Origin of the sequence: Xylanibacter brevis ATCC 19188 (assembly GCF_000621725.1) — a bacterium.
Classification (GTDB): Bacteria; Bacteroidota; Bacteroidia; order Bacteroidales; family Bacteroidaceae; genus Prevotella; species Prevotella brevis.
Genome location: NZ_JHXM01000012.1, coordinates 57,672 through 147,973 on the forward strand (window position 1 = coordinate 57,672; position 90,302 = coordinate 147,973).

The window sequence follows — 90,302 nt, forward strand, 5'->3', positions numbered from 1 at the left end:
TCAAGAACGAAACATCAACAGGATTATCGATAGAAGCCTGCTCCATCAGTGCTAGGCGCTCTTCCTCAGTTACCAGGATCCACTGTGCATCGAGATCCTCGGGATCTACTACGGTCTGACCATCAGGCAGGTGGTTCTCTGTACCAACGGTATTCCAGTCGCCCTGGCCTTCGTTGACACTTGCATCGGGATTGTACTTCACATATACATCTTTATAGTCATACTGATAGATGTTGTACTTACCATCGCCAACCTCAACAAAGCGCCAGTCATCAACCTTAGAGCAGTCCATATAACCACGATAGTTCATATATTCCTTCGTACCATTATCATCTGAACCATTAGGAAGGTGGGTATTGATGAAGTAGCCATCCTCTGCTCCGCTTGGCTCGAGAGTAACCAATGTGCCAGGCATGCCCAGAGCAGCGTGTGCACCCCAGTCAGAGCCACCAGTGAGGAAGCGCTGCTGACCTACGTTGTAGAGATAGAAATTGCCAGCTGCAGGAGCGTTACCCTTGAATACGTTGGGCTGACGCTCAGCCACGTTCTGCTTGCGAGCAATACGAGCACTCTTCAGTGCATTGTTCAGATCATCGTTGGTAGTACCGGTCTCGAAGAAAGACTCAGCATCGAGTGCCTCTGCGCCTTCTTCTTTAGCCAGTGCGATAGTGTTCTTCAGTGCGTTGAAGTTGTCAGCATTCAGGGCCTTCACATTGTCGAAAGCCAGTTTCAGGGCATCGTAAGCCTCTTTCTGAGCAGCCAGATCGCTGCTTTCTGCAACAGCCTTAGCGCTATTCAGAGCTTCGTCGAGCACGTTTTTCAGAGCTGTAGTGATATTACCATCGTATTTCTCGACAGCAGGAATCAGGTCGGCCAACAGTGGACCGAAGGGGTTTACTGCAGGATAAGACTCGGGATAGACATACTCCTGAACAGACCAGTTAGAGAAGTTGAACCAGTAGGCAGGGGTGTGCTCACCATCGTCAACAACACCAAACTGGAGGATGAATGTAGCAATGTCAGTGGTAGAAGTGAAGTCAACGTTATAGTTGCTGCCGTCAGTTGCTTCTGGAGAAATCTTTGTAAAGGCAATCAGGCCCTCGTCGTTATAGCGACCATTGCCGTGATTGTAGTTTTCACGATCGATAATCTTGAAAGGAAGAGTTGTTGGGCTATCGGTCTCGTTGTGGTTTCCGTCCCATGTGCCCCAGCCACCAGTGCTGTAGGTGAACGATACGTTGTAGTCTTTGTAAGGTTCTACAGTCAGTTTGTAAGACAGAGGCTCCCAACCGCCTGTACCTACATAAGGATTAAGACTGTTGACACCAGTTGACTCGTCCCATCCAATACGTGTGCCTTCGCCATAAACAGAAGACCAGTGCTCGTTAGGACAAATCCAGTTCTTCATGTTCTTGTATTCGGTAGAAGCGATAGGAGCGAGTGTGCGCTCACCATTGCCGCAGAGTTCGAACTCTGTACCATTATATTTATATACCTTATTATCGGTGGTGTTGTAAACCATCTTACCAGGATATACGGTAATACCACCCTCAATGCCACCTACCTCGAACAGTTTGTCGTTCTCAGAATAGAAGATCTTGCCAGAAACCTTATCCTTCAGAGCGCCCTTGCTGTTAGAAAGAACGGGGATGAGGTCAAAAATCAGTGTCTCACCCTCGTAGATCTTCAGGTTGTAGAGCTCGATGTAAGGGTTGTAGCAGTCGGTCTGAACACGATCGCCTACCTCGGCAGGATAATCCTTGTTCTGAGCGAATACATACAGAGGTGTCTTACAAGTATTTGTCTCGCCCTTTGGTGAGTCAGTCACAGTACCTCTCAGATTGGTCATCTGCTCATCTTCATAAATCTTCAGCGTACCTTCAGCTGCATCCAGCACGGTCCAGATTTTCTGTCCATAGACCATCTGAGACTTGTCGCCAGTCTCACCGCCAAGGTCGATGGTAGCATTGGTAGAGAAGAAGCAGAAACGGTCTTTCCATCCATCCTTCTCGTAACCACATCCATAGACAGCCTTCCAGTTGGGACCTTCAGAAGCCTTGATGACAGCCACCGCACGGGTATTGTTCTTAGGAATGTAGCCCAGATTGATGTAAGCGCCATCGGGAGCCTTCAAATATTCACCCACCTGCAAATCAGGCTGTGTAATCTTCAAAGAATTCACCTTCTCATAAACGCCATAGAGTTCATAGCTATTGCAATTGTTACGAACGTAAACTTTGCCATCCGCCTTGTTAAAGACGAAGGTCTCCGTACCGGTGTACTTTGACAAGTTGTCAACCACCTCAACGTTTGAGCTTTGAGCAAGCATAGTGCCGCCAACCAACAAGCTCATTACGAATAGTAATAATTTTCTCATAAAACTTGAGTTTTGAGTTAATAATAATTTGGTTTTATTGGTTTGAAACTGATAGCATATATTTCTGGGAGCAAAATTATAATATAATAATAAAAAGGAAGGAAAGAAACTATTCAAAAAAGGAAAATATCTGTTAATCGTCACATAATTCTTCTTTTTCTACTTGTCAGAGTATGAATTATTTAGTATATTTGCGCATCAATTAAACAATAATATAAATGAAAGAGCGAATCACGTTCCTTGACTACCTTCGCGTAGTAGCATGCTTCTTGGTGATGCTGGTACATGCCAGTGAAAATTTCTATGGAGCCGACGCTTCAGGGCTGGCTGGCAATGTATCAATGCTGGCCAACGAGAGCAATCGATTCTGGGTTGCCTTCTACGATGGAGCGCTGGGACGTGTAGCCGTACCGCTGTTCATGATTGTGTCAGCATTCTTGCTGGTACCGATGAAGCCTGGAACCACGATGGTGCAATTCTATCGTCGGCGATTTATGCGCATCCTTCCACCCATGTTTGTCTTTCTGCTGCTCTACACCTTCCTGCCATTGGCATGGGGTGGCATGACATGGGAACAATCAATGGCCGACCTGCAACTGCTGCCTTTCAACTTCCCTTCAATGGCAGGACACCTGTGGTTCATGTATCCGCTGATTAGTCTCTACCTGATCATACCGGTGGTATCGCCCTGGCTGGAACGTGCCACGGCCAAAGAGGAGCTTATCTTCATTGGCATCTTTGCTTTCACCACCATCATCCCCTGGCTACACCGCTTTGTGTCGGCCGAGTTGTGGGGTGAGTGTTTCTGGAACCAGTTCTCCATGTTCTGGTACTGTTCGGGCTACCTGGGCTATCTGGTATTGGCCCACTACATCCGCTATCACCTCACCTGGAATCAGCGCAAGCGACTGACCGTAGGCACCATCGCCTTTGTGGGTGGCGCCGCCTTCACCGCCTGGAGTTTCTGGTGGAAAGGTGAGCCAGGACTGCTCATCGAGACACCAATGCTGGAATGGTCGTGGGAGTTCTGCACGCTGAACGTGCTCATTACCACCTTTGGTCTGTTTCTGTTGTTCACCTGCATTCGTCAGGCGAAAGCACCTGCCCTCATCACCTCGCTATCGAAACTGTCTTACGGCATGTATCTGATGCATCTGTTCTTCCTGGCGCCCATTGCAGCCTGGATCATCGATGGCGATGCCTCTGAACCCAGCATCCCCGTGGCACTGGCCATCCCCGCGATTGCCGTGCTCACCTTCGTATGCTGCGCTATCACCACCAAACTACTTTCGTTATTACCCAAAAGCAAATACATTATCGGATAACAAATGAATCTACGAAGACTATACCTTATATTATATATGGGGGGCCTGCTACTACACAACGTGCTGGCTCAGCCCATCAATGTGAATAGGTTCTCAACTTCAACGGGCCTATCGACCAATGCCACCCTTTGCGCACTGCGCGACAGCTACGGACTGCTGTGGATAGGCACGGAGAACGGTCTGAACTACTTCGACGGTATGCGTGTACACGTGTATCGCGACATGTTTATCAAGCAAAACCCCAACGAGACCAACACCATCATCTCTATCTTTGAACACGAGAAGAACATCTGGTTGGGCGGTACGGCAGGCCTGTACGTGCTGGACAGACAACAGAACAAGTACAACCGCTTTGAGAAGAAAACCCGCTATGGCGTTGTCATCAGTACCGCTGTGCCAAAGATGATCAACACCGACAATGGACTTATCTGGATAGCCACCCAGGGACAGGGTCTCTTCATCTACGACTCGAAGAAAGACAGTCTGTATCAGGACAGCCGACACGGCACCTTCTTCTGCGACATCGAGATGGACAGCGACGGTCTGATCTATGCGGCTACGTTCTCGGGCGAACTGGCCATCTACCGCAGCGACGGACAATTCCTGCGCTCGCACAAGGTGGAAGGTTATAAGGACGACAAGAACCCCATCAGCATGACGCGCTGCAACGGCCATCTCTGGCTGGGCTTCAACAATACGCTGAAGCAGCTCAGTCTGCACCACGAGAACGCAGGACAGCAATGGCAACTGTCACAGGTGGGCGGCATTCGCCATCTGACCTCTGATGCCAGCGGCCACATCCTGACGGCCTGCGAGAACGGCTTGTTCCGATTCTATCCCGAAAGCGGACACCTAGAACCTATCAATGCCAACAACACCCCCGGCTATCTGCTGAACAGCGACAACATCAACCACCTGGTGTGGGATGCCGACAGTTCGCTGATGGTACTGACCGAGACCGAAGGTATCAACATCCTGCCCACACAGAACCACGGCATCAGGATGCTGGAACTCCCACTCGCCACACAGCAGCACAGACAGATCAACATCAACGCGCTGTGTATGGGTGAGGGCAACGAAGTGTGGATAGCCTCCGACCACGAGCTGTTCCGATTGAACACCAGCACACGCGTGGTCAGCACCTACAGCCACGCACAGCTGCCTCAGGAGATCAGCAGCATCATGCTCGACGGCAAGAACCTCTGGATAGGTACGCGCCATCAGGGCATCCGCGTCATTGACACACAGAGCGGTGCTGTTCGCAATTTTACCTTCTCGAGTTCTGTACCCTACACCATTCCCAGCAACGAGATTAACAAGATATTCCGGGCAAAGAATGGTGATATCTACATTCTATCAAGCTGGGGACTTTCACACTATAATCGCCAGAACGACCACTTCCGCAGCTATGCCAGCATCAGCGCTATGACCCCCTTTGTTGCCATAGCCGAGACAGACAAAGGCTGGCTGTGGGCTTCGTCGGCCAACAAAGGCCTGTATAGAAAAGATCCCAAGAATGAGTGGTTTGACTTCTTCCAGTCAAACGCCATCGGTTTCCAGGCTGCCAACGTGATTCACTGCGACTCGCAGGGCGTGCTATGGCTGGCCACCAATGGCGGCGGCTTGTACAGAATGTTGCCCGATGCCAAGGACTTTGAACGCTACGACGTGGATGGTTCTGCCATTCACGGACTGGCCATCACCTTTATCGAGGAAGACAAACTGGGCAACCTGTGGATGGGTTCTACGGCAGGTATTGTGCGCATCACGCCTTCGCGCGACCTCCGCGACATCCAGCTCTATGCCACCATCCAGAACCAGGAGGCCAACGTGTCGTGCAACCCCAATTGTGGCTACATGCTCTTTGGCACCACCAACGGCCTGTTCAGTTTCGTGCCCCAACAGTTGAAGCCCGTGCTCGACCTGGAGCACGTCTATATCCAGAGCATCAACTTCCCCTATATCGACAACGACCAGGAAGAACTGCGCAGACTGGGACTCGACGTGCTGCTCTACACCAAGGAAAGCATCACGCTCCCCTACTCTGACAACAGCTTTACGCTGCACTTCGCCTCGTCACGCTTCTGCGGTATGCCTCCTGCCAAATACGAGTATATGCTGGAGGGTTTCGACAAGACCTGGGTGCGAGGCACCTCCAACTCGGAGGCCACCTATGCCAACCTGCCTCCAGGCGACTATGAGTTCCTGTTGAGACGCATGGGCGACAACAACGATCAGGAGATCGCCCGACTGAAGATTACCATCCTGCCACCATGGTATCGCACCACGCTGGCCTACATCTTCTATCTGCTGCTGATTGCCGGTTTCATCTATCACACCTTCATGCGCACGCAGCGCAGATTGAAGCGCCGCTATGCCCGACAGATGGAATCATTCAGAACCGAGCAGGAGAAGCAGACCTTCCAGTCGAAGATTCGCTTCTTCGTGGACCTGGTGCATGAGATTCGCACCCCGCTGACGCTGATCAGTCTGCCACTGGAGAAGATGCAAGAGAAGATAGACGGCGGCGAAGCCCTGGGCGGCAGCGAACTGAAAGAGCACCTCTCGTCGATACGTCGCAACATGAACTACCTGCTGGGCATCACCAACCAGCTGCTCGATTTCCAGAAGGCCGAGAATGGCGGCATCTCACTGATGCAGCAGAACGTGGATATCAAGAAGATGCTGACCGACATCTACAAGCAATTCTTCGATGCCGTGAAGGTGCAAGGCAAGCAGATACAGTTGCAACTGCCCGAAGAGGGCGTCACCACCGTGATAGATCTGGACAAGATGAAGAAGGTGATGATGAACATCGTGGGCAACGCCTTAAAATATACGAATCGGGAAATCATCCTGAAACTGGAGGTCAGCAACGATGAGAAGATCAAGATATCGGTGATAGACGATGGCTCGGGTGTTCCCACCGAGGAGCGCGACAAGATCTTCGACCGTTACTACCAGATAGGCAACGACAACATTGCCAGTTCGCTGGGCACCGGCCTGGGCCTGGCCTATGCCAAGATGCTGGCCGAGGCGCACCATGGCGACCTGCAGTATGAGGATGCCCCTGGCGGCGGTTCGTGCTTCATCATCACGCTGCCACTGGTGAGCAGCGATGAGCCATCTGTTGACACGGAAGACATCGCTCCCGTTGCCGAGGAGGCGAAAGAAGCGGCTGCCGCTCCCACAGCCAAGAAACACACCATCCTGCTGGTGGAAGACAACGAGGAACTGCTGAAGGCTACGGCCGACTCGCTGCGCCAGTGGTACAAGGTGGTGAAGGCCCACGACGGCGTAGAAGCCCTCGACATCCTGAACTATAGCGAGATAGATATCATCGTCAGCGACCTGATGATGCCACGCATGGACGGTATCGAACTGTGTCAGAACGTCAAGACCAACATCAACACCAGCCACCTGCCCCTCATCCTGCTGACGGCCAAGACCACCGTAGAGTCGAAGGTGGAAGGCATGGAGAGCGGTGCCGACATCTACATGGAGAAGCCTTTCGCCATCAAGCAGCTGCATCTGCAGATAGAAAATCTGCTGCGCCTGCGCCAGCAGTTCTACGAACGCATGAAGAGCATCGAAGGCTTCAACTCGTCATCCCTGCAAGACGACAGTCCGCTGGGCCTCAACCAGCAAGACATCCAGTTTGTGGAACGTCTGCAGAAGTCTGTTGCCGACAACATGCGCGACGAGGAATTCTCTATCGACACGCTGGCCGAACAACTGAACATGAGCCGAAGCAGCTTCTATCGTAAGATAAAAGCGCTGACTGGCATGACGCCGACAGACTATCTGAAGACATCGCGTATGAACCAGGCTGCCCTACTCCTGCGCGAAGGATGTCGCAGCAGTGAAGTGGCAGAACGCGTCGGTTTCTCGTCCACAAGCTACTTTGCAAAATGCTTTAAAGCGCAGTTTGGCATATTGCCCAAGGAGTTTTCATAGGCAAAAAAGGACACTGAATAGTTTTTTTTATTCTATGAATAGCATTTTTCGTTCTAAGAACGGGAAATGCTATATTTTTGCGCTTAAATTGAACCGAACCTAACAAAAAAACATAATTTTTATTATTGTTTTTCATTCATTATTATTAACCAAACTAAAAACTTATGAAACGAAAACTGACTTTCGTATTGGGGCTTTTGATAGCCTCACTGACAGGAAGCGTGTTTGCCCAATCGTTTGATGAACAGAAGACCTACTCCATCTGCAATCGAAACGATGCAAACATCTTCATGCAAGACAATGGCACTGGCAAAGTGGCCTTGGGTAGTTTCAACGACAACTCCTACTGGAAACTGATTGCCACTGGCAACGAGAACTGCTATTACGTTCAAAATGCTGTCACACAGAAGTACATGCAGAGCACGGCAGGCATTGAGGTAGAAGTCAACACTGGCGACACACCTGTAGAGATCAGCATCATTCTGTGTACTGATGAAGGTGAAGGGATGTACGGAATGGCTTCAACAGACCAGGCCACCTACGACTTCAAAAGCGGCACGATTGGTGCGAATTGGAAAGAAGGCGGCGTGGTACAGGGCTTTGCTGCCGTCAGCGGCACAAACCACCGTTCGTTCTGGAAAATCGTGGAGGCGGCAATGCCTGAGCCATCAACTGACCCAGACAACCTAAAATCGCTGACAGGTAATGACATCACCACCGGTTCCGATGTTTATCTTTTTAACATCGACAAGAATGTGTGGTTACAGAACAACGATAGGCTTACCTCTAATTGGACAACCCGTGCTGAGGTAGGTTCTCGAGGTCTTGATTTCAACCTAACTACCTCTAACGGTGCATGGATTATCAATCCTAAGTTCGGTTCTAATCACAGCGTGAATGCTGCCGATGACCTATATTACCTGGACACAACTCGTCCTGTATCATTTTGGTCCTTTACACCTACTACTATTGATGGTTATAAGAATGTCTATACTATCAATAGCGGTGATACAAAGTTGAGTGTTAACGATGATAAGAATCTTGTCGCCAATGGTAATGCACAAAATTGGCAACTATTTACCCGCGCTGAACGTCTGGCACAGTTAGAAACTGCTACTGAGCCCGTTGATGTTTCATGGCTAATTCAAAGTCCAGACTTCGCAAATGCCGACGAGCGTTTCAGTGCATGGGAAATCACCTTACCAATGGAAGGTGCCACAGCAAACCGCGTAGGCGATGCCTCTCCAAGCTACAACTGCAACCGTATGCTTGTAGTATCAAAAGCGCGCGGTGCTAGAGTTCTTCAGACCATTACTGGCATTCCCAATGGTTACTATGCACTTCAAGCACAAGGAGTTTACAGTCCCAGTGCTTTTGACATGGGTCCCACCAACCGTCGTCTATGGGAAACTGGCGAGCTGCCTATTGGTGCTCACTTATACATGAATGGTAAAACCATTGATCTTCCTTGTATTTATTCAGAATCGAAAACGGCTAACGAAAGCGGTTTCCAGAAATCCATTGACGGTAGAGATGGTGAGCCTACGAAATTCTTCCCTGGTGGCAACAACCAGGTGTCAAGAGATTTCTTTGACGGCTATTTCAAGACAGGTACCATTATGTTCAACGTGACCGACGGCCAGTTGACTATTGGTGTAACAGTAGACGATACAGAGTTAGACGGACAGGGGCGAGAATGGTTTGCTGTAGATAACTTCAAACTGGTTTACTGCGGTAAACTATCAGCAGCACTAAAATCTGCAATCAACAATGCAGAAGCATTCGACGCAACAACCACAACTACAGTTTTAGCAACAGAACTGTCTAAGGCGCTGAATGATGCTAAGGCAAAGCAAGACTCTGAGGACGTTGATGAAATCACAAATGCCACTAACACACTGAACGCAGCCCTGGATGCAGCAAAGGCTTTGAACATTGCTGTTCTGAAGGCCACCGTTACCCTAGCCGAGACCGAAGGTATTACAATACCTACAAGCGTTGAAGATTACATCGCTAATGGTACTTCCAATGACGACAGTCATCTTCGTTTGATACGCAACCTGCGCAAACTCAATGCTATCGAGAAGGTTGATATTTCCATGATTGAATGCTCTGAACCTGCCAACGAGGAAGCCGACTACTATTTATACAATGTTGGCGCAGGTATTTTCTTCAGCACTACAGCCGACTGGGGCACCCACATTGCACTTGACAATCCCGGCATGCTTATCCACTTCCGTCCTGATGGCGAATGGAGCGGTGCTGCAGGTCGCCCCGTATTCCACCTGAGTGGCAATGGTTGGAACGGCATGAACTGGAGCGAGGAATATTGGGACAAGAACGGAGAGAACAAACTGGCTTTTGTTCCTGTTGAAGGCAAAGAGAAGGTATATAACCTGTGTGAGTGGGACAACTATAACTGGCACTTCGTTTATGACCCCGCCGATGACGTTTGTGACGGCAACACACACTATTGGAACTCAGTACAGAAGCGTGATTGGAACCGCGATGACTACAAGGACAATCCTTATGCACAGTGGATGCTAGTATCACCTGATGCCTACAAGACCGCTATGATGAAGGCAAGTGCACAAAAGCCTTTGGACGTAACATTCCTAATCAACAACCCCAACTTCTCAAAGGCAAACGTAGATGGTGGTTGGACTCGCGGCTGGGAAGGCGTCGGAGGTCAAATGCGCGGTGCTGACCGCGAACCTTGGATGGTTATTGAGTGGTTTGAGAGCAGCGCAGACATGAGTCAGACCATTACAGGTCTTGCTCCTGGTAAATATATTGCTTCTTGTTATGGTTTCTATCGCGATGGTGATGCTAATAATGAAGCTGCAAAGGTTAAAGCTGGTGAGGAACTTGTAAAGAACGCATTCTTCTTCGCAAACGATCAGGAGATTGCACTGCCCAATGTAACTAGTGAGGCTGGAAAAATGCCTGGCGTTGGTGAGAAACGCGAGGGTGTCAATGGTGAGTTCGCATGCTGGCCTTGGCAGGCTAACGAATACTTCCAAACTGGTTTGTACAAGGTTTCCCTCCCCGTCGAAGTAGGCCAAGAGGGCACTTTGAGAATCGGCATAAAGAGCGAGTACAACAACGTAAATGGTAGCTGGGTTGTCGCTGGCAACTTCCGTCTTACTAGTCTGGGCAGCAGCATCGACCTGGGAGTTCTCCTGACAAGTCTGGGTAACGCAATCGCTGATGCTGAAGCATTCGACACAACAACCACAACGACAGCTCTGGCAACAGCACTAACTCAGGCTCTGAATGATGCTAAAACAAAGCTGATTTCACAGGATGCCGAAGAAATTGTAGCTGCTACTAATACTCTGAACGCAGCCCTGAATGTAGCCAAACTTGTGAACATTGAAGTTCTGAAGGCTACTGCTGATCTGGCTAAGACCGAAGTGGATGCTGACGCACTTGCTTCAGTTACTAAGTTCCTGAACGATGCCACCACAGCTGCTGAGACAGCTATTGCCGAGGCTACTACTGCTGGTGCTATTGAGCAGGCTCTCTACGACCTGAGCGCTGCTCGTAAGATCAACGCCCTGAGCACCACTGGTACTTACAAGGGCAGTGAGCCTAAGGCTGGCAAGGTTTACTTGTTCAACGTTGGTACCGGCATGTTCCTGGGCACTGGCTCCGACTGGAACACCCATGCTGCTGTTGACCAGGTAGGTATCGAGATTGAACTCGTTGACCTTGATAAACCTGAGACCAACAACTTCAAGTTCAAGACAGATCGCGGTGGCGGCTGGATGAATTACAAAGGCTATGTTGATACCCCCGCTCAGGACATCTGGCACTTCCTGCCTGTAGATGGCCAGGAGGGCGTTTACAATATCAGCTCTAACGGTCAGGACGGCTTCCTGTTGGGCTACAACCCCAACAAGGGTACTGATGGCAAGAAGTACTGGAGCAACATCGGCATCGATCAGACAGGTCTGGACAACCCAATGAACCAGTGGATCATTGTTACTCCTGCCGAGCGTACTGCCATGATCGAGGATGCCTCTGAGGAGAATCCCGTTGACGTGTCTTACCTGATTAAGAATGCCAGCCTGAACCGTCAGGACGGCTACGACATGTGGAACAAGCAGTGCACAGGCGGTAATGGCGGTGCTCGCGTTTCTACCACAACCGATGGTAATGGCGACCGTGCTGCCGACTACGCCTACGAGTTCTTCGAGCCAGAGAACTTCTCGTTCACACAGAGCCTCGAAGGTTTGAAGGCAGGTAAGTACGTGGTTGCTGTTCAGGGCTTCTTCCGCAATGGTAACGGCGATGCTCAGCGCGAGGCCTTCAATGCTGGTGAGGAAGCTGTTCAGCTGGCTTACCTGATGGCTAACGACGAGAAGGAGTTCCTGCCTAATATCACTGATGAGCTTGACCTCGTTCCTGCCTTGACCGATGTAATCAAGAGCGACAAGGGTGCATTCCCCAACATGCCAAACGCTGCTATCGAGTACTTCCAACATGGTGCTTACTGGACCACTGTTGAGGTAGAGGTTGAAGAAGATGGCAAGCTCACACTCGGTGTGAAGAAGGACGAGCGTCAGGAGATGGGCGACTGGACCGTTATCGATAACTTCCGCCTGATCTACATGGGCGAGATTGAGAAGGTTGACTCAGCCCTCTTGGCTGCAAAGGATAGTCTTGCTGCTCTGATTGCTACCGCTAAGGCTATTGACACTACTGGTAAGACCTCTGAGAGTGTTTCTGCTCTGAACACTGCTATCAGCGATGCCGAGACAGCGCTGGCTGCAGAGGATGCTACCGTTGAAAGTCTGACCACAGCTAAGACCAACCTGCAGACTGCCATCAACAACCTGGCAGACATCGTTGACGGCATCAACGTCATCGAGGCTGCTACGAAGGCTGGCAAGGTTTACAACACTCAGGGACAGAAGGTGAACAAGACCCAGAAGGGTGTTTACATCATCAATGGTAAGAAGACCGTTGTGAAGTAATTCATCTTTCATCCTAATACTAAAGGCCGTGCACCTTTTGTAGTGCACGGCCTTTCATACAAAAACAACACATGGCTACATTCGCACCCTTTGCTCGGCCATTATACGTAATGGCGAAACCTGCAGGCAGTCTTTGCAACTTGGCCTGTAAGTATTGTTACTATTTAGAGAAGAGTCAACTCTATGCTGACATACCGCAGAAAGAGCGTTTCAACATGGACGACCGCACATTGGAGACGTTTATCCGCCAATATATAGAGTCGCAGACACAGCCTCAAGTACTGTTCACTTGGCATGGCGGTGAGCCTCTGATGCGCCCCATCAGTTTCTATAAGCGTGTGTTGGAACTCCAGAAAAGGTATGCTCGCGGACGTATCATCGAGAACTGTCTACAAACCAACGGCACGCTGCTTACCGACGAGTGGTGCGAGTTCTTCCGTGCCAACAACTGGCTCATCGGCATTTCTATTGACGGACCTCAGGATTTACATGATGAATATCGCCGGGCACGCGGCGGACAGCCCTCGTTCTACAAGGTGATGCGCGGCATCCGACTGTTGCAGAAGCACGGGGTGGAATGGAATGCGATGGGTGTGGTCAACGACTATAATGCTGACTACCCACTCGACGTCTATCACTTTTACAAAGAGAACGGATGCCAATACATCCAATTTGCCCCCATCATCGAAAGAATTCTGCCTCATGAAGACGGACGACACCTTGCTCATGTGGCCGACAAGGAAGAAGCGCAATTGGCCGACTTCTCTGTCACGCCAGAGCAATATGCCCACTTCTGTTGTACCATCTTCAACGAGTGGGTGCGCAACGATGTGGGAAAAGTATTCGTTCAGCTCTTTGACTCCACACTGGCCCGCTGGGTTGGCGAGGCCCCCGGTGTGTGTGCTATGGCAGAGACATGCGGCCACGCTTCCGTGCTCGAAACCAATGGCGACCTCTACTCATGCGACCATTTTGTATTTCCTGAATACAAGTTGGGTAACATACGCCATCAGACCATCACTGAGATGATGTATAGTGAACGGCAGATGAAGTTTGGAAGAGCTAAGCGCAGCGGATTGCCACAGCAATGTTTGTCATGCAAATGGCTTTTTGCCTGCAATGGCGGTTGTCCGAAAGACCGTTTCTGCAAGACAACCAGTGGAGAGCCAGGCCTCAACTATATGTGCAAAGCCTTTCAACAGTTCTTTAATCACGTAGAACCATATATGGATTTCATGAAACAAGAACTGCAGAATCAGCGCCCGCCTGCCAACGTCATGGAATGGGCCAGAAAGCAATGAAAAAATAAAAAAATCTAATCATCGCAGAAAACTATCCGTTCAAAATCATCTTGAACGGATAGTTTTCTTTTATGCCCTTACACCATTTCTTTTTATTTATTGTAACTTTGTTGGCACCAATAGCAAGTAAGAGACATTAGAAGAAACCTTTCTTAATAATAACTTATCCTAACAATCATGACACAACTAAACGCTAAGAAAATGCTGATGTCGGCAACAGCCGCATTACCAGCATTAGTACCAGCCCAAGCACAACAACCTGAGAGACCCAACATCATGCTCATCGTGGTAGATGACATGGGCTACTCTGATTTGGAATGCTTTGGCGGTGAAGTACAATCACCAAATCTTAACAGTCTTGCTGAGAACGGCATCCGTTTTACGCAGTTTTTTAACTCGGGACGCAGCTGTCCTTCACGCGCCCAACTGCTGACTGGCCGCTATGCACAGACTGTAGGCATCACAGGGATGGGGCAAAGCCTGACAAAGGACTGTGTGACTATACCAGAAGTGCTGCGAGAGGCTGGCTACCACACCGGCATGAGCGGAAAGTGGCATCTTTCGCTGACTCAAGGTATTGGCAACAACACCGACCAAATGGCGTGGCTGTCACACCAAAACACATTCAACAATCGCCCTTTTGCACCTATCGACACATACCCATGCAATCGTGGCTTCGACCAGCACTGGGGTACAATCTGGGGTGTCACAGACCACTTTGACCCATTCTCACTGGTACACAACGAAGAGCCACTTTTCACCGATAGTATTCCCAGCAATTTCTACTATGCCGACTATGTGGCCGACAAAGCCATTGACATGATGGACGAAATGACAGCCGATGGTAAGCCATTCTTCATGTATGTGGCTTTCCAAGAGCCCCACTGGCCTGTACAGGCAAAACCACAGGACATTGAGAAATATAAAGGCGTATATGACGATGGATGGGATGTCCTGCGCCAACGTCGTTATAAAAAGATGATAGAGCTGGGCATCGTTGACCCGGAAGAAACACCAGAGGCAAGCAACGCATCCGGACGTGCCTGGGAAAATGAGAGCAACAAGGCCTTCCAAGCAGCCAACATGGAGGTTCATGCCGCCATGGTGGATTGTGTTGACCAAAACATCGGACGCATCATCAACGAACTGAAACGCCGTAACATCTACGACAACACGCTGATTATTTTCTGTTCAGACAATGGTGCTTCCAGCGAGAACTACACCATTGGCGACTTCGACCGTCATGACCGCACACGCTCTGGCGAGAAGGTGGTTCACAACTCGCCAACACCTGGCAGCCAGCTGACCTACAACTATCTGCACAACGGATGGGCAGGCGCAATCAATGCTCCCTTCCGCTATTGGAAGACAACCCAATTCCACGGAGGAACCGCTACACCTGCCATCATCCACTGGCCTGCTGGTATCAGCAAAGCCAAAGAAGGCACCATCAATCGTGAGCCATGCCATTTCCTGGACATTATGCCAACGTGTATAGAACTGGCAAATGCCACCTACCCCACCACTTATCATGGTAACGCCATCAAGCCCCTTTGTGAGGAGAGTCGTTCTATACTGCCTCTGCTTCAGGGCGAGGGTGTGTGGAATGGCGAGCGTGTGCTCTTCTGGGAACACGAAGGCGGAAAGGCCGTACGCAAAGGCGATTGGCGCCTTACAGCACTCAAAGGGGCCGGTTGGCAGCTGTTTAACTTGAAAAACGACTATGCCGAGACCAACAATGTGGCTGCGGAATATCCTGAGAAAGTGCGTGAGCTAAAAACTCTTTGGAACAACTGGGCAAAAAGTGTAGGCCTCAGCATTTCTGAAGACATCGAGGACACAGCCAAGGAGCTCATCTTCTACTATGACTTCAACGACAACACGGATGATGCCTCAAAGCATCACTACGAGTTGACCCCATCAAACGAAGGCTTTAGCTATGTGGAAGGTGTCAAAGGGAAAGGCATTGAGCTTAATGGAAATGCCCAGTATCTAGACTTCAACACCAGCGGCATCGTTGAAACAAAAAACACCCAGACCACATTTTGTGCCTGGGTGTACAACGAGCGGAGCGATGCGCCAAGTTCAGGCAATCAGGACGGAGGCTTTTACTTTCGTGACCAGGTAATTCTGGCGCAGAAAGATCATGCAGGTACTGGTCGCATCTACCTCTATAGTAGAGCAGAAACACCGGTCAACGGTGGTGATGCGCGTTTTTTTTACAACAACTTCCTTGGAGCCCAACAAAACCATGCCAACTACGGCTCGCTGGTGCCTGGAGAATGGCAGCACGTAGCCGTGGTCTGCAATCCTGTTGACCTCAGCGTCACATATTATATTAATGGTGTTCGCGACTGCACAGTACCTGCTCCTCAGTTTGAGGCTTGCACCGGCGGTTTCCGTATTGGTGGCCACAAAGCCAACAAGGATTATTTTCAAGGTAAGCTCGACGAAGTCTATTTTTTCAAAGGCATCCTCTCTGCCGACGAAATACGCGAGGTAATGGCTGGCACTATCGACCTAAAGAAGTATGAAGACGGTAATATTAATCCTCAGCCATCCGAAGATTGGGTGCTGAATGGCAAATACTTTACCATCCGTAACTTCAGCAACAATGCGCCCGCCTATATGAAGGACACGACAGGCCCCAACGACTATGTGCTTTGCGGTGACGAGGTTGACGAGAATACCTATTGGACTTTTGAGAAAACAGACAATAAGAACTGTTATTACGTAAAGAATGCTACCACGGCCCGATACATTCAAGGCTATACTGCCACAACAGAGCAACCAGTAGTGCTCGGTGAGGAAAAGGCCGAATACCATGTCACAGCACCATCGGCAGAAGACGGACGCTACGGCTTTGCATACACAGGTAATGCTCCCTACGACTTCAGTGCTGGCACCATCGGTCTCAACCTTAGAGGCGAGAGTAATCAGGCTGAATGCTGGGTACAGACATTTGCTGCCGTCAACGGCACCAACCATCGTTCGTTTTGGACCCTCGACGAGATTGATGCAACCACTGTTGGCATCAACAGCATCAAAGCCAAAGCACCCAAACAGATATTCGATTTGCAAGGTCGCCGGCTTAATAATACCGTTCACTCAGGCATGTACATCGTTAACGGGAAGAAAGTAATCAAATAATTGATATTATAGTCTAAATACCTATTATTATTTATTTCTCAAGTAACATGAATACAAGAAATATTGTTTTAGCCATACTAACACTATGCATACCCATCCTTGGAGGTGGACTGGCAGCAAAAAAAGTTGCCGACAACCCCACGGAGATACGGAAAATTAAAACCTTTCGCGAGTATAAGACGAAAAACGGAACCAGTCTCACCATTAACAACAAAGCTTATAGTGAGCCAGACATATACTACACAGAAAATGGAGACGGGACTTACGATGCCATACGTCTTACGGTTACACCTATTGAAGTACCGGCAGAGATGACTGCGCCATATCTGAATCAGGCTACCGACCATAGCATCCTGGTATGTTGGAAGACGAAGGCTATCAATAACAACTCAATTGTCAAGTATGGAACAGATGCGAATCATCTTGACAAGCAAGTCTCTTCTTCTGCACGTCAGATTGCTACCAGCTATTATTGGTATAATGCCCAGATAGAGGGCCTATCTCCCAACACCGTCTATTATTATCAGGTTATCTGTGGTGAGAAAAGTAGCGAAATACACCACTTTCGCACCATGCCTGAAGCTACGAGTCTAAAACCCTTCCGTATTCTAATGATTGGCGACCATCAGCGCAACGAGCGTTCAGACTATGAATGGCTGATACGTATGGCGGCACGTAAGGCGCAACAGAAGTGGGGTAAAGAGAACCTCGAAGATAATGTAAGCATGATTATGAACGTTGGAGATCAGGTTGACTCTGGCTCCATTAGACAATATGAGTTTACACATCTATATAAGTCACGTGAGGTAATGTCAAAATTGCCCATCATGACCTGTGTGGGCAATCACGAACTGTTTAAAGACCCAGAGTTGAAACTTTACGATGGTCACTATGCTTCGTATGGCAACATGGACTATCAGGGCATTAAGAGTTATACAGCCTTTTATTATGCCTATCAGGCAGGTCCTGTACTTTTCATTGTATTGAACACAGATGGTGTGTCTGAACAACAGAAGCAATGGGCAAAACGTGTCGTCGAAGCAGCAGACAAGGATGCAAGCGTGCGTTTCATCATCAGTGTGCAGCATCGCCCCCTCTATGCTGAACAATGGGCAAGCGACACCAATCCTTGGATGACTAATGAAATCATGCCAATCCTCTCTTCTTCTAAGAAGCACGTACTGAACTGTGCAGGACATCATCATCTCTATGCACGCGGACAGATGCAAGAATGGCCTGTTTACCATATGATTACTGGTGGCGGTGTGGGTACATCAGCTCAAGACTATGAACAGTTGTGGGGAAAAACACCCGACAATCGCAACCGTGATGAAGTACAGAAAACCATTGATCAATGGACATATCAACTCATGGAGTTCAACCCTTCAAACGATGAAGTGACCATAGAGACCTATTCTATTGGCAACTCACGCCTGGCTCTCGACAATGTACTCATTGATCGTTTTAGTCGCAAGCTCTCACAAACAGACAAACCTGCTACACCTTCGCTCTACTTATCTTCAACTGAAGTGACACTACCAGCCACTATTCAGCAACAAGCTACTGTTGAAGGTCTGCACAGCAGTGAATACCAGATAGCACGCGATGCAAAATTTACCGATATTGTTTATCAGCGTACCCTTCTATTCGAAGACTATTACGATGTAGACAATACTTTTATGCCAAAGAATGTGCGCAATGGCCAGCCAGTCACCACTCTTGAATTAGCGAAGAAAGACCTTCCTTCTGGCCATTTCTTCATGCGATGTCGCAACCGTTCTATGAATCTTGACTGGAGCGATTATTCCGAGTCAAAGGTTATCGACGTGAGCGGCTCGACAGCCCCACAATTGATTCTTGACAACCCAAAATACGAACCGGGAGCAACCATTAATATCAACTATCAAAATGCTCCTGTAGGCACTCAAGCTTGGATTGGCATTTATCTGAAGGGGCAACAGCCTGGTCCTGGCACGCCATCGTATGCCTGGCAGTACACAGCAAACAACAATGGAACAATACAATTCAACATTGAAGACGTCAACGACTACTATGCCGTGCTTTTCGCAGACAACGGCTACACAGAGATAAGTCCACGTGTCACCTTCTCTGTCAAGAACGCAATAGAAGGGCTGACCCTGGCCAAAGGCAACGTCACCATTATTGTTCCTGAAGAGGAATGTAGCCAAGTCAAACTAGCTGTCGAAGCCTTACAGCGTGACTTCGAAAAAGTGTTAGGTTTCAGGCCCGAGATTGCATCGACCGCAGGCCAAACGAGCGGTGTAGAACTCTTAGTAGCCAACATGAGCACCAAAGGTGTTGAACAGCTATTGCCCGAAGCAAAGGAAACTGACGGCTACGAATCGCACCGCGTCTATGCCGATGCAGCCAACCATCGCATTGTGATGCAGGGCGCCGACATGCGAGGCACTATTTATGCCATCTACACACTGAGTGAGAAGATTCTGGGAGTACCCCCACTATGGTATTGGTGCGACTGGAAACCTGAGCAACAAACTCAAATAGAGGTTTCAGATGATTTAGATTACTATGTGTCATCACCTACGGTTCGCTACCGTGCCTGGTTTCCTAACGATGAAGACTTGTTTGTGCCCTGGCGCCGACTGAGCACAGACAATAACGAGCGCTGGCTGGAAACCATGCTCCGACTGAAACTGAACACGGTGGAATACACAGCCACCGTAACCACCAATGGCACGCTGAATAGCGAGGCCATGCTCTACAAGAAATACGGACTGGTGCTAACGTCACACCACATGGTAGCGCTAAACAATAGTTTTGCCAACTGGGATGCCTACTGGCAACAGGTCAGGAAGACAACGCCTCCTGCTCTTTCTGTCAACGACATGGCATCGTTGCGTGAGTTCTGGCAGTACAACATCAACTCGGTGATGAACAGCGGTGTAGAGAACCTTTGGCAGGTGGCCTTCCGAGGAAAGACCGACCAGCCTTTCTGGTCTGTCTTTACTGATGCGCCCTCTTCAGACGCTGAGCGCGGTGCTGTCATCAATCGAATGGTGAAAGAACAATACGACATGATTTGTCAGGCAACTGGCGAGGCGAACCCCTTTGTACGCATGACGTTCTATGACGAGATATCGTCGCTGCTAGCTGCCGGTCATCTGCAACCGCCCACAGCCACCAACATGTTGTGGACGTTTGTTGCAGGCCGACGTGACCACTATCCCTATGATGACCTGGTGAACTGGACCAACGTGAACAACGTGAAACTGGGCTACTACATGAACCTGCAGTTCTACTCCACCGGTGCCCACTTGGCTCCTGCCGAAGGACCTTGGAAGATGGAAGACAACTATCGCTACGTACAAAGCAAGGGTCCACTGACTTTCAGTGTAGTCAATGCAGGCAACGTTCGTGAATTCTTGATGGAGATGAGTGCCAATGCAGCCATGATGTGGAACTCCAATGACTACAACACAAATGACTTCATGCGTCAGTTCTGTGCGCAATACTTTGGAGAAGAACATGCCGATGAAATAGCACAACTCTACCACGACTATTACTATGCTTACTGGAACCCCAAGAAGAGCGACTTCCCTGGGGGGTTCGACCGTCAGTATGTGTTTCAGGACTTGCGCCACTCACAGGTTATCAAGCAGATCAACAACACATGGAACACATTTAAGTCGAACCCATTTACAGAGATTGGATACGAGAGTGTGGCAGGACGCACATTCCGCATCGAAGGACGCAACCCTGTGGACAGCGTCTTGGCTGGCATGAGTCGCGAGATGGAAGCCTTTGCCGAGGTGGCACGCCGCTGTGAGGCCATACAGAGTGAGTTGCCTGCCAACTGCCAGACATTCTTTTACGATCATCTCTCGGCCTATGCTCACTATATGAAGAACCTAAGCACAGCCGTATATCATTTCGTCTATGCTTATAAGAACAAAGAGGATCGCTATAGCCATCTGGCCACCTCATATGAAGCGATGAAAGCAGCGAAAGCCGCACTGATAGCATCACAACACGGTGTGTTCAGCAACTGGTACGACACCGATGACAAGTTTGAGATGGATGCTCGCATAGAAGCCATTCGTGGTCGCATGGCCGAGGCTGAAGACCTGACGCTCACCGAACAACTCATTGAAAACTACGACTTTGAATACAATAGCAACTGCCAGCTGAATGCCAAAGGCAATATCGGCCGAGGCATTCCCTGCAACTGGTTGTCGAAAGGTGAATTGAAAAAAGGAGCAAACGGACTTGATTCCTATGGTGTGAACCAAGATGCCACCAACCTGCACGGCAACAACGTATGCTGGATTAACTCTGTGCCCATGCCCGACGAGTTCTGGCTCTATCAGACCATTCCTGCATCGAAGTTGGAACCCGGTGAATATCTTGTTGCATGCAAGCTATGGGTAGAATCGAACAAGAAAACCAACTGCCGTCTCTTCGCCAACCAGAACGTTCAATACTACGGCACTGCGGCAGACTACACCAACCTACTCACAGAAGGAGAAATCAACACTTACGCCGGCTATGCAGGTGGCAGTTCATCGAATGTTGTTCTGCGCGACATGGAGGTGAAGGTCAACGTCAAAGCTGGAGAAGACCTGACCATTGGCATTAAAACAGGCAACAAGCGAAACAACGGCGAACGTTCGACCAGCGATAATGCAGGTTGGTTCAAGGTGGACTTCTTTCGTATTCACCATCTGACGGGAACAGACAACCTCAACCACACACTTACAACCACTAAACAAGAAAACAAAATCTATTCTCTGACAGGACAACATCTGTCGCAGCCAAATAAGGGCATTAACATCATCAATCATAAGAAAGTGATGATTAAATAAAGAAAAGAACCTCAATCTAGCTGACGAAATCAGCTAAAACAACAAATCAGCGAAGCCCATATGTTTTTGATAGGCATACGGGCTTCGTTTTTGCATGAATTATTAGTGGGATGATAATAGATAGTATTTATAAATCCATTGACGAAAGCTAAAAATCAGGAAATTATGGCTATAATTGATTTTATCTTTGTATCTTTGCACTCAGATACAGTGGTACCTGTAATGTAATAATGACTATAATAAAACCAAATATTTATAATGAAAAAAGCTTTTTTAGCTATTGCATTTCTTTCGACAGCATTAGTTTCACTAAACGCGCAAACAAACACACTGGCAAAACTGATTGAGCGAGACTACTCCGGACGTTCGGACTCTCTGCTCAACACGTTTACAGGACAATTTCTGAATAGGGCTTCCGGTATCTTCTATGCGATTCCGACCAGCAACCCCAATGCCAGAAACGAATCTGCAACTCTCTACTGGCAGCAGGCTCATGCTTTGGATCCCATCATCTACGCCTACCAGCGCATCAAGGACACCGATGTCACCAGGGCCAGGTTCTACAAGCAGACCATGCAACGCTGGTATCAAAACCATGCCAACAACTGGTACTTCAAGCAAGGTGACGCCACGGGCTTCTACAACACGTTTACCGACGATATGTGCTGGATCTGCCTGACACTGATTCACATCAGCGAAGCACTTGAAGACGACACCTATGCCGACACCGCCCGCACCATTTTCGACAACTATATCCTGCCACGCGGTTCGTGGAACGACGGCTACTTCAGTTTGCCCTGGAAGGACGACGGCTCCGGCCCCAACGCCTGCACCAATGCGCCCGGCAGTTTGGTGGCATCCAAGCTCTACGAGCGCTATAACGAGAGTACCTATCTGGAGGCTGCCAAAAACATCTATGCCTATCAGGCCAACGAGATGAGACAGCACCTGAACAACGACGGACGCGTGGAGGAGCCGCCTCTCACCTACACTCAGGGTACTTTCGGAGAAGCTGCGCGCTACCTCTATCACCTCACGGGTCAGACGGAATATAAGAATATGGCCTCAAAGGTGCTTTACTATGCCATCAACAACGGTCGTTGCACCTACCAGGGACTGCTGCGCGACGAGGGCAACAGCTTGGACCAAAGCATTTTTAAAGCGGTGCTGATACCATATCTGGTGAACTTCGTGCTCGACGACAAGATGAGCGCCACCTACAAGAGACCCATTGTCAACTTCCTGCAGAAGAATGCCAACGCGCTGTGGAGCAACCTCAACCTCGAGGCCTACCCCAAGACTTTCTGTAGCTACTACTGGGGCGAGGCATTCAATGAAGAGACGACACCCTCGATGGGTGCTATGGCCAGCGGCGTGTCGCTCATGGAGAACACGGCACGCATGGCATTGGCGCTGACTGGCACTGCCAACAGCATCGACGATGTGCTGCAGCCAGACACGAACCAGTCCGAACAGCTGTATAATGCTGCCGGACAGCCCCTGAAACACATGCAAAAGGGACTGAACATCAAGAAGCAACAGGACGGTAGCACGAAGAAGGTGTTTAAGAGATAAAACACAATATGACATAAAAACCTAACAAATGAGAACAAAAACTATTCTTTTTGCACTGCTGACGCTGGCACCCATGTCTATGAGTGCCCAACAAAGCATCAGCATCTGCGAACAACCCTCGGCCGGAAGCATGACACTGGTCAACGACATGTTCAAGACCAGCATTGCCGTGGCCGACAACGATGCCGAGGTCGTCAAGACCGTAGCCCACTGTCTGGCCAACGACATGGAGTTGGTCAGCGGCAAGCGCCCCGATGTGACCAACACCCTGACGCAGGCTGCCCTGCCTATCATTGCCGGCACGGTGGGCCAGTCGGCCTTCATCGACCAACTGGTGAGCGAAGGCAAGATCGACGTGAGCGACATCTGTGGCAAGTGGGAGGTATTCACCATTCAGATGACCAAGCACCCACAGGCACTCGTGGTGGCTGGTTCCACCCCTCGTGGCACCGCCTACGGTCTGTTTGAACTCTCGCGCCAGATGGGCGTGTCGCCCTATGTGTGGTGGGCCGATGTGGCACCCGCGAAGAAAGCAGCCCTCTACGTCAACGGCGAGAAGACGGTGTCGAAAGAGCCCTCGGTGAAGTATCGCGGCATCTTCATCAACGACGAAGACTTCGCCCTGTTTCCCTGGGCCGCCAAGGGCATCGACAAGAAGTACAACAACATTGGTCCTAACACCTATGCCCGCGTCATGGAACTGCTGTTGCGCCTGCGTGCCAACACGCTGTGGCCCGCCATGCACCTGTGTTCGGAAGCCTTCTGGGCCAACAAGGACAACCTGCCCGTGGCGCGCAAGTACGACATCATGCTTGGCTCCAGCCACTGCGAACAGATGTTGCGCGACAATGAGTGGGAGTGGCGCCATGCCCCCTGGAACGGCAACAACGAGGACTGGAACTACGTAACAAACACCAAGAAGATACAGCAGTATTGGGAGGAGCGCGTGGCCGAGAGTGCCGACTATGATGGCATGTACACCCTGGGCATGCGCGGTGTGCACGACTGGGGCATCTCGGGCTATCCCTCTACAGAGGACAAGGTGCGCGGACTCACCGACATCATCGGTTATCAGCGCGACCTGCTGGCAAAATACTTCGACGATGTGACCAAGGTGCCACAGCTCTTTATTCCTTATAAGGAGGTGCTCGACGCCTACAACGCCGGTTTGCAGGTGCCTGAGGATGTGACCCTCTGTTGGGTGGACGACAACCACGGCTACATCCGCCAGTTGCCCAAACCTGCCGAACAGGCCCGCTCGGGCGGTAATGGCGTGTACTACCACGTATCCTACTGGGGCACACCTGCCGACTATCTGTGGATTGCCTCCCACTCGCCCTCGCTGATGAGCTATGAGCTGTCGCGCGCCTACGACCAGGGCATCCGCACACTGTGGGTGATCAACGTGGGCGACATCAAGCCTGCCGAGATGGAACTGGAGTTCTGCATGGACCTGGCTTGGGACATCGACCAATGGACACCCGAGAAGGCCATCGGCTATAATCGCGCCTGGGCCGAGCGCACCTTTGGCGCTGCCTATGCCGACCAGATTGCTGCCATCAAAAAGGCCTACTACCATCTGGCAGCAGGCGGTAAGCCCGAACATGTGCACATGATCAAGTACTCGGACGACGACATGGAGCGCCGCATCAGCAGTTATGCGATGCTAGCTCAGCAGGTGGACAACCTGAAGCCACAGATTCCCGCCGAGCTGCAGGATGCCTTCTATCAGCTCATCGAATATCCGGTGAAGGGCGCCTGGCAGATGAACGTCAAGACTTTCCGTGCCGCACAAAGCCTGCAAATGGCCAAGCTGGGACAGAAGGAACTGGCACTGAAATATGCAGACGAGGCGCATCGTGCCTACAACACCATCCTGGCGCTGACCGACAAGTACAACAACGACATCGCCGGCGGCAAATGGAAAGGCATGATGAACTGCAAGCCACGCAACCAGAAGCAGTTTGACATGCCTGCTACGGCTACGGCAGAGAATATCAGCAAGAACAAAGGCACGCTGACAAAAGACGAGGTAGTGATTATCCCTGCCACCCGCTACATTGCGGCAAGTCCCGCGGTGAAGACACTGGAAGGTGTGGGCATCAACGAGGCCAGCATCACCGTGTGGCCCCTCGACATGAAGGCCTATAAGGACACAGAGGTGGCGCAGGCGCCCTATGCCGACTATGAGATACCGGTGAAGGCAGGACGCAACACCATCGAGGTGCGCTGTCTGTCTAACTTCCCCATCAACACCGACTACGACCTGCGCATAGCCCTATCTACCGACGGGGCCATGACCAACATCCAGTCGCTGAAGACCATCGCGATGAAAGACAAGTGGCACACCACCGTAGCCCAGGGCTACAACGATGCCACGGTAACACTTGATAGCAAGGAAGCAAAGACCATCAAACTGCGCGTCAGCATGATGGATCCGGGTGTTGTGATCAGCGAGATTCGCAACACGGTGACAGCAAAGGAATAAGGAAAAAGAAAAAATGTCCGCAGAATTAGGGCTGTCCGAACTCGGGCAGTCCTTCTTCATTGAACATCAGGGTCTTCAGACGTACGTCACGATGGTCATGACGGTTGGAGTCACACCAACGGCTCTCATAAAGCATGTAGTTGGTCTTTCCATCGTCTGAGGGGAACACACAGATATCAGAGGACTGCCAATAAAGACAGGTGTCCTTCTGCGAACAAAACAGAGGTTCCTCCATCTTGGTCCACGAAGCAGGGTCGAGCAGATCGGCATCGGTGCGGGCATAAAGCATGCCCAGCGAGTGATAGACCGTCCAGATGCCGCTGGCCGAATAGCACACGCAGATATAGCGGCCATCGGGGGTTACAAAGGCTTCGGGATTCTCGTTCACATAGATGGGATAGTTGGACCGCAGGCCATCGGGATTGATCCACTGGCGCTCCCACTCATACTCGGGTTCAGAAAGCATCACACGCTCTGAGCTCAGCGTCCAGGGGTTCTCCATGCGTGCCATGTAGATGCACTGGGTCTCGGTCTCCTTGCGGCGGTGGGGCCAGCCCGACCACAGCAGATACTGCTGGCCGCGCACCATCACCGAGGTGGGGTGCAAGCCGAAGTTCCACTCTTCGTTGGTCACGATGGCACCCTTCAGTTCGAACTTGCCCTTCATGGGGTCGGCAGCACTGTTTTCCAGCACATAGAGCTGGTGATAGTCGGTGTTACCGCCGTCGGCCTCGAAGTATATATACCATTTATTATTAATATGGTGTATCTCGGGCGACCAGATGTGCTGCATCGAGTCGGCATGCCACACACACTGACGCTCACCCTGGGCCAGCGTCTCGGGACTGTCAGACTTCCACAGGATGATACTGTCTGCAGAAGGAATCTGCATGGTATAATAATAATGATGATCCGCAACGGCGACCTGAGGATAGTAGCCGGCAGAGAAGACCAACTTGGAACTTCCATTGTCAAGGTTCTCTGACTGCTTACATCCAATCAAGGTGCCTAGTAAACACAGGACACCAATCAGAGAGTATATAGCTTTCATGCGTTATAATCCGTTTTTATTGCTCGGCAAAGATACAACAAGAATTTCAAACAAACAAAAAAATCTAGTCAGAACTCTTGATATTTAGCATTTTAGGGCAATGGTGAACGATTTTTTTCGTGTTTTGAATAGCTATTATCCATAAATTTTGGAAAATATAGCTTACTTTGCATCGTGAAAACGAACGAATAGCAGTGATGCTACGATTCAAGATAAAAAATAGTTAGTAATTATTTGTAGTTAGTAGTTTTAGTTTTTCGAGATTCAAAAGGCGTTGGTCTCTTTAAGGAAAAGATTGTTTAAGGATAAACCTAGCAAAGTTGTTAATAACTTAAAACTTATTATAGTATAAAAAACGTATGAAAAAAGCATTTCTTTTTGGCGCGATGATCCTCGGCGCGCTGGCGACAAAAGCGCAGAGCCAGGACACATTCAAGCCCTATCAACCGACAGACCTCCGTCTGCCTTCTGTTCCCCTTATTGTGTCTGACCCCTACTTCTCAGTATGGTCACCCTACAACGAGCTGAACGAAGGAACAACCCGTCACTGGACCAACGACGAGAAGCCCATGCAGGGTTTCCTCCGCGTGGATGGTCAGACATACTGCTTCATGGGTGCAGACCGTGATCGCTACGAAACCATTATCCCCATGGCCAACGAAGAGGCATGGACAGCTCGCTACTCACGCGAGAAGCAGGCCGAAGGATGGCAGGAGAACAACTTCAACGACAGCAAATGGGCAGAGGGTAAGGCCGCTTTCGGTTCAGAAGACCTCAGCAACGTTCGCACACGTTGGAGCAACGAGAATAGCGACCTCTACGTGCGTCGCACCATCAACATCGACGCCAAGGACCTGAACGAGGACCTGGCGCTGATCTACTCTCACGACGACGTTTTCGAGATCTACATCAACGGCACAAAGGTTGCCAGCACTGGTGAGATCTGGCGCGAGGGTGTCACCCTGAAGCTGGACAGCAAGCTGAAGAAGCTGCTGAAGCCCGGCAAGAACATCATCGCTGCTCACTGTCACAACACCACTGGCGGTGCCTACACCGACTTCGGTATCTTCAAGATTAAGAAGGCTGACGCCTACGGCATCAAGCAGGCTACTCAGAAGTCTGTTGACGTACTGGCTACCTCTTCATATTATACCTTCACCTGCGGTCCCGTGGAACTCGACCTGGTGTTCACCGCACCTATGCTGATCGACGACTATGATTTGCTGTCGGCTCCCGCCAACTACATCTCATATCAGGTTCGTTCTACCGACGGTCAGGCTCACAACGTACAGCTGATGCTCACCGCTTCTCCTCTGATGGCAGTGAACAAGGGCGACCAGCCCACCATCTCTTCTATCATCGAGAAGAAAGGCACCAAGTATGCTTGCACCGGTACCATCGAGCAGCCCATCCTGGCTAAGACCGGCGACGGTATCTGCATCGACTGGGGTTACTTCTACCTGCCCGCTATCAATGGTGATGTAGCCATCGCCAGCGAGAATGCTCTGAAGAGCAGCTTCGTGAAGAAAGGTAACATGCCCGCAAGCCAGCAGAACGTAACTGCACAGAACGAGAACAAGATGCCCTCACTGGCTTACTGCCACAACTTCGGCACCACCAAGCAGGCTTCTAGCTATGCTATCATGGGTTACGACGAGATTTGGGACATCGAATACTTCTACAAGCGCTACAAGGGCTACTGGGCTCACGAGGGTAGCGTGACAATCTTCGACATGATCGATCGCCTGAACCGCGAATACAGCGGTATCATGAAGCGCTGCCGTCAGCTGGACAAGCAAATCTACGACGACGGTATGAAGGCTGGTAACAAGCAGTATGCTGAAATCCTCTCTGGTTCTTACCGTCACGTGATTGCCGCTCACAAGCTGTTCCGCGACGACGAGGGCAACCTGCTCTTCTTCTCTAAGGAGAACAACTCTAACGGTTGTGTCAACACCGTGGACCTCACCTACCCCGAGGCTCCTCTGTTCCTCTGCTACAACCCCGAACTGCAGAAGGGTATGATGACCAGTATCTTCGAATATAGCTACACTGGTCGCTGGACCAAGCCTTTCGCTGCTCACGACCTGGGTCAGTATCCTAAGGCCAACAAGCAGGTATATGGTGGCGACATGCCTCTGGAGGAGGCCGGCAACATGCTGACACTGGCTGCTATGATCTGCAAACTGGATGGCAACACCAGTTACGTAAACAAGTACTGGGACATCATCACCACTTGGGCTGACTACCTCTCTGAGAACGGTCAGGATCCTTCTAACCAGCTCTGCACCGACGACTTCGCTGGTCACTGGGCTCACAACGCTAACCTCTCTGTTAAGGCTATCATGGGTGTAGCTGCATATGCTGAAATGGCTCGCCTGAAGGGTCTGAACGATGTTGCTGACAAGTACATGGCTCGTGCCAAGGAGATGGCTACCATCTGGGAGCGCGATGCTCGCGAGGACGACCACTACCGTCTGGCCTTCGACCGCAAGGACACCTGGAGCCAGAAGTACAACATGGTATGGGACAAACTGTGGAACCTGAACCTCTTCCCCAACGGAGCTATGGAGCGCGACATGAAGTACTACCTCACCAAGCAGAACAAATACGGACTTCCCCTGGATGTACGTCGTGACTACACCAAGAGCGACTGGATTATGTGGACTGCCGCTATGGCCAAGGACAAGAAGACCTTCCTGAAGTTTGTGGATCCTCTCTACAAATATATCAACGAAACAGAAAGCCGCGTACCCATCAGCGACTGGCACGACACGAAGACTGGTATAATGACCGGATTCAAAGCTCGTTCAGTGATTGGTGGCTACTGGATGAAAGTTCTGGCCGACAAGTTGCAAGAACAATAACCTAAAATAACAATAAATATGATTAAAACTATTTTAAACTCAAGGAGCAAATGCCTATTAGGCATGCTCCTTTTGTGCCTTTCCGCTTGCATGGTATCATGCAACGATGACGATGAGGATGTCAGCACTCCCTTCGACAGTTCAAAGGCTGTAACCATTACCGACTTTACACCTAAAGAAGGCGGTGTAAGCCAGAAGATGCTCATCTTTGGTGAGAACTTCGGCGTTGACACGGCCCTGGTGAAAGTAACCATTGGTGGTAAGAAAGCGGTGGTTGTCAATGTAAAACCTACAGTGATTTACTGTTTTGTACCCACGGGCGCGTATGGTGGCGACATCAACGTGACCATCGGTAACGATGAAACCGGCTACCAGAGCGCTGTAGCATCGGAGAAGTTCAACTACGAGCGCAAGATGGTGCTGAGCACACTGACCGGTTCTCGCAACGAGTCGGGCGACGATCCCTGGAACCCTGGTTCTGTAGGCATCGAAGTTCCCTTCTCAGAGGCTACTGGTTTCCGCGATGATGCGTTCATGAAGTGGGACCCCCTCTATCCTGAGCGTCTCTACATTGTTTACGACAACGGTGGTCCTGGCATCCAGATGCTGGACATGAACAAGAAGACCGTGCAGCTGGTGATGTCAAAGGCCGCTTGTTTCCAAGACCAGCGTCTGCGCACCATCGACTTTGCCGACGACCCCAACACAGGCGAGAAGGCCAAGTACATGATTGTATCTACCGACCGCGCCGACAATGGTCAGCAGTCAACCAGCGTATGGATTGTGACTCGCAACTACGATGGTTCGTTCAACAACAGTTCACCCCGTCAGGTGCTGGCTGCCTACAAGCAGTGTAACGGTGCTTCCATCCACCCCCGCAATGGCGAGCTCTACTTCAACAGTTATGAGAGTGGTCAGGTTTTCCGCCTGGACATGAACCGTTATTTCGAGACCCAGAAGCCTGGCTATGAAGGCGATCCCTGGAAGCCCTCTTTGGCAGACGGCGCTTTCGAGAAGATTTTCAGCATTCAGGACAATGGCTGGGAATTCCAGATTGACATTCACCCCTCAGGTAAATATGCTTATATCGTAGTCATCAACCACCACTACATTCTGCGTTCTGACTACAACGAAGAAACAAAATGTTTCTCTGCTCCCTATGTATTCGCTGGCGACATGAACGGTGCTGACTGGGTTGAAGGTGTAGGTGCCAATGCTCGTATGCACCGCCCCTACCAGGGTTGCTTCGTGAAGAATCCCGAGTACGTAAAGGAAGGTCGCAATGATGTTTACGACTTCTACTTCTGCGACAACCAGAACCACTGCGTACGCTATCTGACACCAGAAGGTCTGGTACGTACCTTTGCCGGTCGTGGTACTTCTTCTATCACCGACAACAACATGTGGGGTACCGAGGATGGTGACCTGCGCGAGGTTGCTCGTTTCCGTGACCCAACAGGTATTGCCTACAACGAAGAGACCAACACCTTCTATATTTTGGACACCGTGGGCCATAAGGTCCGCATGATTTCCATGGAAGGCGAAGAATAGTGATAACCAATAATAAGTAGACCTAACAATTATGAGAAAATACATTGCATTACTATTGATATCACTCTGCACTTCCATGAGTGCTCTGGCACAAAAGGATATCGAAGTTTCTGGTCATGTGGTTGACGGAGATGGTGAGCCACTGATTGGTGCCAACGTAGTGGTAAAAGATGTAAAAGGCCTCGGTGTCATCACAGACATTGACGGTTTCTATAAAATAAAAGTAAAGGAGTACCAGACGCTGGTATTCTCATACATTGGTTTCGGTACCAAGGAAGTGATGGTCAAGGGCGACACTAAGACCATCAACGTGAAGATGGTAGAAGAGCGCATCAATGCCGTTGACGAAGTCGTTGTCACCGGTATGGGTACGCAGAAGAAACTGACCGTAACAGGTGCTGTGACCAATGTGAACATGGATGATCTGAAGCACTTCAGCTCATCAAACCTCTCTAACACGCTGGCAGGTAACGTGCCAGGTATCATTGCCATGCAGACCTCTGGTCAGCCTGGACGTAACACTTCTGAGTTCTGGATTCGTGGTATCTCTACCTTCGGTGCAGGTGCCAAGGCCTATATCCTGGTAGATGGTTTCGAGCGCGACAACATCAACGACTTGAACATCGAGGATATTGAGTCTTTCTCTGTATTGAAAGATGCTTCTGCTACAGCCATCTACGGTTCAAAAGGTGCTAACGGTGTTATTCTGATCACCACCAAGCACGGTAAGGCAGGTAAGATTCAGGTGAACGGTAAGGTGGAGACATCTTACAACACACGTACCAAGACACCTGAGTTTGTTGACGGTATCACCTATGCCAACCTGGTAAACGAGGCTCGTCTGACCCGCAACCAGCCCCGCTACTATCAGCCTGAGGAAATCGACATCATCCGCACAGGCATCGACCCCGACCTCTATCCTAATGTAGACTGGATGGATCTGCTGCTGAAGGATGGCGCTTGGAGCAATCGCGCCAATGTCAACCTGAGTGGTGGTGGTAACACTTCTCGTTACTATGCTTCTGTATCTTTCGTTAACGATGAGGGTATGTACAAGACCGACAAGACCCTGAAGGACAAGTACGACACCAATGCCAACTACAAGCGTTGGAACTATCGTTTGAATGTGGATATCGACATCACCCCAACGACCTTGCTGAAGCTGGGTATCTCTGGCGACCTGTCAAAGCGTAACAGCCCAGGTATGCTGAGAACACGTTCGAAAGAAGATATCGAAGACAGCCAGAACCAGATGGACGTATGGGTAAACGATGACGATATCTGGGGACAGTTGTTCGGTTACAACCCCCTTCTCTCTCCTATTGTATATAGCAACGGCTACATGCCTATGATCAACATTGGTCGTGGCAACTCAGCCATGATCAACCCTTGGGTATCTGCTACACAGTCTGGTTACAATGAGAACTGGAGCAACAACTTGCAGAGCAACGTCACCCTGGAACAGGATCTGAAGTTCATCACTCCTGGTCTGAAGTTCACTGGACGTTTCGGTTTCGATACCTACAACAGCAACTGGATCAGTCACCAGCAGGCTCCTGCCCTCTACTCGGCATTCCCACGTAACACACAGACTGGCGAGATCACCTACGACCGTGTATTCGATCAGAGCGATATGAAGCAGAGCTCAGGCAGCGACGGTTCTCGTCGTGAGTTCATCGACCTGCTGTTGCACTGGGACCGTAAGTTTGCGAAGGTACACAACGTAGGTGCTAACCTGAAATACACGCAGGACTCTTACATCCAGACTCAGAATATCGGTGACGACATCAAGAACAGTATTGCCAAAAAGAACATGGCTTTGGCTGGTCAGGTGACCTATAACTACAACAACCGCTACTTTGCCGACTTCAACTTCGGTTACAACGGTTCCGAGAACTTCGCCGACAATCACCGCTTCGGTTTCTTCCCCGCCTGGTCATTGGCATGGAACATCGGAGAAGAGAAACTTGTACAGAGAACCTGTCCTTGGATTAACATGTTGAAGATTCGTTTCTCTCATGGTAAGGTCGGTAACGACAACCTGGGCAACGAGCGTTTCCCCTACCTCTATACTCTGGGCAACACCGACGCTGGTTGGAACTGGGGCAACGGCCATGTCAATGGTATTCACTACACACAGGTAGCCTCTCCCAACGTCACATGGGAAGTTGCTAAGAAGAACGACCTCGGTCTTGACATCGTGGTATGGAACAACCGTTTCTCTCTGACCGTCGACTACTTCCACGAGAAGCGTACCGGCATCTACATGGCACGTAACTACCTGCCTTGGAGCACAGGTCTTGAGAGTTCACCACGTGCCAACGTTGGTGCTGTGAAGTCTGAAGGTTTCGATGGTAACTTCAAGTACGAGGAGACCTTTGGCGAGGTTCGTCTGACTGCACGTGGTAACATCACCTATAGTAAGAACACCATCCTCGACCACGACGTTGAAAACAACGTTTATCCCTATCAGTACACACGTGGCTATCGTGTTGACCAGGTTCGCGGTCTGATTGCAGAAGGTCTGTTCAAAGACTACGACGATATTCGCAACAGCCCCCGTCAGGATTTCGGTCAGGTTCAACCCGGTGATATCAAGTATAAAGACGTCAACGGTGACGGTGTCATCAACAACGGTGACGTGGTAGCCATCGGTGCAACCCGCACACCTAACCTGATCTACGGTCTCGGTCTGTCTGTGATGTACAAGAACTTCGACATCAACCTGCACTTCCAGGGCGCCGGCAAGTCAACCTTCCTGATTAACGGTATGTGTGTTTATGCATTCAGCAACAACAACTACGGTCAGATTTTCAAGGGTATGCTGGACAACCGCTATGTAGATGCACAGACTGCTGCACAGCTGGGTATCCCAGCCAACGAGGATCCTAATGCAGACTATCCCCGTCTGACCTATGGTAATAACAATAACAACAACCGTGCTTCTAGCTTCTGGCTGCGCGACGGTCGCTACCTGCGTCTGAAGAACGTTGACCTTGGCTACACACTGCCAAAGACACTGGTCAACAAAGCTCACCTGAACCAGGTTCGTTTCTTCCTGCAGGCCACCAACCTGCTCACCTTCTCAAAGTTCAAGACTTGGGATCCAGAAATGGCAAGCTCAACAGGACAGAACTATCCCATCACAAAAGCTGTGACATTGGGTGTACAAGTTAATCTTTAATACAGACTTAGAAAGAATTAAAGACGATGAAAAAGATATTTGCAACATGTATCATGTCATTAGCTAGCGCAAGTGTGCTACTGACAAGTTGTGCCGACGAGCTGGATTCGGATAAGTATTTTGAGGACCGTAAGACACTGGAGACGGTCTTCACCAGCAGACAGCAGTCGGAAGAATGGCTGGCTTACGCCTATTCATTCATGACAAACGAGCTTGCCGACGTCATCGGTAAAGGCAATGGTCACTATCATTGTTTTGCTGACGACATGTACTACGGCGACCGTGACCCACAGTATGGAGACGATGGTGAGTACCGCCACACCTATAACGCCTTCAAGCTGGGCGAATATGATGAAGACACTGGTTATTGGGCATGGGAGAAAGCCTATAAAGGTATTTTCCAGGCATCAGTATTCATCCACAACATCGACAAGAACCCACAGATGACCGAAGAGGAGCGCATCGACCGCAAGGGTCAGGCACGTTTCGCACGTGCCTACTACTACTGGCTGTTGCTCCGCAAATATGGTCCTGTGCCCATCATGCCCGATAATGGTGTCGACTATACTCAGAACTACGAGGCCGTTTCTATTCCTCGCAGCACCTATGAAGAGTGCGCCGTATATATTGCTACGGAGATGGAACAGGCTGCCAAGGAGATTCAGTACTGGAAGCGTGACCCCCTGAACATCGTTCGTCCTACCAAGGGCGCTTGTCTCGCTGCACGTGCTTTGGCATACGTCTATGCAGCCAGCCCCCTGGCCAACGGTCAGTTGAGCAACGGCAAGCACGATCCTTCTGTCAAGGACGACATTGCCAAGTTGCTGACCAACTTCGACGGTAAGCATCTGCTCAGCCTGGAGTACGATGAGTCTAAATGGGCACGCGCTGCTGCCGCTTGTCGCGACCTGATGGAGTGCGAAGCAGGCTACGAGCTGTATCACGCTCCTTACAACACGGTGGCTACCTTCGACCGCGACGCTACGATCGATCCACCTGCTGACGGCAACTTCTCTACCAAGAACTGGCCAGAAGGTTGGGCCGACATCGACCCCTACCTGAGCTATCGTCAGATCTTCGACGGTGAGGTTGGTATGGCCGACAACCCTGAGCTGATCTTCACTCGTGGTTACAACATGTGTGATGATATCAACAACTCTATCACTTCGCTGGTTGCTCACCAGTTGCCTTCTTCTCTGAACGGTTGGAATGCCCACGGCATGACCCAGAAGATGGTGGACGCCTACTACATGAACGATGGTAGCGATGTGCCCGGTAAGGATAGCGAGATGAACGGTGGCAACGGTTCTGAGCGCGTACAGGGTTGGACCACAGCCAGAAACTACCGCGACTATCCTCCTTTGGCTCCCAACGTATCACTTCAGTATGCTAACCGCGAGCCTCGTTTCTATGCATCTGTAGCCTTCAACGGTTCTAAGTGGTGGGACACCAACCCCAGCCACACCACCAGCGGTACCTACAATGCCGTGTTCTACTATCGTGGTGGCGACAATGGTTACACCAACTCTACTCGTTACCTGCGTACCGGTATCGGTATCAAGAAATGGGTGAACCCACACGACTATCGCTCAACCAATGGCGACTACAATCATATCCAGAGAAAGTATGAGACAGCCATTCGCTACGCCGACATCCTGCTGATGTATGCTGAGTGTCTGAACGAACTGACCCAGAGCTACACCATCGATTCATGGGATGGCTCTAAGCAGTACACCATTTCTCGTGACGTGGCAGAAATCAAGCGTGGCATTCAGCCCGTACGTATCCGTGCCGGTGTGCCCGACTATACCGCTGCTGAATATGCTGATCGCGATGTGCTCCGCGACAAGATCAAGCGCGAGCGTATGATTGAGCTGATGGGTGAAGGTAAGCGCTACTACGACCTGCGTCGCTGGATGGATGCACAGGTTGAGGAGTCAAAGATCATCTACGGTTGCAACATCATGATGACTGCTGCTCAGAAGGACGACTTCCAGAAGATTGTGCCCATCACCAGTCTGCCTACCACTTTCTCAGAGAAAATGTATTTCTGGCCCATTCGCAAGGCTGAGCTGAAGCGCAACTACAAGCTCACTCAGAATCCTGGATGGCAGTATTATGACTAAGAACAGAAAACTATAGAATTATGAAAACAATATTTAAGTCTTTAATATATGGCATGGTCGCAGCTTCTATGCTGACGGTGACCACCTCATGTAACGATGAGTGGGAAGACGAGCAGTACGAACAGTACATCAGCTTCCGTGCTCCGCTCAACGACCAAGGCATCACAGCCGTCTATGTTCCTTTCACCAGAAAGAACAGCGATGGTAAGGCAAAGTACGGCTCAGGTATCTCTAACTACGAGCTGCCCGTGATTGTCAGTGGTTCTACTCACAACAGTGCCACCCGTGTGGTCAACTTCCAGCACGATCCCGACACGCTGAGTGCACTGAACTGGGCTCGTTTCGCTACCCGCGAGGAGTTGTACTACAAGGACATGAACCCCTACTGTGAATTTCCCAGCACACTGACCATCCCCAAGGGTCAGGACGTAGGTCTGCTGAACATCAAGATTGACTTCAACAATGTTGACCTGGTTGACAAGTGGATCTTCCCTATCACCGTAGCCGAGGGCGATGGTTACACACCTAATCCTCGTAAGAACTACAAGAAGGCTATGCTCCGCATCTTCCCCTTCAACGACTACTCTGGCGACTACAGTGCTACCAGCTTGACGATTGCCGTAAAGGGCGACCAGAACTCAACAGGTCTGACCTGGCTGCGCACCTACGTCGTTAACGACAACACCGTGTTCTTCTATGCCGGTCGTTTTGACGAGAGCAACCCACAGCGTGGCAAGTATAAGATCTACGCACAGTTCAACGGTGGCAAATCGGGCACCATTAAGATGTGGTCAGACAATCCCGAGATGAACCTTGTGGTCAACAAGGAAGCTTCATACCGCATGGTGGAGAGCGAAGACCAGACCTATCCTTATCTGCGCTATCGCAATGTCATCATCAACAACATCGATTACTCGTTTGATGACTACACATCACTTAGCGGTTCTAAGTTCTCTTATACCGTCAGTGGTACGCTCACCTTACAGCGCACCATCAATACTCAAATTCCTGACGAAGATCAAGCAATACAATGGTAAACATTTTTTCAAAACACTCTTTCTGCGTTCTGCTGCTGTGCCTGACCACCTGGTCGGCACAAGCAGCAGAGCCTGTTGATTATGTAAGTACCCTCGTTGGTACACAGTCAAAGGTTTCACTATCAACCGGAAACACCTACCCTGCCATCGCCATGCCCTGGGGCATGAACTTCTGGATGCCCCAGACAGGAAAGATGGGCGATGGATGGGCTTACACCTATGATGCAGAAAAAATTCGTGGACTGAAGCAGACCCACCAGCCCTCACCATGGATCAACGACTATGGTCAGTTTGCTATTATGCCAACCACCCGCACCGTGTTCAACGAGAACGAGCGTGCATCGTGGTTCTCGCACAAGGCTGAGGTGGCTCGTCCATACTATTATAAAGTATATCTGGCCGACCACGACGTGACGGCCGAGATGGCACCCACGGAACGTGCCGTGGTGATGCGTTTCACCTATCCCGAGACCAGCGAAGCACGCATCGTTGTCGATGCCTTCGACAATGGTTCTTTCGTGAAGGTATCGGGCAACAAGATTATGGGTTACACCACCAAGAACAGTGGCGGTGTGCCTGCCAACTTCAAGAACTATTTCGTCATTGAGTGCGACCGTCCTTTCACCTTTGTGAAGACCGTTGACAATGGCAAGATGACCGACAAGACCGAGGTAGAGACCCAGCATGCCGGTGCCATCGTTGGTTTCGAGACCAAGCGTGGCGACCAGGTGACACTGCGTGTAGCCTCATCGTTCATCAGCGAAGAGCAGGCACTGAGAAACCTGGGCGAGGTGAAGGGCAAGTCGCTTGAGACCGTTTGCCAGCAGGGCAAGAACCGCTGGAACGAAGTGCTGGGCCGTGTTGAGGTGAAAGACAACAACATCGACCACCTGCGCACGTTCTATAGCTGTCTGTATCGTGCCGTCCTCTTCCCCCGCATGTTCTTTGAGAAGGATGCCAACGGCGAGATTGTGCACTACAGCCCCTACAATGGCGAGGTTAAACCCGGCTATATGTTCACCGACACTGGTTTCTGGGACACCTTCCGTTCGCTGTTCCCCCTGCTGAACCTTCTTTATCCCGAGATGAACCAGCAGATGCAGGCAGGTCTGGTCAACACCTATCTTGAGAGTGGCTTCCTGCCCGAGTGGGCAAGTCCTGGCCATCGTGGTTGTATGGTGGGCAATAACTCTGCCTCTATCGTGGCCGATGCCTACCTGAAAGGTCTGCGTGGCTACGACATCGAGACCCTTTGGAAGGCAGTAGTACATGGTGCCAATGCCGTTCACCCACAGGTATCTTCTACGGGTCGTCTGGGATTTGAGCAGTATAACAAGCTGGGCTACGTGCCCTATAACACAGGTATCCGCGAAAGCGTGGCCCGCACCCTGGAGTATGCCTACGACGACTGGTGCATCTACCAGTTAGGTCTGTCACTTGGCAAGTCGAAGAAGGAGCTGAAGCCCTTCCGCGAGCATGCCATGAACTATCAGAAAGTGTTCGACAAGGAGTCTAAGCTGATGCGTGGTCGCAATGCCGATGGCACCTTCCAATCACCTTTCAACCCCCTGAAATGGGGTGATGCTTTCACCGAGGGTAATGCCTGGCACTACACCTGGTCGGTATTCCACGATCCTCAGGGACTCATCAACCTGATGGGTGGCAAGAACGACTTCATCCAGATGCTCGACTCTGTGTTCAGCGTTCCACCATTGTTCGACGACAGCTACTATGGCGGCGTGATCCACGAGATTCGCGAGATGCAGATCATGAACATGGGTAACTATGCACATGGCAACCAGCCCATTCAGCACATGATCTATCTCTACGACTGGGCATCACAGCCCTGGAAGACCCAATACTGGATTCGCGAGGCCATGGACCGCCTCTACACAGCAGACCCCGATGGCTACTGCGGCGACGAGGACAACGGTCAGACTTCAGCTTGGTATGTGTTCTCTGCCATGGGCTTCTACCCCGTATGTCCTGGTTCCAACCAGTATGCACTGGGAACTCCCTACTTCGACAAGATGACCCTGCACCTGCCAGGCAACAAGACCCTGGAGATTCAGGCTCGCAACAACAGCAGCGAGGCGCGCTACATCGGTGGTATGACCTTCAACGGACAGGCATACGACAAGAACTACCTGGAGCACAAAGACCTGCTGCAGGGCGGACGCATCGAATACACCATGCAGACCACGCCCAACCGCCAGCGCGGCGTCAACGAGGAAGCTGCCCCCTATTCGTTCTCTAAGAACAACACAAAGTGAATAAGATAATTGCATTACTCCTACTTACGTTAGGCATCAACGCATCAAGTTTAGCACAGTCTGAAATGGCTGTGCAGAACTTGAAGCGTGCGATGCTGATTCTCACTGGATGGCAAAGCCTTTGGCAACAGCACTGATACGTTGACCAACGGACATTACATCTGAAAAGGTGTGCAATTACTTATCAAAACAATCACACAGCATATTCATTACTAACAATTAAAAACCTTCAGGATATGATTAAACTAAGAAACGTATTGACAGCAACCTGCTTGCTGCTGACGGCCGCATCGGCTCAGTCACAGACTGCCGACGACTTTGTGCCGTATCAGGAAACAGCGTTGCGTCTGCCCTCTGTTCCTCTCTTCACCAACGACCCCTACTTCTCGTTCTGGTCACCCTTCGACCGCCTGAACGATGGCACCACCCGTCACTGGAGCGATGCCGAGAAGGCCATGGATGGTATTCTGCGTGTGGACGGCAAGGCCTATCGCTTCATGGGTAAGCAGCGCGAATATGTGCTGTCGGCCATTGCGCCGATGACCAAAGCCGACAAGGGCTGGACAGGTAAAGTATCTTACGAGACGCAAAGTGGTACGGCATGGACCGCAGCCTCTTTCGACGACGCCAGCTGGAAGACTCAGGAGTCTGCATGGGGCACACCAGGAGAATATCCTCATGTGCGCAACAACTGGACCAGCGAGAACTCCGACATCTACGTGCGTCGCACGGTGTCGCTCACGGCAGACGATCTGCAGAAAGAGCTCTGGGTTCAGTTCTCTCACGACGACATCTTTGAATTATATATAAATGGTACGCGCGTTATACAGACCGGCGAGACCTGGATTCAAGGCGAGCTTCACAAGTTGACCGCCACCGAGCAAGCCCTGCTGCACGAGGGCGACAACATCATTGCCGCCCACTGTCATAACACCAAGGGCGGTGCCTATATCGACTTCGGTCTGTTCGAGAACGTGAAGAAAACCAACGAGGCCACCATCAAGGCTACCCAGAAGCGTTGCAACGTGCTGGCCACCAGTACCTACTACACCTTCACCTGCGGCCCTGTTGAGCTCGACCTGGTCTTCACCGCACCTATGGTGATGGACGACCTCGACCTGATTTCCGTACCCGTGAACTACCTGAGCTATCAGGTGCGCGCCACCGATGGCAACACCCACGATGTTCAGTTCTACTTTGCCACCTCGCCACAACTCACCGTGAACGAGAGCAGTCAGGAGACCACCTCAAGCATTGTCACCGAGAATGGCATCCAGTATATCAAGTCTGGCTCTGTGGCCCAGAAGATATTGGGACGCGTTGGCGACCTCATCACCATCGACTGGGGCTATCTGTATATCCCCGCCATCAATGGTCAGGTCAGCGTGGCCGACGGTCTGAACATGGAGAACAACTTCATTCAGAACGGTAAGCTGTTGCCCTACAGCGGCACTCAGAACAGCACAGACCCCGCTTCTATGCCTGCACTGGCCTACATGAAAGACCTGGGCAGTGTCAAGACTGCCAGCAGCTATATGATGATTGGCTACGACGAAATCAAGGACATGCGCTACATGGATGTGGACTATCCCGGCTACTGGGCCCGCGATGGCAAGACCATCTTCCAGGCTTTCGAGGAGATGAATCAGAACTATCGTAGCATCATGGACCGTTGTAAGGCTCAAGACAAGACCATCTACGACGACGGTCTGGCTGCCGGCAACGTGAAATATGCCGAACTGCTGTCTGGTTCTTATCGCCACGTGCTGGCAGCTCACAAACTGTTCCAGGACAACAAGGGTCAGCTGCTTTATTTCTCAAAAGAAAACAACTCTAATGGTTGTGTCAACACTGTTGACCTCACCTACCCCGAGGCTCCTCTGTTCCTGTGCTACAACACAGACCTGCAGAAAGCCATGATTCGTTCTATTCTGGACTACTGCCGCAGCAACCGCTGGGGCTTCAGCAACTTTGCTGCCCACGATCTGGGCACCTATCCTCATGCCAACGGACAGGTTTACTCTATCACGCACCCCGACGCTGGTGGTGGCTTCGCAGGCAACATGCCTATTGAGGAGAGCGGTAACATCCTGACCCTCGTGGCAGCCATCTGCCGCATCGATGGCAACACCAGCTGGCTCAGCCGTGCCGACATCATCATGCTGCGCAAGTGGGCCAACTACCTGCGCGACAACGGACAGGACCCCTCTAACCAGTTGTGCACCGACGACTTTGCCGGCCACTGGGCTCACAATGCCAACCTGTCGCTGAAGGCCATCTTCGGCGTGGCAGCCTATGCAGAGATTGCTCGCCTTGCCGGTTATAAGGAGAGCGACTGGAAGCCCTACGCCGAGAAAGCACGCCAGATGGCACAGATCTGGGAAGTTGACGCCCGCGATGGCGACCACTATAAGTTGGCCTTCGACCGTGGCAACACCTGGAGCATCAAGTATAACCTGGTATGGGACAAGCTGTGGGGCCTGAACATGTTCTCGCCCGACGTGATGCGCCGCGAAATCAAGTACTACCTGACCAAGCAGAACACCTACGGTCTGCCACTTGACAGTCGCGAGGCTTACACCAAGAGCGACTGGGTGATGTGGGCAGCGCCCATGGCTCCCGATACAGAGACCTTCCTGCAATTTGCCGACCGTGTCTATAAGTATGCCAACGAGACACCAACCCGCTGGCCCCTCAGCGACTGGTACTGGACCAACGGCAACGGTTCTGCCCGCGGTTTCCGCGCTCGCTCAGTGATTGGTGGTCACTGGATGAAGGTGCTCATGGACAAGATTGCCCCCAAGCCAGCTGCACAAGGCGAATGGAAGCCCGTTAAAGGCGGTCTGCAGTCTGTCTTCACCAAGGATGTGAATGCCGCCAATCCCCTGCCCGAGTATCCTCGTCCACAGTTTGAGCGCAAGGACTGGCAGAACCTGAATGGTCTGTGGGATTACGCCATCACCAAGACCAACGCCTCTCAGCCCGCCGACTTCGACGGCAAGATTCTGGTGCCCTACCCCATTGAGTCAAGTCTTTCGGGCGTGAAGCGCCAGCTAGATGCCGACGAGGCCCTCTGGTACAAGCGCGAGTTCACCATCCCTGCCGGATGGAATGGCAAGAACATCCGTCTGAACTTCGGCGCTGTGGATTACAACGCCACCGTCTATCTGAACGGTAGGCGCATCGGCACACACAAGGGTGGTTTCACCAACTTCTCGTACGACATCACCAATTATCTGAAAGAAGGTGCCAACACCCTCGTGGTGAAAGTGCTCGACCCCACCGACATCAGCAACCAGCCCGTGGGCAAGCAGCGCATCAACAGCGAATCTACCACCATCTGGTACACCCCCTGCTCAGGTATCTGGCAGACCGTGTGGCTGGAGCCCGTCAACTCGAAGAACATCTATAACATACGCATCACGCCCGATGTGGACAACAGCCGCTTCGACCTGAGCATCACCCTGGACAGACCCACCGAGAGCGACCAGGTGAAAGTGCTGCTGAAGAAGGGCGACACCGTCATCAGCGAGCAGACAGCAAATGCATCTCAGAAGGTGAGCTGCCAGTTGGACGCACAGTCGTGCAAGCTGTGGACACCCTACCACCCCAACCTCTACGACCTGGAGGTCATCTACCTGAGCAACGGTCAGGAGGTGGACCGCGTGAAGAGCTATGCAGCCCTGCGCAAGATCTCTTATGGTAAGGACGAGAACGGCTACTGGCGCCTGATGCTCAACAACGAGCCCCTGTTCCACCTCGGTCCCCTGGATCAAGGCTACTGGCCCGACGGCATCTTCACCGCTCCCACCGACGAAGCCCTGGTTTACGACATCAAGAAGACCAAGGAGTGGGGCTTCAACATGATTCGTAAGCACATGAAGGTAGAGCCAGCCCGCTGGTACTACCACTGCGACCGCCTCGGTCTGATGGTATGGCAGGACATGCCCTCTACCTTCGGCAGCAACGAGCGCTGGATTGACCGCGAGTGGTACGAGGGCGACGGCACTGTATCTACCGCTGTAGAGAGCACCTATAAGAACGAGTGGAAGAGCATCATCGACCAGTGCTACAACAGTCCCTCTATCGTGGTGTGGACCCCCTTCAACGAGAGCTGGGGTCAGTTCAAGACCAAGGCCATCTGTGACTACACCCGCGAGCTGGATCCCACCCGTGTCATCAACCCCGCCTCGGGTGGTAACCACCACAAGGGTGCCGGCGACATGGTTGACCTCCACTGCTACGTGGATCCCTACATCAACTTCTGCGATCCCGAGAAGCCACTGGTGCTGGGCGAGTATGGCGGTCTGGGCCTCAACGTGGAGGGTCACCGCTGGTACGAGAAGTTTGCCACCACCTATAACGACAACGGAAGCGTCGAGGGTGTGACCAGCCGCTACGAGCACTATGCCGACATCGTCACCCGTCTGGGTCAAGGCATCACGTACGAGGACAACAAGACCTGCTTTGCAGCTGCTGTCTATACACAGACCACCGACGTAGAGACCGAGGTCAACGGACTGATGACTTACGACCGTGCGGTGATTAAGGTTGTCGAGGACCGCATCAAGGCTGCCAACGAGAAGATGATCAACACCAACTCATCGCCTGCCGGCATCACTGCGCCCCATGCAGCTGTCTCTGCACAAGACACCATCTACAACAGCCTGGGCATGAAGGTCAATAGCCCCGTAGCTGGCCTGAACGTCCTGCGCCGTGCCAACGGACAGACCTATAAGTTTATGCATAAATAATGTGTCAGGAGCCGAAAAGTCGCACATTTAAACACTTTTAATAGAAATTGCTTGCAAGTTTGCGAATTGTTTCGTTAATTTGCAAGCAATTTTTTAATACAACTAACTATGAACAGAATTAAAGAATCTCTTATCCTGGCTGTAGGTATCATCGTGCTGGGATTGTGCATCAAGTCTGGCATTAACACTTTTGCCAATAAAGACCGCAAGGTCACCGTGAAAGGACTGGCCGAACGCGAGGTGAATGCCGACAAGGTAACGTGGAGCATCTCGACCAAGGAGACGGGCAACGACCTGCCTGCCCTCTATGAGCGCATCAATGTGCAGACAGACAAGATCAAGGCTTTCCTCAAGGCCAACGGCATCGGCGAGCAAGAGATTACTGTCAACGCACCTACTGTGACCGACCTGGAAGCTCGCGAATGGGGCGACAACCAGAAGAACTTCCGCTATATCATCAACACCACCGTCACCGTGGCTACCAACAAGGTGAAAGAGGTGAACCAGACCATCTACAAGCAGGGTGAACTGCTGAAGCAGGGCGTGGCCATAGACAGCAGCTACCCCAACTACGAGTATGCTTCGTTCCAGCAGATGAAACCCGAGATGATGGCCGAGGCTATCAAGAACGCCCAGAAGACGGCCGAGCAGTTTGCCGAGGCCAGCGATGCAGAGCTTGGCCACATCCAGACCGCCGGCCAGGGACAGTTTGAGATAGAAGACCGCGACCAGAACACGCCTTACATCAAGAAGCTGCGCGTGGTGACCACCATCACCTACTCTCTCGACGACTAATTATTCTAAAACACAAATAAGTAACCCACGAAATGAAAAAACTACTTTTTGCTGGCGCAGCACTGCTGATGCTCTGTGCCTGTGGCGAACGAGAATATATGGCCTACGAAGGTCTGCCGCTCGACATGCCCACCTCTCAGTTTGTAGATTCCCTGAAAGCCCGCGGCCTGGTCATCGACACAGCCAACACCGATGGTGTGGTCATCAGCCTGGTGAAGCCCGACTCTAAGGCCTACAACCTGTCTATCCAGAACAACAACGACACCATCCTGGTAATTCAGGAAACCTTCAGTGCCACCACCAACGACAGCACCCGCCAGCTGTGGCAGCAGAAGCGCGACCAATATGCTGAGCTCTACGGCATGCCCGACTACAAGAGCAAGGGCGAGGATCGCAAAGAGGCCGTCTGGAAGGGCGACAAGGGGCAGCTGGTCATCAGCCTGGCCAACACCTACACGCCCACGCTGACCGTCTTCTTCGATACAAGACTGGAAGAGCGCTAACAAAACAGAACGCGTGTTATAACACCAAAAGCCCCGCACTGGAGTCTATCACAGTGCGGGGCTTTACTATATAGAAACGTGCAATTGAGCTTTATTTGCTTTTATCGCACATCAGTTCGTAGATATATGCCGGGCCATTCACATAGAGTTCACCTTCTTCATCCTGGATAACGGGCATCAGATTAGAATTGTAAACACGCTCCATTGCCTCTTCTACAGAGCATCCAGTATCCTCTATAACATACTTAACCAATTCACTAAGAACATAATTGATTAAATAGGTTGCCGTTTGATGATGAGTAGGTTCTGTCATACGTTTTCTACTTTAATTTTATTAAGATAGCCTAATGCACGGTCCCGTGATAAAGTATCATGCCAGTATCCCTCCGTTCTTTTGGCAGATGATAAGTACGTCATCAATTGTCTCATCCATTGACTGCAGGTGTTCTACATCATAGAATTCAATAAGGAATGCTAATCCCTTATGCTCATGCAGATAGCGGAAAGCAGCTTGTCGTGTCATAGAAAAACGCTGTCCGAAAGCCTGTATACATGCAGTTAGAAATGGAATCTGATACTTACTCATATTGCCGTTCTTTATATATTATGACGCAAAGATAGTAAAAATAACATAAACTGTTTACATTTTATCTAAAAAAATAGGGATCAGCTATAGTTTTACAATTTCAGAATAATTATTATTCGTAGCGAGTAAATATGCATATAAGAGCACCTTTATTTGTTAAAATTGCACTACAATAGTGCAATTTTTATATAATTTCTGCACTACTTTAGTGCAATTATACTATATTTGCAGTCAAATAATAAAGAAATAACGCTTATGGACATCACGCTCATTGAATTTATGGAAGGCCAGTTGAAGCAAACCACTTCAACCTTTCACCGCTATATGTTTGACCAAATTAGCTGGGATTCGAGGATGTTTGGACTTGTTGGACCACGTGGTATAGGTAAATCCACAATGATCCTGCAGTATATCAAGGAGCACAGGGATTCAAGAAACATACTGTATATAAGTGCAGACCACTTATATTTTTCATCACACAATCTCGTTGACACTGTGGATGAGTTTATTAAAGAAGGTGGCGAGCAAATATTTATAGACGAGATACATAAGTATGAAAACTGGTCGCGCGAGTTAAAACAGATATACGATTCACATCCAGATGTAAAGATCGGCTTCACAGGTTCATCGGTACTCGATATATATAAAGGCTTTTCTGACTTAAGCCGCAGAGCACCAATCTTTATGATGCAAGGCCTATCGTTCAGAGAGTATCTTAAACTGTTTCACAACATAGACGCTTCTATTTATACATTAGAAGACGTCTTGGCGTTGAAGGCAGTTGTAGCCGATGTCAATCATCCGCTGCCATTGTTCCGCGACTATCTGAAGAGGGGTTATTATCCCTTCTCCAGTGATTCTGACTTTGAGTTGAAACTTCGTCAAGTTATCAACCAAACGATGGAGGTTGACATACCGCAATTTGCCAACATGACTGCCTCTACAGGTAGAAAGCTGAAGAAACTTTTATCTGTTATTGCCCAAAGTGTGCCTTTCAAACCAGTCATGGATTCATTATCGACAGTAGTTGGTGTGAGCCGAAATATATTACCAGACTATTTCCTTTATATGGAACAGGCTGGTATGATTGGCCAGCTGCGTGATGACACTGGTGGCATCAGAGGAATTGGAAAAGTCGAGAAAGTATATCTAGACAACCCTAACATCGCATACCTATTAGGAGGACCGACCACTGATATTGGCAACATCCGCGAAACATTCTTCTACAACCAGATGCGTATCGTTTCAGATGTCATCAGTTCACGCATCAGCGACTTTGAGATAGATGGAAAGACACTTGAGGTAGGCGGAAAGAATAAGGGTAAGAAACAAATAACCACTGCCAAAGAAGGCTATATTGTGAAAGACGATATTGAATTCGGCTCAGGCAACATTATCCCCCTTTGGGCCTTCGGGTTGATGTATTAATGTAAAAATGGAATAACGATTGAAGATTTGTCCATCGTCCCTCCTATATCAAAATTGCACTACAATAGTGCAATTTTGATATGATTTCTGCACTACTTTAGTGCAATTTAACAAAGAACATGAAGACAGGTAGTTGAACGAAACCCGCAATCAGTTTCATTCAACTACCTGTCACCAATTACGTAGTTCTTCGACGAGCGAAGCGGCAGACCGAGCGGATGATGAAGTCGATCTCTTCTTCCGTCAGGCTTCAGATGTCACTCACCGTGTCATCAGACCATATAACACTTGTGTCACGGAACTAGGTACATGACAAATTCTGTTTTTCCATATATTATTTTGGATTTTCAGATTTTATTTCTATTTTTGCATCGAGAAAAATATTATGATATGACATCAATACAGATGAACGCCGAACTGCTCCGAAATATGAGCATCATAGCAGAGGACGAAAATCTGCTGAAGCGTGCAGCCAAATATCTGCGCAAACTTGTCGCTGAGAAACAGGCAGATTCTACGCTCATGACGAAGGAGGATTTCTTTGCTCGAGTAGATGAGGCAGAGAAAGAAATCGCTGAGGGTAAAGGTATCACCTTTACAAATAAAGACGACATGAATGCTTGGCTAAATTCGCTCTGATGAAATACGCTGTAAGCCAGAGAATCGTTGGAGCCGACAAATCACCAAGAAACATCGTTTGGTGTATCGCATCTTCGAGACCGAAGTTTACGTAGATGTTCTTTCTGCTTATGGGCATTACGATGACAAGTGATTGATTATTCATAGTATGTCAGGTATAAGGTACCTGACATACTTTGTACCTTTGCCCCAATAATTACAATACTTTAAGATTTTAAGGATATGGCACAGAGTTGTGTCAGGAACCTGGTACATGACACACACGGTCTTTGTGGTAGGTCTCGAAGAGAATATCTTCCCTTCACCCATGTGTACCGACTCCATGCGTGCCCTCGAAGAAGAGCGTCGCTTGCTCTATGTTGCCATCACCCGTGCCGAGAAGCATTGCATCCTCACCTGCGCACAGAACCGTTTCCGTTTCGGACGTGTGGAGTACGACACCCCCTCACGTTTCATTCGCGATATCGACCCCTCGTTGCTCTATGTCGATTCCGCCAAGGAAGTGCCCGAGCGCGACTACGGCACCAGTCGTTTGCCGTGGACCCAGAATCCCCGTCCCGTGGCGTCGCAGTTCAAGGCCGACCCCATGCCCCGCCAGGTGGCACCCCGCAGACCGGAGCCTGCCGTGGATCCCTTCTCCGACAGCTTCAAGAAACGGCTCGTCAGGGAGAGTGGGGGACGCTTCAAACCCGTGCGTGCGCAAGTCCCGGCTATGTCCTCAGCCCCAGTCCCTGCCTCTTCGTCTGCCGCCCTTCGCGAAGGCAACGTCATCGAGCATCAGCGCTTCGGCATAGGTACCGTCGTCAAGGTAGAGGGAAGTGGTGAGAACGAGAAGGCCACCGTTCAGTTCCGCAATCTCGGCACCAAGCAGCTCCTCCTTAAGTTTGCCAAGTTCAAGATTATCTCGTAAAATTGGCAATTCATTTGGAAAACGACTAAATAACTGCAATACAAAATGTGTCATGTACCTGATTACCTAGTACATGACACATCTGATTACGGGGGATTTACTCCAATCGTGTTGTGTATTTCAGCGTTACTGTTCCCTGACGATTTATCTCGGTTGTTTTAATGTCGTCAATAGTGACGTGCTGTTCGAAGGTGCCCTGAGTACCCTGAATAGCGAAATGGTCCCAGTCGACATTCTCCACACGGTCCACCACGAGGGCGGTAATATCGTAGGTGCCGGCACCCGTATAGCTGACAACATAGGTGCCTTCTTCCTCGGCAGGCGTCAGCGTGAAGTCGCAGTCTATCTTGTGTGTCAGCGTGCCAGAGAGAACATCGTTGTTGTTAAAGAGATACATCGTATTTCCAAGATCCTTGCTGTTGAAAGCATTCATGAAGTCCTCAAGTTTGTTTTCCGTGAACTTGTAGGTGGTATTGATGGTGAACTTGCCTGTGCCTGTGTTGCCCTCCATCATGCCGACGATATCATCACCAATCTTGATGTGACCAGATTTGTCAACAGTAATGAAATCATGCCGTTTGAAGAATCGTTCTATCTCCGTCTGGAAGCGTGAGTTCTTGTGTAGGACATCATTAAGCAAGAAGCTACCTTCATCAATACCGCCCTCATAATATTCCTTCTCTCCGCCGCTGAATTTCGACTTTGTACCAGCAAAGGTAGCTGGGAATGTTATTTGGGCTGGATCGTAAACAAGTGAGAGATTCATCAGGCGAGGCACTTCTATCTCCATGCCACCTGTGGCGAGGTCGAAATAAATGTGCTGTTTGCCTGTGCCTTCAGGAATCTGGAAGTTGAACGTCTTCTGTTCCACGCCGTCACGGTTGTAGAGCGTTACTTGTGTCTTCATCTTGTTCTTCACAAGGGCATATTCGGTGAAATAGCCATATCCTAGCGTTCCGTTGTCCTTAATAGTCATCTCCCAGCTCTTAGCATCGCTGACAGAACTGGGCAATTCGGTGAAGCGAACTTTCCAACCTGCGAACTTCGATTTCTCGCCTTCTTTCCACGAGGAGTCTGTAAAACGCAGGCTCAGCTCGGTATTCATCATGTCGGCCACGTCTTTCAGCGCTTTGTGGTAACGGTTCTCCGATTCCACCCTAATAGCGTCTCTGATAGCTTCAATGACTATCCCCAGCTCGCCATTCATCAGTTCGGCAAAATATTCGTTGCTGATTTGTTCTTTTATCCAGGGTTCGCTATCAATATCGTGTGTAGAATAAAGACCACGCATCTTTGCCTCGCCATAAGCAGATTGTCTGACGGATTCGTTGTCATCCCAGAATCGATTGCAATACATCCTTACCGACTGTTCGACATATGCATCCAGCTGATTCTTATTCATCTTTCCCTCAGCAAACACAGGGTATAAGTAGTCATACCAGTCTTTAGGCGTGCGGAAATATCTGTGCGGATATTTTTGATTGCCCGTATTCAAATCAGCATTACCATCATAATACTTGGAAAAGCCATTCAAGTCGTCATAACCAGCCTTGCTATAATAATAATGGTATGCCTCACGGAAATATTCGCGTGTGGCGTTTTGGATGGTTGTACCAAACTTATTCAGCGCAATACCAATAAAGGCAACACCAGCCATCGATACCGTCATGACAGGCGTGCCGATATAGGCGGACGCTTTTCCGACAGCATAGTTCATGATAGTGCTCAGCGTGTTAGATGCCACCCCAACGTTGTCGCCCTTGATATCGGCTGCTGCCACGTCGAGGATGCTTAGTGCTGTTCCTAAATAACCCATTCTCTCAGAGAGCTTGTCGAGCTTTTCAGGGCGGAAGTCATATAATGCTTCTCCCACGCCACGTACTACGTTCCAGACTCCATCCAATCCAACGCTCTGCCAGAACTGGAAGTCGCTCTTGAACTCCTGAATCATCTTGTCGTCAGGATCATCCGAAGAAACTATCTTCAGCAGTTTCTGCATGGCCTCGTCGAAAGTGTATATATGTGGAGAAAGTTCATAGAAATTGAGAGTGGCTTTCATCGACCCATCATCTAAGGTATAGAATATGCTAAAGGTGGAAAGATGATTCGTTTTAATGGTGATGGTGCCCGTCGCTTCATCGTAAGAGAAACATACGGGTTCCCATTCTCCAGTTTTTGTGTTGTAGTAAGCTGCATGTGGAATTTCGTCAGCACTTAGCGACACGGGGATGGTGATGTCGGCAACGCCACTCAGCTGATGTTCACCATTCGACAGGCTCAAATCTACAGCAAAGCCACGAGTGACACCCTCCACTACTTGAGGTTTCAGAAGCATATTGCGCACACACAACTGTACATCGTCATCAATACAGGTGGAGCTGAAGCGCACGGAGCATTTCTGGGCATCCACGGTGAACGTAGAGTCGTTCAGGGCAAACACCTCGGCGTTCTCATACACAAAGCCCGGCATCCATGAGATGCTGTCAACGGCGGTCACGGTTGTTGTCAGGTCTTCCTTGCCATTACGATGGATAATGACGTGCAGCCCGTCATCGGCAATCTCCATGCCTGTTATCTCGCTCACGGGAATGTTGATGCGTTGCAGTCCATTCTCATCTCTTATGGTCACCACCATGCTGTATTCGCGTTCCTGGTCGGGTAGTGGAGCGAAGTCCTGGTCACCAACGATATTGGGGAAGTGGCACCATCCAGGAGCATTCTGGTAGAGTTCTTCGGTACCATAAGGCACATGCAGCGTGATGTTAGGAGAGTTTTCGAATATTTTCTCGTTAAATGTTGTGTCGTTGATCACGGGCGGCACTTCGTGAAGGCAAGTCAGGCTGCCAAGCGTCTCGCAATGGATAAAGGCATTGTCTAGCTCCAATATGGTATTGGGAATTGTCACCTCGTAGTAGTAGCTTCCAAAAGATGTTGGTCTTGAGGTTATGCTACCGGGCTCCATCTTCACCATGTTCGTTGGTAATTCCAGTAAACTTCCACCTACATCAGAATAGACGGGCATAAGCAGAATGAGGCTTGACTTATTCTTGTTGAATAGGAATGCGCCACCACCCGAGAAATAAGGATTCTCATCAGAAACCTCAAGGCTTGCCAACGCGCCATAGGCCGTAAGGGCATTGTTAAATGCCGTAGGTTCAATATGTCTGAGCGTAGCGGGAATCTTGAAGTTGTCCCTTGGGAAACGGGCACCGGCAAAGGCTCTTTCGCCGACGCTCACCAAGTGTGAGAATACCGGCTCTTTGTCCACGAACGTAGCACTAAAGAAGGCTGAATCACCCAGCGAGGTGATGCACCCCAGCCACTCACCACAATCGGGCTTCGAGATGGCAAAGGCTGCGTCGCCAACTTCAAATGCAGGGCTACGGCTAACAACCTCTGTGAGTGGACACATATAGAAGGCTTTCTTTCCTATGCGACGTACATTCTTGCCGATGGTGAGCTTCTTGACGCCAGTCAGTTGGAAAGCGTTGTCGGGTACTTGCTCCAACTTGTCACTCAGCACCACTTCGTTGATTCTGGTATTGGCAAAGGAGAATGGATCTACAGACTCGATGTTGTCTCCCATTATCACCTTCTCAAATTGTCCTTTCCCATAGAATGCCATTCGGCGAATGCGTGTGACCTTATAGACTGTTTCGTCTGTGTCGGTTACAGTAGAGGGAATGTTGAGCGTAACGCCGTCACCACCCGTCTTCATACAATCTATAATAGTGGCGAGACCTGTCTCCTTGACCAGTTCATACTTGTAATCGCCAATCACCTTGACGGCTGGGTCGTATGGACGAATGCCTGTATAGAGATACACATCGGCAAAAAAACTGCAGATGGCATTTTTGTAAAAGCCATCACCATCGCCTCCCCAACCATAGTTGAAATGGAAGTAGTTGGTCGATGTATAGCCATCGCAAACCAAAGCATGAGGTTCTCCTACCATTCCGCCGCCACAATAGAGCATGGGACGCTGCTTGTCGAGTTCTGCCCTCATGACATCCAGCAATCCTGATGCCAGAGAATCACGATGCAGCTCAATGCCATATTCGTCATCAAGGTTATACCCAAAGTTCGTGACCAGCGGCTCATAAATAAACGGGGTTCTGCTTGCCTCAGGAGTATAATCCGTGCCGAATGCCTTACCAATGTCGGCCATCAATTGAGCCACAGCAACAGCCTGCTCGTAGTTATAGGTCACAACCTCTTCTTGGTAGCCCTCTTCGTCCTTTGAGTAATACATGTCGTAGCGGTCAACCATTTTGTCCCAGTCGTAGACATGACCCGAGAAATCCACATCTTTATCATTTACACGGATTTTTCCCATCGACTCCTTTGGCCACTCCCAATAGTTCATCAGCTGAGCGATGGCCACAGGACCGCACCCCGCAGGACATCCCTCAGGACAAAACATATTAAAGGGAGCCGCCTGATCCCACGTTGTTGTCAGTAACGGACCAACCATCACGGTACCCATGTCGGCTTTTGCCTTTTGAGAAGATGGCGATGCAAGTGCAGGATTCTTTCGCAGCTTGTCAATAGCATCGGAATAAAAGCTAAGCAGGTCTTTCAACTGAACGGGACAGCTGTCGTAGGAGAACGAGCCGTGGTCACAATAGCCCAGCACCTCACAGTCCGTGCCGCTCTCGCCCGACACAATCACAAAACCTTGGTCGTTGCCAAGATTTACGACATACACATTGTCTTTGTTGGCAGCCACCTTCGACTGTAGGGCATGAGCCATCTTCGGCATCAAAGTATGCTTCGGAGCACGATAGCCCTTAACCTTAGCCATACTAGGCTGACTATTGACAACAAACTGGGAGGCTATCTGAATAGCTTGATCTTCGGAGATGTCCTCGGCAAATACTGCATTCGTGACAAGGAATGCGGCGAACAATATGAAAAGGATCTTCTTCATGGCTTGCGGAATTTAAATGAACAATGGTCGGTTTTCATCACATAGACTTGCTTACGAAGTCCGTTAAGAGAAATCGTGGCGCAACCCTTATCGTCGGTACGCAACTGACATGTTTTCTTGCCTTTCAGGTCGAATACCATAAGCTGCGCACCAGGCTTGCAACCCGTAACAACAATGGCATTGCCCTGAAAACGGAACTTCGCATTGACTATTTGCTCTTCAATGCGCGAAGGATCATCCCATGCTGTGTCAAACGTCAGCTTCTTCAACTTATAGAGAGGATACTGAACAGCCGTCTTGCGAGTGGTCAGCACCAGCTCGTTGTCGCTATAGGTTACAACGGGCTTCTCTGTAAAGGAAAACACGGTTACCTGTCCATCCTGCTGATGAACGGCAAGGGAATTTTGGGCACTCACGGTTGACGCCGACAACATGAGTGACATGGTTAGTAGTATTGTCTTGACTTCCATAATGTTATAGATTTGCGACAAAGATACGAATTATAATTTGAAAAAACAAGCAAATAAGACCAAAAATTATCGTCACCACTTCTAAAGTGCTACTATTCGATGCGTAAAGTGCCACTATTCGATGCGTAAAGTGGCACTTTGTGAACAGTAAACAAACACTCCAAGAATAAATAATAGCTATAATTCGTGCGATTATAGCTATTATTTATTGAATTATAGCTATAATTTGATTTCGAATTCTGGCCATTATTTTCTAAATTCCGGCCAGAATTAATTAAATTTTGGCCAAAATTCTTTTCAGCCCTCAAACGCTTGCTTCGTCATCTGCCAGGTTCTGGACGGCAATGTGGGAAGAATAACGGCACGCTACCGCGTGGAAATTGATCAAAATTGGGCTCAAAAATACTCAGTTCATGGCAAAAGTAAAAATCCAATGAATAATTTTGGAAGTTCAGATTTTCTTTTTATCTTTGCAAAAAGAATAAATTATGAGAAGACCAGAGATTGTTCAGCAGATTAAACAGACCATAGAAAGAACAGAACCTACGGCAAAGGCAATTCTTTATGGTTCAGAAGCACGAGGTGATGCGCGTGCCGATAGCGATATTGATGTGCTGATACTGCTCGATGGTGATAAGAGAAATTTTCGTAGAGAGGAGGCGTTGTCAGGCGCATTATACGATTTAGAACTCAATACAGGCATTCTTATCAGTCCCATGATAATGCTCCGTAAACAATGGGAGAATCGCCCCTTTAAAACCCCTTTCTATGTGAACGTTATGAATGAAGGGATAAAGTTATGAAAGAGACTTTAGATGAACAAAGCCGAGAGGCACTTATACAATACAGGCTTGATAGAGCTGACGAGACACTCAATGAGGTTGAGATTCTTGCTAAGGAAGCACATTTTAATGCTGCTGCTAATCGGTTGTATTATGCATGCTATTATGCAGTTTCTGCACTTCTTGTTGCAAATGGCTTGAACACACAATCTCATGCTGGAGCTAAGACTTTATTAGGATTACATTTTGTATCTAAAGGCTTGCTTTCAAATGAATATGGCAAGACTTTTAGTCGATTATTCGAAATCCGTCATAGTGGAGACTATGATGATTTTGTCTATTGCGATAAGGAAATGATAGATGAGTATACTCCCAAAGTGGAAGATTTTATTCATGCAATCAAAACTCTTCTAGGAAAGTCTTAAAGGTACATCATCCGTTAAGTTCGGGAAGCATTTTTTCTATACGTAATAGCATTTGCGCCTACACGCGGAGGCTTTTTCCTCTCGTGTAGGCGCAAATCGTAGATGGTTACGCCTTTTTTCTCGATAGCCATTTTTGCAGCAACCGCACGTCTTTTCATCGAAAAAGCAATTTTCGAATCGTTTTTCATGCCTTTTTTGCTGAAAAACAGAAACGATTTGTGCCTTTTAGAGGGAATAGTAATCAATGGAGTGGGGTGTTGGTAAAGTGTAAGTTGTTGATATTCTGACTTTTAGACGAGGATAAAGTGTTCGTGCGTTCCAGTTCCAGTTGTTCCAGTTTTATTTTTGGCAGTTCCATTACCCCTGTTTCTATATATAACTATCTATATATTAATTAGTTATGAATATATAATAAGGGGGTTCGTCTCTCAAATTTTAATTGGAACAACTGGAACTGGAACAACTTTTATGTAGATTCCTTGTCCTTGTCATTTTTCCTACAAAGCAATTTTTTCCTGTAAATAGAAGGAAGATTGTAATTTTTATACTATCTTTGCATTCAACTACTGGAACGTAGTCTGCCGCAAGGCAATTCCAAAAGGGCTTTAGCGTAAGCCGCCAGTAGGATTTTTGAGGGTAAATAATAACTGCTAATGCTGTTATTATTTACCCTCAAAAATCGCACCCCACCCTGCTCTCAGGGAATCATGCCAAGGCATGGGTTGTCTACAACCGTCGGGAAATACTTGCGACAAAGGTACAAAGAAACAAGAACAATACAAAACAATTTGATATTAATTTTGGTTTTCTTCGGTTTTTGTTTTATCACGGGGGATACAAGGGGAGAATAGAAAAGAGGAAACCAAAGGCTTGAACACAAGCACGTTGATTTCCTCTTTGGTGCGCCTGACAGGACTCGAACCTGCACGTCGCGAGACACTAGATCCTAAGTCTAGCGCGTCTACCAATTCCGCCACAGGCGCATTTTGTCGCGTTAGCGGATGCAAAAGTACTATTTTTTACTGAAACAGCCAAATAAATCATCAGAAATTTAGCTTGACTAGGATGCTCATTCGCCCTGTTTTAGCCCCCAATAGCGCCACTATTATGGAGCAAGAATTATGCTCTTCACATGCAATAGTTTAGCTCTTCATCCAACTCTAGACTCTAGAAAGGTGGATTCTAGACTCTAGAATGGTGCGATCTAGACTCTAGAATGGTGCGATCTAGACTCTAGAACGGGAGCAAAAGTGGCACTATTGCGAGTCAAAAGTGGCACTATTGCAAATTAATAGTGCCACTATTAGGTGGCGAAAGTGGCACTATTGGGGAGCGCAACGGCCCTGATGCAGCTAGAGGAAAAGAGAAGTCTGGCGCTCTCAGAACACCGATAGCATCGGCAGTTCTGGCAACACCAGACTCTTATAAAAGGTTTCAGTTATTATTTTCTTATGTCATTCAAGCTCCGCTTGACTTGGAGATAAAAGGAGATAGAGGGACAGCGGCTACCTTCCTTTATCTACGTATATCTACTCAACATAATTCTATTATGTCGTCCTTACGCGAAGCAAGGCAGAGCCTTCTCTTTCACCAGGTACTCGCCAATCTGAACAGCGTTGAGGGCTGCACCCTTGCGAATCTGGTCGCCACTGAGCCAGAAGGTCAGGCCATTCTCGTCGGCCAGGTCTTTGCGCACACGACCTACGAAGACATCGTCCTTGCCGGCAGTCTCCAGCGGCATGGGATAGGTCAATGTGGCGGGATCGTCAACCAGCGTGCAGCCGGGAGCGGCAGCGATGGCTTTCTGGGCATCCTCGACAGAGATGGGTGCCTCGGTCTCGATCCACACCGACTCAGAGTGAGAGCGCAGCGAGCTGACGCGCACACACATGGCCGAGCACTTGGCATCGGTATGCATAATCTTGCGTGTCTCGTTGTACATCTTCATCTCTTCCTTGGTATAGCCGTTGGGCTGGAACACGTCGATCTGGGGAATCACATTGTATGCCAGCTGGTGGGGGAATTTCTTGATGGTCTTCACCTCGCCAGTCTCCACAATCTCTTTGTACTGCTGCTGCAGTTCGGCCATAGCAGCGGCACCGGCACCACTGGCGCTCTGGTAAGAGCTGACGTGGATGCGCTTGATGTGCGACAGCTGCTCCAGTGGCTGCAGCACTACTACCATCATGATGGTGGTACAGTTGGGGTTGGCAATGATGCCACGGGGGCGCTTCAGCGCATCCTCAGCATTGCACTCAGGCACAACCAAGGGCACATCGTCGTCCATACGGAAAGCACTCGAGTTGTCGATCATCACGCAGCCATAGCGGGTGATGTCTTCAGCAAACTCTTTTGAGGTGCCAGCACCTGCCGATGTGAAGGCGATATCAATATCCTTGAAATCGTCGCCATGCTTCAGCAGTTTCACTTCGATATCCTTACCACGGAACTTATATGTACGACCAGCCGAACGCTCGGAGCCAAACAATACCAGTTCATCCATGGGGAAGTTTCTCTCATCGAGCAGTCTCAGGAACTCCTGTCCCACTGCTCCACTTGCACCTACAATAGCTACTTTCATCTTGCTTAATTTTTATTTGGTTCGTAAAATTCGGCTGCAAAGTTACGAATAAACATACAAAATACAAAGAATAATTGGTTTTTTTTTCATTGTTATTGCTTTATAATTTCTGTTGACAAGAAAAAAAATGGTGGCAACAGGAAAGATTTAAACAATAATTCGTACCTTTGCACTTGAAATGATACTATTAGCCACATATTTCCCCATTGCCGACCCCACGCTGATATTCTTCGTGGTGCTGCTGATTGTCTTGTTTGCACCCATCATCATGGGTAAATTGCGCATCCCGCACATTATCGGCATGGTGCTGGCTGGTATCCTGATAGGTCCCTACGGACTCAACGTGCTGCAGCGCGACGAGTCGTTCGAGCTGTTTGGGCGCGTGGGCATCTTCTACATCATGTTCCTGGCCGGACTGGAGATGGACCTGGAGAGCGTGAAGAAGAACACCAAGCGCTTCATCATCTTTGGACTGCTGACGTGCGTCATCCCGCTGATGCTCACCTACGTGATGTCAATGACGCTGCTGGGCTACAGCGGCAAGGCTTCGTTTCTGCTGGGCTGCATCATGGCATCCAACACGCTGATAGCCTACCCCATCATAGGGCGCTACGGTCTGCAGCGCAACTCGAGCGTGATGCTCAGCGTGGGCTCGTCGATGATATCGCTGTTTCTGTCGCTGGTGATGCTGGCTGCGCTGGTGGGCACGTTCGACGAGAACAGTGGCGTGGTGTTCTGGCTGCTGTTTGCAGTAAAACTGGCGGTCTATATGGCCGGCTGCATCTACCTGATACCGCGACTGACGCGCTACTTCCTGCGCCGCTATAGCGACCGCGTGATGCAGTACATCTTCATCATGGCGGTGATGTTCCTCAGCGCAGCACTGTCAAGTCTGATTGGACTGGAAGGCATCTTCGGCGCCTTCTTCTCGGGTTTGATACTGAACAGATACATACCCCATGTGTCGCCGCTGATGAACCGTATCGAGTTCATTGGCAACGCACTGTTCATCCCCTACTTTCTGATTGGTGTGGGCATGCTCATTGACCTACACTCTGTGCTCGACAGCGCTCAGGTGATAGGCATCGTGCTGCTCATCGCCTTCTTTGGCACGTTTGGAAAAGCACTGGCCGCCTATACCTCGGCCATCATCTTCCGTCTGCCCAAAGCCGAGGGCCACATGATGTTCGGACTGACATCGGCCCATGCTGCTGGCGCCATCGCCATGACCATGGTGGGCATGCGCATCGAAGTGGCGCCGGGGGTGATGCTGGTGAACAACGAGATGCTGAACGGCGTGGTACTGATGATACTGGTCACCTGTATCGTCTCGACCATGATGACCGACAAGGCCGCCAAGGAGATCATCTTCCGCGAGAAGCTGAACCTGGACATAGACCACAAGCCGCAGCACGACGACGAGAAGATACTGGTCTGCGTGAAATACCCCGAAATTGCGCCACAACTGGTCTATCTGTCGCTGCTGATGCGCAACGAGAAGCTGAGCCGCGGACTGGTGGCACTGAACGTGGTGTACGACGGACAGAACAGTGCTGTGGAGCGCGAACAGGGACTGCGACTGCTGGAACAGCTGGAGCGACAGGCCAGCGCCTCGGAGGTGATGATGCAGACGCAGGTGCGATTGGCCACCAACATTGCCAACGGCATCAAACATGCCTTCCGCGAGTTTGGATGCTCGGAGATTGTGATGGGCATGCACGTGCATACGGAGGTGTCGCCTAAGTTCTGGGGCGAGTTCATACAAAGCCTCTACAACGGACTGAACCGACAAATCGTGCTGACTCGTTTTGAACAGCCACTGAGCACACTGCGCCGCATACAGGTGGCCGTGCCCTCGCGCGCAGAGTTTGAGCCGGGCTTCCATCGCTGGCTGGAGCGCGTGTGCCGCCTGGCCGGACAGTTGGACTGCCGCATACAGTTTCACGGACGCCAGGAGTCGTTGTCGCTCATAGCACAATACATCAATAATGTTCACCCACACGTACGTGGAGAATACACCCCGATGGGCCACTGGAATGAGTTGCCCAAGCTGGCTGCCGGCATCGGCAAGGACCAGCTCTTCATCGTCATCACTGCCCGTAAGGGTACTATCAGTTATAAAAACGCCTTAGAGCGACTGCCCGACGAGCTGACACAATACTTTGCCGGCACCAACCTCATGATCATCTTCCCCGACCAGTATGGCGACACGAAGGAAGACAGCATGAGCTTCACCGAGGCACAGCACTACGAGGAGAACAGCGTCTATGACATGCTCTCGCGCTGGATTCACACCGCAAGAAAGGCACCAAAGAACAATGATTAAATTAAGAAATATCACCAAGAGTTTTGGCTCACTACAAGTGCTGAAAGGCATCGACCTCGACATTGCGAAAGGCGAGGTGGTGAGCATTGTGGGCCCCAGCGGTGCTGGAAAGACCACGCTGCTGCAAATCATGGGTACACTGGACCGTCCTGACAGTGGTACGGTGTGCGTGGATGGCATCGACACCACCACACTCAGCCAGAAACAGCTGTCAGACTTCCGCAACCGTCATCTGGGATTTGTATTCCAGTTTCACCAGCTGCTGCCCGAGTTCACAGCTCTTGAAAACATCATGATACCGGCCTACATTGCCGGACGATCGAACAAAGAGGCAAAGGAACGCGCCCTGGAACTGCTGCAGTTCATGGGACTCTCTGAGCGCGCCAGTCATAAGCCTGCAGAGCTGTCGGGCGGCGAGAAACAGCGCGTTGCCGTGGCTCGTGCGCTGGTCAACAACCCAGCGGTGATTCTGGCCGACGAGCCCAGCGGTTCGCTCGACTCTAAGAACAAGGCCGAACTGCACCAGCTGTTCTTCGACCTGCGCGACAAGTTCGGACAGACATTTGTCATCGTGACCCACGACGAGGAACTGGCCACGCTGACCGACCGCACCATCCACATGAAAGACGGACTCCTGGAAATAGTAGCTCAAGGAGGAGAAGAAGAAGGAGGAACGATATGATACAACTAGGAAACTACAACACGCTGAAAATCGTGAAGCGCGTGGACTTCGGCCTGTATCTGGACGGAGGCGACGAGGGCGAAATTCTGTTGCCCAAGGGCTATGTGACACCACAGATGAAGATAGGCGACGAGATCAGGGTGTTCGTCTATCTGGATCAGGAAGAGCGCACCGTGGCCACCACCGAGACGCCACTGGCCATCGTTGGCGAGTTTGCCTGTCTTGAAGTGGCATGGATCAACAAGTATGGCGCCTTCATGAAATGGGGACTTCAGAAGGATCTTTTCTGTCCTTTCCGCGAACAGAAACAGCGCATGGAGGTGGGCAAGCACTACATCGTCTATGTGAAAGAAGACGAGGAGAGCCACCGTCTGATGGCCACCGCCAAGGTAGATAAGTACATCAGTCAGGCAGCTGCCAAGTCAAACACGGAGGAGGCTACAGAGAAAACGGCCAAGGGCGACCTGATGAAGCATGGCGACACGTGCGACTGCCTCATCTGGCAGAAGACCGACCTGGGCTTCAAGTGCATTATCAACAACAAGTATCAGGGACTGATCTTCGAGAATCAGGTGTTCCAGCCACTGCACACCGGCGACCGCCTGACGGCCTACATAGACCATGTGCGCCAGGACGGCAAGATAGACATCACGCTGCAGCCCACCGGACGCCAGCACACGCTGGAGTTTGCAGAGGTACTGTTGCGCTATCTCTACGAGAACAACGGCCACTGCGAACTGTCGGACAATAGTCCGGCGGAACTAATCAGCGACCGTTTCAAGGTGTCAAAGAAAGCATTTAAAAAGGCAGTCGGCGATTTGTACCGCCGTCGGCTTATCACCATATCTGATGATGGGATATCATTAGTGCATTAATATTTCAAACTTAACATTTAGTTTTTTCATAAATTTTACCGCTGTCCGTGAGGATGGCGGTTTTTCTTTTAGAAAATACGACCCACAATACGCAGACTCATCATGGGGCACACCTTTACTTTACTGAGTATCTCTACGGCTTTGCTGCCTTCGCCAGAGAGGTCAGACGATTGTAGCTTTTCGTCGCCGTTGGCACCATGCAGATAAACTTCGGGGCTGCCCCAGAACTGTACACCCAGATCGAAGTTGCAAGTCACACGGCTATATCGGGGAACCGCACGACCAAAGCCCACGCCCAGGTACGGACGGAAGTTCTTCACCTTGATACTGGCCTCCAGGTTACCATTGGCATCAGGCTCCAGGAAATAGTCGCCCATGTCGAAACCAACTTTATCCAGCTTACCGCCGTTCATAGCACGGAGGGCAACCAGTTTAGTGAGGTCCTGACTATCATTATTCCAACGGGTGACGCCCATCAGCTCGCCCTCATTCTTGTTATACACCTTGATAATCTTATCGGCACCGAAGTAGGCACCAAGGGTAACACGGAAACTGCTGAGCTGGAAGGGATAGACATCGACCAACACATGGGCTGTTCCCATGTTGAGCTTGCCCTCTACGGTAATCTCGTTTGGAATCTGATAATCCTTGAACTCGGGACTGTTTTGCACCGTGCTGTTCAAATCGGCGAAATCCGTATCGAAATCCACATCCATCTTCAGCTTCGGCAGGAAGTTATAGCCAGCACGAAGAGCCAGGAAGCGTGTTGCCGGTGTAGCCAATTCGAAGCTCAAACCATTCATTACACCAATGCCGACGCCAACGCCCAGATGGTTGAACACGTTGGGAAGCAGACCGTTTCCATCGTTGTCGTCTGCCTGAACCGTCTGTTGCATTGTAGCAAGTTGTACATCTTGCGCAGAGGTCTGCGCCACATTTTGTGCCATGGACTGCATGGTGCCCAGCACCATTGCTCCGATTACCAAAAGTTTTTTCATATCAACAGTATTTTCGTGTGACATTAATGATTTTCTCCTTGCAAAAGTAAAACAATTCTACAATATTTCCAAGATATCTTCCTTTTTTCTTTATCGACAAGACCAAAAGCATCATCGATTACCTGTCAACAGGACAGTCCAGGCCTCACACGTCTGGACTATTTTAGAAATAATTCCAGCTGTTCGACTTCCTGCTGGAACTCGTGAGGTTTGAAGCCATGACCAGCACCGGGGATGACGTGCAGACGGGTGCCCTTGCGGTAGAGCTGCTGCGCCCGACGTGAGTCGTCCATAGACACGATGCGGTCCTGGTCGCCCTGAACAATCAGTACAGGACCACGATATTTGCCGATGATGTCCAAAGGATGCATGTCGTGTATTTCCTCAAAGAAGCGACGTCCCATCTTGACGCCCCACAGTTCGGTGACGTCCTGGATGGCTTCTACCTGCGGATAATACTGGCGCCAGTTGTCGGGGATGCACAGGGCTGGATAGACCAGCACCAGCTGGCTCACCTGCCCTTTCAGTTCGGCAGCGGTCAGTGCCGACACCAGTCCGCCCTGACTCTCGCCAACGAGCACAATGTGGCGGTGGCCCTGACTGCGGAAGTACTTCACGATGGCACGAAGATCGCTCACCTCGTCAAGGATAGACATGTTGAGGGTGTTGTTGTCGGAACGGCTACGCACCGAACCACACGGGAAATCGAAGGTGTAGCACTGATAGCCTTTGCGACTCATCACGTCGAAATAATGACGACCATAATCGAAAGAGCCATTAAAGCCATGGGCGATGATGGCTATCGGTGCCTTTTTTCCTGTGACGGCAGGCGTGAAGAGTTCGCCATAGATGTGGCGACTGCCATTGTCAATCCATAACTCCTGCACACGGCCATTGGCTACGGTGCTTACTTGTTCCGACTGTGCCATAATGGCAAATGGTGTCAGGAACAGAATGATTAGTGTAAGTAGTTTTTTCATTGTTATATAAAAAAAGATTGAGCCCACAAGAAAGTGGACTCAATGAGTTATTGTTTTGCTTCAAGTGTCTGACGGATGTTCTGTTCGCGATGACAGATGCGCACTTCAACACCAAACTGCTGATGGATGTGCTCTGCCAGATGCTGGGCACTATATACGCTGCGATGCTGTCCGCCGGTACAGCCAAACGAGAACATTAAAGAAGTAAAGCCACGCTGGATGTAACGCTCTACATGCGCATCAGCCAGTTTATAGACACTCTCCAGGAATGTCAGTATCTCGCCATCGTCTTCAAGGAAACGAATCACTGGCTCGTCAAGACCGGTCAGCTGCTTATAGGGCTCATAACGGCCGGGGTTGTGGGTAGAGCGACAGTCGAAGACATAGCCGCCACCATTGCCGCTCTCGTCCTCGGGGATTCCCTTTCGATACGAGAAACTGAAGACCTTCACGACCAAAGGTCCTTTGCCATCGTATTTTGAGAATGTGGCTGGACCATCCTTGGGATGCGCCTTATAGGGGTTGTTGTCGGTGGTCTTATAGCCATCAGAACGAGGGGCTGGCACTTCTATGCGCTGGAAGCGTGGCAACTCGGTGAGTTTGCGCAACAGCGAAACCAGATAGGGATATTGGAAATCTGCCGTTTGTAGAAGCTCACGCAGGTTCTGAATGGCAGGCGGAATGCTGTCTATGAAATGCTGTTTGCGCTCGAAATAGCCACGGAAGCCATAGGCACCCAGCACCTGTAGTGTGCGGAAGAACACGAAGAGCTGTAAACGACTGGCAAAGACCTCGCGCTTGGGCATCTCTATAAACTGCTGGGCTGCCTCGTAGTAGTCGTCAAGGAGTTCATTACGCAGTTTGTCGGGATAACGGGCAGAGGCCTGCCACAAGAACGAGGCCAGATCATAATAGAAAGGTCCGCGACGGCCTCCCTGGAAATCAATAAAGTATGGTTTCCCGTCTGTCAACATGACATTACGCGCCTGAAAGTCGCGATAGAGAAAACTGTCACACTTCTCTGCCGTGAGATCTTTAGCCAGCAGACGGAAGTCTGCCTCGAGCTTCAGCTCATGGAAGTCGAGCTCGGTGGCTTTCAGAAAGCAATACTTAAAGTAGTTGAGATCAAAGAGCACCCCTTCGATATTGAATTCCGGCTGAGGATAACAGTTGGAGAAGTCCAGTTCGCGGGCACCACGAAACTGCACATTGGGCAGTTCGCGAATGGTGGCTTTCAGCAGTTCCTGCTCTTTCAGCGTATAACGACCACCTGCCTCGCGACCACCACGAATGGCATCGAAAAGAGAAACCGAACCTAAGTCTGTTTGCAGATAGCGCAACTCGTCTTCGCTGACGGCCAACACCTGCGGAACAGGCAACTGGCGCTTGGAGAAATGGCGTGCCAAATAGATGAAGGCATGATTCTCGTCGCGACTGGTGCCAATACACCCCACAACGCTTTGTCCTTCGCCATCCGTCATACGATAATAAATACGGTTGCTACCAGCCACAGGCAACTGACTGGTGACGGCAGGTTCCTCGCCTCGCCACTGTTTATAGAGTTCTAATAGTTGATGCATGCTACTGATTTCATGATTTATGCGACAAAGGTAATAGTTTTATTTGATTCTTGCAAAAAGAAGAGCATAAAAAAAGCCGGCTGTCTCACGACAACCAGCTCCAAAAACAAACTACTTAAAAACTAATCTACTAAAACAAATCAAAAAAATATCTTTTCTGATGCAAAAGTACGAACATTATTCTTACGAACCAAACTTTTTGACACAAAAAACTTTGGATTTTGATATAAATCAAGGCGAAAGAGAAGTCTTGAACTTTTCTTTCGCCTTTTGTAAAGTTGAGTTGGCAAAACGCCTTACATACTCATTCTTATAGACTTACATCATGCCGCCCATTCCTGGAGCGCCACCCATTGGCATGGCAGGCTCCTTCTCGGGCTTGTCGCAGATGAGGCACTCGGTGGTCAGGAACATGCCAGCGATAGAAGCGGCGTTCTCGAGAGCTACACGAGAAACCTTAGCAGGATCGATAACACCTGCAGCACGCATATCTTCGTACTTGTCGAGGCGGGCATTGTAACCGAAGTCACCCTTACCCTCACGAACCTTCTGAACAACTACGGCACCCTCGCCACCAGCGTTGGTCACGATCTGGCGCAGAGGCTCCTCGATGGCACGCTTGATGATGTTGATACCAGTCTGCTCGTCGGCATTGTCGCCCTTCAGGTCGGCCAGTACGTCGAGTGCGCGGATGTAAGTGGTACCACCACCTGCTACAACACCCTCTTCGATAGCAGCACGTGTAGCGCAGAGTGCATCGTCAACACGATCCTTCTTCTCCTTCATCTCTACCTCGCTATTAGCACCTACGTAGAGAACAGCTACGCCACCTGACAGCTTAGCCAGACGCTCCTGCAGCTTCTCTTTATCGTAAGAAGAAGTAGTATTCTCGATCTCAGCCTTGATCTGGTTGATACGATCCTTGATAGCCTGAGAGTCGCCAGCACCATTAACGATGGTGGTGTTGTCCTTAGTAACGGTCAGCTTCTCGCAGGTGCCCAGCATCTCGAGTGTAGCCTGCTCCAACTTCAAGCCCTTCTCCTCGCTGATAACGGTACCACCTGTCAGAACGGCGATATCCTCGAGCATAGCCTTACGACGATCGCCAAAGCCAGGAGCCTTGACAGCGCAAATCTTCAGACCACCACGCAGACGGTTTACTACCAGTGTGGTCAAAGCCTCAGAGTCAACATCCTCAGCAATGATCAGCAAAGGACGGCCGCTCTCTGCAGCGGGCTGCAGGATGGGCAGGAACTCCTTGATGTTAGAAATCTTCTTGTCATAGATAAGGATATAGGGGTTCTCCATAGCGCACTCCATCTTCTCGCTGTCTGTAACGAAGTAAGCTGACAGATAGCCACGGTCGAACTGCATACCCTCAACAACACCGATATGTGTGTCGCGGCTCTTGCTCTCCTCGATAGTGATGACACCATCCTTAGAAACCTTACGCATAGCCTCAGCCAGCAGTTCACCGATCTCCTTATCGTTGTTGGCAGAAACAGTGGCCACCTGCTCGATCTTATCGTAGTTGTCACCTACCTGCTCAGCGCTCTTGGCGATGAAGTCGGTAACAGCCTTCACGGCCTTGTCGATACCACGCTTCAGATCCATGGGGTTAGCACCTGCAGTGACGTTCTTCAGACCCTCAGAAACGATAGCCTGAGCCAGGATAGTAGCAGTTGTTGTACCATCACCGGCATCGTCACCAGTCTTAGAAGCAACGCTCTTTACGAGCTGTGCGCCAGTGTTCTCGAAGTGGTCCTCGAGCTCAATCTCCTTAGCTACAGACACACCGTCCTTAGTAATCTGAGGAGCACCGAACTTCTTCTCGATAACCACGTTACGACCCTTAGGACCAAGGGTAACCTTTACTGCATTAGCCAACTGGTCAACGCCCTGCTTCATAGCATCGCGGGCGTCCATATTGAATTTAATCTCTTTTGCCATGATACTTCAATTTTTCAATTCTTCAATTTTTCAATTCTTACTTCTCAATCACAGCGAGCACATCGCTCTGACGCATCATCAGGAACTTCTCACCATCGAGTTCGATTTCGGTTCCGCTATATTTTCCATAGAGAACTTCGTCGCCTTCCTTCAGGATCATCTCTTCGTCCTTGGTACCCTTACCTACGGCCTTGATAAGACCACGAAGGGGTTTCTCTTTTGCTGTGTCAGGAATAATAATTCCACCGATTTTCTCTTCAGCCGGTGCAGGCAATACGAGCACGCGGTCTGCTAATGGTTTAATGTTCATAACTATATGTTTTAATTTTGAATAATATTTTGTTCTGCCAGAATGTAAGCGAAAAGCGTGCCAAAATGTCTTTGCTGACAATTTGGCACGCTTATATTTATATTATATTAAGGTAAGCGCGAGAAACGATTACTTGTTTTTAAAGCCATACCCATTCTTGAAACCACCGTTGCTAAGCACGTTGGGCGTGAAAGGCCAGTAGTGGATGGGGGCCGACTCACAGTCGTATTCATAGAACAAGTACTTATCGTATTCGTCGCGATTCTCGATCAGGGTCTTTCCCCAATCCTGGGCTTTATAGCCATCAGCCTCGAGCGCTATCTTCTCGGCATCAGTGAGGGGTGTAAAGAGACCACGGATGGCCAGGTTGGGGGCATAAGAAGCATCGACCACCAAGCCGTAGCTACTCCAGTCGTCTTTGACGCCACGCCAACCAGGGAAGAGCAGCGGGTCATCCTCCTTGCCTGCAGGGCACTGCGCCGTCAGTCTATGGCCAAGAACGGCATTGCCATCTACTGACTTCGTATATACCTGAGAAGAGATCACATTGCCATTCTCAAAACGATAATAGCCATCGGCCTCCAGTCCATCCATCATCTGCTTGGTGAGCTGCTTGATGGCCTTGATCTTCTTACCGATCAGTCCTGTGCGGATGAGCACCTGACGACGGTCACCCTCGCCGGCAAACTCAAACCCGCGTTCATCGATGACGGCTTCAAGCAGAGAGCCTTCACTGGCAATAAACTCATCAACACGAGCCTGACCGGCGGGGAAAGCACGATCACGAATGATCGTCAGGTATTGCTTGGCTTCAACATCATCGCCCAACATAGCACAAGCCTCAGCATATCCCAGATAAATCTCGGAAAGACGCATGTATGGTCCGTTGATGCCTGACTTACGATTATAGGAGGTCCACACCTTAGCCTGGCGGTTCTCATCCCATTTGTTGTAGGAGATGCCCCCACCCTTTCCCTGTGAACCGGGCGTGAAGGGAAGCAGTATCTCGGTGCCTTTACCGCCATTGGTGGCAGTGACGGTGCAACAAACATCACGGCGCTTGTCGTTAGGTGCAAACATGCCATAATAGAAAGCAGGATTGATGCGCCCCTGACCGTAGTTCTTGCACGGGAAGTTGTCTGTCTTATTGCCGGTGGTAGGACGTCCGAAACTATAAGGACGAGCATCATCGCTAGTGCCTTGTGCGATAGCTACCTCATAGATGCTTTCATCGGCAAAGCCATCATCGCTGTCGTGCATCTGCTGGAAGAAGTACTGGTAGGGATTGTCATAGACGCGGCCCTTATCCGACTTACGCGGATCGGTGGTGTGAAAGACAGCCGAACCAGGCTGCGCTATCACTTCTTTGAAGTAATGCTGAGCCAGTTTATAGTACGTCAGATAGTCTGTGCGGCGCCCGTAGGCTGCCCCATTGGTTTCGCGTCCCATCGTTTCGAAGGTCAGTACCTGTCCCTTGCCGTCGGTGCGTGGCGAGAGGTCGCCACGGCGAGTCTGATAGCCGCCTGCCTCCAGGGCGATGCGACCGATGAGTCCTTCGACATAAGTACGTGAGAAGTAGTTCTTACCCGTGACGCCAGGTATGCTGCCCAAACGATACATGACAGGCACAACCTGCTGGAGTTCGTCGAGCACCACATCATAGATAGAGTCGCGCCCACAGAGGTTGCCCGAATCCGTAGCCTTGCCACTGAGATAAGGCACGTCGCCAAAATACTTCAGCAACTCGCGATAGGCCGTGGCTTTCAGCGCCACCGCCTCGCCATAGAGTTGGCCCATGGTACACGCCTTTCCATCGGCCAGCATCTGGTCATAGCTGTCGGACGAGCGGATAGACTGTATCACAATGTTTGCCTTGTTGATTACGGAATAGAGTTTGGCATAAGTATCATTCTCTTTCTGATAGGAAAGCAAAGCGTAACTGCCGGCATAAGTGCCATTCTGATAGAAGCACTCAGGATAGTGGCGACCGGGCTGCGACTCAAACTTCTCCGGATGACGCTCGATGTCGCTTCCCGCCACATCAGAGGCATAGAAAAGTCCATCGCCAAACACCCTGTTTTGCGCCACATCGATCCATGCGGCATAGGCGCCCTCGAGGGCTGCACGCGCTGTCTCGCTGGTAGAGAAGACAAAGGCGGCATCGACCTTCGATGGAGAGTCGGTCTCAAGAAAATCGCTACAGGAAGAAGCCACTGTCAGCATTCCCGCTGCATATATTGCAGCATATACTATTGTTCTTTTCATCATCATTCCTCCCAAAAATTAAAATGCCACATTTAGTCCGAAAGTATAGGTGCGAGCACGTGGATAGGCGTTCCAGTCGTAGTTAGGAACGGGGAAACCGTTCTGTCCGTCTGGACGCGTATTCACATCGGGGTCAACACCTTTATAGCCAGAGAGACAGAACAGATTGCCTCCTGTGACGTAAACACGCAACTGGGAAACACCGACTTTCTTGGTCAGCGTCTTTGGCAGCGTATAGCCCAGCGTGAGCGTATTGAGGCGCAAATAGCTGGCATCCTCAATAAACTCAGACGACACCACGCCATATTCACAATAAGGCAGTGCATGCTTGGCACCGCTATTCAACGCAGAGAGCGCAAGTGGTTCGGTGACGGGCTGCAGGTCACCGTTGGCATCCACGTCAAGAATACGATAGCAGTCGGCCACAAAAGCCAGACGGTTCCAGCCGTAGCTGGTGTTCTTATTGCCCATCATGGAATGCATGGCATTGGCATTATAGACATCGCCACCAATCTGATAGGTGAAGCCCACGCTGGCATCGAAGCCCTTGTAGTTGGCATTCAGGTTCACACCACCCGTGTGCTGCGGCATGGCATGACCGATGATGGTCACATCGTCCTCGGTCACTGTGCCGCTCTGGTCTGTATCGGCAAACCGCACCATGCCGGGGAAGGCCGTCTGTCCGTCAGGGCGATTAAAATACTGGCCTCCACTGTAGTTCACCACGCCCTGGATATCAGGCACGCCAGGCTTCAAGGTCCAAACGCCATTGACTACATCAAAGTCATCGACGGTATAGAAGCCGGCAGACTTAAAGCCTAGAATGGTACCCACTGGTTCGCCTTGGCGAATGATATAGTCGTTATAGGGTCTCTTCGTGGTTGAACCCCAATTGGTGTTGGTGTCTGCATTAACACCTTCCACGACATGCTCCACCCGGTTTCTGTTGTAATTATAGGTGGCATTAATACTCAGGTTGAAATCCTTTGAGCGAACGATCTCGTAGAACAAAGCCAGTTCCAGACCGCGATTGGTGGTCTCACCTACGTTCTGGTATTGATAGCTATGACCAGTTGTCTCTGCCACGGGCACCTTCATCAGGATGTCCTTGGTGTTATTCCAGTAAGCCTCAACAGAGCCACGCAGTTTGCCGTTCCAGAAACTGTAGTCCACGCCCACATTACGACTGATGGTGGTCTCCCACTTTAGATCGGGATTGGCCAGGATCTCACCAGGCTTGAACGTGATGGTACGCTTATCGCCATTCCACGTTATCTCCGGCACCCAATACTCTTTCCACAGCGAGGCGTCGATATCATCATTTCCCGATGTGCCATAACTGAGACGCAGCTTCAGATTGTCGAGCCACCCACGAGCAGACGCCATGAAGGGTTCGTCGCTGATGCGCCATCCCATAGCCACAGACGGGAAATAGCCCCAATGATGGTGGGGAGCGAAGTTAGAACTGCCATCGGCACGCAGCGTGGCATTGAAAAGATAGCGACCACGGAAGTCATAGTTCAAACGGGCAAACCACGATGCCGTGTGGCGAGGGTCACCTTGTGTATTATAGAAATCGGACACCTGTTTTGTCTGATCCAGATAGGCTTCTTTCATGTTATACATCTGGATAAGACCGAAGGCTGTCTTCATGTCGAACTCAGAAGGGAAGCCAGCGCCAGTGATACGACTACTGTTTGACTTTGACGCAAGTATCTCGTTGCCTGCCAACAGTGCCAGCTTATGGTCGTCACCCAGTCCCTGCACATCGTAGTTCAACGTGGTGGCCCACCGCAAGCCATAGCCATCGCCCTTGGTCAGTTGGGCCTGATTATAGGGGTTGACAGAATGACCCGCATCCCAATAGCGCGTCTCACTCCAGTTGCGCGACAGCGACAGTTCGCTTTTTGCCGTGAGTCCTTTCAGGACGTTCCATGTCAACGTGCCGATGCCACGCACGCGCTGTCGGGTGGTGAACTGTGTGTAATTGTCGATGATGGCCGTTGGAGAGAAGCTAGCCTCAACACTGGATCCGCCCATCGACAGCAGGGCCGAGTTATCCGTTCCCAATGGTGCATCAACAGGACGATAGCCATAGACGTTGTTACCTGCGGTATAGTCGAACTTAGTGCCATCGAACCGCATATCGCCATAGCGCAGATTGGCATCGAAGGTGAGGTCTTTGGTAATCTTCTGCGAGATTTTGAAGTTGGCACTCCAGCGACGGAAACCCGTTTTCTCACAAATGCCATCGTCTTTCAAATAGCTCACGGTGGCATAGTATTTCGTGTTCTGATTGCCACCCGAGAGAGACAGGTCGTGGTTCCACGAGCCTGCAGTCCTCATCACATCGTTCACGTAATTGTGAACCCCCACAGACTTATAATCATTGAGATGATTGCCATAGGCAGATCCCAGTCCGAAGTACTCTGCGATTCCCTCATCCTCGTTGTTGGCATAGGCCTTTGCATAGCTCCAGGTGTGAAGCACATAGTCATAAGCATTCATCACGTCGAGGGTCTTAGCCGACTCCTTGACCTGATAAAACAAATTATATTTAACGCGTGCTTTGCCATCGCCTGTGGCTCCCTTGGTGGTCACAAGGATCACACCATTAGCACCACGGGCACCATAGATGGCCGTGGATGCGCCGTCTTTCAGCACATCGATAGACTCGATATTATCAGCAGGGATGTCACTGATGTCGCTGACCTGCACACCATCGACGATAAAGAGCGGGTCGTTGCTCTGCGTGATAGACCCACCGCCACGCACGCGGATACTCATCGTGGCACCAGGGCGACCGTCTTGAGAGAACACGCTGACGCCGGGCAACTGTCCTTGCAGGGCCTGGGCCACATTAGCCACTGGGTTGGCAGCCAACTTGGCGCCACTGACCGAAGCCACGGCACCTGTCAGGTCTTTACGCTTCGTCGTGCCATAGCCGATGACCACCACATCCTCGAGTGTCGTGTTGTCTTCCTCCAGAATGATGTCCAGCCTCGATTTGGTACCCACCTTGATGGCTTGAGACTTGAAACCGATGTACGTCACGCTTAAAATGGTGGATGGCGAAGCATCGTTGACCACAAAGTGACCATCAATATCGGTCACCGAGCAAACGCTCTTACCCACCGACACGGTCACACCCACCATCGGTTCGCCGTTGGCGTCTTTCACCGTGCCCCGAATGGTTTGTTGGGCATAGGCGCCCACACCTGTCAATGACAGCAGTAAGGCCATTGAGGCCTTCGTTAATAGATGTTTCATAGTAATAGTTGATTATGTATGTTATTAGATGTATGCCGCGAATGAGAGAGACTTAGCGTCTCTCACCATTCACCACCACATTTTTCAGCGTCAGCTGATCCACGGGATGGTTCTCGAAGGCTTTCTTCTTGGCAGCATCCTTCACGTTGATATTCTCGAAGGAGAAGTTCTTCAGTGCGTACTTGTCAGACCCTTCCACGTTAAAGAAGGTGCCACAGTCCATGTTGATGTTCTTGAAAGTGATGTCATTACACTGCGACAGGGGCATATCCTCACGCTCTTCTTTCTGATAGAACTGAGTCCAGGGCTTCACCAACAGGAAGCTACGGCAATGACCGGTGAAGTCTTCCACGCGTACATATTCGTAGTGCTGCGGTGTGTCGGGGCGCATCTTCAGCCACAACACATTCTGCGTGTTATCGGTATGACAGCGACGCATGATCACATTCCAGTCGTGCACAGACTCAGAGCCCAGCGTCATACAGCCGTGCACCGTGCCATAATGGCAGTTCTCCACCAGGATATTATAGCAAGGACCGTTCTCGGGTGCCTTGTCGGCAAAGGTGCCCTTGCCACCCTTCAGCACCACGGCATCGTCGTTGACGTTCATATAGCAACCGCGCACCACCACATCGTGGCACACATCGATATCGATGGCATCGGTAGAAGGACCCTTGATGCCTGTGGTTGCAGAATAGATATAGAGGTCGAGGTAGCGCACGTGGTCGCAACGGTAGATATGATTGGTCCAGAAAGGCGAATTGATGAGCCGCACATCTTGGATGGTCACATTCTTTGAATTAGAGATATAGGTCAAGCGTGGGCGCTGAGCATCCTTGTTGGTGCACTGTGGGTTCCACTGGCGACGAATCCAGAACTCGTGCCAATAGTCTTGTCCGTTGCCATCGATGGTGCCCTTGCCGGCAATGGTAAATCCATCCACACCATCGGCATTAATCAGTGCGACAAAATATTGACAGGCCTGTCCCTCGATGCGCGTCTCGCGAATCTCGAAATCGCGGATGCGATCTGAGCCTTTCAAGACGCCCCCTTCTTCGACCAAGAGGTGCGTGCCCTGCTTGAAAAACAGACTGCCGGAATAGAACGTGCCCTTAGGCACAACGATGACGCCGCCTCCATTCGTGGCAGCACGGTCGATCACAGCTTGTATCTCGCGGGTTTGCACGTCGGTAGTGCCCTGACGCACGCCATAATCCGTCAGTATATATTTGCGTCCGAGGGTCTCCACATCCACCTTGGCAGTGTTTGTAAACCATGCGGCCATCGGTTCGCCATTGGGCCATGTCTCCTGAATTTGCGTTTTTTTCTTACCTTCGGCAGTGAAACACACCATGAGAAATGCTACTGCCAACACGAGTTTCTGCTTCATTGAATCTGTTTTAAGTTATTTGTTTTTATGGTACAAAGATACGACATAATATGCAAACGACCAAGGAAATAATACTTATTTTGACGGCCAAGCACACTTTTTGCAAGCTTTTTGCACATCATTATAAAAAAAACAGTATCTTTGCATACTGAATTATCAAAAAAAACGCTAATTATGAAACAATTCTTTAGGTACATGCTCGCAACCATTTGCGGCATTATTGCGCTATTTATTGTTGGTGGCATCATCATGATGATATCTTTTGCATCAATGATTGCCAGCAGTTCTGCTCCAACAAAGGCTAAAGAAAACTCTGTTTTCGTATTGAAAATGGATGGAATGGTGAACGAAAGAACAGAAGGTGGTTCTCCCTTCGACGAACTACTGGGACAGGTAGATATGACAAACATGGGACTGGACGACATCGTTGGTGCCATCAAGAAAGCTAAGAACAACGAGAATATCAAGGGTATATACCTGGAAGGTGGCACCACCGTATTCGATGCACCTGCCACCGCCCAGCAGGTACGCGACGCACTGGCCGACTTCAAGAAGAGCGGCAAGTGGATCATTGCCTTTGCCGACAGATACACTCAGGGCTCTTACTACGTTTGCTCTGTAGCCGACAGCATCTTTATGGACTGTCAGGGCATGATCGATTTCAAGGGTATGGGCGGCAAGAACTACTACATGACTGGCCTGTACGAGAAGATTGGCATCAACTATCAGGCCACGCGCGTGGGTAAATACAAAAGTGCCGTGGAGCGCGTCACCCGTAAGGACATGAGCGACAACGACCGCGAACAGCGCACGGCCTACCTGCAGGGCATCTGGAAACTGTGGTTGAAGCAGATGGCCGAGAGCCGCGGCGTGACACCCGAGCACCTGAACAAACTGGCCGACGACAGCATCATGGGCTTCGCCAGCGTTGCCGACTATAAGAGCACCAAACTGATTGACGATGCCATCTTCCCTGAAAAGATCAAGGAGATTGTGAAGGGCAAGTTGGGACTCGACGAGGATGACGACATCAACCAGCTGACCCTCGCAGACATGATCAACCTGAAGGAAGACACGAAGGAGGAAGGCGACAAGATTGCTGTCTATTATGCCTACGGCGAGATCATCGACGAGGAGGCCAGCGCCTTTGCCAGCGAGCATGCCATCGTGGGCAAGGAGACCGTTGAGGATCTGAACGCCCTGGCTGAGGACGACGACGTGAAAGCCGTCGTGCTGCGCGTCAACTCGCCTGGTGGCAGCGCCATTGCCTCGGAACATATCTGGCACGCCATCAAACAACTGAAGGAGAAGAAGCCCGTAGTGGTTTCGATGGGTGGCTATGCGGCTTCGGGTGGCTATATGATCAGCGCACCTGCCAGCTATATCTTTGCTGAGCCAACCACCGTGACTGGGTCTATCGGCATCTTCGGCCTGATACCCAACATGAGCGAACTGGCCTCTAACAAGCTGGGCATCACCTGGGATGGCGTGAGCACCAATAAATACAGCGACTACGACACACGACTGGTATTCGAGAAGGACAATGCCGACGTGCTTCGCTTCATGCAGAGCTACGTGGATCGTGGCTACGACTCGTTCCTCACCATCGTGGCCGATGGCCGCGGCATGACCAAAGCGCAGGTCAACGAGATTGCTCAGGGCCGCGTATGGATAGCATCCGACGCTGTCAGCATCAAGCTGGTTGACAAGCTGGGCTCGCTGGACGATGCCGTCAAAAAGGCTGCCGAACTGGCTAAGTTGGACAAGTACTACACGGCGCCCTACCCCGGCAAGACCGACTGGCTGGACGCCCTGCTGGAGAGTTCTGAGAAGAAAGGCAGCTACCTGGATGCCGAACTGCAGCAGACACTGGGCGAGCTCTACACGCCCATCATGGAGATGCGACGCGACCAGCAGCGTAACCGTCTGCAGGCGCGACTGCCCTTCGCTACGGGTATCTAAACTGAATAAGAACGGAGAAGTGGCACTTTAATAGCGGAAGAGTGGCACTTTTCCTTATGAAAACCATAGGAATGGAAGGCGACTTCATCAAAATCAACAAATGGCTACTGCCACTGGGCTGGCTCTACGGCTGTGTGGTGCAGGTACGAAACTGTCTCTTCGAGATGGGCGTACTGAAAAGCGAGAGCTTCACCACGCCCGTCATCTCGGTGGGCAACATCACCGTGGGCGGCACTGGCAAGACACCTCATATCGAATATCTGATAAGACTGTTGGAGAAAAGTGCGAAGGTGGCAGTGCTGAGCCGCGGCTACAAGCGGAAGTCGAAAGGATTCCACGTGGCCAACGAGCATTCTACAGCCGAAGACATTGGAGACGAGCCCTACCAGATGAAGCAGAAATTCCCCGAGGTGACCATCGCCGTAGAGAAGAAACGCGCCAAGGGCATCAAGTTGCTGCTGCAGCACGACCCTCAGCCCGACGTCATTCTGCTGGACGACGCCTTTCAGCATCGCTACGTGAAGCCTGGCATCAACATTCTGCTGGTGGACTACCACCGACTGATCATCTACGACAAGATGCTGCCGGCTGGTCGCATGCGTGAACCGCTCTCGGGCAAGAACCGCGCCGACATCATCATCGTCACGAAATGTCCGAAGAACCTGACGCCGATGGACTACCGCGTCGTCACCAAGGCCATGGACCTATTCCCCTATCAGGAGCTATACTTCAGCACCCTGTCCTACGGCAAACTGATGCCTCTGTTCCCAGAAGCTGCACAGACGCAACTGGCAGAGAAGGCCAGCGACCTGACAGGGCTGAAAGCGCAAAACTGCCTACTGCTGACAGGCATTGCCTCGCCCCGACAGATGATCGAAGACCTGAAGCCCCACGTAGCCTCGCTACACCCGCTGACGTTCCCAGATCATCACAGTTTCACCCCACAAGACATTGAACGCATCAACACAGAATTCAATCAGCTAGCAGAGCCGAAATGCATAGTCACCACCGAGAAGGATGCTGCACGCATTAAACACATCGACGGCCTGAGCGAAGCAGTGAGAACACATCTTTTCGTACTGCCGCTGGAGATTGAATTCATGCTTGAGCAAACCGATAAGTTTAACCAAAAAATTATTAACTATGTACGAAAGAATTCAAGAAACAGCATCCTGGTTAAAAGAAAGGATGACAACAAGCCCCAAGACAGCCATCATTCTGGGGACCGGCCTCGGACAATTAGCTTCAGAAATAACTGACTCTTACGAATTTCCCTATAGCTCCATCCCCAACTTCCCCGTATCTACCGTAGAGGGACACTCTGGAAAGCTGATCTTCGGCAAACTGGGTGGCGTGGATATCATGGCCATGCAGGGACGTTTCCACTACTATGAGGGATACACGATGAAGGAGGTGACCTTCCCCGTTCGCGTGATGTATGAGCTGGGCATCAAGACGCTCTTTGTCAGCAACGCTGCCGGCGGCATGAACCCTGGATTCAAAATTGGCGACCTGATGGTGATCACCGACCACATCAACTTCTTCCCAGAGCACCCGCTGCGCGGAAAGAACTTCCCCACAGGTCCGCGTTTCCCGGATATGCACGAGACCTACGACCCCTCACTGATCAAACTGGCCAGCCAGATTGCACGCGAGAAAAAGATTCGCCTGCAGTATGGTGTCTATATGGGTGTGCAGGGTCCTACGTTCGAGACGCCTGCTGAATATAAGATGTACCGCATCCTGGGCGGCGACACCGTGGGCATGTCAACAGTGCCCGAGGTCATCGTGGCACACCACTGTGGCATCCGCACCTTCGGCATCAGCGTGGTCACCGACCTGGGAGGCTTCGACATCCCCGTAGAGGTGAGCCACGAAGAGGTGCAGGAGGCTGCCGACAAGGCTCAGCCTTTCATGACCGAGATTATGCGTGAGATGATTGTGCGCTCGGAGAAGCTGGAGCACAGCAAGACAGAGGGCTTCAACACCGATCACCCCACTGAGAAATGGAAGAAATAATCCACAAACCATCATATATGGAAATAGCAAAATTAGGAGAATTTGGTCTGATAGACCGACTGACAAAAGATTTAGAGAACAAGAACGAATCAACAAAGTACGGCGTGGGCGACGACTGCGCCGTGCTTCACTACCCCGATAGCGAGGTATTGATAACCACCGACCTACTGATGGAAGGTGTGCACTTTGACCTGACCTACATCGACCTGAAGCACTTGGGCTACAAGTCGGCCATGGTGAACATCAGCGATGTGTTTGCCATGAACGGCACCCCCAGACAGATCACCGTATCGCTGGCGCTGAGCAAGCGCTTCAGCGTGGAGGACATGGAGGAGTTTTATGCCGGCCTCAGACTGGCCTGCGAGAAATGGAATGTTGACATCGTAGGCGGCGACACCACTTCGTCGTACACCGGACTGGCCATCAGCATCACCTGTGTTGGCGAGGCACGCAAGGAGGACATCGTGTATCGCAACGGCGCCAAGAACACCGACCTGGTCTGCGTGAGTGGCGACCTGGGTGCTGCCTACATGGGACTGCAACTGCTGGAGCGCGAGAAGAGCGTGTACTATCAGCAGGTGGAGGAAGCTAAGAAGAAGGGCGACAAGCGCGCACTGGAAGAGCTGGCCCACTTCTCGCCCGACTTTGCAGGTAAGGAATACTTGCTGCAGCGACAGCTTCAGACCGAAGCCCGCGGCGACATTATCCGCAAACTGCGCGAGGCTGGCATCCGTCCCACGGCGATGATGGACATCAGCGACGGTCTGTCATCTGAACTGATGCACATCTGCAAGCAGAGCGGCGTGGGCTGTCGCATCTTCGAGAAGGAGCTGCCCATCGACTACCAGACAGCTGTTATGGCTGAGGAGATGAATATGAACGTCACCACCTGCGCGCTGAATGGCGGTGAGGACTACGAACTGTTGTTCACCGTCCCCATCGGAGACTTGGAGAAGATCAAGGAGATGGAAGATGTGCGTCTCATCGGTCACATCACCGAAGAGAAGTATGGACACGTGCTCGTGACACGCGACAACCAGGAATTCGAGTTGAAAGCACAAGGTTGGAATCCACTATAGTCTGACAGCAGACCATAGACTCTCATACGATGCCTAATCGGCATCATGTATAAACTGGCGGGGCGTTTGTCCCGTCAGTTTTTTTTAATACCCTACGAAACATAGAGATAGAGGCAAAGCCACTCTTCTCTGCCACATACTCTAAAGTAAGAGTGCCACTATCATGAAGCAATAGTACCACTATCATAAAGCAAAAGTGCCACTATCATGATGCAAAAGTGCCACTATCATGATGCAAGAGTGGCACTTTTGGTCCCGATCTAGGGGCTGTATTACATCATTCCAGGGGCTAGATGGATGCAATACAGGGGCTAGAATGACGTGATCCAGGGGCTGGATTCATGCGTTCTAGGGGCTGGCTGCAAATCAATAGTGGCAGTATGGCATGCGGAAACAGAAAAAATGGCGGCACAATAGTGGCACTATAAGCTACAGAAACAAGCCAAACTGCCAAGCAGCAGAATAGGCATAAAAAGGGCGTTTTTGCCCATTAAAAGGACAGTTTTAGCAAAAATGTGTTAAAAACTGGCTTATTTTAAAAAATTTCCGGCAAATGTTTGGTGGGGCGAGTTTTTTGTTGTACCTTTGCACCCGCAAACGAAAGGATGCAGTGATCTAAAGAACAATGGTGCCTTAGCTCAGTTGGTAGAGCATCGGACTGAAAATCCGTGTGTCCCCGGTTCGATTCCTGGAGGTACCACTCCTCCTTTCATTTAAATCCCGCGATAGTCTCAGGACTTTAGCGGGATTTTTTGTTGTGTAAAGGGCCTAGACTTTCCAAGCCTCAGACCCCCTCCATCGGAAACAGACCGTAGAGCTTGGCATCTATCATGTCTGTCACCTGCTTGAAATCTTCGGCGCGATCACCAAACTTGCAGTGATCGCCATCAATCACAATGAGTTGTCCCTGATAGGTAGCTATCCAGTCCTCATAGCGTCGGCTCAGGCCTTCCAGATAGTCGAGGCGCATGGTCTGCTCGTATTCACGTCCGCGCTTCTGTATCTGAGCTACCAGCGTGGGGATGCTGGAACGAATGTAGATCATGAGGTCGGGCAACTTGACCAGCGACATCATCAGGTCGAAGAGGTCTTTATAGTTGGCAAAGTCGCGATCGCTCATCATGCCCTGTCCATGCAGATTGGGGGCAAAGATGCAGGCATCCTCAAAGATGGTGCGGTCCTGTATGATGGTGTCTTTCGACTGCGAGATCTCTACCACTTCCTTGAAACGCTTGTTCAGGAAATAGATCTGCAGATTGAAAGACCAGCGCTTCATGTCGGCATAGAAGTCTTCCAGATACGGATTGTTATCTACGGGTTCAAATCTGGGGATCCATCCATAACGATGGGCCAGCATCTTGGTGAGTGTGGTCTTGCCACTACCGATATTTCCTGCTACTGCTATATGCATATTCTTTAAGGGGAGTTTTAGGGGAATACTTGATTTGCTATTACAACGCCTGTTGGGGCGGGAAGAGTCCGAAGAGGGTGCTGTCGATACGATCGATGATTTTAGCAAAATCCTTGGGATTGTTCTGATAGTCCAAATCATCTTTCTCGACAATCATCACGCGGCCTTTATACATCTTGTTGATGAACTCGTCGTAGCGCTGGTTCAGATTCTCGAGATAATCCAACTTCATGGTCTGCTCATAGTCGCGTCCACGCTTCTGGATGTTGCCCACCAGATGAGGCACAGAGGCACGAAGATAGATCATCAAGTCGGGATAGCGCACCACGCTCATCATCTGTTCAAACAGCTCCATATAGGTCTCGTAGTCGCGGTCAGAGAGGTTGCCCATGGCTTTATTGTTCTGCATGAACACATAGACGCCCTCAAAGATGGAACGGTCCTGGATGATGGTATGGTCGGCTTTCGAGATATCTATCAAATCGCGGAAGCGCTCTTTCAGGAAGAACACCTCCATATTGAAAGACCAGCGATGGATGTCGCTGTAGTAGTCTTCCAGATAAGGATTGTGATCAACAGCCTCAAAACGCGCCTCCCATCCATAATGATGAGCCAGCATGCGCGTGAGGGTCGATTTTCCACTACCTATATTACCTGCTACTGCAATATGCATTGTTTTAGTTTTATGACTTGGCAAAGTTACGAAGTTTTTTTCTAACATCCAAATGTGACATGAAGAATTAGGTACATCATGCGCATACACGTACGCGAACATTATATTATTTGTTAAAGTGATTGTTATATGAAAGAAATTAGCTACCTTTGCACCAAAATCTCTAGATTATGGGTATTATTTTAGGTATTGACGTGGGCATCAGCACCACAAAGATCGTTGGACTGCGCGATGGCAAGCCATCGGCACCAATACGTATTACGGCGGCAGATCCCATCACCTCACTCTATGGCGCATTTGGAAAATATCTGCACGACAACAGTCTGGAACTGGAAGAGATAGACCATGTCATGCTGACTGGCGTGGGCGCTGCCTACGTCAAGAATGATGTCTATGGCGTGAAGACAAGTCGCTGCGATGAGTTCATCGCCGACGCACTGGGCGCTCGCTTTGAGTCGCACATCGATCACGCCATCGTGGTGTCGATGGGCACGGGTACGTCGTTTGTGATGTGCCATGGCGACAAGATAGACCACATCGGTGGCATCGGCATTGGCGGTGGCACGCTGCAAGGCTTGTCGCGCATCATGCTGAACACCAGCGACATCAAACAGGTGTCGGAACTGGCCATGCAGGGCAATATCAAGCATATCAACCTGCTCATCGGCGACATCTCGGCACAACCACTGCCTGGTCTGCCCATGGAGGCCACGGCTTCGCTCTTTGCACATGCCAAGAACGATGCCTCGCGCGAGGACATCGCCTGCGGCATCATCACAATGGTGCTGCAGTCTATCGGTTCGGCAGCCGTACTGGCAGCCCAGGGCACCGACTGCCGCGACATGGTGCTCATCGGTCATCTGTCGCTGTTGCCTCAGTGCAAGGACATCTTCCCTGCACTGGAGAAGCTGTATAACGTGCGCTTCCACATACCGAAATACTCGCAGTTCTGCACCGCCATCGGCGCTGCACTGGCCCACGGCAAACTGCAAATCAAATAAGAACGGAAATAAGGGAATATATTACTTTAAAACTATGAATAAAACACTAACTACTATCGTTGCCCTGATGATGGCTTACACTGCACAGGCCAGCACTTACTATGTGGCAAAGGCCGACACGCTGGAGCAAGACACCACGACCGTGGACACGCTGAAAGCCAGACGCCACGGCAAAAAACCGACACCGAAGAAAGAAGAGAAGAAGGAGTCGGAATACGAGAAACTGATGAAGAAGGGCGGCACCGTGAGAAATGGTTTGTTTGGTGTGCGCCATATTGACGATAAATACTATTTCGAGGTGCCCGACTCCATGCTGGGACGCTACGTGCTTTTCGTGACGCGTCTGACCGCCGTGCCTCAGAACTTCGGACAGTTTGCCGGAGAGGAGATCAGCCACAGCACGGTCTATCTGGAACGTCGGGACACCACAAAGCTGATGATGCGACAGTACGTGCTGTCGCATGTGGCCGACAACAAAGACAATATTGCTCGTACGCTGGAGCAATCGACCGTAGATCCCATCGTACGCTCATTCAAAATCATTGGTCGCAACAAGGAGGATGATCATAGTCTGATAGAGGTAACTTCGTTTCTCACAGGCGACAGCCATCTGACCAGCTTCTCAAGCGGAAGCAAAGGCACACTGAAGGTGGGAGGCCAGAACAAGGACCTGACCTTCATCGATACCATCAAAGTATTCCCTACCAACATCGAGGTGGCCACGACACGCACCTATGGGTCGAGCGCCGGACGATCGGAGGCATCGAAGACGGGGGCCATGACCATGGCGTTCAACACGTCGATGGTGCTGCTGCCCAAGGAACCCATGCGCAAGCGTCTGTGGGACGAGCGCGTAGGCTATTTCGTGAATAACTTTGTGCGCTTCAGCGACCAGCAGCACAAGACGCAGCACGAGTCGTTTATCTCGCGCTACAGACTGGTGCCGAAGAACAAGAAGAAATATCTTCGCGGCGAACTGACCGAGCCGGATAAACAGATTGTGTATTACATTGACCCTGCTACGCCCAAGAAGTGGATTCCCTATCTGATTCAAGGCATCAAGGACTGGAACGTGGCTTTTGAGGCGGCTGGATTCAAGAATGCCATCACGGCCAAGGTGCTGCCCGAAGACGACCCGAACATCAGTCTGGAGGACGCACGCTACTCGGTGTTGCGCTATCTGCCATCGGAAACGGAGAATGCCTACGGGCCACGCATCGTGGATCCTCGCTCGGGCGAGATCATCGAGGCTCATATCTGCTGGTATCACAACGTGATGAACCTGCTGACGAAGTGGTACATGACACAATGCGGCGCGGTGGATAAGCGTGCGCAGACCATGCACTTCGACGATAAACTGATGGGCGAACTGATTCGTTTTGTGAGCAGTCATGAGGTGGGACACTCGTTGGGACTGCGCCACAACATGGGGGCTTCGTTTGCCACACCCGTAGAGAAGTTGCGCGACAAAGCCTGGGTCGAGGCCCATGGACACACGGCCAGCATCATGGACTATGCGCGTTTCAACTATGTGGCTCAGCCCGAAGACGGCATCAGCGAGAAGGGTTTGTTCCCTCGCATCAACGACTACGACAAATGGGCCATCAAATGGGGATATCAGTGGCGCCCGGAGTTTAAGGATGAATATGAGGAGAAGGAACAGCTGATGACCGAAACGACGCGAACACTGAAAGGCAACCCACGACTGTGGTTTGGCGGCGAGGGACGCAACGAGGATGCTCGTGCACAGACCGAAGATCTGGGCGACAACAGCGTGAAGGCATCGGAATATGGCATCAAGAACCTGAAGCGCATCATACAGCAACTGCCGACATGGACACACCAGGAGAACGATCAGTATGAGGACCTGAACGAGATGTATAAAGCGGTGTGCGATCAGTTCAACAGATACGTAAACCACGTGATGAAGAACATCGGGTCGCGATACACCAACAACATGCCGGGACGCAACCCTGTGGAATATGCCTCTGCTGAAAGACAAAAGGAAGCGGTGGCTTTCATCGGCCAACAGGTATTCGACATGCCGGAATGGCTCTACCCTGCTGGCATCGTGTCGAAAACGGCTACAGACGTAGCAAATACGCATCAGCAGATGCAAAGCAACCTGCTGAACAGACTGATGACGCCACTGATGCTCAACAACATTGCTGCGACGCCCTACCCCATAGACGCGTATCTGGCAGACCTGAAGGCCACCGTCTGGAAGCCTATTGGCAAAGCCAACGACCTGAAGGCGAAAGCTAGAAGACAGTTGCAGCGCTCGTATATTCAGCATCTGAACGTGATCCTGAATCCTTCGGAAGCTGACCTTAGGGGCGTCATGGGGCGCTACCTAAACTCGGATGCTTCGCTCTACGTGCTGATGAACATGAAAGAGATTGAGACGTTCTGCGAGCAGCAACTGAAGGAAAGCAGCGGTCTGAATGCGCTTCACTATGAAGACTTGTTACGACAGCTGAAACTGATACGCGAAAGGCGTACAACAGTGAAATAAACCACAAACTGCCATTCTTAAAAACAACGATGAAACTACCAAAACTACTACTGACAGGTGTGATGATGTGCAGCAGTACGATAGCTGCAGATGCACAGAGTGAGTTATACCCTAAGCACTTCGACCTGGAACAGGTCACGCTGCTCGACGGACCGATGAAGAAGGCTATGGACCTGAACATTGAGGTACTGTTGAAATATGACGTCAACAGACTGCTGACGCCTTACGTCCGACAAGCTGGACTGGCAGCGACCACCGACAGCACGTCGCCCTACTTCCAATGGCTGACAAAACATCCTAACTTCAACAACTGGGGCGATGCGTCGTTCGACCTGAGTGGACATGTGGGCGGACATTACCTGTCGGCCCTGGCCTTGGCCTATGCTGCTTGCCATGATACGGCGAAGAAGGCGCAACTGAAAGAGCGCCTGGACTATATGATAGGCGTCATGAAAGACTGTCAGGAGCAGTTTGACGAGCATCACGACGGACTTTACGGTTTCATTGGAGGACAGCCCATCAATAGCGACTGGGAGGCGCTCTACAGAGGAGATATCCAACCCTATAAGAGACACGGCGGTTGGGTGCCTTTCTATTGCCAACATAAGATCTTGGCTGGACTGCGAGATGCTTACCTCTATGGAAATAGTGAGACGGCCAAGGAGATGTTCAGAAAGATGGCCGACTGGAGCGTCAACGTGATTGCAAACGTGAGCGAGGCGGACATGGAGAAGGTGCTCGACACCGAACATGGCGGCATGAACGAGTCGATGATGGATGCTTATCAGCTCTTTGGAGACAAGAAGTATCTGAATGCTGCCAAGAAATATACGCATAAAAAGATGTTGAACGGCATGCAAACGCTCAACACGGCTTTCCTGGACGGAAAGCATGCCAACACGCAAGTGCCTAAATACATCGGCATGGAGCGCATTGGTGAGGCCAACAACCAATCATACACAACTGCTGCAGAGAACTTCTGGAAGGATGTAGCAACAAACAGAACGGTTTGCATCGGGGGTAACTCAGTGAACGAGCATTTTCTTTCGGAAAAGAACAGTAACAGGTATATCGACCAACTGGATGGACCTGAGTCATGCAACACGAACAACATGTTGAAACTTTCTGAGATGATGAGCGACCACACTGGCGATGCCAAGTATGCTGACTTCTATGAGCAAGCCATGTGGAACCATATTCTCTCTACACAGGATCCCACCACAGGCGGATATGTTTACTTCACAACACTACGTCCACAAGGTTACCGCATCTACTCGCAAGTGAACCAGGGCATGTGGTGCTGTGTGGGAACAGGCATGGAGAACCATTCCAAGTATGGTCACTTCATCTACACACACGATGGCAACAAGACGCTGTACGTTAACTTGTTTACGCCATCAAAACTGGTGGATAAGGACTTCGTGATAACTCAAGAGACGGACTTTCCCAATCAGTCGACTACCACACTGACCGTGGGGAAGAGTGGACACTATACCATCGCATTCCGACATCCGGCATGGGTGGGAAAGGGATTCTCCTATACTGTAAACAACAAGAAGATCAATCACACTGAAGCACAAGGTAAGGCCTACTATATCCACATCACACGCAACTGGGTGGCTGGCGACAAGATCAGTATCAACCTTCCCATGGAACTGCGCTATGAGGAGTGCCCTAACCTGAGCGATTACATTGCCTTTAAGTATGGCCCTATCCTACTGGCAGCCAACACGACGAATGGTAAGGAGAAACTGCAGAATGAATATGGTGGCGAAGGGCGTATGGATCATGCGCCTGGCAGCATGGCAAAGTCCTTGAACCTCACATCGGCGCCGCTGCTCATCGGTGACAGAAGCAAGGTGCTGGAACGCATCAAGAAGGAGCGAAAAAAGAAGTTGAGCTTCTCCATCGATGTCAGCCGAAAAGGTATTGCATCCTATAAGTGGAACAGACTAACGCTGGAGCCGTTCTACGCCATTCATCACGACAGATATCAGTGTTACTGGTATCAGCAAACACCAGAGCATTATGCCAACAGCAGCATGGCTAAGGCTGAAGCGCTGAACGAAGCACTACAGGCACGTACCATCGACTTTGTGGCGCCTGGTGAGCAGCAAAGTGAGGCTGGACATGAATACAGCTATTCTATGGATTCAAGCACGGGCGAGTTCAGAACTGAGCATTATCGCGATGCACGTCCTAATGGCTATATTCAATATACGCTCTTCAACAAAGAACGCATAGCACAGAACCTCAGCATCATGCTGAGATTCAACATCGCCGACATGGGACGCAAGGCTACTCTAACCATAAACGGAAAGCCCATTGCCGACATCACAATTCCTGCGACAGCAAAAGACTGCGACTCCAATGGTTTCTTCAACACTGAATACAAGATTCCCGCTGAGATCCTCAAAGACGCCCAGCAGTTGAAAGTCCGTTTAACCGCTTCCACCACCCTCTGTCCTGGCATCTACTACATCCGCCTGTTAAAAGGAATAAGAGAGACATAACTTCAACGAAATATAAACAAAAAGAAAGCATCCTAACTATCATGATAACATGAAATAGTTAGGATGCTTTCTTTATCTATAATTAAATAATCAAATAGAAGACCGTTTAACCATCATGGCAGCATATACTAGAACAACCAAGAAAGCGGATAACGGCAGAATGAAGGGGATATAGGGAGTGGTATGATCGGCCAAGAAACCCATCAACAAGAAGCCACAACCTCCGATAGGTGTCATCATCAACAAAGAAGATGCACTCTTGGTCTGGGGACCTAATCCTCTTATGGCCAACGAGAAGATGGTGGGAAACATAATAGCCTCGAAAAGATAATTAAGTACCAAGAAGACGAGTGACACAACACCTAAATCAAGAAGAGTGATAGTCATACAACTGACTGTACCGATAGCACAGAACAGCAGCATCTTCTCCGCCTTAACAACACTCATAATCCAACTACCCAGGAATCGTCCACCCATAAATATGATCAAAGCGAGGGAAACCAAACGTGAAGCCATCAACTTAGACATCCATCCTGTATCGGTGACAAAGTTCATAAAGTAGCTGTTGATTGAAATCTCTGCTATCTCATAACACAACAGAGCGAGAGATCCAAACAGGAACCATCTATTGCGCAGTACAGAGGTTAATCCCTGGTTGCTATCGTAATCATTCTTGATCTCTGGGAGTCTGACACGTGAAAAGAAAATAGCGATAATCAGTACTACAGTACCTAGGATGCCATAGGGAACGGCTACATCAGCACTCTCAACGCCATCACGATACAGGAACTGGCCCACGAGAAGAGTAGCCATAAAAGAACCCATACCATTAAAGGTCTGAGAAAGATTCAATCTACTTGCGGAAGTTGCTTTAGGTCCTAACTCCGTAACATAAGGATTTGCTGCAGTTTCAAGAAATGTCAATCCACAACCGATGATGAACAACGCAACAAGAAAACCATAAAAAGAAGAGATAGGTATAAAAGCAAGAGCGCCCAAACCAAATATCGACAAACCTAAAACGACTCCATTTCTATAACCATATCTACGGATAAACATACCAGCAGGGATAGCCATCAGGAAGTAACCCAGATACGTCGTCACCTGAATCCAAGCCGAACGAGTAATCGAAATGTCCATTACATCTTGGAAATGTTTATTCAAAACATCAAGAATCGCCCTTGCAAATCCCCAAAGGAAAAACAAAAGCGTAACCAAAACAAATGGAGTCAAATATCGCGAATAAGTAATACGCTCCTTCTTCATTCTCTTATAAAACTGCGTTGTTCTAACTAATACAAAATATCTTATATAAAAAAGAGCCCTGACTCAGTGTTGAATCAGGGCTCTCTGTAAAGATGGCGGCCTCCTACTCTCCCGCATTGCATTGCAGTACCATCGGCGCAAGCGGGCTTAACTTCTCTGTTCGGAATGGGAAGAGGTGGGACCCCGCCGCAATAACCACCTAATATTTCTTTCGTATTGACAATTGACAATTGATAATTGACAATTACGTCAACCGTATAGGTAGACATCTTGCACACAAGAACTGATAGTATAACCATAAGGCAAAACCATACAGTTGAAAGTAAAAGCGCGTTTAAGCGAAAGC

Annotated in this window: 52 protein-coding genes, 2 tRNA genes, 1 rRNA gene and 1 pseudogene (1 of these 56 only partly in view); 35 read left to right on the top strand and 21 right to left on the bottom strand. The window is 50.2% G+C overall.

Features of this window, described 5'->3' with window-relative positions; translation table 11 throughout:
* Nucleotides 1-2,377, bottom strand: the 5' portion of a protein-coding gene (locus tag T433_RS0108050) for a hypothetical protein (protein WP_155808434.1). It extends 680 nt beyond the left edge of the window; 2,377 of the gene's 3,057 nt are visible here — the first part of the coding sequence; the start codon lies at nt 2,375-2,377; the stop codon falls past the left edge of the window.
* Nucleotides 2,378-2,595: 218 nt separating this feature from the next.
* Between T433_RS0108050 and T433_RS0108055 the strand changes: the two genes are divergently transcribed.
* The 8 genes from T433_RS0108055 (at nt 2,596) to T433_RS0108095 (ending at nt 25,999) form a co-directional block, all read left to right on the top strand.
* Nucleotides 2,596-3,702 carry an acyltransferase gene (locus T433_RS0108055; protein WP_027455454.1) on the top strand — a complete coding sequence of 369 codons (1,107 nt, stop codon included), beginning with the start codon at nt 2,596-2,598 and terminating at the stop codon, nt 3,700-3,702.
* A 3-nt stretch (nt 3,703-3,705) separates the two neighbouring features.
* A complete protein-coding gene (locus tag T433_RS0108060; RefSeq protein WP_027455455.1) occupies nt 3,706-7,659 on the top strand; it encodes a hybrid sensor histidine kinase/response regulator transcription factor in 3,954 nt (1,317 codons plus the stop codon).
* Nucleotides 7,660-7,823: 164 nt separating this feature from the next.
* A complete protein-coding gene (locus T433_RS0108065; RefSeq protein WP_027455456.1) occupies nt 7,824-12,641 on the top strand; it encodes an FIVAR domain-containing protein in 4,818 nt (1,605 codons plus the stop codon).
* A 71-nt stretch (nt 12,642-12,712) separates the two neighbouring features.
* The gene (locus tag T433_RS0108070) at nt 12,713-13,942 is read left to right on the top strand and encodes an anaerobic sulfatase-maturation protein (protein ID WP_027455457.1); all 1,230 of its coding nucleotides are present in this window, start codon (nt 12,713-12,715) and stop codon (nt 13,940-13,942) included.
* Nucleotides 13,943-14,119: 177 nt separating this feature from the next.
* On the top strand, nt 14,120-17,092 hold the full coding sequence (locus T433_RS15925; protein ID WP_052357043.1) for a sulfatase-like hydrolase/transferase: 2,973 nt from the start codon (nt 14,120-14,122) through the stop codon (nt 17,090-17,092).
* Between the two features lie 47 nt (nt 17,093-17,139).
* Nucleotides 17,140-21,936 (top strand): glycosyl hydrolase 115 family protein, encoded by a 4,797-nt coding sequence (locus T433_RS16225; protein WP_081778419.1) that lies wholly within the window; start codon nt 17,140-17,142, stop codon nt 21,934-21,936.
* A 258-nt stretch (nt 21,937-22,194) separates the two neighbouring features.
* On the top strand, nt 22,195-23,511 hold the full coding sequence (locus T433_RS14985; protein WP_052357044.1) for a glycoside hydrolase family 76 protein: 1,317 nt from the start codon (nt 22,195-22,197) through the stop codon (nt 23,509-23,511).
* A gap of 28 nt (nt 23,512-23,539) precedes the next feature.
* Entirely contained in the window at nt 23,540-25,999 is a 2,460-nt protein-coding gene (locus tag T433_RS0108095) for a glycosyl hydrolase 115 family protein (RefSeq protein WP_027455458.1), read from the top strand.
* Nucleotides 26,000-26,024: 25 nt separating this feature from the next.
* Here T433_RS0108095 and T433_RS14990 read toward each other — a convergent pair whose 3' ends face one another.
* Nucleotides 26,025-27,050, bottom strand: a complete 1,026-nt coding sequence (locus tag T433_RS14990) for a glycoside hydrolase family 43 protein (RefSeq protein ID WP_044109486.1) — start codon at nt 27,048-27,050, stop codon at nt 26,025-26,027.
* Nucleotides 27,051-27,409: 359 nt separating this feature from the next.
* Here T433_RS14990 and T433_RS0108105 point away from each other — a divergent pair, with 359 nt between their 5' ends.
* From T433_RS0108105 to T433_RS0108145, 10 genes are all read left to right on the top strand, one after another.
* On the top strand, nt 27,410-29,917 hold the full coding sequence (locus tag T433_RS0108105) for a glutaminase family protein (RefSeq protein WP_027455459.1): 2,508 nt from the start codon (nt 27,410-27,412) through the stop codon (nt 29,915-29,917).
* Between the two features lie 90 nt (nt 29,918-30,007).
* Nucleotides 30,008-31,468, top strand: coding sequence for an IPT/TIG domain-containing protein (locus T433_RS0108110; protein WP_248616502.1), 1,461 nt, complete (start codon nt 30,008-30,010; stop codon nt 31,466-31,468).
* A gap of 31 nt (nt 31,469-31,499) precedes the next feature.
* Nucleotides 31,500-34,652, top strand: a complete 3,153-nt coding sequence (locus T433_RS0108115; RefSeq protein WP_027455461.1) for a SusC/RagA family TonB-linked outer membrane protein — start codon at nt 31,500-31,502, stop codon at nt 34,650-34,652.
* Nucleotides 34,653-34,678: 26 nt separating this feature from the next.
* A complete protein-coding gene (locus T433_RS0108120; protein ID WP_044109488.1) occupies nt 34,679-36,778 on the top strand; it encodes a RagB/SusD family nutrient uptake outer membrane protein in 2,100 nt (699 codons plus the stop codon).
* A gap of 20 nt (nt 36,779-36,798) precedes the next feature.
* Nucleotides 36,799-37,815, top strand: a complete 1,017-nt coding sequence (locus T433_RS0108125; protein ID WP_027455463.1) for a DUF4973 domain-containing protein — start codon at nt 36,799-36,801, stop codon at nt 37,813-37,815.
* On the top strand, nt 37,809-40,088 hold the full coding sequence (locus T433_RS0108130; RefSeq protein WP_044109489.1) for a GH92 family glycosyl hydrolase: 2,280 nt from the start codon (nt 37,809-37,811) through the stop codon (nt 40,086-40,088). Before T433_RS0108125 ends, T433_RS0108130 begins: the two co-directional genes overlap by 7 nt.
* Nucleotides 40,085-40,225 carry a hypothetical protein gene (locus tag T433_RS16500; RefSeq protein ID WP_155808435.1) on the top strand — a complete coding sequence of 47 codons (141 nt, stop codon included), beginning with the start codon at nt 40,085-40,087 and terminating at the stop codon, nt 40,223-40,225. Before T433_RS0108130 ends, T433_RS16500 begins: the two co-directional genes overlap by 4 nt.
* A 99-nt stretch (nt 40,226-40,324) precedes the next feature.
* Nucleotides 40,325-44,842: a glutaminase domain-containing protein gene (locus T433_RS16825; RefSeq protein ID WP_248616503.1), complete on the top strand. Its 4,518-nt coding sequence runs from the start codon at nt 40,325-40,327 to the stop codon at nt 44,840-44,842.
* A 108-nt stretch (nt 44,843-44,950) separates the two neighbouring features.
* Nucleotides 44,951-45,637: an SIMPL domain-containing protein gene (locus T433_RS0108140; protein WP_044109491.1), complete on the top strand. Its 687-nt coding sequence runs from the start codon at nt 44,951-44,953 to the stop codon at nt 45,635-45,637.
* A 32-nt stretch (nt 45,638-45,669) separates the two neighbouring features.
* Nucleotides 45,670-46,140 (top strand): hypothetical protein, encoded by a 471-nt coding sequence (locus T433_RS0108145; RefSeq protein ID WP_027455466.1) that lies wholly within the window; start codon nt 45,670-45,672, stop codon nt 46,138-46,140.
* Nucleotides 46,141-46,231: 91 nt separating this feature from the next.
* Here the strand turns inward: T433_RS0108145 and T433_RS16505 are convergent, their stop codons facing one another.
* Nucleotides 46,232-46,453, bottom strand: a complete 222-nt coding sequence (locus T433_RS16505; RefSeq protein WP_155808436.1) for a hypothetical protein — start codon at nt 46,451-46,453, stop codon at nt 46,232-46,234.
* A gap of 57 nt (nt 46,454-46,510) precedes the next feature.
* Nucleotides 46,511-46,726, bottom strand: coding sequence for a DUF3791 domain-containing protein (locus T433_RS0108155; protein WP_027450210.1), 216 nt, complete (start codon nt 46,724-46,726; stop codon nt 46,511-46,513).
* Between the two features lie 255 nt (nt 46,727-46,981).
* Here T433_RS0108155 and T433_RS0108160 point away from each other — a divergent pair, with 255 nt between their 5' ends.
* From T433_RS0108160 to T433_RS0108170, 4 genes and pseudogenes are all read left to right on the top strand, one after another.
* A complete protein-coding gene (locus T433_RS0108160) occupies nt 46,982-48,154 on the top strand; it encodes an ATP-binding protein (RefSeq protein ID WP_027455467.1) in 1,173 nt (390 codons plus the stop codon).
* A 390-nt stretch (nt 48,155-48,544) separates the two neighbouring features.
* The gene (locus T433_RS15000) at nt 48,545-48,793 is read left to right on the top strand and encodes a hypothetical protein (protein WP_044109493.1); all 249 of its coding nucleotides are present in this window, start codon (nt 48,545-48,547) and stop codon (nt 48,791-48,793) included.
* Between the two features lie 4 nt (nt 48,794-48,797).
* Nucleotides 48,798-48,926 carry a type II toxin-antitoxin system RelE/ParE family toxin gene (locus T433_RS17075; RefSeq protein ID WP_282706096.1) on the top strand — a complete coding sequence of 43 codons (129 nt, stop codon included), beginning with the start codon at nt 48,798-48,800 and terminating at the stop codon, nt 48,924-48,926.
* 129 nt (nt 48,927-49,055) lie between these two features.
* Nucleotides 49,056-49,703: pseudogene (locus tag T433_RS0108170) on the top strand (3'-5' exonuclease); the annotation flags it as partial.
* Between the two features lie 97 nt (nt 49,704-49,800).
* On the opposite strand, the gene T433_RS0108175 reads toward T433_RS0108170, so the two are convergent.
* The gene (locus T433_RS0108175) at nt 49,801-54,633 is read right to left on the bottom strand and encodes a C10 family peptidase (protein WP_027455469.1); all 4,833 of its coding nucleotides are present in this window, start codon (nt 54,631-54,633) and stop codon (nt 49,801-49,803) included.
* The gene (locus T433_RS0108180) at nt 54,630-55,103 is read right to left on the bottom strand and encodes a hypothetical protein (RefSeq protein ID WP_027455470.1); all 474 of its coding nucleotides are present in this window, start codon (nt 55,101-55,103) and stop codon (nt 54,630-54,632) included. Before T433_RS0108180 ends, T433_RS0108175 begins: the two co-directional genes overlap by 4 nt.
* 488 nt (nt 55,104-55,591) lie before the next feature.
* Here T433_RS0108180 and T433_RS0108185 point away from each other — a divergent pair, with 488 nt between their 5' ends.
* Both T433_RS0108185 and T433_RS0108190 read left to right on the top strand, forming a co-directional pair.
* Nucleotides 55,592-55,906, top strand: coding sequence for a nucleotidyltransferase domain-containing protein (locus T433_RS0108185; RefSeq protein ID WP_027455471.1), 315 nt, complete (start codon nt 55,592-55,594; stop codon nt 55,904-55,906).
* Entirely contained in the window at nt 55,903-56,310 is a 408-nt protein-coding gene (locus T433_RS0108190) for a HEPN domain-containing protein (protein WP_027455472.1), read from the top strand. The genes T433_RS0108185 and T433_RS0108190 overlap by 4 nt, the downstream gene beginning before the upstream one ends.
* 14 nt (nt 56,311-56,324) lie before the next feature.
* Here T433_RS0108190 and T433_RS0108195 read toward each other — a convergent pair whose 3' ends face one another.
* From T433_RS0108195 to T433_RS0108205, 3 genes are all read right to left on the bottom strand, one after another.
* Nucleotides 56,325-56,498, bottom strand: coding sequence for a hypothetical protein (locus T433_RS0108195; RefSeq protein WP_155808437.1), 174 nt, complete (start codon nt 56,496-56,498; stop codon nt 56,325-56,327).
* A 710-nt stretch (nt 56,499-57,208) separates the two neighbouring features.
* A tRNA-Leu gene (locus T433_RS0108200) sits at nt 57,209-57,293 on the bottom strand.
* A 575-nt stretch (nt 57,294-57,868) separates the two neighbouring features.
* Nucleotides 57,869-58,891 (bottom strand): aspartate-semialdehyde dehydrogenase, encoded by a 1,023-nt coding sequence (locus T433_RS0108205; protein ID WP_027455474.1) that lies wholly within the window; start codon nt 58,889-58,891, stop codon nt 57,869-57,871.
* 178 nt (nt 58,892-59,069) lie between these two features.
* Here T433_RS0108205 and T433_RS15005 point away from each other — a divergent pair, with 178 nt between their 5' ends.
* Genes T433_RS15005 through T433_RS0108220 form a run of 3 tightly spaced genes read left to right on the top strand, consistent with a single transcriptional unit; the run spans nt 59,070 to nt 62,774 of the window.
* Nucleotides 59,070-61,217 (top strand): cation:proton antiporter, encoded by a 2,148-nt coding sequence (locus T433_RS15005; protein ID WP_044109495.1) that lies wholly within the window; start codon nt 59,070-59,072, stop codon nt 61,215-61,217.
* Nucleotides 61,210-61,899: an ABC transporter ATP-binding protein gene (locus tag T433_RS0108215; RefSeq protein WP_027455475.1), complete on the top strand. Its 690-nt coding sequence runs from the start codon at nt 61,210-61,212 to the stop codon at nt 61,897-61,899. The genes T433_RS15005 and T433_RS0108215 overlap by 8 nt, the downstream gene beginning before the upstream one ends.
* The gene (locus T433_RS0108220; RefSeq protein WP_027455476.1) at nt 61,896-62,774 is read left to right on the top strand and encodes a CvfB family protein; all 879 of its coding nucleotides are present in this window, start codon (nt 61,896-61,898) and stop codon (nt 62,772-62,774) included. Before T433_RS0108215 ends, T433_RS0108220 begins: the two co-directional genes overlap by 4 nt.
* 68 nt (nt 62,775-62,842) lie before the next feature.
* Here T433_RS0108220 and T433_RS0108225 read toward each other — a convergent pair whose 3' ends face one another.
* The 8 genes from T433_RS0108225 to T433_RS0108260 form a co-directional block, all read right to left on the bottom strand.
* Nucleotides 62,843-63,772, bottom strand: coding sequence for a hypothetical protein (locus tag T433_RS0108225; RefSeq protein ID WP_155808438.1), 930 nt, complete (start codon nt 63,770-63,772; stop codon nt 62,843-62,845).
* A gap of 158 nt (nt 63,773-63,930) precedes the next feature.
* Complete coding sequence (locus T433_RS0108230) at nt 63,931-64,752, bottom strand: alpha/beta hydrolase (RefSeq protein WP_081778420.1); 822 nt, start codon at nt 64,750-64,752, stop codon at nt 63,931-63,933.
* 47 nt (nt 64,753-64,799) lie between these two features.
* Complete coding sequence (locus tag T433_RS0108235) at nt 64,800-66,332, bottom strand: RapZ C-terminal domain-containing protein (RefSeq protein WP_027455479.1); 1,533 nt, start codon at nt 66,330-66,332, stop codon at nt 64,800-64,802.
* Nucleotides 66,333-66,650: 318 nt separating this feature from the next.
* On the bottom strand, nt 66,651-68,282 hold the full coding sequence (gene groL / locus T433_RS0108240; protein WP_027450227.1) for a chaperonin GroEL: 1,632 nt from the start codon (nt 68,280-68,282) through the stop codon (nt 66,651-66,653).
* 37 nt (nt 68,283-68,319) lie between these two features.
* Nucleotides 68,320-68,592, bottom strand: coding sequence for a co-chaperone GroES (locus T433_RS0108245; protein ID WP_027450228.1), 273 nt, complete (start codon nt 68,590-68,592; stop codon nt 68,320-68,322).
* A gap of 129 nt (nt 68,593-68,721) precedes the next feature.
* Complete coding sequence (locus T433_RS0108250; RefSeq protein WP_027455480.1) at nt 68,722-70,863, bottom strand: RagB/SusD family nutrient uptake outer membrane protein; 2,142 nt, start codon at nt 70,861-70,863, stop codon at nt 68,722-68,724.
* Nucleotides 70,864-70,875: 12 nt separating this feature from the next.
* Nucleotides 70,876-74,127, bottom strand: a complete 3,252-nt coding sequence (locus T433_RS0108255) for a SusC/RagA family TonB-linked outer membrane protein (RefSeq protein ID WP_155808439.1) — start codon at nt 74,125-74,127, stop codon at nt 70,876-70,878.
* A gap of 52 nt (nt 74,128-74,179) precedes the next feature.
* The gene (locus T433_RS0108260; RefSeq protein WP_027455482.1) at nt 74,180-75,517 is read right to left on the bottom strand and encodes a rhamnogalacturonidase; all 1,338 of its coding nucleotides are present in this window, start codon (nt 75,515-75,517) and stop codon (nt 74,180-74,182) included.
* Nucleotides 75,518-75,691: 174 nt separating this feature from the next.
* Here T433_RS0108260 and sppA point away from each other — a divergent pair, with 174 nt between their 5' ends.
* The 5 genes from sppA (at nt 75,692) to T433_RS0108290 (ending at nt 81,277) form a co-directional block, all read left to right on the top strand.
* Complete coding sequence (gene sppA, locus T433_RS0108265) at nt 75,692-77,479, top strand: signal peptide peptidase SppA (RefSeq protein ID WP_027455483.1); 1,788 nt, start codon at nt 75,692-75,694, stop codon at nt 77,477-77,479.
* Between the two features lie 65 nt (nt 77,480-77,544).
* Nucleotides 77,545-78,738: a tetraacyldisaccharide 4'-kinase gene (gene lpxK / locus T433_RS16235; protein WP_428837372.1), complete on the top strand. Its 1,194-nt coding sequence runs from the start codon at nt 77,545-77,547 to the stop codon at nt 78,736-78,738.
* Nucleotides 78,623-79,498 (top strand): purine-nucleoside phosphorylase, encoded by an 876-nt coding sequence (locus tag T433_RS15010; RefSeq protein ID WP_052342132.1) that lies wholly within the window; start codon nt 78,623-78,625, stop codon nt 79,496-79,498. The genes lpxK and T433_RS15010 overlap by 116 nt, the downstream gene beginning before the upstream one ends.
* Before the next feature lie 17 nt (nt 79,499-79,515).
* Entirely contained in the window at nt 79,516-80,577 is a 1,062-nt protein-coding gene (gene thiL, locus T433_RS0108280) for a thiamine-phosphate kinase (RefSeq protein WP_027450234.1), read from the top strand.
* Between the two features lie 627 nt (nt 80,578-81,204).
* Nucleotides 81,205-81,277: transfer RNA gene (locus T433_RS0108290), tRNA-Phe, on the top strand.
* 84 nt (nt 81,278-81,361) lie between these two features.
* Here T433_RS0108290 and T433_RS0108295 read toward each other — a convergent pair.
* Both T433_RS0108295 and T433_RS0108300 read right to left on the bottom strand, forming a co-directional pair.
* A complete protein-coding gene (locus T433_RS0108295; protein WP_027455485.1) occupies nt 81,362-81,988 on the bottom strand; it encodes a deoxynucleoside kinase in 627 nt (208 codons plus the stop codon).
* Between the two features lie 40 nt (nt 81,989-82,028).
* The gene (locus T433_RS0108300) at nt 82,029-82,661 is read right to left on the bottom strand and encodes a deoxynucleoside kinase (protein WP_027455486.1); all 633 of its coding nucleotides are present in this window, start codon (nt 82,659-82,661) and stop codon (nt 82,029-82,031) included.
* A gap of 170 nt (nt 82,662-82,831) precedes the next feature.
* Between T433_RS0108300 and coaW the strand changes: the two genes are divergently transcribed.
* From coaW to T433_RS0108315, 3 genes are read left to right on the top strand one after another with little or no spacing between them, the layout of a single operon-like run.
* Nucleotides 82,832-83,662, top strand: a complete 831-nt coding sequence (coaW, locus tag T433_RS0108305; protein ID WP_027455487.1) for a type II pantothenate kinase — start codon at nt 82,832-82,834, stop codon at nt 83,660-83,662.
* A gap of 34 nt (nt 83,663-83,696) precedes the next feature.
* Nucleotides 83,697-86,177, top strand: a complete 2,481-nt coding sequence (locus tag T433_RS0108310) for a zinc-dependent metalloprotease (RefSeq protein WP_027455488.1) — start codon at nt 83,697-83,699, stop codon at nt 86,175-86,177.
* A 29-nt stretch (nt 86,178-86,206) separates the two neighbouring features.
* Nucleotides 86,207-88,690: a glycoside hydrolase family 127 protein gene (locus T433_RS0108315; protein WP_027455489.1), complete on the top strand. Its 2,484-nt coding sequence runs from the start codon at nt 86,207-86,209 to the stop codon at nt 88,688-88,690.
* A gap of 90 nt (nt 88,691-88,780) precedes the next feature.
* Here the strand turns inward: T433_RS0108315 and T433_RS0108320 are convergent, their stop codons facing one another.
* Nucleotides 88,781-89,956 carry a sugar MFS transporter gene (locus tag T433_RS0108320; RefSeq protein ID WP_027455490.1) on the bottom strand — a complete coding sequence of 392 codons (1,176 nt, stop codon included), beginning with the start codon at nt 89,954-89,956 and terminating at the stop codon, nt 88,781-88,783.
* A 90-nt stretch (nt 89,957-90,046) separates the two neighbouring features.
* Nucleotides 90,047-90,159, bottom strand: a 5S ribosomal RNA gene (gene rrf, locus T433_RS0108325).
* Nucleotides 90,160-90,302 lie beyond the last annotated feature (143 nt).

Coding starts and splice junctions, on each gene's coding strand:
- T433_RS0108055 (WP_027455454.1), top strand. CDS start 2,596: ATGAAAGAGCGAATCACGTTCCTTGACTACCTTCGCGTAGTAGCATGC.
- T433_RS0108060 (WP_027455455.1), top strand. CDS start 3,706: ATGAATCTACGAAGACTATACCTTATATTATATATGGGGGGCCTGCTA.
- T433_RS0108065 (WP_027455456.1), top strand. CDS start 7,824: ATGAAACGAAAACTGACTTTCGTATTGGGGCTTTTGATAGCCTCACTG.
- T433_RS0108070 (WP_027455457.1), top strand. CDS start 12,713: ATGGCTACATTCGCACCCTTTGCTCGGCCATTATACGTAATGGCGAAA.
- T433_RS15925 (WP_052357043.1), top strand. CDS start 14,120: ATGACACAACTAAACGCTAAGAAAATGCTGATGTCGGCAACAGCCGCA.
- T433_RS16225 (WP_081778419.1), top strand. CDS start 17,140: ATGAATACAAGAAATATTGTTTTAGCCATACTAACACTATGCATACCC.
- T433_RS14985 (WP_052357044.1), top strand. CDS start 22,195: ATGAAAAAAGCTTTTTTAGCTATTGCATTTCTTTCGACAGCATTAGTT.
- T433_RS0108095 (WP_027455458.1), top strand. CDS start 23,540: ATGAGAACAAAAACTATTCTTTTTGCACTGCTGACGCTGGCACCCATG.
- T433_RS14990 (WP_044109486.1), bottom strand. CDS start 27,050: ATGAAAGCTATATACTCTCTGATTGGTGTCCTGTGTTTACTAGGCACC.
- T433_RS0108105 (WP_027455459.1), top strand. CDS start 27,410: ATGAAAAAAGCATTTCTTTTTGGCGCGATGATCCTCGGCGCGCTGGCG.
- T433_RS0108110 (WP_248616502.1), top strand. CDS start 30,008: ATGGTATCATGCAACGATGACGATGAGGATGTCAGCACTCCCTTCGAC.
- T433_RS0108115 (WP_027455461.1), top strand. CDS start 31,500: ATGAGAAAATACATTGCATTACTATTGATATCACTCTGCACTTCCATG.
- T433_RS0108120 (WP_044109488.1), top strand. CDS start 34,679: ATGAAAAAGATATTTGCAACATGTATCATGTCATTAGCTAGCGCAAGT.
- T433_RS0108125 (WP_027455463.1), top strand. CDS start 36,799: ATGAAAACAATATTTAAGTCTTTAATATATGGCATGGTCGCAGCTTCT.
- T433_RS0108130 (WP_044109489.1), top strand. CDS start 37,809: ATGGTAAACATTTTTTCAAAACACTCTTTCTGCGTTCTGCTGCTGTGC.
- T433_RS16825 (WP_248616503.1), top strand. CDS start 40,325: ATGATTAAACTAAGAAACGTATTGACAGCAACCTGCTTGCTGCTGACG.
- T433_RS0108140 (WP_044109491.1), top strand. CDS start 44,951: ATGAACAGAATTAAAGAATCTCTTATCCTGGCTGTAGGTATCATCGTG.
- T433_RS0108145 (WP_027455466.1), top strand. CDS start 45,670: ATGAAAAAACTACTTTTTGCTGGCGCAGCACTGCTGATGCTCTGTGCC.
- T433_RS16505 (WP_155808436.1), bottom strand. CDS start 46,453: ATGACAGAACCTACTCATCATCAAACGGCAACCTATTTAATCAATTAT.
- T433_RS0108155 (WP_027450210.1), bottom strand. CDS start 46,726: ATGAGTAAGTATCAGATTCCATTTCTAACTGCATGTATACAGGCTTTC.
- T433_RS0108160 (WP_027455467.1), top strand. CDS start 46,982: ATGGACATCACGCTCATTGAATTTATGGAAGGCCAGTTGAAGCAAACC.
- T433_RS15000 (WP_044109493.1), top strand. CDS start 48,545: ATGACATCAATACAGATGAACGCCGAACTGCTCCGAAATATGAGCATC.
- T433_RS0108175 (WP_027455469.1), bottom strand. CDS start 54,633: ATGAAGAAGATCCTTTTCATATTGTTCGCCGCATTCCTTGTCACGAAT.
- T433_RS0108180 (WP_027455470.1), bottom strand. CDS start 55,103: ATGGAAGTCAAGACAATACTACTAACCATGTCACTCATGTTGTCGGCG.
- T433_RS0108185 (WP_027455471.1), top strand. CDS start 55,592: ATGAGAAGACCAGAGATTGTTCAGCAGATTAAACAGACCATAGAAAGA.
- T433_RS0108190 (WP_027455472.1), top strand. CDS start 55,903: ATGAAAGAGACTTTAGATGAACAAAGCCGAGAGGCACTTATACAATAC.
- T433_RS0108195 (WP_155808437.1), bottom strand. CDS start 56,498: ATGAAAAACGATTCGAAAATTGCTTTTTCGATGAAAAGACGTGCGGTT.
- T433_RS0108205 (WP_027455474.1), bottom strand. CDS start 58,891: ATGAAAGTAGCTATTGTAGGTGCAAGTGGAGCAGTGGGACAGGAGTTC.
- T433_RS15005 (WP_044109495.1), top strand. CDS start 59,070: ATGATACTATTAGCCACATATTTCCCCATTGCCGACCCCACGCTGATA.
- T433_RS0108215 (WP_027455475.1), top strand. CDS start 61,210: ATGATTAAATTAAGAAATATCACCAAGAGTTTTGGCTCACTACAAGTG.
- T433_RS0108220 (WP_027455476.1), top strand. CDS start 61,896: ATGATACAACTAGGAAACTACAACACGCTGAAAATCGTGAAGCGCGTG.
- T433_RS0108225 (WP_155808438.1), bottom strand. CDS start 63,772: ATGAAAAAACTTTTGGTAATCGGAGCAATGGTGCTGGGCACCATGCAG.
- T433_RS0108230 (WP_081778420.1), bottom strand. CDS start 64,752: ATGAAAAAACTACTTACACTAATCATTCTGTTCCTGACACCATTTGCC.
- T433_RS0108235 (WP_027455479.1), bottom strand. CDS start 66,332: ATGCATCAACTATTAGAACTCTATAAACAGTGGCGAGGCGAGGAACCT.
- groL (WP_027450227.1), bottom strand. CDS start 68,282: ATGGCAAAAGAGATTAAATTCAATATGGACGCCCGCGATGCTATGAAG.
- T433_RS0108245 (WP_027450228.1), bottom strand. CDS start 68,592: ATGAACATTAAACCATTAGCAGACCGCGTGCTCGTATTGCCTGCACCG.
- T433_RS0108250 (WP_027455480.1), bottom strand. CDS start 70,863: ATGATGATGAAAAGAACAATAGTATATGCTGCAATATATGCAGCGGGA.
- T433_RS0108255 (WP_155808439.1), bottom strand. CDS start 74,127: ATGAAACATCTATTAACGAAGGCCTCAATGGCCTTACTGCTGTCATTG.
- T433_RS0108260 (WP_027455482.1), bottom strand. CDS start 75,517: ATGAAGCAGAAACTCGTGTTGGCAGTAGCATTTCTCATGGTGTGTTTC.
- sppA (WP_027455483.1), top strand. CDS start 75,692: ATGAAACAATTCTTTAGGTACATGCTCGCAACCATTTGCGGCATTATT.
- T433_RS15010 (WP_052342132.1), top strand. CDS start 78,623: ATGTACGAAAGAATTCAAGAAACAGCATCCTGGTTAAAAGAAAGGATG.
- thiL (WP_027450234.1), top strand. CDS start 79,516: ATGGAAATAGCAAAATTAGGAGAATTTGGTCTGATAGACCGACTGACA.
- T433_RS0108295 (WP_027455485.1), bottom strand. CDS start 81,988: ATGCATATAGCAGTAGCAGGAAATATCGGTAGTGGCAAGACCACACTC.
- T433_RS0108300 (WP_027455486.1), bottom strand. CDS start 82,661: ATGCATATTGCAGTAGCAGGTAATATAGGTAGTGGAAAATCGACCCTC.
- coaW (WP_027455487.1), top strand. CDS start 82,832: ATGGGTATTATTTTAGGTATTGACGTGGGCATCAGCACCACAAAGATC.
- T433_RS0108310 (WP_027455488.1), top strand. CDS start 83,697: ATGAATAAAACACTAACTACTATCGTTGCCCTGATGATGGCTTACACT.
- T433_RS0108315 (WP_027455489.1), top strand. CDS start 86,207: ATGAAACTACCAAAACTACTACTGACAGGTGTGATGATGTGCAGCAGT.
- T433_RS0108320 (WP_027455490.1), bottom strand. CDS start 89,956: ATGAAGAAGGAGCGTATTACTTATTCGCGATATTTGACTCCATTTGTT.